Source organism: Enterobacter cloacae complex sp. CARB60 (assembly GCF_036487345.1).
GTDB classification, from domain to species: domain Bacteria; phylum Pseudomonadota; class Gammaproteobacteria; order Enterobacterales; family Enterobacteriaceae; genus Enterobacter; species Enterobacter asburiae_D.
In genome coordinates, this window is the sequence record NZ_JAZKLC010000002.1 from 1,668,567 (window position 1) to 1,783,909 (window position 115,343).

105 protein-coding genes, 5 tRNA genes and 3 pseudogenes (2 of these 113 cut by a window edge) are annotated in these 115,343 nt (G+C 55.1%); 59 read left to right on the top strand and 54 right to left on the bottom strand.

The annotated features are described in order from the left end of the window. Both V4835_RS08950 and ldtA read left to right on the top strand, forming a co-directional pair. Positions 1–2,692 carry the 3' portion of a cation-transporting P-type ATPase gene (locus V4835_RS08950; protein ID WP_331411969.1) on the top strand. It extends 2 nt beyond the left edge of the window, so 2,692 of the gene's 2,694 nt are visible here — the last part of the coding sequence; its start codon straddles the left edge of the window (only 1 of its three bases is visible, at position 1); its stop codon occupies positions 2,690–2,692. Positions 2,693–2,753: 61 nt separating this feature from the next. Next, positions 2,754–3,650: a L,D-transpeptidase gene (gene ldtA, locus V4835_RS08955; protein WP_331411970.1), complete on the top strand. Its 897-nt coding sequence runs from the start codon at positions 2,754–2,756 to the stop codon at positions 3,648–3,650. A 144-nt stretch (positions 3,651–3,794) separates the two neighbouring features. Here ldtA and V4835_RS08960 read toward each other — a convergent pair. After that, positions 3,795–3,870 (bottom strand) — tRNA-Asn (locus V4835_RS08960). A 320-nt stretch (positions 3,871–4,190) separates the two neighbouring features. Between V4835_RS08960 and nac the strand changes: the two genes are divergently transcribed. After that, complete coding sequence (gene nac / locus V4835_RS08965; protein WP_331411971.1) at positions 4,191–5,108, top strand: nitrogen assimilation transcriptional regulator NAC; 918 nt, start codon at positions 4,191–4,193, stop codon at positions 5,106–5,108. 96 nt (positions 5,109–5,204) lie between these two features. Continuing rightward, positions 5,205–6,155, top strand: a complete 951-nt coding sequence (cbl, locus tag V4835_RS08970; protein WP_063143622.1) for an HTH-type transcriptional regulator Cbl — start codon at positions 5,205–5,207, stop codon at positions 6,153–6,155. A gap of 53 nt (positions 6,156–6,208) precedes the next feature. On the opposite strand, the gene V4835_RS08975 is transcribed toward cbl, so the two are convergent. Then, positions 6,209–7,129, bottom strand: a complete 921-nt coding sequence (locus V4835_RS08975; protein WP_331411972.1) for a LysR family transcriptional regulator — start codon at positions 7,127–7,129, stop codon at positions 6,209–6,211. Positions 7,130–7,270: 141 nt separating this feature from the next. On the opposite strand from V4835_RS08975, the gene V4835_RS08980 reads away from it, so the two are divergent. Together V4835_RS08980 and V4835_RS08985 are read left to right on the top strand one after the other, a co-directional pair. Then, on the top strand, positions 7,271–7,660 hold the full coding sequence (locus V4835_RS08980) for a RidA family protein (protein WP_331411973.1): 390 nt from the start codon (positions 7,271–7,273) through the stop codon (positions 7,658–7,660). 48 nt (positions 7,661–7,708) lie between these two features. Then, positions 7,709–8,668, top strand: coding sequence for a quinone oxidoreductase family protein (locus V4835_RS08985; protein ID WP_331411974.1), 960 nt, complete (start codon positions 7,709–7,711; stop codon positions 8,666–8,668). 86 nt (positions 8,669–8,754) lie between these two features. Here V4835_RS08985 and V4835_RS08990 read toward each other — a convergent pair. The 6 genes from V4835_RS08990 to V4835_RS09015 all read right to left on the bottom strand — a co-directional run bounded on the left by V4835_RS08990 (position 8,755) and on the right by V4835_RS09015 (position 16,961). Then, positions 8,755–8,830, bottom strand: a tRNA-Asn gene (locus tag V4835_RS08990). Positions 8,831–8,994: 164 nt separating this feature from the next. Continuing rightward, positions 8,995–11,184 (bottom strand): TonB-dependent siderophore receptor, encoded by a 2,190-nt coding sequence (locus V4835_RS08995; protein ID WP_331411975.1) that lies wholly within the window; start codon positions 11,182–11,184, stop codon positions 8,995–8,997. Between the two features lie 26 nt (positions 11,185–11,210). Continuing rightward, the gene (locus V4835_RS09000) at positions 11,211–12,536 is read right to left on the bottom strand and encodes a lysine N(6)-hydroxylase/L-ornithine N(5)-oxygenase family protein (protein ID WP_331411976.1); all 1,326 of its coding nucleotides are present in this window, start codon (positions 12,534–12,536) and stop codon (positions 11,211–11,213) included. After that, positions 12,533–14,275 (bottom strand): aerobactin synthase IucC, encoded by a 1,743-nt coding sequence (gene iucC / locus V4835_RS09005; protein WP_331411977.1) that lies wholly within the window; start codon positions 14,273–14,275, stop codon positions 12,533–12,535. Before iucC ends, V4835_RS09000 begins: the two co-directional genes overlap by 4 nt. Next, positions 14,272–15,219 carry a GNAT family N-acetyltransferase gene (locus V4835_RS09010; RefSeq protein ID WP_331411978.1) on the bottom strand — a complete coding sequence of 316 codons (948 nt, stop codon included), beginning with the start codon at positions 15,217–15,219 and terminating at the stop codon, positions 14,272–14,274. Before V4835_RS09010 ends, iucC begins: the two co-directional genes overlap by 4 nt. Beyond that, complete coding sequence (locus V4835_RS09015) at positions 15,219–16,961, bottom strand: IucA/IucC family protein (RefSeq protein ID WP_331411979.1); 1,743 nt, start codon at positions 16,959–16,961, stop codon at positions 15,219–15,221. Before V4835_RS09015 ends, V4835_RS09010 begins: the two co-directional genes overlap by 1 nt. 138 nt (positions 16,962–17,099) lie before the next feature. Here V4835_RS09015 and V4835_RS09020 point away from each other — a divergent pair, with 138 nt between their 5' ends. Next, a complete protein-coding gene (locus V4835_RS09020; RefSeq protein ID WP_331411980.1) occupies positions 17,100–18,311 on the top strand; it encodes an MFS transporter in 1,212 nt (403 codons plus the stop codon). Here V4835_RS09020 and mtfA read toward each other — a convergent pair. Continuing rightward, complete coding sequence (mtfA, locus tag V4835_RS09025; RefSeq protein ID WP_331411981.1) at positions 18,308–19,105, bottom strand: DgsA anti-repressor MtfA; 798 nt, start codon at positions 19,103–19,105, stop codon at positions 18,308–18,310. The genes V4835_RS09020 and mtfA overlap by 4 nt on opposite strands. A 215-nt stretch (positions 19,106–19,320) precedes the next feature. On the opposite strand from mtfA, the gene V4835_RS09030 reads away from it, so the two are divergent. From V4835_RS09030 to V4835_RS09040, 3 genes are all read left to right on the top strand, one after another. Further along, a complete protein-coding gene (locus tag V4835_RS09030) occupies positions 19,321–19,467 on the top strand; it encodes a DUF2256 domain-containing protein (RefSeq protein ID WP_074147234.1) in 147 nt (48 codons plus the stop codon). Beyond that, entirely contained in the window at positions 19,464–20,993 is a 1,530-nt protein-coding gene (locus V4835_RS09035) for a cryptochrome/photolyase family protein (protein WP_331411982.1), read from the top strand. The genes V4835_RS09030 and V4835_RS09035 overlap by 4 nt, the downstream gene beginning before the upstream one ends. Positions 20,994–21,085: 92 nt before the next feature. Then, positions 21,086–21,985 (top strand): LysR family transcriptional regulator, encoded by a 900-nt coding sequence (locus V4835_RS09040; RefSeq protein ID WP_331411983.1) that lies wholly within the window; start codon positions 21,086–21,088, stop codon positions 21,983–21,985. Here the strand turns inward: V4835_RS09040 and V4835_RS09045 are convergent. The 3 genes from V4835_RS09045 to V4835_RS09055 all read right to left on the bottom strand — a co-directional run bounded on the left by V4835_RS09045 (position 21,903) and on the right by V4835_RS09055 (position 25,637). Then, complete coding sequence (locus V4835_RS09045; RefSeq protein ID WP_331411984.1) at positions 21,903–22,748, bottom strand: substrate-binding domain-containing protein; 846 nt, start codon at positions 22,746–22,748, stop codon at positions 21,903–21,905. The two genes, V4835_RS09040 and V4835_RS09045, sit on opposite strands and share 83 nt — an antisense overlap. Next, on the bottom strand, positions 22,745–24,058 hold the full coding sequence (locus V4835_RS09050; RefSeq protein ID WP_331411985.1) for an MFS transporter: 1,314 nt from the start codon (positions 24,056–24,058) through the stop codon (positions 22,745–22,747). The genes V4835_RS09045 and V4835_RS09050 overlap by 4 nt, the downstream gene beginning before the upstream one ends. Positions 24,059–24,338: 280 nt before the next feature. Next, positions 24,339–25,637 (bottom strand): serine hydrolase domain-containing protein, encoded by a 1,299-nt coding sequence (locus V4835_RS09055; protein WP_331411986.1) that lies wholly within the window; start codon positions 25,635–25,637, stop codon positions 24,339–24,341. Between the two features lie 101 nt (positions 25,638–25,738). Between V4835_RS09055 and V4835_RS09060 the strand changes: the two genes are divergently transcribed. Further along, positions 25,739–26,632 carry a LysR family transcriptional regulator gene (locus V4835_RS09060; protein WP_331411987.1) on the top strand — a complete coding sequence of 298 codons (894 nt, stop codon included), beginning with the start codon at positions 25,739–25,741 and terminating at the stop codon, positions 26,630–26,632. Here the strand turns inward: V4835_RS09060 and fumA are convergent. Both fumA and V4835_RS09070 read right to left on the bottom strand, forming a co-directional pair. Then, positions 26,621–28,270, bottom strand: a complete 1,650-nt coding sequence (fumA, locus tag V4835_RS09065) for a class I fumarate hydratase FumA (RefSeq protein WP_331411988.1) — start codon at positions 28,268–28,270, stop codon at positions 26,621–26,623. The two genes, V4835_RS09060 and fumA, sit on opposite strands and share 12 nt — an antisense overlap. Positions 28,271–28,325: 55 nt before the next feature. Next, complete coding sequence (locus tag V4835_RS09070) at positions 28,326–29,834, bottom strand: anion permease (protein WP_074147235.1); 1,509 nt, start codon at positions 29,832–29,834, stop codon at positions 28,326–28,328. A gap of 609 nt (positions 29,835–30,443) precedes the next feature. Between V4835_RS09070 and V4835_RS09075 the strand changes: the two genes are divergently transcribed. Together V4835_RS09075 and V4835_RS09080 are read left to right on the top strand one after the other, a co-directional pair. Then, complete coding sequence (locus V4835_RS09075) at positions 30,444–33,224, top strand: flavocytochrome c (RefSeq protein ID WP_331411989.1); 2,781 nt, start codon at positions 30,444–30,446, stop codon at positions 33,222–33,224. Between the two features lie 94 nt (positions 33,225–33,318). After that, positions 33,319–34,281, top strand: a complete 963-nt coding sequence (locus V4835_RS09080; RefSeq protein WP_331411990.1) for an FAD:protein FMN transferase — start codon at positions 33,319–33,321, stop codon at positions 34,279–34,281. Here the strand turns inward: V4835_RS09080 and dcuR are convergent. Next, the gene (dcuR, locus tag V4835_RS09085; protein WP_023336197.1) at positions 34,262–34,981 is read right to left on the bottom strand and encodes a two-component system response regulator DcuR; all 720 of its coding nucleotides are present in this window, start codon (positions 34,979–34,981) and stop codon (positions 34,262–34,264) included. The genes V4835_RS09080 and dcuR overlap by 20 nt on opposite strands. Further along, positions 34,978–36,594 carry a sensor histidine kinase gene (locus V4835_RS09090; RefSeq protein ID WP_063143643.1) on the bottom strand — a complete coding sequence of 539 codons (1,617 nt, stop codon included), beginning with the start codon at positions 36,592–36,594 and terminating at the stop codon, positions 34,978–34,980. Before V4835_RS09090 ends, dcuR begins: the two co-directional genes overlap by 4 nt. A gap of 164 nt (positions 36,595–36,758) precedes the next feature. On the opposite strand from V4835_RS09090, the gene V4835_RS09095 reads away from it, so the two are divergent. Continuing rightward, positions 36,759–37,622, top strand: a complete 864-nt coding sequence (locus tag V4835_RS09095; RefSeq protein ID WP_331411991.1) for an N-acetylmuramic acid 6-phosphate etherase — start codon at positions 36,759–36,761, stop codon at positions 37,620–37,622. A 56-nt stretch (positions 37,623–37,678) separates the two neighbouring features. Here the strand turns inward: V4835_RS09095 and ompC are convergent, their stop codons facing one another. Continuing rightward, on the bottom strand, positions 37,679–38,812 hold the full coding sequence (ompC, locus tag V4835_RS09100) for a porin OmpC (protein ID WP_331411992.1): 1,134 nt from the start codon (positions 38,810–38,812) through the stop codon (positions 37,679–37,681). Positions 38,813–39,096: 284 nt separating this feature from the next. On the opposite strand from ompC, the gene V4835_RS09105 reads away from it, so the two are divergent. The 3 genes from V4835_RS09105 (at position 39,097) to V4835_RS09115 (ending at position 41,747) form a co-directional block, all read left to right on the top strand. Further along, a complete protein-coding gene (locus V4835_RS09105) occupies positions 39,097–39,798 on the top strand; it encodes a phosphohydrolase (protein WP_331411993.1) in 702 nt (233 codons plus the stop codon). 61 nt (positions 39,799–39,859) lie between these two features. Then, entirely contained in the window at positions 39,860–41,275 is a 1,416-nt protein-coding gene (locus tag V4835_RS09110; RefSeq protein ID WP_331411994.1) for a DNA cytosine methyltransferase, read from the top strand. After that, a complete protein-coding gene (locus V4835_RS09115; protein ID WP_331411995.1) occupies positions 41,256–41,747 on the top strand; it encodes a very short patch repair endonuclease in 492 nt (163 codons plus the stop codon). Before V4835_RS09110 ends, V4835_RS09115 begins: the two co-directional genes overlap by 20 nt. Here the strand turns inward: V4835_RS09115 and yedA are convergent. Continuing rightward, positions 41,719–42,633 carry a drug/metabolite exporter YedA gene (gene yedA, locus V4835_RS09120; RefSeq protein ID WP_331411996.1) on the bottom strand — a complete coding sequence of 305 codons (915 nt, stop codon included), beginning with the start codon at positions 42,631–42,633 and terminating at the stop codon, positions 41,719–41,721. The two genes, V4835_RS09115 and yedA, sit on opposite strands and share 29 nt — an antisense overlap. Positions 42,634–42,811: 178 nt before the next feature. Between yedA and V4835_RS09125 the strand changes: the two genes are divergently transcribed. The 3 genes from V4835_RS09125 (at position 42,812) to dgcQ (ending at position 45,746) form a co-directional block, all read left to right on the top strand. Beyond that, entirely contained in the window at positions 42,812–43,723 is a 912-nt protein-coding gene (locus tag V4835_RS09125; protein ID WP_331411997.1) for a DUF808 domain-containing protein, read from the top strand. A gap of 78 nt (positions 43,724–43,801) precedes the next feature. Then, positions 43,802–43,984: a YodC family protein gene (locus tag V4835_RS09130; RefSeq protein WP_008500307.1), complete on the top strand. Its 183-nt coding sequence runs from the start codon at positions 43,802–43,804 to the stop codon at positions 43,982–43,984. A gap of 73 nt (positions 43,985–44,057) precedes the next feature. Beyond that, entirely contained in the window at positions 44,058–45,746 is a 1,689-nt protein-coding gene (gene dgcQ, locus V4835_RS09135; RefSeq protein WP_331411998.1) for a cellulose biosynthesis regulator diguanylate cyclase DgcQ, read from the top strand. Here the strand turns inward: dgcQ and V4835_RS09140 are convergent. Together V4835_RS09140 and yodD are read right to left on the bottom strand one after the other, a co-directional pair. Further along, positions 45,743–46,543, bottom strand: a complete 801-nt coding sequence (locus V4835_RS09140) for a mannosyl-3-phosphoglycerate phosphatase-related protein (protein ID WP_331411999.1) — start codon at positions 46,541–46,543, stop codon at positions 45,743–45,745. The two genes, dgcQ and V4835_RS09140, sit on opposite strands and share 4 nt — an antisense overlap. A 300-nt stretch (positions 46,544–46,843) precedes the next feature. Continuing rightward, entirely contained in the window at positions 46,844–47,071 is a 228-nt protein-coding gene (gene yodD, locus V4835_RS09145) for a YodD family peroxide/acid resistance protein (protein WP_013097742.1), read from the bottom strand. Positions 47,072–47,200: 129 nt separating this feature from the next. Between yodD and dsrB the strand changes: the two genes are divergently transcribed. Continuing rightward, positions 47,201–47,389 carry a protein DsrB gene (gene dsrB, locus V4835_RS09150; protein WP_008500312.1) on the top strand — a complete coding sequence of 63 codons (189 nt, stop codon included), beginning with the start codon at positions 47,201–47,203 and terminating at the stop codon, positions 47,387–47,389. Between the two features lie 106 nt (positions 47,390–47,495). On the opposite strand, the gene rcsA is transcribed toward dsrB, so the two are convergent. From rcsA to fliF, 14 genes and pseudogenes are all read right to left on the bottom strand, one after another. Next, a complete protein-coding gene (rcsA, locus tag V4835_RS09155) occupies positions 47,496–48,119 on the bottom strand; it encodes a transcriptional regulator RcsA (protein ID WP_008500313.1) in 624 nt (207 codons plus the stop codon). 275 nt (positions 48,120–48,394) lie between these two features. Further along, a pseudogene (fliR, locus tag V4835_RS09160) lies at positions 48,395–49,199 on the bottom strand (flagellar biosynthetic protein FliR). A gap of 7 nt (positions 49,200–49,206) precedes the next feature. Then, the gene (gene fliQ / locus V4835_RS09165; RefSeq protein WP_008500315.1) at positions 49,207–49,476 is read right to left on the bottom strand and encodes a flagellar biosynthesis protein FliQ; all 270 of its coding nucleotides are present in this window, start codon (positions 49,474–49,476) and stop codon (positions 49,207–49,209) included. A gap of 9 nt (positions 49,477–49,485) precedes the next feature. Next, entirely contained in the window at positions 49,486–50,223 is a 738-nt protein-coding gene (gene fliP, locus V4835_RS09170; RefSeq protein WP_008500316.1) for a flagellar type III secretion system pore protein FliP, read from the bottom strand. Beyond that, the gene (fliO, locus tag V4835_RS09175) at positions 50,223–50,597 is read right to left on the bottom strand and encodes a flagellar biosynthetic protein FliO (protein WP_121424285.1); all 375 of its coding nucleotides are present in this window, start codon (positions 50,595–50,597) and stop codon (positions 50,223–50,225) included. The genes fliP and fliO overlap by 1 nt, the downstream gene beginning before the upstream one ends. A 2-nt stretch (positions 50,598–50,599) precedes the next feature. Then, positions 50,600–51,013, bottom strand: coding sequence for a flagellar motor switch protein FliN (gene fliN / locus V4835_RS09180; RefSeq protein ID WP_023312308.1), 414 nt, complete (start codon positions 51,011–51,013; stop codon positions 50,600–50,602). Continuing rightward, positions 51,010–52,014 (bottom strand): flagellar motor switch protein FliM, encoded by a 1,005-nt coding sequence (gene fliM / locus V4835_RS09185; RefSeq protein ID WP_023336184.1) that lies wholly within the window; start codon positions 52,012–52,014, stop codon positions 51,010–51,012. Before fliM ends, fliN begins: the two co-directional genes overlap by 4 nt. 4 nt (positions 52,015–52,018) lie before the next feature. Continuing rightward, entirely contained in the window at positions 52,019–52,489 is a 471-nt protein-coding gene (fliL, locus tag V4835_RS09190; RefSeq protein ID WP_023312306.1) for a flagellar basal body-associated protein FliL, read from the bottom strand. A 106-nt stretch (positions 52,490–52,595) separates the two neighbouring features. Beyond that, positions 52,596–53,828: a flagellar hook length control protein FliK gene (gene fliK, locus V4835_RS09195; protein ID WP_063143655.1), complete on the bottom strand. Its 1,233-nt coding sequence runs from the start codon at positions 53,826–53,828 to the stop codon at positions 52,596–52,598. After that, positions 53,825–54,268, bottom strand: coding sequence for a flagellar export protein FliJ (gene fliJ / locus V4835_RS09200; RefSeq protein WP_023312304.1), 444 nt, complete (start codon positions 54,266–54,268; stop codon positions 53,825–53,827). Before fliJ ends, fliK begins: the two co-directional genes overlap by 4 nt. A gap of 21 nt (positions 54,269–54,289) precedes the next feature. Next, positions 54,290–55,660, bottom strand: coding sequence for a flagellar protein export ATPase FliI (gene fliI / locus V4835_RS09205; RefSeq protein ID WP_331412000.1), 1,371 nt, complete (start codon positions 55,658–55,660; stop codon positions 54,290–54,292). Continuing rightward, complete coding sequence (gene fliH / locus V4835_RS09210) at positions 55,660–56,367, bottom strand: flagellar assembly protein FliH (RefSeq protein WP_331412001.1); 708 nt, start codon at positions 56,365–56,367, stop codon at positions 55,660–55,662. Before fliH ends, fliI begins: the two co-directional genes overlap by 1 nt. After that, positions 56,360–57,358 (bottom strand): flagellar motor switch protein FliG, encoded by a 999-nt coding sequence (gene fliG, locus V4835_RS09215; RefSeq protein WP_063143657.1) that lies wholly within the window; start codon positions 57,356–57,358, stop codon positions 56,360–56,362. Before fliG ends, fliH begins: the two co-directional genes overlap by 8 nt. Next, positions 57,351–59,027: a flagellar basal-body MS-ring/collar protein FliF gene (gene fliF / locus V4835_RS09220; protein WP_331412002.1), complete on the bottom strand. Its 1,677-nt coding sequence runs from the start codon at positions 59,025–59,027 to the stop codon at positions 57,351–57,353. The genes fliG and fliF overlap by 8 nt, the downstream gene beginning before the upstream one ends. A gap of 228 nt (positions 59,028–59,255) precedes the next feature. Between fliF and fliE the strand changes: the two genes are divergently transcribed. Continuing rightward, positions 59,256–59,570: a flagellar hook-basal body complex protein FliE gene (fliE, locus tag V4835_RS09225; protein WP_008500329.1), complete on the top strand. Its 315-nt coding sequence runs from the start codon at positions 59,256–59,258 to the stop codon at positions 59,568–59,570. A gap of 26 nt (positions 59,571–59,596) precedes the next feature. Here the strand turns inward: fliE and V4835_RS09230 are convergent. Beyond that, positions 59,597–59,782: pseudogene (locus V4835_RS09230) on the bottom strand (integrase); the annotation flags it as partial. Between the two features lie 178 nt (positions 59,783–59,960). On the opposite strand from V4835_RS09230, the gene V4835_RS09235 reads away from it, so the two are divergent. Beyond that, a complete protein-coding gene (locus V4835_RS09235) occupies positions 59,961–60,941 on the top strand; it encodes an acyltransferase family protein (protein WP_331412003.1) in 981 nt (326 codons plus the stop codon). A gap of 168 nt (positions 60,942–61,109) precedes the next feature. Continuing rightward, a complete protein-coding gene (gene yedD, locus V4835_RS09240; protein ID WP_023336171.1) occupies positions 61,110–61,523 on the top strand; it encodes a lipoprotein YedD in 414 nt (137 codons plus the stop codon). Between the two features lie 93 nt (positions 61,524–61,616). On the opposite strand, the gene amyA is transcribed toward yedD, so the two are convergent. From amyA to fliD, 4 genes are read right to left on the bottom strand one after another with little or no spacing between them, the layout of a single operon-like run. Then, complete coding sequence (amyA, locus tag V4835_RS09245; protein ID WP_331412004.1) at positions 61,617–63,104, bottom strand: alpha-amylase; 1,488 nt, start codon at positions 63,102–63,104, stop codon at positions 61,617–61,619. Positions 63,105–63,155: 51 nt separating this feature from the next. Next, a complete protein-coding gene (gene fliT, locus V4835_RS09250; protein ID WP_331412005.1) occupies positions 63,156–63,530 on the bottom strand; it encodes a flagella biosynthesis regulatory protein FliT in 375 nt (124 codons plus the stop codon). 6 nt (positions 63,531–63,536) lie between these two features. After that, positions 63,537–63,941: a flagellar export chaperone FliS gene (gene fliS, locus V4835_RS09255; protein ID WP_331412006.1), complete on the bottom strand. Its 405-nt coding sequence runs from the start codon at positions 63,939–63,941 to the stop codon at positions 63,537–63,539. A 21-nt stretch (positions 63,942–63,962) separates the two neighbouring features. Further along, positions 63,963–65,387 carry a flagellar filament capping protein FliD gene (gene fliD / locus V4835_RS09260; RefSeq protein WP_331412007.1) on the bottom strand — a complete coding sequence of 475 codons (1,425 nt, stop codon included), beginning with the start codon at positions 65,385–65,387 and terminating at the stop codon, positions 63,963–63,965. A 401-nt stretch (positions 65,388–65,788) separates the two neighbouring features. Here fliD and V4835_RS09265 point away from each other — a divergent pair, with 401 nt between their 5' ends. The 9 genes from V4835_RS09265 to sdiA all read left to right on the top strand — a co-directional run bounded on the left by V4835_RS09265 (position 65,789) and on the right by sdiA (position 73,699). Then, positions 65,789–66,613: a flagellin N-terminal helical domain-containing protein gene (locus V4835_RS09265; RefSeq protein WP_331412008.1), complete on the top strand. Its 825-nt coding sequence runs from the start codon at positions 65,789–65,791 to the stop codon at positions 66,611–66,613. Positions 66,614–66,675: 62 nt separating this feature from the next. Then, a complete protein-coding gene (fliB, locus tag V4835_RS09270) occupies positions 66,676–67,881 on the top strand; it encodes a flagellin lysine-N-methylase (protein WP_331412009.1) in 1,206 nt (401 codons plus the stop codon). Between the two features lie 129 nt (positions 67,882–68,010). Then, positions 68,011–68,730: an RNA polymerase sigma factor FliA gene (locus V4835_RS09275; RefSeq protein ID WP_014170714.1), complete on the top strand. Its 720-nt coding sequence runs from the start codon at positions 68,011–68,013 to the stop codon at positions 68,728–68,730. Positions 68,731–68,784: 54 nt separating this feature from the next. Continuing rightward, positions 68,785–69,336, top strand: coding sequence for a flagella biosynthesis regulatory protein FliZ (gene fliZ, locus V4835_RS09280; protein WP_063143663.1), 552 nt, complete (start codon positions 68,785–68,787; stop codon positions 69,334–69,336). 86 nt (positions 69,337–69,422) lie between these two features. Further along, entirely contained in the window at positions 69,423–70,223 is an 801-nt protein-coding gene (gene tcyJ, locus V4835_RS09285; RefSeq protein WP_023336163.1) for a cystine ABC transporter substrate-binding protein, read from the top strand. A gap of 106 nt (positions 70,224–70,329) precedes the next feature. After that, a complete protein-coding gene (gene dcyD, locus V4835_RS09290) occupies positions 70,330–71,316 on the top strand; it encodes a D-cysteine desulfhydrase (protein ID WP_045326856.1) in 987 nt (328 codons plus the stop codon). 21 nt (positions 71,317–71,337) lie between these two features. Beyond that, positions 71,338–72,006, top strand: a complete 669-nt coding sequence (gene tcyL, locus V4835_RS09295) for a cystine ABC transporter permease (RefSeq protein WP_063143665.1) — start codon at positions 71,338–71,340, stop codon at positions 72,004–72,006. Continuing rightward, positions 72,003–72,755, top strand: a complete 753-nt coding sequence (tcyN, locus tag V4835_RS09300; RefSeq protein ID WP_032658641.1) for an L-cystine ABC transporter ATP-binding protein TcyN — start codon at positions 72,003–72,005, stop codon at positions 72,753–72,755. The genes tcyL and tcyN overlap by 4 nt, the downstream gene beginning before the upstream one ends. Before the next feature lie 221 nt (positions 72,756–72,976). Next, entirely contained in the window at positions 72,977–73,699 is a 723-nt protein-coding gene (gene sdiA, locus V4835_RS09305) for a transcriptional regulator SdiA (protein WP_063143666.1), read from the top strand. 66 nt (positions 73,700–73,765) lie between these two features. Here the strand turns inward: sdiA and V4835_RS09310 are convergent, their stop codons facing one another. After that, positions 73,766–73,990, bottom strand: coding sequence for a DUF2594 family protein (locus V4835_RS09310; RefSeq protein WP_008500345.1), 225 nt, complete (start codon positions 73,988–73,990; stop codon positions 73,766–73,768). Between the two features lie 467 nt (positions 73,991–74,457). On the opposite strand from V4835_RS09310, the gene uvrY reads away from it, so the two are divergent. From uvrY to V4835_RS09340, 6 genes are all read left to right on the top strand, one after another. Further along, positions 74,458–75,114, top strand: coding sequence for a UvrY/SirA/GacA family response regulator transcription factor (gene uvrY, locus V4835_RS09315; RefSeq protein WP_028019574.1), 657 nt, complete (start codon positions 74,458–74,460; stop codon positions 75,112–75,114). Next, positions 75,111–76,943 carry an excinuclease ABC subunit UvrC gene (uvrC, locus tag V4835_RS09320; RefSeq protein WP_063143667.1) on the top strand — a complete coding sequence of 611 codons (1,833 nt, stop codon included), beginning with the start codon at positions 75,111–75,113 and terminating at the stop codon, positions 76,941–76,943. The genes uvrY and uvrC overlap by 4 nt, the downstream gene beginning before the upstream one ends. A gap of 56 nt (positions 76,944–76,999) precedes the next feature. Further along, positions 77,000–77,548, top strand: a complete 549-nt coding sequence (pgsA, locus tag V4835_RS09325) for a CDP-diacylglycerol--glycerol-3-phosphate 3-phosphatidyltransferase (RefSeq protein ID WP_023312285.1) — start codon at positions 77,000–77,002, stop codon at positions 77,546–77,548. A 152-nt stretch (positions 77,549–77,700) separates the two neighbouring features. Further along, positions 77,701–77,776: transfer RNA gene (locus tag V4835_RS09330), tRNA-Gly, on the top strand. A 46-nt stretch (positions 77,777–77,822) separates the two neighbouring features. Further along, positions 77,823–77,896 (top strand) — tRNA-Cys (locus tag V4835_RS09335). Between the two features lie 11 nt (positions 77,897–77,907). Then, a tRNA-Leu gene (locus V4835_RS09340) sits at positions 77,908–77,994 on the top strand. A 417-nt stretch (positions 77,995–78,411) separates the two neighbouring features. On the opposite strand, the gene V4835_RS09345 is transcribed toward V4835_RS09340, so the two are convergent. From V4835_RS09345 to V4835_RS09375, 7 genes are all read right to left on the bottom strand, one after another. Continuing rightward, positions 78,412–79,539 (bottom strand): acyltransferase family protein, encoded by a 1,128-nt coding sequence (locus tag V4835_RS09345; RefSeq protein WP_331412010.1) that lies wholly within the window; start codon positions 79,537–79,539, stop codon positions 78,412–78,414. A gap of 243 nt (positions 79,540–79,782) precedes the next feature. Then, entirely contained in the window at positions 79,783–81,606 is a 1,824-nt protein-coding gene (locus tag V4835_RS09350; protein WP_331412011.1) for an acyltransferase family protein, read from the bottom strand. A gap of 619 nt (positions 81,607–82,225) precedes the next feature. Further along, positions 82,226–82,942: an ABC transporter ATP-binding protein gene (locus V4835_RS09355; RefSeq protein ID WP_059312425.1), complete on the bottom strand. Its 717-nt coding sequence runs from the start codon at positions 82,940–82,942 to the stop codon at positions 82,226–82,228. Continuing rightward, complete coding sequence (locus V4835_RS09360; protein ID WP_331412012.1) at positions 82,939–83,814, bottom strand: ABC transporter ATP-binding protein; 876 nt, start codon at positions 83,812–83,814, stop codon at positions 82,939–82,941. The genes V4835_RS09355 and V4835_RS09360 overlap by 4 nt, the downstream gene beginning before the upstream one ends. After that, complete coding sequence (livM, locus tag V4835_RS09365) at positions 83,811–85,085, bottom strand: high-affinity branched-chain amino acid ABC transporter permease LivM (protein WP_331414107.1); 1,275 nt, start codon at positions 85,083–85,085, stop codon at positions 83,811–83,813. The genes V4835_RS09360 and livM overlap by 4 nt, the downstream gene beginning before the upstream one ends. An 11-nt stretch (positions 85,086–85,096) precedes the next feature. Further along, positions 85,097–86,011 carry an ABC transporter permease subunit gene (locus tag V4835_RS09370; protein ID WP_023336149.1) on the bottom strand — a complete coding sequence of 305 codons (915 nt, stop codon included), beginning with the start codon at positions 86,009–86,011 and terminating at the stop codon, positions 85,097–85,099. A 99-nt stretch (positions 86,012–86,110) separates the two neighbouring features. Continuing rightward, positions 86,111–87,232, bottom strand: a complete 1,122-nt coding sequence (locus V4835_RS09375) for a branched-chain amino acid ABC transporter substrate-binding protein (RefSeq protein ID WP_023312277.1) — start codon at positions 87,230–87,232, stop codon at positions 86,111–86,113. A gap of 425 nt (positions 87,233–87,657) precedes the next feature. Here V4835_RS09375 and V4835_RS09380 point away from each other — a divergent pair, with 425 nt between their 5' ends. Then, positions 87,658–88,326 (top strand): YecA/YgfB family protein, encoded by a 669-nt coding sequence (locus tag V4835_RS09380; protein WP_063143673.1) that lies wholly within the window; start codon positions 87,658–87,660, stop codon positions 88,324–88,326. A 33-nt stretch (positions 88,327–88,359) separates the two neighbouring features. Here the strand turns inward: V4835_RS09380 and tyrP are convergent, their stop codons facing one another. The 3 genes from tyrP to yecR form a co-directional block, all read right to left on the bottom strand. Beyond that, positions 88,360–89,511 (bottom strand): tyrosine transporter TyrP, encoded by a 1,152-nt coding sequence (tyrP, locus tag V4835_RS09385; protein WP_233100975.1) that lies wholly within the window; start codon positions 89,509–89,511, stop codon positions 88,360–88,362. A gap of 308 nt (positions 89,512–89,819) precedes the next feature. Then, positions 89,820–90,317, bottom strand: a complete 498-nt coding sequence (gene ftnA / locus V4835_RS09390) for a non-heme ferritin (RefSeq protein ID WP_023336146.1) — start codon at positions 90,315–90,317, stop codon at positions 89,820–89,822. Between the two features lie 204 nt (positions 90,318–90,521). Continuing rightward, positions 90,522–90,860 (bottom strand): YecR family lipoprotein, encoded by a 339-nt coding sequence (gene yecR / locus V4835_RS09395; RefSeq protein ID WP_331412013.1) that lies wholly within the window; start codon positions 90,858–90,860, stop codon positions 90,522–90,524. 235 nt (positions 90,861–91,095) lie between these two features. Between yecR and azuC the strand changes: the two genes are divergently transcribed. Further along, on the top strand, positions 91,096–91,179 hold the full coding sequence (azuC, locus tag V4835_RS09400; protein ID WP_014884364.1) for a stress response protein AzuC: 84 nt from the start codon (positions 91,096–91,098) through the stop codon (positions 91,177–91,179). 110 nt (positions 91,180–91,289) lie between these two features. Further along, on the top strand, positions 91,290–91,541 hold the full coding sequence (locus V4835_RS09405; RefSeq protein ID WP_008500405.1) for a DUF2766 family protein: 252 nt from the start codon (positions 91,290–91,292) through the stop codon (positions 91,539–91,541). A 42-nt stretch (positions 91,542–91,583) separates the two neighbouring features. Here V4835_RS09405 and V4835_RS09410 read toward each other — a convergent pair. Both V4835_RS09410 and V4835_RS09415 read right to left on the bottom strand, forming a co-directional pair. Next, positions 91,584–92,926: pseudogene (locus V4835_RS09410) on the bottom strand (anaerobic C4-dicarboxylate transporter). A gap of 498 nt (positions 92,927–93,424) precedes the next feature. Next, positions 93,425–93,928, bottom strand: a complete 504-nt coding sequence (locus tag V4835_RS09415) for a non-heme ferritin-like protein (protein WP_331412014.1) — start codon at positions 93,926–93,928, stop codon at positions 93,425–93,427. Positions 93,929–94,716: 788 nt separating this feature from the next. Between V4835_RS09415 and araF the strand changes: the two genes are divergently transcribed. The 5 genes from araF (at position 94,717) to otsA (ending at position 100,673) form a co-directional block, all read left to right on the top strand. Then, positions 94,717–95,706 (top strand): arabinose ABC transporter substrate-binding protein AraF, encoded by a 990-nt coding sequence (gene araF / locus V4835_RS09420; protein WP_063143676.1) that lies wholly within the window; start codon positions 94,717–94,719, stop codon positions 95,704–95,706. 72 nt (positions 95,707–95,778) lie between these two features. Beyond that, positions 95,779–97,293 (top strand): L-arabinose ABC transporter ATP-binding protein AraG, encoded by a 1,515-nt coding sequence (araG, locus tag V4835_RS09425; protein ID WP_063143677.1) that lies wholly within the window; start codon positions 95,779–95,781, stop codon positions 97,291–97,293. Positions 97,294–97,304: 11 nt separating this feature from the next. After that, positions 97,305–98,294 (top strand): L-arabinose ABC transporter permease AraH, encoded by a 990-nt coding sequence (gene araH / locus V4835_RS09430; protein ID WP_331412015.1) that lies wholly within the window; start codon positions 97,305–97,307, stop codon positions 98,292–98,294. A 176-nt stretch (positions 98,295–98,470) separates the two neighbouring features. Further along, positions 98,471–99,274, top strand: a complete 804-nt coding sequence (gene otsB / locus V4835_RS09435) for a trehalose-phosphatase (protein WP_063143678.1) — start codon at positions 98,471–98,473, stop codon at positions 99,272–99,274. Then, complete coding sequence (gene otsA, locus V4835_RS09440; protein WP_331412016.1) at positions 99,249–100,673, top strand: alpha,alpha-trehalose-phosphate synthase; 1,425 nt, start codon at positions 99,249–99,251, stop codon at positions 100,671–100,673. The genes otsB and otsA overlap by 26 nt, the downstream gene beginning before the upstream one ends. A 15-nt stretch (positions 100,674–100,688) precedes the next feature. Here the strand turns inward: otsA and uspC are convergent, their stop codons facing one another. Further along, positions 100,689–101,117, bottom strand: a complete 429-nt coding sequence (gene uspC, locus V4835_RS09445) for a universal stress protein UspC (RefSeq protein ID WP_063143680.1) — start codon at positions 101,115–101,117, stop codon at positions 100,689–100,691. A 795-nt stretch (positions 101,118–101,912) separates the two neighbouring features. On the opposite strand from uspC, the gene flhD reads away from it, so the two are divergent. The 6 genes from flhD to cheW all read left to right on the top strand — a co-directional run bounded on the left by flhD (position 101,913) and on the right by cheW (position 107,345). Then, positions 101,913–102,263, top strand: coding sequence for a flagellar transcriptional regulator FlhD (flhD, locus tag V4835_RS09450; protein WP_063143681.1), 351 nt, complete (start codon positions 101,913–101,915; stop codon positions 102,261–102,263). A 2-nt stretch (positions 102,264–102,265) separates the two neighbouring features. Further along, on the top strand, positions 102,266–102,844 hold the full coding sequence (flhC, locus tag V4835_RS09455) for a flagellar transcriptional regulator FlhC (RefSeq protein ID WP_013096051.1): 579 nt from the start codon (positions 102,266–102,268) through the stop codon (positions 102,842–102,844). A gap of 123 nt (positions 102,845–102,967) precedes the next feature. Continuing rightward, complete coding sequence (gene motA / locus V4835_RS09460; RefSeq protein WP_008500417.1) at positions 102,968–103,855, top strand: flagellar motor stator protein MotA; 888 nt, start codon at positions 102,968–102,970, stop codon at positions 103,853–103,855. Next, entirely contained in the window at positions 103,852–104,781 is a 930-nt protein-coding gene (motB, locus tag V4835_RS09465; RefSeq protein ID WP_029741333.1) for a flagellar motor protein MotB, read from the top strand. The genes motA and motB overlap by 4 nt, the downstream gene beginning before the upstream one ends. 4 nt (positions 104,782–104,785) lie before the next feature. Further along, positions 104,786–106,822 (top strand): chemotaxis protein CheA, encoded by a 2,037-nt coding sequence (gene cheA, locus V4835_RS09470; RefSeq protein ID WP_331412017.1) that lies wholly within the window; start codon positions 104,786–104,788, stop codon positions 106,820–106,822. 19 nt (positions 106,823–106,841) lie between these two features. After that, on the top strand, positions 106,842–107,345 hold the full coding sequence (cheW, locus tag V4835_RS09475) for a chemotaxis protein CheW (RefSeq protein WP_008500420.1): 504 nt from the start codon (positions 106,842–106,844) through the stop codon (positions 107,343–107,345). A 96-nt stretch (positions 107,346–107,441) separates the two neighbouring features. Here cheW and V4835_RS09480 read toward each other — a convergent pair whose 3' ends face one another. Next, complete coding sequence (locus tag V4835_RS09480) at positions 107,442–108,701, bottom strand: dicarboxylate/amino acid:cation symporter (RefSeq protein WP_331412018.1); 1,260 nt, start codon at positions 108,699–108,701, stop codon at positions 107,442–107,444. Positions 108,702–109,130: 429 nt separating this feature from the next. On the opposite strand from V4835_RS09480, the gene V4835_RS09485 reads away from it, so the two are divergent. The 6 genes from V4835_RS09485 to tar form a co-directional block, all read left to right on the top strand. After that, the gene (locus V4835_RS09485) at positions 109,131–109,703 is read left to right on the top strand and encodes a Csu type fimbrial protein (protein ID WP_063143684.1); all 573 of its coding nucleotides are present in this window, start codon (positions 109,131–109,133) and stop codon (positions 109,701–109,703) included. A 12-nt stretch (positions 109,704–109,715) separates the two neighbouring features. Further along, positions 109,716–110,276 (top strand): Csu type fimbrial protein, encoded by a 561-nt coding sequence (locus tag V4835_RS09490; RefSeq protein ID WP_331412019.1) that lies wholly within the window; start codon positions 109,716–109,718, stop codon positions 110,274–110,276. A 16-nt stretch (positions 110,277–110,292) separates the two neighbouring features. Beyond that, on the top strand, positions 110,293–111,051 hold the full coding sequence (locus V4835_RS09495; RefSeq protein ID WP_331412020.1) for a fimbrial biogenesis chaperone: 759 nt from the start codon (positions 110,293–110,295) through the stop codon (positions 111,049–111,051). After that, positions 111,027–113,411: a fimbria/pilus outer membrane usher protein gene (locus tag V4835_RS09500; RefSeq protein WP_331412021.1), complete on the top strand. Its 2,385-nt coding sequence runs from the start codon at positions 111,027–111,029 to the stop codon at positions 113,409–113,411. The genes V4835_RS09495 and V4835_RS09500 overlap by 25 nt, the downstream gene beginning before the upstream one ends. Beyond that, complete coding sequence (locus V4835_RS09505; protein WP_331412022.1) at positions 113,408–114,370, top strand: Csu type fimbrial protein; 963 nt, start codon at positions 113,408–113,410, stop codon at positions 114,368–114,370. The genes V4835_RS09500 and V4835_RS09505 overlap by 4 nt, the downstream gene beginning before the upstream one ends. 84 nt (positions 114,371–114,454) lie before the next feature. Continuing rightward, a protein-coding gene (gene tar, locus V4835_RS09510) for a methyl-accepting chemotaxis protein II (RefSeq protein WP_331412023.1) crosses the window boundary here: on the top strand, positions 114,455–115,343 show its 5' portion. The gene runs 779 nt beyond the window's last position; 889 of the gene's 1,668 nt are visible here — the first part of the coding sequence; its start codon is at positions 114,455–114,457; its stop codon lies off the right edge, out of view.

A 115,343-nucleotide genomic window follows, 5' to 3' on the forward strand; every position in this document is an offset into this window, starting at 1 on the left:
GAAAACAGGAAAACCTGAACGTCCGTATTATCAACAAACCGTTGACGAAACCCTGTCGAATATCCACTCCACCCTGGAAGGCCTTAGCGGCACTGAGGCATCAGCCCGACTTCAGCAGCACGGTGAGAATGCGTTACCGCAAAAAAAGGGTAAACCCGCCTGGCTGCGCTTCCTGGCGCATTTTAACGACGTATTGATTTACGTTCTGCTGGTGGCCGCGTTGCTTAAGCTCTTTATGGGCCACTGGGTAGACATGTTTGTGATCCTTGGGGTTGCCATCATTAACGCGCTGATTGGCCATATCCAGGAGAGCAATGCTGAAAAATCGTTGCAGAGTATTCGCAATATGCTCTCCAGCGAAGCCGTTGTGGTGCGACAGGGGAATCATGAAACGATCCCCACCACGGCGCTGGTCCCGGGAGATATCGTGGTGATCCGCGCCGGGGATCGTATCCCAGCGGACCTGCGCGTGATTGAAGCGCATAACCTGCGCGTGGAGGAGGCCATCCTGACCGGCGAATCCACCGTTGTTGAGAAAAACAGCGATGCGTTAAGCGGGGAACTGCCTTTAGGGGACCGGTATAATCTGCTCTACTCAGGCACCACCGTCAGCTCCGGCGGCGGTAAAGGCGTGGTGGTGGCAACCGGGGGCGAGACCGAGCTGGGCCACATCAATCAGATGATGTCCGACATTGAAAAACACCGCACGCCGCTGATGGTGCAGATGGACAAGCTCGGTAAGACCATTTTCATTACTATCCTGGTGATGATGGTGGCGCTGTTTGTCTTTAGCCTCCTGTTCCGGGATATGCCGGTTTCTGAACTGGTGCTGTCGCTTATCAGCCTCGCCGTTGCCGCCGTGCCGGAAGGCCTGCCGGCCATCATTTCCATCATCCTTTCGCTTGGCGTACAGGCCATGGCGCGTCGCAAGGCCATCATTCGCAAGCTGCCTACGGTGGAAACGCTGGGCGCAATGACGGTCATCTGCTCGGATAAAACCGGCACCCTGACGATGAATGAAATGACGGTCAAAGCGGTGATTACCGCTGATACGACCTACCGCGTGGAGGGCGACAGCTACGAACCGGTGGGAAATATTCACCCCGTAGATGACCCGACGCCCGTCAGCGTGACGCAGGGTTCCCTGCTGGAACGCTACCTGCGCACCATTGACCTCTGTAATGACAGCCAGCTCATCAAAGACGAGCAGGGGCTGTGGAAAATCACCGGGGGACCAACCGAGGGCGCGCTGAAGGTGCTGGCGGCGAAAATTCCGCTCCCACCGCTCGATACCGAAATGCGCAGTAAAATCCCGTTTGATTCGCAGTATAAATACATGTCCACGCTTTACCGGCTGGGCGATGAAGAGGTGATTTTAATCACCGGCGCGCCGGACGTCCTGTTCCGCCTCTGCCAGTATCAGCAGACGAATGACGGACTGCAGCCGTTCGACCAGCCTTACTGGGAAGGGAAGATTGAAGAGTATGCCCGGGAAGGGTTGCGCATGGTGGCTGCGGCCTGGAAGCCAGCCCGCGAGGGGCAGCGCGATCTGGATCACCCGGACCTGCATGATGGCGTGATCCTGCTGGGTATTGCAGGAATGATGGACCCGCCGCGTCCGGAGGCCATAACCGCCATTGCCGACTGTCTGCAGGCCGGGATCCGCGTGAAAATGATCACCGGCGACCATCCGCAAACGGCCATGAGCATTGGGCAAATGTTGGGGATTGGTAACGCCGCAAGCGCTATCACCGGACGTGAGCTGGAGGCGATGGACGATCGTCAGCTGAGCGATGCCGCGCAGCAGTACGATATTTTCGCCCGAACCAGCCCGGAGGATAAATTCCGCCTTGTGCAGGCCCTGCAAAGTAAACAGGAAGTCGTGGGCATGACCGGGGATGGCGTAAATGACGCCCCGGCGCTCAAGCGGGCGGATGTGGGTATCGCCATGGGGATTAAGGGGACGGAAGTCACCAAGGAAGCCGCCGACATGGTATTAACGGATGACAACTTTGCCACCATTGCCAGTGCGGTGCACGAGGGACGTCGGGTTTACGATAACCTGAAAAAGACCATTCTGTTCGTTATCCCCAGCAACATCGCGCAGGCCCTGCTGATCATCATCGCGCTGCTGGCGGGGAACCTGATCCCGCTGACGCCGGTCCTGATCCTGTGGATGAACATGGCGACGTCGGCAACGCTGTCGTTTGGCCTGGCGTTTGAAGCGGGTGAGAAGGACATCATGAACCGGCCACCGCGCAAGGCGAATCTCCATGTGATGGACGGCTATGCTATCTGGCGCGTGGTATTTGTCGGTCTGATGATTGCCATTAGCGCCTTCGTGCTGGAAGCCTGGCTACAGCCGCGCGGCTACTCGGCGGAGTTTATCCGCACCGTGCTGCTGCAAACCCTGGTAACGGCGCAGTGGTTCTACATGCTCAACTGCCGCGTTAATGACGGCTTCTCGCTGAGCAAAGGCCTGCTGGCGAACAAAGGGATTTGGATCGTGAGCGGCGTACTGCTGGCGCTACAGCTTCTTATCATTTACGCACCGTTCATGCAGATGCTGTTTGGCACCGAAGCGCTGCCGTTCCGCTACTGGGTCATCACCTTCCTGATTGGTTTTGTGATGTTCCTTATTGTCGAGGCGGAAAAAGTGTTAACGCGCAGGTGGCGCAAAACCGAGGCGTGATAGCGTAAACTGAGAAAGCCTGCCTGAGCCCGGGCTTTCTCTTTTTTGAGCACAGGAAATTATGATTCGACTTACCTGGTTCGTCCTTACGCTGTGTGCCGCTGTACCTGGTGCGTTTGCCGTAACTTATACACTTCCACCGGAAGGCAGTCGCCTGCTGGGAAACCCAATTATCATCACCGTTCCCGAAGGCAACACGCTGCCTCTGGAAGCCTTTGCCGCACGGTACGGACAGGGGCTGAGCAACCTGCTGGAAGCAAACCCGGGCGTGGATCCTTTTTTGCCTAAATCCGGCACCCGGCTGGTGATACCTCAGCAGCTGATTTTGCCTGACACCGTCCGCGAGGGCATTATCGTGAATGCGGCGGAAATGCGCCTCTACTACTACCCGCCGGGCGGCAACACCGTTGAAGTATTGCCCATCGGCATTGGTCAGGCCGGGCGCGAAACCCCGCGCAACTGGGTGACGGCCGTTGAGCGTAAGCAGGAGGGGCCAACCTGGTCTCCGACGCCGAATACGCGCCGTGCGTATGCAGCAGAAGGGAAAACGCTACCGGCTTTCGTGCCCGCCGGGCCGGATAACCCGATGGGACTGTATGCGATTTATATCGGCAGGTTGTATGCCATTCACGGCACAAACTCGAATTTTGGCATCGGGCTGCGGGTGAGCCAGGGCTGTATTCGTCTGCGTAATAACGACATCAAGTACCTTTTCGATAACGTTCCCGTAGGAACCCGCGTGCAGCTTATCGATCGGCCCGTTAAAGTCACCACCGAGCCGGACGGCAGCCGCTGGGTGGAGGTTCACGAGCCATTATCACGTAACCGCGCGGAATTTGAGTCAACCCGGAAAGTGCCTCTGCCCATTTCAGCCGCGCAGCGAACGCAGCTGATAAACGAGGGCGCGGGCGCTGAACTGGAACGGCGGTCGGGGATGCCGGTTAAGATCGGCATGTGAGGTGATTTTCGCCGGGTGGCGGCTTCGCCTTACCCGGCCTACGATTCGAGGTTTTTGTAGGTCGGGTAAGGCGAAGCCGCCACCCGACATTTTTACCTTACGCAGAAAGCAAAAAGCCTGCTTTAAAAGCAGGCTTTTTAAATTTGGCTCCTCTGACTGGACTCGAACCAGTGACATACGGATTAACAGTCCGCCGTTCTACCGACTGAACTACAGAGGAATCGTGTGAACGGGGCGCATATTATCGACCTACGTTCGCCTTGTCAAAGGGTGGATCAACGCCTTTTGATCGTTTGCTGACAAAATCGGCAAAGTGATGTTTTTGGCAGCGGAATGCACCGTCTTGGTGCGGGTATACCCCTAATGGGGCAGATCATAAACTGCTGTTTCGGTAATAAAACCCCCCTCTGTAATTAGGTTTCCTTATTTTCAGGCGCTTAGCGAACAATTCAGACCGCCTGGTAAAAGTGGCATTCATATTGCAAAACCTGTTTAACAACGACAGCCGGTTCCGGCACAGCATTTCGAACAGGGGGCAAAATGAACTTAAGACGACTGAAATACTTCGTAAAAATCGTCGATATCGGCAGCCTGACTCAAGCGGCAGAAGTGCTGCATATCGCGCAGCCTGCGCTGAGCCAGCAGGTGGCTACTCTGGAAGGCGAGATGGATCAGCAGCTGTTGATCCGCACCAAGCGCGGCGTCACGCCAACGGAAGCAGGTAAGATCCTGTATACCCACGCGCGCACCATCCTCCGCCAGTGTGAACAGGCGCAGCTGGCGGTGAATAACGTGGGCCAAACCCTGAGCGGGCACGTTTCTATCGGCCTGGCGCCGGGAACGGCCGCATCCTCTATTACCATGCCGCTGCTGCAGGCCGTCCGCGCCGAGCTGCCTGAAGTGCTGGTGTACCTGCACGAAAACAGCGGTTCCGTACTGAATGACAAACTGCTGAGCGGCCATCTGGACATGGCGGTTCTTTACGATCGCTCCCCGGTCGCCGGTATCACCAGCCAGCCGCTGCTGAAAGAAGATCTCTACCTCGTGGGCACCCGTGACTGTCCGGGCCAGAGCGTAGACCTTACCGCCGTGGCGGAGATGAACCTCTATCTGCCGCGCGACTATAGCGCCGTGCGCGTGCGCGTGGACGAAGCGTTCTCCCTGCGCCGCCTGACGGCCAAAATCATCGGTGAAATTGACTCAATCTCCACGCTCACCGCGGCCATTGCCAGCGGAATGGGGGTGACGGTTCTGCCTGAATCCGCTGCCCGCTCGCTGTGCAGCGCGGCAAACGGCTGGATGGCGCGGATCACCACGCCTTCGATGAGCCTGCCGCTGTCGCTGAACATGTCTGCACGCGGTTCGCTGTCGCCGCAGGCGCAGGCGGTAAAAGAGATTTTGATGTCGCTGGTCAGCAAGCCATCGCTTGAGAACCGCGAACTCCAGCTCGTGAGCTGATATTCCAAAAAAGCATAAGATGCTGGTTTTTATTATTTGTTCTGCAGCTCGGCTGACTCTAACAATAGAGCTATGTCAGATGCGCCGGAGTGAATCGTGAATTTCCAGCAACTTAAAATTATCCGTGAGGCGGCCAGGCGGGACTACAACCTGACCGAGGTCGCCAATATGCTTTATACCTCTCAGTCCGGCGTCAGCCGCCATATCCGCGAGCTGGAAGAGGAACTGGGTATAGAGATCTTTATCCGTCGCGGCAAGCGGCTGCTCGGCATGACGGAGCCGGGTAAGGCTTTGCTCACCATCGCTGAGCGGATCCTCAACGAGGCCAGCAACGTGCGTCGTCTGGCGGATCTCTTCACCAATGACGCCTCGGGCGTGCTCACCATCGCCACTACCCATACCCAGGCGCGTTACAGCCTGCCGCCGGTGATTAAAGCGTTCCGCGAGCTTTTCCCTGACGTCCGTCTGGAGCTCATCCAGGGCACGCCGCAGGAAATTGAAGTGCTGCTGCAAAACGGTGGGGCGGATATCGGCATTGCCAGCGAGCGTCTGAGCAACGACCCGCTGCTGGTGGCGTTCCCCTGGTTCCGCTGGTACCACAGCTTATTGCTCCCGGTCGATCATCCGCTGAATCAGGTCTCTCCCCTGACGCTGGAAGACATTGCGAAATGGCCGTTGATCACCTACCGGCAGGGAATAACTGGACGCTCGCGTATTGATGAAGCCTTCAACCGCAAAGGGCTAACGCCGGACGTGGTGCTGAGCGCGCAGGATTCCGATGTGATCAAAACCTACGTTGAGCTGGGCCTGGGCATTGGTCTGGTGGCGGAACAGTCCAGCGGAGAGCGCGAGGACGGGAACCTTGTGCGTCTTGATACGCGTCACCTGTTTGACGCCAATACCGTATGGCTTGGCATGAAGCGCGGGCAGCTGCAGCGCAACTATGTGTGGCGCTTTATCGAGCTGTGCAATGCCGGGCTGTCGGTTGATGAGATTAAACGCCAGGTGATGGAGCCGGAAGAAGTGGCGATTGATTACCAGATTTAGCTGCTGGCTTACCCGGTAGCGCTGCGCTGACCGAATCAGGGGGCAGTATGTCGTCACTTATTGTAAGTCGTGGGGACATGCTGCTGCATCAATTCAACGATCCAATCAATAAAAACGCGAAGTCTGGCGTTGACGTGGCGGTTCGGCGGAAATGCCAGGTACAGGGGCATGGGGTTAATACGCCATTGTTCAAATAGCGGAATCAAAGAGCCACAAGCCTGATGCGCTGCCGCCATATAGACGGGTAGCGCAATCACGCCTAATCCCGCGAGCCCAGCTTCGAGGTAGGCGTTGCCATCATCCACTGCAAGCACATAGCTGGCCTTGATTTCAATATGTTCACTCTCACCGTGCAGTACCAGAGGATCAATCTTACCGGTGCGTGAGGATAAGAATCCCACTATTCGATGGTCCGTGTTTTCCAGCTCTCGCGGATGCGCAGGGGCACCGAGGCGTTCCACATAACTCGGTGCGACGTAAACACCGATTTGCAAATCGCCAACGTGGCGTGCAATCAGGGACTGGTCGTTGATTTCGCCGCCCCGCACGACGCAATCCACGTTATCGCCAATCAGATCCACCACCCGGTCACTCACGCCCATGTCGAACTGGATATCGGGATAGCGCGCGTGAAAAGCCGGTAGCGCGGGCACCAGCACAAGACGGGCGAGAGGAGTGGGCACATCTATCCGTAGCCGCCCTCTGGGCGTCATCGCCGAACTGGACAGGCTGTTTTCAGCATCCTCCATGTCCGCCAGCAGGCGGATAACGCGCTCGTAGTAGACCGCGCCATCAGGAGTGACGCCGAGCCTGCGGGTGGTGCGATGGAGCAGCCTGACGCGCAGGCGCGCTTCAAGCTGCTGAATAAGCTGTGTCACCGTGGTTTTGCTCATATGAAGCGTTTGGGCAGCCTTTGTGAAACTGCCTGCCTCCACCACGCGAGCAAACGCGCGCATCGCATCGAAACGATCCATACCTTGTCCTCTCTTTTCACCGATTGTTTGGATATTACAAACAATGATGGACAAAGTCGCTTGTTTATCCGCCCGATCTGGCGCCTGTAAAGTGTCTTTATGTTCACCGGGCTGATTTTGCCCCATTACAAAGGTACAAACATGACAACACGCGAAGCGGTTTTTCCCTTTGGACGGCAGGTGCTCTATGAGCGCAATCGCTATTCACCCGCCATCAAATCTAACGGCTTCCTGTTTGTTTCGGGGCAGGTTGGCAGCCGGGAGGATGGTTCGCCTGAAGAGGATCTCAACGCGCAGATCCGGCTGGCATTCGATAACCTTAACGCTGTTCTTACGGCTGCGGGCTGCACGTTCGGTGACGTAGTTGACGTTACCCTCTTTGTCGTCAATCCCGAGTCAAACCTCGACGCTATCTGGAGTATCCTGCCAGAATATTGGGGGGAAGCGCCTTACCCGACGTTGACCGGGATCGGCGTGACGTGGCTATACGGATTCCAGTTTGAGATTAAGGTGATTGCCAGGCTGCCCTAAGCGTTACGGGTCTTTCCGCCGGTCGACAGATAAGACAGAGGAAAATTGATGAAAGCAGCGGTTTATGACGTGGAAGGCGCTCCCGGCGTCCTGCAGTATGTCGACGTCCCGGATCCGGTTGCCGGGCCTGACGACGTTCTGATTTCTGTTGAGGCTGTCTCGATTGAAGGGGGAGATCTGATCAACCGGCGCTCAACGCCGCCGCCTCTTCCTTCATGGATCGTCGGCTACGCGGCCGCAGGGACAGTTGTTGCCGTCGGGTCGAAAGTCCGTAGCCGAAAGGTTGGGGACAGAGTGACTGCTTTTAGTATGCAGGGGTCGCACGCAGAACGTTGGGCTGTGCCTGCGGAGCGCGCCTGGCTTATTCCGGATGGAGTGGATGCAGCAGAAGCTGCGGTGGTACCGATCTCTTTTGGAACCGCGCATCACTGCCTTTTCACACGAGGGATGCTCCGGCATGGAGAAACCGTCCTGATTCAGGCGGCGGCGGGGGGCGTGGGGCTCGCGGCCGTTCAGCTTGCCTCACAAGCAGGCGCGACGGTCATCGGCGTGGCAAGCGGAACGCAGCGAATAAGCCGGTTGCTGGAACTTGGTGCCGATCATGTCGTGGATCGTGCAAAGAATAACGTCTTGGACAGTGTCCGAGAGTACACCCGTGGTGCCGGTGTTGACCTCGTCATCGATCCGGTTGGGACGACGTTGCCGGCTTCGCTTTCTGCACTCGCTCCGGAAGGGCGTCTCGTCTTCGTCGGTAATGCGGGCGGCGGAAGCCTGACTGTCGACCTGTGGCCGCCAATGCAGTCTAACCAGACGCTCATGGGGGTATTTATGGGGCCTCTTTTTGAAAGACCCGGCGTTCGGACAAGCGTGGACGACATGTTGCAGGCTGTGGCAGCTAGGCGCATCAGGGTTGTTATTGACCGCATCTTCCCCCTGGCTAACGCCGCCGAGGCCCATGAATACGCTGAGACAGCGAAACCGCTTGGCCGCATCGTTATGAAGCCATGAGAGGGGGAATCCCACCTGGCCCCAAAATTCTCCCGATGCGGAGTAGAAAAGCAAAAAGCCTGCTTCAAAAGCAGGCTTTTCAAATTTGGCTCCTCTGACTGGACTCGAACCAGTGACATACGGATTAACAGTCCGCCGTTCTACCGACTGAACTACAGAGGAATCGTGTGAACGAGGCGCATAGTAGCGACCTCGTTACGCCTTGTCAAAGGGTGAAAACGCACTTTTCGTTCGTTTGCCGACAATTTCAGCAAATCGCTGATTTTATAGTAAATTCGCGTTGAAACTACACAGCAGAATGCGCCGCCCGCAGGCGGCGCGCAGGATCAGAACAGTACGGAGTAGTTCAGACCAAAGGTACGTCCACGGCCTTTATAGGTATACAGGCCCGGTGCACCGTAGGTTGGGCTATACAGCCCCGGCGCGCGCTGGCCCCAGGCGGTGGTGTAGTCTTTGTCCAGCAGGTTTTCCACGCTGAAGCTGACCTTACCCACCGGCAGGGCGTAGCTGCCCAGGAAGTCGACCGTGTTATAGCCATCGATCTTCTTGCCGTCGGAATCTGACACGTCAAAGGTCTGCGTGCTCTGCACGCGCAGGGTCCAGTCGCCCGGCGCCCAGTTGACCCATGCGCTGGCTTTCGACGGGCTGGCGCTGTCGACCGTCAGCTTCTCCCATTTGCCGTTTTCGCGGGTTTCAGACTTGATGGCGTTAAAGTTCGCGCCGGTGCTCCAGTCGCTGTCGGTGAAGAAATAGTCCACCTGGCCTTCCACCCCGTAGATACGACGCTTGTCGTCTTCCAGGTTGATGGTCATATCCGTCTTGTTGATGGTGATGGTTTTATCCGAGAGCGAGTAATACGCCGCGACCTGCGTGCGCAGGTTATCGCCGGTGTAGCGCCAGCCCAGCTCATAAGCGTTAACCTTGATACCGTCCAGCGTCGAGTCGTTCACGTTCACGCTGTTGAGCAGGCGATAGTGACCGTCGACGAGCTGATAGGTACCCGAGCCGTAGTATTTCGCCAGGTCCGGAATTTCGAAGCCCTGGGAGAAGTTAAACCACACCTGCTGCTGTTCGGTCAGGCGACCGAGGATCCCGGCGTTGAACAGGAAGTTGTTGTAATCGGTTTTCCCGCCCGGCACCGCGTCCGCGGAGGTGGCTTTTCCGGTGGCGATGGCCTGCTGCTGGGCGTAACCGACAAAGTCGTCCACCTTGTTTTCGGTGTACTGATAACGCACGCCGCCGCTCAGGGTGATGGCGTCAATGTCGTAGCTGGCCTGCAGGAACGGGGCGAGGTTGGTGATGCTATAGCCCGGGTAACGGCCCACGTTGTAGGCGTTGTCCAGCTCCATGCCGCCGCTCGCCGCGGCCTTGCTCAGGTTAAAGAACTGCTGGTTGGCATCAAAGGTTTCGTGGTCGGCATCGACACCCCAGGTCAGCGTTAAATCGTCCACCGGCTTGCTGTTCAGCGTCAGCTTGCCGCCGTAAAAATCGGTTTTCTGCTGGGACGCGCCGATGCTGCTCACCACGCCTTTGGTCAGGGTCGGGAACGGATAATAGGTCAGGCTCTCGTCGCGATAGTAAATCTGCGCGACCAGATCCTGGCCCCAGAAGTCGGTATTGGAGTACTGCAGGTTAATCAGATGGCGCTCGGTACCCGGTACGCGGTCAGAGTCAAGATTACCTTTGTTGTAGGCGGTCGCATCCCCCGTTACCGCCGAGAAGTTCTTCCCGAGGTACAGCCCGTGCTTGCCGTCGGACTCGCTCTTGTAGTACTGCGTCGTCAGCTGCAGCTGCTGATGATCGTCAATGTTGATGGTGCCCGTGCCCATCACATCAATACGGTCGGAATACTGGAGGCCGGTCTGGGTGTTATCGATAATCACCTCGTCGCCGTTGCCGTCATACCAGCCGCCGTAGCGCTGATACGACACCGACAGACGACCGGAGGCGTTATCGTTGCCGCCGCTTACGGCTGCCGACACGTTCTCATCGTGATCGTTGTGGCTGTTAAATCCGCTCTTTGTCCCGGTCTGGAACTCAACTTCGGTTTCCGGCTGGCCTTTTTTGGTGACGATGTTCACCAGGCCGCCGGTGCTGCCGCCGCCGTAGAGCGAGGTGGCGCCGGAGATCACTTCGATACGGTCAATGTTGAACGGATCGATAGAGTCCAGCTGGCGGCTGTCGCTGCGGGACGAGTTCAGGCGAACGCCGTCCACCATCACCATCATAGAGCGGCCGCGCAGGTTCATGCCGTAGTTGGTACGCCCCTGGCTGCTGACGTCCATGCCCGGGATCAGCTGCGCCAGCACCTCTTTAATCTCTTTCCCGCCCTGAACCTGCTGCTCAATTTCAGCCCGCTCAATGACCCAGGTGGTCTGCGCCATCTCCGCCACGCTGCGGTGCGCGCGGCTGGCGGAGACAACGATATTTTCTTCCTTTTGTTCTTCCGCCCACGCAGAGGTAGAAAGCATTGCAAGCAAGCAAGGATTTAAAACCCAAAGATGAGAACGTTTCATTGTTATGTTGATCCTGATTGTGTGTGTCAGTACTCGGTGGTTTTTGCTAACGATTTAAAAACCGGGCTGCTGTCCGGGCTGGCGGTGGTGCGCCAGTGGATGACGCCGGGTGTGGAGGCCAGCTCAAACGGCTCGTCGGCGTGCGCGCGATTCAAGATCCGCGCCGCGCGCCAGGCCATCAGGCTGAGCTGGGGTTCGGCAATGCCGAGACGGTGCATCCCGGCATTCACGGCGAACAGGCGGTTGCTCTGCGGGCCGTCCCATTCGAGGGTGAAATCGTTGTTGATGCAGAAGGCTTCGTCCGTATCCAGTTTCAGTCGGTGAGACAGCGGCGCGAGGAACGCGGGCTGAACGGCGCGGTAGCCGGTGGCGAAGATCACCACGTCGCTCTCCAGCTGCTCGCGGCCGCCGTCGAGGTGATGCTGAATGCTCAGACGATGTCCGTTTTCCAGGCGCGTCAGGGACGTCACCGAGCGGGACGGCAGGAGATGCGCCCAGGGTTTTTCACGCAGCACTTCGAAGCGGTGGTACATAGCGCGGTAAATCGCCAGCAGGGACTCGGTGGTGATACCGTCGGACGTCATCTTCTGCTCGTGCAGCATCTGACGACGGGCCTCTTCACCGAGGGTGGAGAAGCTGTCCACGTACTCGGGCGTGAAATACTCGTTGGCAAAGGCGGCTTCATCCAGCGCGTTGTAGTTATTGCGGCGCGATACCCAGTTCAGGCTCAGCGGCTGGCCCCATTCGCCGCGGAAGATATTCAGGAACAGGTCGGCCCCGCTCTGGCCGCCGCCGACGACGGTGACGCGCTTGCCCGCGAGATCCGGCGTGCGCAGCATCATCTCGCTGGCGTGGAAGCAGGTATCGTCCTGCACGGTGACGCAGTCAGGCAGGTTGATCTGTTTGCCAATTCCCACGCAGACGTGGCGCGCCAGGAAGCGGTCGCGCTGGGTCACTACCTCAAACAGGCCGCTTTTCTCATCAAAGCTCACCTGCTGTACCTGCTGGCTGAAGGCGAGGTTGGTGAGGTTTTCCGCCGCCCAGCACAGGTAGTCCGCAAACTCCTCGCGGGAGACGGTGCGCTGCTCGGTGGTCAGGAAGCGGTAGAACTTTTTGCGCTGCACCAGGTAGTTCAGGAAGCTGTGGCGGTTGGTCGGCTCCACGGCGCTGACCAGGTCTTTCAGGAAGCTGGTCTGCATGTGGCAGTCCGGCACCATCATCCCCGGGTGCCAGGAAAAGTGCGGTTTACGCTCAAGGAACAGCGAGCTAAAGCCGTCCAGCCCTTCGGCCAGAGCGGCGATGCTGAGGTTAAACGGGCCAATACCAATGCCGATGAAATCATAGGTTTTCATTGCGCTGACTCCCGGGAGGCGAGAAAAAGAGGGTTATCAAGGTCGGTAACGTAGTTCGGCAGCATGCGGCTGCCGCCGTCGTGTTCGGAGAAGGTCAGTTTGACCGGGTTGAGGATCACGCGAATAATCTGCGGCTTGAACAGGTCGAACGTCGCGAAGCGCTCCGCAAGCTCCGGGTGCGCGGCCATATAGCGGTGTAATACCTGCGCCAGGATCTGGTAGAAACGGGTTTCGCTCACGCCGCATTGCAGGGTGAGGCGCGAGATAAAGCGCAGCACCGTCACAAAGTTGCCGGTTTGCAGGTCGTGAATGATGTAATCCGCGCTGAGGCGCGCCGTAACGGCCTTCACCTCATCCGGCAGGCTCTGGGCCTGCGGGAAATCCTCATCCACCAGGCGCATATCGCCCTGGAAATCTTTCAGCAGAATGCGCTGCGGAATAGAGTCCTTCATCACCAGCGTCACGTTCTGGCCGTGGGCGATCAGCGCTACGCCGTAGCGGCAGAGCAGGTGATAGAACGGGATCACCGTTGCCTCAAACAGCTTTTCCAGCCACGCGTCGGCGCTTAACCCCGAGCGCTTAATCCACGCGTCGATCAGCGGGCGACCGGCGTTATCGGTTTCCATCAGCGCCGCCATCAGCACCGCCTGTTCACCGTCTTCTAAATAACAGGACGGATTCTCGCGCCAGATCACCCCCAGCATCTCCTGATAGCGGTAGGGCGCTTTCGGCAACGCGGCGTAGCCCGGATGCGACAGATATCCGGCGGCGGGTTCGCCCAGCACCTGCGCGCCAGAGCGGATCAGCGTGGCGTCGGTGGCAAACTGCTGCTGTAGCCAGCGCGAGGCCAGCGGCCCGGCGGCAATGTACTTGCCTGGAATGCCGCGATAGCAGGAGGTGTTGTAGATGGTCAGCGGCAGCTTGATGTCGTACGGTGCGCGACGGCTGGCGTTGGTGAGCGTGCGCAGGGACTGCTGCGCAAGATACTCATCGCCAAATTCGCCTAGCTCAACCATCTCTCCGCGCGCCAGCTGCGCAAGGAAATGAATGGCGATCTTCTGCTGCCACTGCCACGGGTGCAGCGGCACCGGCAGCCAGCCGTCGTCAAGACCCAGCGCCTGCCAGCGGGCGTCAAAGCGGGCGCGTTCGGCGTTGTCCATGGCGCTGTCCAGCAAAGTGTGAATGTCGCAATCGGCGTCGCTGCTCCAGACCAGATGCTCCCGCTGAACGGCAACCCAGTGCAGACGAAAACGTCCGCGGTATTCCGGCGCGTACTGACGCAGCGCGTCCAGCCCCCAGCCGCGGCGGCCCTTGTTGAAAATAAACTTCGGGTGACCGCTCATCAGACACTGCAGTTCGTCCGGGTCGAGGTGGATCAGCGCGTCCGCGTCCAGCGCTTCACGCGCCTGCAGCAGCTGCATGTCGCCGCGCAGCGTGGCGTAGAGATCTTCCATGTGCTCTGCCGTTTGCGCGTCGCTCATCTCCAGCACCGTTGCCAGCTGCAGCAGCGCGCTTTCCGCTTCGACGGCTTCTCCGCTGGCGGCGATCAGGCTGTCCGGGTCGATATGCAGCCAGCCCCAGATCCCGCGCGGGGCGCGAAACTGCCAGGACTCGGTGCCCATGGCGATTTGCCAGCGGTCCGACGACACCGGCTCAGCGCGCAGGGTGCGTTCGTATTCCAGCTCGGCGAGGATTTTCGCCACCATCTCGCGGTTCACTTTCTGCCAGAGCGCGTTCACAGTTCCACCTCGCTGAAGAAGCGGTGACGCTCGCTCATGATGAGGCGCGAGCGCTTGTGCGGGAAGTCGAACTCTTTCATCGTCTCAAAACCGGCGGATGCCAGATGGCGGAACAGGCGCTGGTTGTCGAAGCGCGGCTCGGCGACAATGCGCGCGGTGCGCGGTTCATCGAGATACAGATAGTGGCTCAGACCGCGCAGCCAGCTGCGGATGTACTGCGCGCCGCGCCAGTTCTCTTCACCCACCAGCATGTGCAGGCCGCGGTCAAACGGCTGCCAGCGGTAGTGGCGGCCAATGCGGTCTTCAGCCGCCCAGTAGAGCTCAAAATAGCCGAACGGCTGGTCGTCGAAGCAGCCGATAACCGGGTAGCAGTAGGTCGAGTCAAGCTGACGACGCAGGTAGCTTTCCTGCTCGGCCTGCGGGCCCGCCATCTCCCAGAAGGCGTTCACGCGCGGGTTGTTCATCCATTGGGTAAAGCGTTCGCCGTCCAGCGCCACGTCGGCCACGCGGAAGCTCAGGGTGCGCTTAATTTGCGGATCGTAACGACGGTACACTTCGCCCTGCGGGCGGTGAGGACGCAGCGGGAAGTACAGCTGACGGCTCTCGTCAAACTGCATCCCGCCGCTGGCCCGTGATTGTTCGCCTTTCAGCCACAGCGGCAGCTGCCAGAAGGTTTCGCGTGCCAGATAGTCCCCGTTGGCCAGGCTAAACAGCGCCTGCGCCTGGGGTTCATCCTGCCAGGTCGCCCAGGGCAGGGTAATGCCGGTCAGCGCGGGTGCGGCAACAAACAGCTGATCCAGGGCTTCGACCAGCCAGCCGTCCGGGATCCCATTCAGATGCTCCAGCACCGCGCTGCCGTCGAGACCCAACGTCAGCGGCAGCGCGCGATCCGTTGCGGTGCAGCGAAAGCCATAGCCGGAATGGACGATATTCGCGATTGCCATTACGCCTTCTCCTTGTAAAACGGGTTGCTAAAGTCGAAATAGATCACCGCCGGATCGGCGATGGTGTTTTCATTGCGATCGTGCAGGTAGCAGAAGAAGTTGCCTTTGCAGTTCCAGGTCGGGCTGTCGAGCACGTAGTCGAGGCAGCGGGTCTGCTTTGCCGTGCGGCGCAGTTCCGTCAGCGCGTCGCGCACCCGGGACATCAGGCTCTCCTCGCTGTCAAAACCTGCGGCGGCGAGGGCGGCGGTGACGGCAAGGGTAGAGTTCAGCAGCAGGTAATAAGGGAAGTAGCGCAGCAGCTGGCTCTCACCGAAGCGGTTTTCCACCTCCGTTTCGCCTGCCTCTTGCAGCCACGCGTCGGCTCCTTCGGTCCACGCGCTGCCCTGGCAGTCGCGGTAGATCAGCCCGACGGGGAAATCCTGCTGCATCTCAACGAGGATATTTTGCTGGTGCGCCAGCAGGACCAGACCGTAGTCCGCCTCGGCGCTGAACAGCGGAAGTAATACGCGGTCGCAATAGGCGTCCAGCCAGCAGCGGGCGGCCTGGGCGAGCGGTAATTCCAGACGCTGGCTCAGACGGCGCACCGCGGAGGCCAGCAGGCTATCACCGCCGTCCGGCGCGGCCTGGGTCAGGCTCACCAGCACGTTGGTCTGGGTCTCTGGCGTATCGAACAATAGGTTGACGCGCAGGGCCATCAGGCTCTCTTCCTGGATACCGCCGCTTTCGTCACGCAGCCCCGCCCAGCCGTCTTCCTGCATCACGCGCATGGTCGGGTAGCGAGCCTGTAAATCTTGCCAGCGTTCCGTTTTCGCCAGGCGCGCCAGGCGCATTCCGCGCTTAACCTCTTTGACCGACAGCGTGCGCACGGAGTTGGTCAGGCGCACGCTGAGGGAGAACTTAATCATGTCGCTGTTGGTTTCGCTGTACAGCGAGCGTGACGAGCTGGTGGGCAGCCACTGCGCGCCCGCTTCACCCAGGTCCTGCAATGAACCGTTTTCCGCCAGACGCTGGCACCACTCCTGCTCCAGCAGATAGTCGGCCTGCCACGGATGCATCGGCAACAGCCAGCGGGTGTCGGTGAAGTGGCCGAGCAGCTCGGGCGCGCTCTGGGCCGCGAAGCGCAGCAGACGCTCGCGCAGGGAGACGTTCAGGCTTTCGCCAGCAACGAGCGTGCTCTCAACGGCAAACCAGCGCAGCGGGAAGCGGGAGGCGAAATCGGGCAGATAGCGACGCGCCTCGGTTTCGTTGAACGGCTCGTGCGACTTCGGTGCAGGGTGAAACGCGTGGCCGACCAGCAGCGCCTGTTCCGCGTCGGCAAACGTCAGCGGCTTATCGCGCAGGGTTGCCCAGCTGTGGCGTAAATCAATCGCCTGCCAGGTGTGCGCATGGCTTTCGAGAACGCGCTGCTTAAAACGCGCCAGCGTATCGGCATCCAGCGAGTTTTTTACTGACGGTTTTTCAAGAATTAAATCAACCAGTTGATCAAATGTGACGGCGTCACCGTCATCACTGTTGCTTTGAATAAGCGTTGCCGGGAAACGGTACTGATGATGCTGGGTGGGAGAGAAATAGCGTACCGGAACCCGAAGCGCCTGGGTTTGTGACAGCGGAATATGAATGTCCGGTAACGCATCCGCAGCGGTAGCGGGGAGATAGCGCCAGTCCTTCGTTTCGCGCAACAGGGCGTTTAAAAAACACTGGGCTGCAACGTCTGTACCGGCTGAGCGGGGCAGAGCACGCATAGATGTACCTCATTCCATGATTGATAATAATTCTCGTTATGATATTCATTCTGTTTACAGTCGCAACCATTTTTGCAATATTTGTTTTCATAAACTTCATGATTTCCACACATTTATTGACACTATGTTCACATTCTCATGCGCACAGACTCTGAAATACTGACCGAAAACGTCACCGCAAAAGCCAACTGGCCCCTGGCGCTATGTGCCGGTTTATTAGGTATCGGGCAAAACGGACTGCTGGTGATGCTCCCGCAGCTGGTGAGCCTTACCGGGCTGTCGCTCTCGGTCTGGGCCGGACTGCTGATGTTCGGATCCATGCTCTTTTTACCCGCATCGCCCTGGTGGGGACGCCAGAGCGAGCGGCGGGGGTGTAAGGCCGTGATGGTGGCCTCGCTGAGCGGCTATCTGGCCAGTTTCGTCGTCATGGCGCTGGTGGTCTGGGCAATGTCGGCCGGAAGGCTGGATAGCGTCTGGGGACTGGCGGGGCTTGTTCTCTCACGTCTGATCTACGGGCTGACGGTCTCGGGGCTGGTGCCTGCGGCACAGACGTGGGCTATTCAGCGTGGGGGGCTGGAGAAGAGAATGGCGGCGCTGGCGACGATAAGCTCGGGCCTCAGCTGCGGGCGTTTGCTCGGCCCGCCGCTGGCGGCGCTGATGCTGAGCGTCAATCCGGTGGCGCCGCTCTGGCTGATGGCGGTCGCGCCGTTTATCGCCCTGCTGCTGGTGCTTCGCGAAGTCGCAGACCCGCCGCTGCCGCCGGTGGCGCACCAGGCGACCCGCCTGCAGGCCTCCATGCTGCCGTTCCTGCTGCTGGCGCTGCTGCTGGCGGCGCTGGTAAGCCTGATGCAGCTCGGCCTGTCACCGCATCTTAGCCCCCTGCTGGAGGGCAATGCCCGGGACATCAGCCACCATGTTGCGCTTCTGCTGAGCCTGGCCGCGCTGGCCACGCTCGCGGCGCAGTTCCTGGTCGTCCGCCCGCAGCATTTCACCCCGGTGACGTTGCTCTGCATCGCGGCGGTGTTAATAGTGGCCGGGCTTGGGCTGATGTCCGTCGCGGGTTTAACGCTGTTCTACGTGGGGATTGTTATCACTTCACTCGGGGCGGCGATGGCCACGCCGGGCTATCAGCTGCTGCTGAACGACAGGCTGACCACCGGGAAAGGAGCGGGCGTCATCGCCACCAGCCACACGTTAGGCTACGGCGTCAGCGCGCTGCTGGTGCCCGTGGTGACGCGCTTTTACGGTGAGCAATCTTTAACGGTGGCCGCGTGGGGAATGGCGCTGCTGTTTTTAGCGTTGAGCATAGGGGTACGGTCAACCGAGCGTCCCCCTGCTGAAAAACCTTAATGGATCTGGCGGGAGGAATGGTCGCCAGACTCCTCATTTTGCCGCAGACGCTGCAGGGGATCCTGCTGATAAAACTGGCAGAAACGCTGCCACAGCGCCGGGAAGCGGGGCGCGAAGAGCTCGGGCGCGCTGAAGAAATACTCCGAGAGTACCGCAAAGCACTCGGCCGGGTCGGTTGCCGCGTAGGCGTCAATGCTGGCCGCGCTTTCGCCGACCAGGTCTATTTCATCCTGGATGTTATCCATCGCCGCGTGCAGATCGTGCTCCCAGCCCGCCACTTCGCGAAGCGGGATCAGCGGGACTCCGCTGGCGCGATCGCCGTTGCGGGTATCGAGCTTGTGCGCCACTTCATGAATAATCAGATTAAAACCGGACGCATCGAACGAGTCCTGAATGTCGAGCCAGTTCAGGATAATCGGCCCTTGCTGCCAGCTTTGTCCGGACTGCACCACGCGCTGGTTGTGCACCAGCCCGATATCGTCCTGCCATTCGTCATCCACCACGAACGGCGCGGGATAGATAAGCACCTCGTGGAAACCGTCCAGCCACTCAATGCCGAGCTCAAGCACCGGCAGACAGAATAGCAGGGCGATGCGCGCGTTTTTCAGGGGATCGAGTTCGAAACCCTGCAGTGGAACCAGGCGTTTTTGCTGTAAAAAACGATCCGCCAGCTGAACCAGTTTAGCTTGTTCATCCGGCTTCAGATTAGCCAGAACAGGGATCGTCAGCGCGTCATCCCATGGCAGCGCCATATCCCGGCCAGCCTCATTCGTTTTCCAGGGCCACTTTATCATCGCTTTGCTCGCAAACTCGTCACTAGAACAAAAATGGGAAAGTCAGGTTCGGTTAAGATGCCAGAAAATCGCTCGCTGCGACAATTCCAGCCTGAATAAACTATCATTCGTACGTAGCGGTGGGTAGCGGTTTGCGGGCATCACCTTCATTTTGTGAAGTCTGTCGTAGCCTTAACCCACAGGTTCAGTGAAGAAATCAGTACGGTATTTAAAAAATGAGCGATTTCAAAGGTAACAAGCAGGACCTGCCCAGCCGAGCGTGCGTGCACTGCCAGCGGCCTATGACGTGGCGCAAGAAATGGGCGAAATGCTGGGATGAGGTTAAATATTGTTCTGAGCGCTGTCGCAGGAGCCACCGTTGACCGAACTGCGCCTGATCCTGGGCGATCAGCTTAATCCGCACCACGGCTGGTTTGATGACTGCAATCCGAATGTCATTTACGTGATGCTGGAGTTGCGGGCGGAAACCGCGTACGTGCTTCATCACGCCCAGAAAGTGATCGCCATCTTCGCGGCCATGCGCGCGTTTGCCTCTGCGTTAAAGGAAAAGGGGCATCGGGTGAGGTATGTCCGGCTCTCTGACAGCTCAAACCGCGGCGCGCTGGAAGACAATCTCAACGCGCTTGTCGCGCACTACGGCGCGGACAGGGTGGTGTGGCAGGAGCCCGACGAATGGCGTCTTGATGCGCAGCTGCAGGCGTGGGCGAAAACCGCCTCCGTCGAAACGGCCTGCGTCAGCAGCGAGCATTTCTTCACCACCCGTGAACAGGTGAGCGCGTTCTTTGCGACGCGTAAAAGCTGGCGAATGGAGTACTTTTACCGGGAAATGCGTCGTCAGCACGGGATACTGTTGACCTCAGAAGGCGAGCCGGAAGGGGGGAAATGGAATTTTGATGCCGAAAACCGCAGGCGCTGGTCCGGCGAGCCGCCCGCGCCGGGGGACTCGCGTCCCCGCCACGATAATTCAGCCCTATGGGCGGAGATCCAACGCTGCGGCGTAAACACCTTCGGTGAACCGCAGGCCGGGAATTTTCGCTGGCCGCTCAACCGTGCGGAAGCCAAAGCCGGGCTGGATGACTTTATCACTCACGTGCTCCCGCAGTTTGGCGCCTGGCAGGACGCGATGCACGCGGAGGAGCCTTTTCTTTTCCACTCGTTAATTTCATTCGCGCTGAACACCAAAATGCTTAATCCGCGGGAAGTGGTGGCTGCTGCCCAGCAGGCATGGCGTTCGGGCCATGCGCCGCTGCCTGCCGTTGAGGGGTTTATCCGACAAATTCTCGGCTGGCGGGAGTACGTGCGTGGGATTTACTGGTCGCAGATGCCGGGCTATCGGGAGCTGAATGCCTTAGACCAGCACGCCCCGCTGCCGGACTGGTTCTGGACGGGCAAGACGCAGATGCGCTGCCTGGCGCATGCCGTTGGCCAGTCGCTCACCGAGGCTTACGCCCACCATATCCAGCGCCTGATGGTCATCGGGAACTTTAGCCTGCTCGGCGGCCTGTCGCCGCAGGCTGTTCATGAATGGTATCTGGGGGTCTATATTGATGCCTTTGAATGGGTGGAGCTGCCCAATACCCTCGGCATGAGCCAGTTTGGCGATGGCGGGCTGCTGGCCAGTAAACCCTACGTCTCGAGCGCCTCATATATTCATAAGATGAGCAATTACTGTCAGGGGTGCCGGTATCAGCACAACCAGCGTACCGGAGAGCTGGCGTGCCCCTTCAATGCCCTTTACTGGGATTTCTTTGCCCGCAATCAGGCGCGTCTGGGTAACAATCCCCGCCTGGGCATCGTCTTTAAACAGCTTGCGGACATGAAGGAAGAGGAGCGGCAGGCCATTGCCGATCGCGCCGGGTATGTCCGCCTGCATCTCAACGACCTCTGACGTATTTCAACACCGCGCCGGTTGCGGCAGGTCAATAAGAGGCTATTATTTTTGACTTTGCTGCGTATTCCCTGACAGGACATCCAGACGCTATGCCCGTGAATTTTGACCTTAACGATCTTTATGCTTTCAGAGCGTTAGTGGAATACGGTAACTTCCGTGTCGCTGCTGAATCTATCTGCTTATCCCAGTCGGCGCTGAGCCGCAGGATTGAAAAGCTGGAGGCCGCGCTGGGAAACCGGCTGTTCGATCGTACCACCCGCCGCGTGGCCTTAACCTTATACGGGCAAAACTTTGCTGAACGCTCCGCGCAGCTGCTCGACAACGTTGAGTCAATGCTGGCGGACGTTGATAAGGTCAGTGAAGAGCGGACGGGGCTGATCGCGGTTGCCGCGGTACCGTCCGCCGCCTGTTACTTTATGCCTGATGTGATCCGTCGTTTTCAGTCTCGCTATCCGAGGGTTCGCATTAAGCTCATCGACAGCAGCGCGGGGAATGTGATTGACGCCGTGGCCCGAAGCCAGGCGGATTTTGGCATCTCCTTCGCAGGAAACTTGCCGTCTGACATCGAATTTTTCCCGCTGGTGGAGGATGTCTACGTTGCGGCGTGCCGAAAGGATCACCCGCTGGCGCAGAAGCGTCACCTGACGTGGCAGGAATTTTACCAGCAGGATTATATCTCCCTCGATAAAACGTCAGGTAACCGTAACCTGCTCGATCGGATGCTGGGGAATATCATTCCCGAACGCCCCAGCGTCTGCGAAACGCGCCACGTTACCACGATGCTCGGCATGGTGGAGGCGGGGATTGGCATCGCTGCCGTTCCCGCCATGTCGATGCCGACGTCAGAGCACACGCTGCTGACGCATCTGCCGCTGGTGGCGCCGGAAGTGAAGCGCACCGTGGGGCTTATCCGGCGCCGGGGGCGCATCCAGTCTTACATTGCGGCTGAACTGGAAAAGCAGATCGCCGAGCAGTATCGCCGGACGTAACGGGGATCATCCCCGTCTCCTGGATGACGGCCCTTGAGGGCGGCGAGGCGAGATAGGTCAGCAGCGCTTTCCCCTCCGCGGGATGTTCTGCATGACGGGTGACCGCACCCGCGAAGCGCGTGATGTACTGCAGATTATCAGGGATTTTCCCGATAAAGGTGACGCCCTGAACCGGCAGCAGCTCGCTAACCTGCTGGAAGCCCACGGCGTATTTTCCTTTCGCCACTTCTGAGGCGACCGGAATACGCTCGACCATTGTCGCTTTGCCCGCCACGTCCTTTTCAATCCCCAGCTTTTTGAACAACGCCTGGCTGACATACCTGCCGCTGGCGCTGTCAGAGTAGGCGATGGAGCTGGCCTGCAGCAGCGTGTTACGCAGACTCGCCTCGCTGCTGATATCCGGGACATCCGCACCTTTTTTCACCACCATGCCAACGGGAGAGTCCGCGAGCTCGGTTCGCGAACCCGGCTGGGTCTGGCTGGCCTTTTCGAGCTTCTCCAGCGCATCGCCCACCATAATCACCACGTCGGCTTTCTCACCGCGCGCCAGTCGGTTTGGGATCGCCTGCGGCGTCGTGCCCATTGAGGGGCCGGGGATGATCACAATTTTATCCCCGGTCCGGCGTTCATATTCCGGGGCCAGCTTTTCAAGGGCGGCTTTGAAGCCGCCTGAGATCATGACCTTCACGTCCTGAGCACAGGCGTTGACGCTCAGGAGCGTCAGCACCAGCGCGCTGGCGGTATAGCGATAAGTGCGTTTCATACTGCCCCCTGTGACTTAACGGTGTTTTGCAGCGATACCGCGCGGCGGCGGTAGAGGTAGAGCGTGGCCAGCAGGGCACACACGGCAGCGAAACTCATCCAGTAGCCGGGCGACGCTTTGTCACCGGTGTATTCAATCAGCGCGGTGGACATTACCGGGGTAAAGCCGCCAAAGACCGCCGTTGCCAGGCTGTAAGCCAGAGAGAACCCCGCCACGCGCACTTCAGCAGGCATAATCTCCGTCAGGGCCGGGATCATCGCGCCGTTATACAGGCCGTAGAGGAAGGAGAGCCACAGCAGCACGCTCAGCATCATGGAGAAGCTGGGAGCGCTCGCCAGCAGCGTCAGGGCCGGGTAGCTGGTTGCCAGCGCCAGTAGGGCCATGGCAATCAGCACCGGCTTGCGCCCGAAGCGATCCGACAGCGCGCCGCCCACCGGCAGCCAGACGAAGTTAGAAATCGCCACCAGCAGCGTGACCAGCAGGCTGTCCGAGGCGCTGAGCATCAGCACCTTTTTGCCAAAGGTGGGTGCGTAGACGGTGATCAGGTAGAACGCGGTGGTGGTCATCGCCACCATCAGCATGCCCGCGACCACTACCTGCCAGTTGCCAAGCAGCGTTTTAAAGACCTGACGCATCTCCAGATGCTGGCGGCGCGCGCTGAACTCTTCCGTCTCCTCCAGCTTGCGGCGCAGGAAGAAGATAAACGGCACGATTAAACAGCCGAACAGGAACGGGATGCGCCAGCCCCATTCGCGAATGGCGCTCTCCTCCATCAGGGCGTTCAGGGCAAAGCCCATCGCCGCGGCGACCATAATGGCGACCTGCTGGCTGCCGGACTGCCAGCTGGTGTAAAACCCTTTGCGGCCCGGCGTGGCGATTTCAGCCAGATAAACCGAGACGCCTCCAAGCTCTGCACCGGCGGAAAAGCCCTGCAGCAGACGGCCCGTCAGCACCAGCAGCGGCGCCCACAGACCGATGCTTTGATAAGAGGGGATAAGCACAATCAGAAACGTCCCCGCCGCCATGATGGAAAGCGTGACGATAAGACCCTTTCTGCGCCCCACCTTGTCGATATATGCGCCAAGCACAATGGCTCCGATGGGCCGCATCAAAAAGCCCGCGCCGAAGACGGCGAAGGTCATCATCAGCGACGCAAATTCACTGCTCGCCGGGAAGAACGTGTGGGCGATGTAGGTGGCATAGAAGCCGAAAAGAAAGAAATCGAACTGTTCGAGAAAATTGCCGGACGTCACGCGAAATATCGCGCCCGCCTTAGACCGTACGGTTGCAGGTGAGGTTGAGGAAAACATGGTTATCTCCAGTTTATTGTTGACGTTTTACGCGTCTGTTTCTGAAAACTGGATCAGGACGAGGAAATAGATAAGCGCAAATGCCGCATCGACTGATGCATTTTTTGCATGAATACCATTCATCGTTCAAATAGAATTAATGGCAACAATAACTTAACAAATTGTTGTCTTTTTATTCACCAGTATTCTGTAAGTCTCTGATATTGCGATTTTGTGATGTGGCGCAGAGGGACGCTTCAGAAAGAGCCGGGTAACCGCTTCATTACCCGGCGAGTGCAATTTAGCGCAGCGCCCTGGCAATGGCGCTGAACATCAGAGAGGCCTCCAGCGGCTGGGCGCTAAAGGACGGCTCCGCCTGCGGCCAGGTAGACCACTGGACGATAACCAGCTTTTCCTTCTGGTTCACTACGATCATTTGCCCAAAAATGCCCAGCGCCCAGAGTGAACCTTTCAGCGAATCCTGCGCTGCTGGCTCAACGCCGGTGGCGTTGGCGGGCACCGCGTTGTTCCACCACTGATAGCCGTACAGCCCGTCCGGATGGGCGTCTGATACCGAGCCTTTCGCCTTCGTCCAGTCTGACGACTGCGGGATCCAGTTATCCGGCAGGATCGTCTTACCGTTCGGCAGCGTACCGTTGTTGCGGATAAATTCCCCGAAGCGACCCCAGTCCTCCAGCGTGGCGTTAAAGCCGTGCGCGCCGACGTCGTGCTGACCTTTGCTGTATGCGTGCCACACGCCGTCGCTCGCCATGCCGTACGGCTGCCAGATGCTTTTCTCCAGATAGGCCGCGAGCGTCATGCCGGTGGCGCGCTCCAGCACGTCGCCCAGCAGCCAGGCGCCGCCGGAGGAGTAAGACCAGCTCTCTCCGGCCGGGTGAACCCTGCGTAAACCCTTCACCAGCCTGCGCACGCAGTCGTAGGTACCCGGCTTCGCCTCGCACTCGGTGAGCTGCGCGAAATCGGAGTTCGGGTTGGTGTAGTCCTCGTTCCACGCCACGCCCGAGGTGTGGGTGATAAGCTGTTTGAGCGTCACGCCGTCCCACGCGGTGCCTTTCAGATCGGGTTCATACTGTGTGACCTGGTCGTTGAGCGAGTGAATTTTTCCCTCTTTGAGGGCAACGCCCACCAGCGCCGAAACGACCGATTTACCTACCGAGCGCGAGGTCCAGAGCGTGGAGTTGGTATTACCCTGTGCGAGATACTTCCAGGCGATTTTGCCGTCCTTCAGCACCAGCATGCCGCTGACGTTCTGGCGTTTAAGGTACTCCTGCAGGCCGTAGCGCCTGCCGTTGACCTGATAGTGGGCGTCCTTGAGCGGCTTGTCCGACACCCGCAGCGGCACGGCGCTACCGTGGCGGAAAATATCCCCGGCGTAGTTGCGGTAGTCATTGCGAAAGCCCACCACGCGGTCAGCCTGGCTCCAGGTGAGCATCTTGTGGGTGTCCGGCAGCGCGGCGTCAAAGGGGGCAGGGCAGGCGCTGAGGCCGGTGCCTTCGCAGGCGGCCATTGCCGCAGGGGACAGCAGGCTACTGAAGACAAGACCCGCCAGCAGAGCCTGGTTTACCTTTCTGTTTTTCATATCCGTCTCGTATGGGTTAAGAACGGCTTCAGTTTAAAAAGCCCGGCGCTATAATAAAAAACGCATAATGGGGGAAAATCCCCCCAAAAAACGGAGGAAACGTGGCGGGCCTACTCTATTCCTTTGCACAGCTTGAGGCATTTACCGCCGTGGCTGAGAACGGCAGCCTGAGTAAAGCGGCAGTGGCGCTGAAAAAAGACCGAACGACGCTTCGCGATCTGATTGATTTTCTTGAGGACGGGTTGGGCTATGCGCTGTTTATTCGCGACGGGCGTACCCTAAGGCTCACGGCGGAAGGAGAGCAGCTTCAGCGCCAGGCGCATCTGCTGATGCGGCAGGTAAAAGCCTTTGAGGCCTTTGCCAGAGAAGTGCCCCACGGTGCCACCCAGGATCTGACGCTGGTCTACGATCCTTTTACGCCCAGAGTCTTTCTGCACGAGGTCATCGCTGAAATGGTGGCGCGAAAAGTCCGGCTGAGCCTCATCTGCGCCTCGCGCGATGAATCTGAACGCCTGCTGGAGAGCGGCCGCGCGGATCTGGCCATCTGCCAGGCGCGCAACCGCAGCGTGGGAAACGACATGGAGTGGCGGGCCCTGGGGGCAATCGATATGGATTTTTACGCTTCCGGCACGCTGTTTGCGGATATTTCATCCCCCCTGTCGCTGCTTGACCTCTCCCTGGTTCCCCAGGTCGTTATGCACCCTGCCTCGGACGAGCCGGTCGCGCGTCGCCTGCAGATTTCCGGGCATACCCTTTTTACTAACGAGCCGGAAATGCTGCGCGGCCTGCTGGAACGCGGATGCGGCTGGGGATTCTTACCGACCCATTTTCATGCTGCGCGGTGGCAAAACGTAAAAAGGCTGCGCACCGAAGTGGGCAGCCAGGGGATTAGTCAGACGATGGTCACCATCTGGAAGCCGGGGAGCGACAAGCGCGCCATCGTTGCTGACGCGCTGGCGCTACTGCCGGACGTGTGGAAGCACTCAGCGCTGTGAACAGCCTTTGCACTGCTGGTTCTGGATCTGCTGGAAGAAATCGTTGCCTTTGTCATCCACCAGGATAAACGCCGGGAAGTTCTCGACTTCGATTTTCCAGATGGCTTCCATTCCCAGCTCCGGATACGCGACGCATTCCAGGCTCTTAATGCTGTTTTGCGCCAGCACCGCCGCAGGGCCGCCAATGCTGCCCAGGTAGAAGCCGCCGTGCTTATGGCAGGCGTCGGTTACCTGCTGGCTGCGGTTACCTTTCGCCAGCATGATCATGCTCGCGCCGTGGGATTGCAGTAAGTCCACATACGAGTCCATACGTCCCGCCGTGGTCGGGCCGAGTGAGCCAGACGCGTAGCCTTCCGGCGTTTTGGCCGGGCCCGCGTAGTAAATCGGATGATCTTTGACGTACTGCGGCAGTTCTTCACCGTTGTCGAGCAGCTCTTTCAGCTTCGCGTGGGCGATATCGCGCGCTACGATGATGGTCCCGTTCAGCGACAGGCGGGTAGAGACCGGGTGCGCGGAAAGCTGCGCCAGGATCTCATTCATTGGCTTGTCGAGATTGATGCTCACCACGTCGCCTTCGCCCTGCTGGCGCAGTGATTCAGGAATATACTGGCCCGGGTTGTGCTCCAGTTTCTCAATCCAGATCCCGTCGCGGTTGATTTTCGCTTTGATATTACGGTCCGCGGAGCAGGAGACGCCCATGCCGATCGGGCAGGAGGCGCCGTGACGCGGCAGGCGGATCACGCGGATATCGTGGGCGAAGTATTTACCGCCGAACTGCGCGCCGAGGCCGAGGTTCTGGGCTTCCTGGAGCAGCTCCTGTTCAAGCTGAACATCGCGGAACGCCTGGCCGTGTTCGTTGCCTTCGGTCGGCAGCGCGTCGTAGTAGCGGGTGGAGGCCAGCTTCACGGTTTTCAGCGTGCTTTCGGCTGAGGTACCGCCAATCACAAACGCGATATGGTAAGGCGGGCAGGCCGCAGTGCCTAGGGTGCGCATCTTCTCAACCAGGTAGTTTTTCAGCTTCGCCGGGGTGATCAGCGCTTTGGTTTCCTGGTAGAGATAGGTTTTGTTGGCAGAACCGCCGCCCTTCGCCATGCACAGGAATTTGTATTCGTCCCCGTCCACGCTGTAGAGATCGATCTGCGCGGGCAGGTTGGTGCCGGTATTCACCTCTTTATACATGTCCAGCGCCGCGTTCTGCGAGTAGCGCAGGTTATCTTCAATATAGGTGTTATACACGCCCTGGCTCAGCGCCGCTTCGTCACCGCCGCCGGTCCAGACGCGCTGGCCTTTTTTACCCATGATGATCGCGGTGCCGGTATCCTGACAGGTTGGCAGCACGCCTTTGGCGGCAATCTCGGAATTGCGCAGGAACTGCAGGGCAACATACTTATCGTTCTGGCTGGCTTCCGGGTCGTTCAGGATCGCGGCAACCTGCTTCTGATGGGAAGGACGCAGCATAAACGCAGCATCGTGGAAGGCCTGCTGCGCCAGCAGGGTCAGCGCTTCCGGCTCCACCTTCAGGACTTCCTGACCGTCGAACTCGGCAACGGAAACGTGCTCTTTGGTCAGCAGGTAGTATTCGGTGTCATCGTGCGCGAGAGGGAAGGGGTTCTGGTAGATAAACGGTTTGTTTGACATAGCGTATTGCTCCACAAAAATAAAACCGCCGGAGGAGAAGTCCGGCGGTCAGGAATCAGAACATCATGGACATCCACGGATAACCAATCAGCAGCAGGGCCGCCAGGAAGATGGCACCGAAGATGGTGCCGAGGCGCCAGTAGTCTTTGGTTGGCAGGTAGCCGCTACCGTAGTAAATCGGGCTTGGGCCAGTACCGTACGGGGTGATGATCCCCATGACGCCCAGCGAGGTCACCATCAGCAGGACAAACACTTCCATATTCATGCCCGGAATGGTGGAGGCGATGGTCAGCATCGCTGGCAGCAGCGCCGTCGTGTGCGCGGTGGTGCTGGCAAACAGGTAGTGCAGCAGGTAGAACGCCAGCAGCAGGACGATGGTCGCCACGCCCGGAGAGATACCGCTCATCAGCAGGCCGCCTTCTTTACCTAACCAGCTGATAAAGCCGGTAGAGGAGAGGCCATCCGCCAGTGCCACCAGGGTGGCGAACCAGACGAAGGTGTTCCATGCGGCTTTGTTACCGGTGATATCGTTCCACTCCAGCACGCCGGTCCACAGCATCAGACCAACGATGAGCAGGGCAGCCATGGCAGGCTCAATCCACGCGGCAGCGAAGATCCACATCAGCAGCGCACAGCATACGAACACCAGAAGCAGAATTTCATTGCGGGACAGCTTGCCGAGTTTTTCCAGCTCGCGGGTCGCCCACAGCGGCACTTCGTTATTCACTTTGACTTCAGGTGGGTAGAACCAGTAGGCCAGCAGCGGCATGGCCAGAATCAGCAGGATACCCAGCGGCAGGAAGGCAAGGAACCAGGTACCCCAGGAGATATCAATCCCAACCGTACTTTTCACCAGCGCCAGGGCCAGCAGGTTTGGCGCGAGGGCGGAGAGGAACATTGAGCTGGTGATACAGGCCGCGGTGATCGCCACCCACATCAGGTACGAACCAATCTTACGCGCGCTTGGGTCATTAGGTTTTGAACCGTACAGCGGCGGCAGGTTAGCGATGATCGGGTAGATGGTCCCGCCGCTGCGCGCGGTGTTGGACGGGGTGAACGGCGCCAGCAGCAGGTCCGCAAACGTAATGGCGTAACCGAGCGTCAGGCTGCGACGGCCCAGGTACTTCACCAGAATCAGCGCCAGACGGCGGCCGAAGCGGGTTTTGTCATAGCCTGCGGCGAACATAAAGGCACCGAAAATCAGCCAGACGGTAGAGTTACCAAACCCGCTCACCGCCCATTTAAAGGAGGCGCCCGCCAGCTTGAATTTTGGGTCAGCCAGTTGGTCAGGGCTGAACAGCACCCACTGGCTGCACAGGGCAATGGCGACGACGCCGGTCAGGCCGATTACCGCACCCGGCAGGGGTTCGAAGATCAGACCGACGATCACGCCGACAAAGATGGCGAAGTAGTGCCATGCGTAAGGCGGCAAGCCTTCAGGAACGGGAACAAACAGCAGCAGTACGGCGACGACGATGGGTAACGCCATCATCAGCAATCGTTTTGCGTTTCCATTTGATGCCTGGTTCGCCACAGGGGGCGTTACAGCAGTTTTTGTATTCATAGTTTCACGTCTTAAGTTGTCAAAAATTCGGTCGCACTGAAAAACAAAATCACTTTTTTAAGTTTCTTTGCTTTTTTTAGTTATTAAAGGTGCTTTTTTGTGTTTTCAGTAATAGCGATTTAACGCGTTTTTGTGTGCGCTAAATTAAAAAATGATGATGTTTTTATATTGCGCTTTTGAATGCCATAACTATTGATCGCGATCAAAAAAATAGAATTGCAGCGTTATTTTTATGCTTTTATTAATAACCACTCTGGCGTATGTGGGTATTGCGTATTTTTTACGTGTTATTTATCATTTTCTTAACAATATTGATTTCGGTGTAATCATATCTTGTTGTTTTTATAGGCTTTAAATGTGTGTCGGTGAATTGGTTTTACCATTAATCATTTAACGAATTTTAAATTATTGTGAATGGCTGAATTACAATCGCTAACACCAATGTGTTATTTCTGTTATTGCAGGGATTAAATAGTTTTTTAACTAACGTAATAACTTTAGAAACTAAAAAAATCATTATATTAATATCATGACATCGGCAAATAACGACGAAATAAAAAATCAATCCGATAACGAATTCTTAATTTTTAAAAGTTTGGAGTTTCTATTATGAGCACTAACGAACGCATTCTAAGCCCCTTCACATTACCGAATGGTACTGAACTGAAAAACCGTTTGTTAATGGCCCCTATGACAACCTGTACCGGCTACTACGACGGCACCGTCACCAGCGAGCTGGTGGAGTACTATCGGGCCCGTTCCGGCAGCATTGGTACCATCATTGTGGAATGCTGCTTCGTCGACGATCTCGGTCTCGCCTTCCCGGGTGCCATCGGTATTGATAATGACGAGAAAATTGCCGGGCTGGCGAAAATCGCAGAGGCCATTAAGTCCAAAGGGTCTAAGGCGCTGCTGCAGATCTACCACGGCGGCCGCATGGTCGACCCGAAACTGATCGGTGGCCGTACCCCGGTTGGCCCGAGCGCCGTAGCCGCGCCGCGTGAAGGTGCCGCAACGCCGGTTGCTATGACCGCAGAAGAAGTAGAAGGCATGATCGGCAAGTTTGGTGAGGCCGTGCGCCGCGCCATCCAGGCCGGTTTTGACGGCGTGGAAATCCACGGCGCAAACACCTATCTGATTCAGCAGTTCTATTCGCCGAACTCTAACCAGCGCGACGACGAGTGGGGCGGCAGCCGCGATAACCGCGCGAAGTTCCCGCTGGCGGTGCTGGACATTACCCACAAAATGGTGCGCCAGTACGCGGACGACGCGTTTATTATTGGCTACCGCTTCTCCCCTGAAGAGATGGAAGTCCCGGGCATTCGCTTTGACGACACCATGTATCTGCTGGAAAAACTGGCGGCGCGCGGCGTGGACTACCTGCACTTCTCCGTCGGCGCGACCCTGCGTCCTTCCATTGTCGACACCCAGGACCCAACTCCGCTTATCGAAAAATACTGTGCGATGCGTTCTGAAACGCTGGCTCAGGTTCCGGTCATGGGCGTTGGCGGCGTGGTAAATTCTTCAGATGTGAATGAAGCGCTGGACCACGGTTACGACCTGATCGCCGTTGGCCGCGCCACCATCGCTTATCCGGACTGGACAGACCGCATCGCCGCTGGCGAAAGCCTTGAGCTGTTTATGGACAGCACCCAACGCGAGGCGCTGAGCATTCCTGAACCGCTGTGGCGTTTCTCGCTGGTTGAAGCGATGATCCGCGACATGAGCATGGGGGAATCCAAATTCAAACCGGGTACCTTTGCTGAGAAAGTACAGGATGACGCTAACGAACTGGTGATTAACGTCAGCCTGGAAACCGACCGCATTGCGGACATCGAGCTGGCCTCCGGCCCGAGCGAAGACGTTGAGTTTGTGACCAGCTTTGAAGAGATCCGTACCCGCATTCTGGACGCCAATACCCCGCACGTGGATGCCATCACCGGCGCAACCAGCCAGAGTGAAGCGGTGAAGAAAGCGGTCTCGAAAGCGATGCTGAAGTCCAGCAAAGCGCTGGCTGCGGAAGAGGGCGTTGACCCGAACGAAACCCGCAGCGTGGACGTGGTCGTTGTCGGCAGCGGCGGTGCCGGTCTGGCGGCGGCGATTCAGGCTCACGACGAAGGCGCGAGCGTGCTGATTGTCGAGAAAATGCCAACCATCGGCGGGAACACCATTAAAGCCTCTGCAGGTATGAACGCCGCCGAAACCCGCTTCCAGCGCGTGAAGGGCATTCAGGACAGCAAAGAGCTGTTCTACCAGGAAAGCCTGAAAGGTGGCGGCAACAAGAACAACCCGGAACTGCTGCGCCGCTTTGTCGAGAACGCGCCGCAGGCGATTGAGTGGCTGGCAACGCGCGGCATTATGCTGAACGACATCACCACCACCGGCGGGATGAGCATCGACCGTACTCACCGTCCAAAAGACGGTTCTGCGGTGGGGGGCTACCTGATCAGCGGCCTGGTGCGTAACGTCAACAAACGCAATATCGAGGTGATGCTGGATACCGCCGTCAGCGACATTATCTTCGAGAACGGCGAAGTGACCGGCGTACGTCTGACCACCGAAGAGAATGAAACCGTCACCGTGGCAACCAAAAGCGTGATTGTCGCTACCGGTGGTTTCAGCGCCAACAGCCAGATGGTGGTCAAATACCGTCCGGATCTGGAAGGGTTCGTCACCACCAACCACAAAGGGGCAACCGGTGGCGGTATCGCGCTGCTGGAGCGCATCGGGGCGGGTACCGTGGATATGGGCGAAATCCAAATTCACCCAACCGTTGAGCAGAATACCTCGTACCTGATTTCCGAATCCATTCGCGGCGGCGGGGCGATTCTGGTCAACCAGAAAGGGGAACGCTTCTACAACGAAATGTCGACCCGCGATAAAGTCTCGGCGTCAATCATCGCGCTGCCGGAGAAGTACGCTTACATCGTCTTTGACGAGCACGTCCGTGCCAAAAACAAAGCCGCGGATGAGTACATCGCGAAAGGTTTCGTGACCAGCGCCAGCTCGCCAAAAGCCCTGGCCGAGGCGCTGGGGATGGATCACCACGCTTTCCTCGCGACGCTGGAACGTTACAACGGTTTCGTTGAAAAACAGCACGATGACGATTTTGGTCGTACCACCGCGCTGCGTGCGCCTATCAACGAAGGGCCATTCTACGCCATTCAGATTGCGCCAGGCGTGCACCACACCATGGGCGGCGTGACCATCAACACCGAAACCTGCGTGCTGGACAGCAACCACAACGTGCTGCCAGGGGCATTTGCGGCCGGTGAAGTGGTCGGCGGGATCCACGGCGGTAACCGTATCGGCGGTAACGCAGTGGCAGATATCATTATTTTTGGTACGCTTGCAGGACATCAGGCGGCTATGCGTTCGAAAAAGCAGTAAGACCCCTGTGTTGTAGGCCGGATACGCGCAGCGTTATCCGGCATTTTCCCCGGCGGCGCGGTGCCTGCCGGGGCTACATCTGAGGACTCATGCTATGCCTGATAGCCATCGCGTTTACAGCTACTCCGCCGTCCTGATGGGCTCACCCATTCTCCTGAAACTCTTCTCCCACGACGAAGCCCTCGCGTCCCGCGTGTTTCGCCTGATTAAACAGTACGAAGATCTGCTCACCGTCAACCGCGCGCACTCGCAGGTGATGGACATCAACCATGCCGCTGGCCAGCATCCGGTTACCGTCAGCCGACCGGTGTTTGAGTTGATCCGCTGTGCAAAAGCGGCAAGCCTGCTTAAGGACAGTGCGTTTAACCTGGCGATAGGTCCGCTGGTGAAGCGCTGGAAAATTGGTTTTCAGGGTGACAGCGTTCCGCCTGCCGATGAAATCGCGTCGCTGCTGGCGATTACCCGTCCTGAAGATGTCCTTCTTGATGAGGCCAGCAGCAGCGTGTTTCTGACCAGAGCGGGGATGGAGATCGATCTGGGGGCCATCGCCAAAGGCTATATCGCCGACAGGGTGCGCGATTACCTTCGTAAAGAGGGCGCAGAGCTGGGGCTGATCAACCTCGGCGGGAACATCCAGACGTTGGGCTCGCCGGAAGGGGGGTGGGGCGTGGGGCTGAAAAAACCGTTCGCCGATGACGCGCTGATCGGCACGATGACCGTAGAGAACCTGTCCGTCGTGACGTCGGGAACCTACGAGCGCTACTTCGAAAAAAACGGCAGGCGCTATCACCATATTCTCGACCCGCGTACCGGGTATCCGCTGGACAACGAGCTGGACAGCGTGACGATTGTTTCGAAAGACTCTATCGACGGCGATATCTGGACCACGCTGATGTACGGCATGGGCGTTGAAAAAGGCTGCGCTGCGCTGCGTTCCCGTCCTGATATCGAAGCGATTTTTGTGACCAAAACAAAAGAAGTGGTGTTCTCTTCAGCACACCACTTCCGCTTTACCCTGCTGGATAACGACTACCGCGTTACTGACAGTATTGCTTGAGCAGGCCGGTCTGCTCCGGCTGGAGACGGTAGCGATACACCGGCCGCCCGGTGGCACCGTAGTGAATGCTGGTGAACAGAATGTTGATTTGCGCGAGCCAAATCAGGTATTTACGGCAGGACACGCGGGAGATATTGACCGCGTTAGCCAGGTCATCGGTAGAAAACTCCGTCTCCGGGTGAGCGTCAATCCACTGGCAAATCGTGCGCAGCGTTTGCGGCGTTAACCCCTTCGGCAGCTTTTTACTGTCCGCCAGTTCCGGCGCCCCGCCGTGGATCAGCCGGTCGACGTCGGCCTGCTCATAATACTGGTGCGAGCCCATCAGGTTGTGCTTTGCCTTCCAGCCGTTCAGCGCCTCTTCAAAGCGCGGGAACTGGAACGGCTTGATCAGATAATCCACCACGCCGTAGTGGATGGAGGTCTGGATCGTGGCGGCGTCGGCAGCCGACGAGATCATAATCACATCGATTGGGCGGCCGGATGCGCGAATAACGGGCAGCAGATCCAGCCCGTTATCCTGCTGCATATAGACATCCAGCAGCACGAGATCGACAGGCTGGCCGGGGTTATTAATGATGGCCTCGGCCTGGTTTAGCGTGGAGGCGACGCCGCAGCAGCTAAAACCTTCAACACGGTTGACATACAGACGGTTGAGGTCGGCTACCATGGCATCATCATCGACAATTAATACATTTATCACGCGATATTCCTCTCGCTATCCCAGGGGATGTGAACAAAAAATTGGGTAAATACGCCCGGCTCAGACTCGACGGTGATATCGCCGCCGAGGTTCTGGATTTGCTGGCGAGCAAGGAACAGCCCAACGCCGCGGTTTTCACCTTTGGTTGAGAAGCCCTTTGTAAAAATAGCCTCCAGCTGGGTGGGATCAATGCCGGGGCCATCGTCGCTGACTTCGCAGCTGAGCCAGCCGTTCTGATAATGCAGCAGCAGGCCGATCTCACCTTCCTGCTGTCCTTCCATCGCGTCGAGCGCGTTTTCAATAAGGTTACCCAGCGCGGTGATCAGCACCGCGACCTGCTCTTCACTCGCGGTATCCGGTATCTGGCATTCATCCGCCAGCGTCAGGGTGACGCCCGCTTCTTTCGCCCGGTTGATTTTACCCAGCAGGAACCCGGCGATAACCGGGGATTTTACCTTGCTCTGTATCGTACCGATATCCGTCTGGTAATTTTGTGCCGTCTGAATGATGTACTCTTCCAGCTTGTCGTAGCGCTTCATGTGCAGCAGGCCCAGGATCACATGCAGTTTATTCATAAACTCGTGGGTATGGCTGCGCAGGGCGTCGACGTAGTTAACCATGCCATCAATACGCTGCATCAGCTGGCTGATTTCCGTTTTATCACGGAAGGTGGTGATGGCGCCGATCACCCGATCCTGACTTTTAACGGGCACCATGTTGCACAGCAATAGCCGTCCGTTGCAGCTGATCTCCTGATCCTGGCGCGCGACGCCCGTTTTTGAGACTTCACGCAGGCTGGCCAGCAGGGGCGCGCTGGCGTTTTCGGTCTGCTTGCCGGAGGGGAGAAGCAATATTTCTCTGGCGGTCTGGTTGATCATCGTCACGCGCCCGTGAATATCGACGGCCAGCACCCCCTCGCGAAGCGACTGCAGCATCGCCTGACGCTGTTCGAACAGGGCGGAAATTTCGTAAGGTTCGAGTCCGAACAGAATGCGTTTCAGGACCCGCACCAGACCCCAAATGGCCATCGAACTCATAAAAATACTGAATAAAATGGTCCAGACGGCGTTTAGCCGCCCGCGGGCAATCTGCTCTTCAACCTTATTGAGGGAGATACCGACCACCACCACGCCGATCTGCTCGTGCTGGCCGTCGTAGACGGGCGTAAAAACGCGCAGCGCTTCGGCGAGCGCGCCCCGGTTAACCGATACGTTCTCTTTGCCTTCCAGCGCGGGGGTTAAATCGTCACCGATAAAATGCAGCCCCAGCAGCGCCTCGTTCGGGTGAGAGTAGCGGATCCCGCGCATATCGGTAACCACGGTGAACAGCAGATCGTTTCGTTTCGTCACCGCCTGGGCGATGGGCTGAATAATATTCTCCTGCGGTGCCTGCATCAGGCCGCGCTGTATCTCGGGGCTGTCGGCGAGGGTGCGGGCGATACCCAGAGCCGTATCTTTAACATCATCGCGGGTCGCCCGGGTGATTTGTACGGAGTAGAGCGCAAAGACCACCAGCAGCACAGAGGCAATAATCGCGCACACCATCAACGTGACCAGGGTATTCAGCTTCATGGGGCGCTTGCGCGTCGGAAGGAAAGGCTGCAAATCGCTCATCAACACTCCGCGATGATTAAGAAAGGGGTAATTATCGCTGATGACGCGCTTTTCTTAAAGCCATGTAAAGGCGTGGATTTGGTCCTCTTTTCGTGACCCCCCTCGCAGGTCATCTATATAAAACACTTTATAGTGTATGGGTACTCATAATAAGGAGGCTGTTTATGAGCATTATGCTTACCGGTTCGGTCAAGGAAAGACGGCACGCCAGCACGATGAATATTGATAGATTGTCCACGCTGGACATGCTGAAAGTCATTCACCAGGATGATGCACTCATTTCTGCTGCTATTACCCCCTGTTTACCTACTCTCGCCCGCGTGGTGGACAACGCCGCCGCGACGCTCAGCCACGGCGGTCGCCTGGTCATCGTTGGCGCGGGGCCGTCGGGGCGGGTTGCTCAACAGGTTGCCGATGACTATGCGCCGGGCAAAACCCCTGTGATTGCCGTGACGGCACAAGAAGGGGAAGGGAGCTACGAGCGCGGCGTTGCCGATCTGCAGGCCATCAAGTTTGGTGAACACGATATGATGCTGGCCGTGACCGTCAGCGGAAAAACGCCGTGGGTCTGGGGAGCAATGCGGCACGCGTGGTCGCTGGGTTCACCGGTCGCCATTATTACCGGTGATGCGCAAAGTGAAGCCGCGCAGCTGGCAAGCATGGTTATCGCTCCGGAGCTGGGTGCCGATGTCGTCGCAGGGTATATCAACACCAAAGCGGGGATTGCGCAGAAAATGATCCTCTCGATGATCGCCACCGGGCTGGCCGTTCGGACCGGACGGGTTTACAGCAATCTGCGCGTGGATCTTGAGGCAAGCACGACCAAATGGGCTGAACGGCAAATCGCCATTGTGATGGAAGCGGGGGGATGCAGCCGGGCGGAGGCAAAAGCCGCGCTCGAGAGCTGTAACCATCACTGTAAAACGGCGATATTAATGGTGCTGACAGGACTGGATGCGTGGAAAGCCCACGATCTGCTGGCGCAGAATAACGGGTTTATCCGCGTGGCGCTGCAGGAAGCGCCATAATATACACCGTGAAGACGTAAAAAAGGCCGCAGTTGCGGCCTTTGGTATTTTGGGGATTAGAACTGGTAGGTCATGCCGATGCCAACGATGTCATCGGTGGAAATACCGTATGCGTCATACAGCGCTTCATCGTTGTCCAGCATGTTGATTTTGTAATCAACATAGGTGGAGAAGTTTTTGTTGAAGCTGTAGGTCATGCCCAGGTCGATGTAGTTAACCAGATCCTGATTGAATCCTTTACCGTCCAGGTCTTTACCTTTTGAGTAAACCCATGCCAGGGAAGGACGCAGACCGAAGTCGAACTGGTACTGTGCTACCGCTTCGAAGTTCTGAGTCTGGTTAGCGATGCCAAAGTTACCGATTGGCGTCATGTTGCGGGTTTCTGCATACATCATCGCCAGGTAAACGTTATTTGCATCGTATTTTGCGCCAACGGTCCAGGCTTCAGCTTTTTCACCACCGGCAAAACCGACGCCTTCGTAGCTTTTACCGTATCCAACCTGTTTGTTGGTACGATCGGAAGAGGAGTACGCTGCACCCAGGCTCAGACCGAAGTCAAAATCATAGGAAGTGGACATGCCGAAGCCGTCGCCGTTCTGGAAGCGTACGTCTTTATGACCGTTTTTGGTGCCTTCCTGATCTTCTGTTGCATCCTGGCCTTCGTTCGCACCCTGATACTGCAGCGCGAAATTCAGACCTTCCACCAGACCGAAGAAATCGCTATTACGGTAGGTTGCCAGACCGTTAGCGCGACCGTTCATAAAGTTATCGGTCCAGGTGTAAGAGTCGCCGCCAAATACAGGCAGCATATCGGTCCAGGCTTCAACGTCGTACACGACGCCGTAATTACGGCCATAATCAAATGAACCGTATTCGCCATATTTCAGGCCAGCATATGCCAGGCGGTTAAACGATTTGTCACCCGCGCCTTCGGTATCGTTAGCGTAGGTTTTGTATTCCCACTGGCCGTAACCGATCAGGTCGTTAGCGATCTGAGTTTCGCCTTTGAAACCAACCTGTACATAGGTTTCATCGCCATCGTCGCCAGGGTTGTCAGAGAAGGTATGACGCGCATCGACTTTGCCGTACAGGTCAACTTTGTTGCCGTTTTTGTTGTACATCTCAGCCGCATTTGCTGCGCCTGCCATTAATAAGGCGGGTACCAGAATTGCCAGAACTTTTCTTTTCATTATATATTCCCTTGAAAGATAATTTATATGAATATATGTAATCACCCTCCGTAATTACAGGGTCGATACTATTGCAGGAGATGTCATTTAGTTTCAAAAATAAATGTAATTAAATTCGATGAAATATTGCAAAATATTTCTATTAATCTCTTTATTTTTCTGGTGAATTAATTCATTGAATTTATGTGATGTAATTATTATTAAGTATTTCGCAATTCTATTTTTAAATTGGTTTAATTCGGCTGTGTTATAATTCAGCTTCTTTTAAACAACAGGACATGACGATGGAACTTGCCCGGTGGCAGCAGAGATTTGAGCGCTGGCTCGAGGAAAACCACAGCACCGACGATACCGCACATGATATTTCGCATTTTCGTCGGGTCTGGATGATGGCGCAAAAAATCATGGATCACCAGTCGGTGGAGCCGCTGGTGATCCTGACCGCATGCTACTTCCACGATATTGTCAGCCTGCCGAAAAACCATCCCGAACGCAGCCGCTCGTCACGGCTGGCAGGGCGCAAGACGTGTGACATCCTGCATCGCGACTTCCCTGACTTTCCTCCAGAGCACGCTGCCGCCGTCGCGCACGCGATTGAGGCGCACAGCTTCAGCGCCGGGATTGCGCCGCAGAGCGTGGAGGCCAAAATCGTGCAGGACGCAGACCGGCTGGAAGCGTTAGGCGCTATCGGTCTGGCGCGCGTCTTTGCCGTCTCGGGCGCGCTGGGCGTGCCGCTTTTTGATGCCGACGATCCCTTTGCCGATGCGCGTACCCTTGACGATCGCGCGTTTGCCTTTGACCATTTTCAGACCAAGCTGCTTCGCTTGCCTGATACAATGCAAACGGAAATGGGCCGCGAGCTGGCACGTCACAATGCCGATTTCCTGATCCAGTTTATGGCGAAACTCAGTGCCGAATTACGCGGCGACTGCATCGGGCTGGATAGCCAGGTGTTGAACCGCTTCTGTCGCAGTTTGCGCAATTGAACTGTGGTAATCTGTTCCCAGTCTTTATTCTCCGGTTAAAAGAATGCAGGAAAATCGATCAGTGACAGAGCCCGCGCCTGAGCAGGCTGAGAAATCAACGGCAACGGTGCAGGCGTTACTGCGCCAGCTGTTGGATATCTATGATGCTAAAACGCTGGCCAATCTGCTGGTGGCGCACGGCGAGAGCCACTGGAGCCCGGCGATCCTTAAACGTCTGCTGACCAGCGAACGCGCAGGGCGTCGCCTGAGTGAAGGCGAGTTTCGTTATCTGCAAAACCTGCTTCCGCGTCCTTCTGCCGCGCACCCGAACTATGCCTTCCGCTTTATCGATCTGTTTGCCGGTATCGGCGGCATCCGACACGGTTTCGAAGCTATCGGTGGCCAATGCGTGTTTACCAGCGAGTGGAACAAACATGCCGTGCGTACCTACAAGGCCAACTGGTACTGCGATCCGCACGAGCATCATTTCAACGCGGATATCCGCGATGTGACCCTGAGCCATAAAAGCGGCGTAACGGATGAACAGGCCGCCGAGCATATTCGCCAGACGATCCCGGCGCATGACGTGCTGCTGGCTGGCTTCCCGTGTCAGCCCTTCTCGCTGGCCGGTGTCTCCAAAAAGAATGCCCTCGGACGCGCCCACGGCTTTGCCTGCGATACCCAGGGAACGCTGTTTTTTGACGTGGCGCGCATTATTGACGCCCGTCGTCCGGCCATTTTTGTGCTGGAAAACGTCAAAAATCTTAAGAGCCACGACGGCGGAAAAACCTTCCGCATTATCATGCAAACGCTGGATGAACTGGGTTATGACGTAGCCGATTCACAGGACATGGGCGCGGACGATCCCAAAATCATTGATGGGAAACATTTCCTGCCCCAGCATCGCGAACGTATTGTGCTGGTGGGTTTCCGCCGCGATCTCAATCTGAAAGGCGATTTCACCCTTCGGGATATCCCGTCTTTATATCCCGAGCGCCGTACTACCGTGGCCGACCTGCTGGAACCTGTCGTTGATGCGAAATTTATCCTTACCCCGGTGCTGTGGAAATATCTCTACCGCTATGCCAAGAAGCATCAGGCGAAGGGCAACGGATTCGGTTTTGGGATGGTAAACCCAAACGATCCGCACAGCGTAACCCGCACGTTGTCCGCTCGCTACTATAAAGACGGCGCGGAAATTCTGATCGACAGAGGCTGGGACAAGGCCCTGGGTGAAAAAGATTTCGACGATCCGAACAACCAGCGTCACCGTCCGCGACGCTTAACGCCGCGGGAATGCGCCCGGTTGATGGGTTTTGAGACCCCGCAGGGTTACCGCTTCCGCATTCCGGTTTCAGACACCCAGGCGTACCGCCAGTTTGGTAATTCGGTGGTGGTTCCCGCGTTCGCGGCGGTGGCCAAACTGCTGGCCTCGCGCATCAGACAGGCGGTGGCACTCCGTCAGGGTGAGGCCGTCAATGACGGATGTTCACGATAAGGCGACGCGCAGCAAAAACATGCGTGCCATCGGCACGCGTGACACCGCCATCGAAAAGCGCCTGGCCGGGCTGCTGACGCAGGCGGGGTTTGATTTCCGCGTCCAGGACCCCGCGCTTGCGGGCCGTCCGGATTTCGTCATCGACGCCTGGCAGTGCATCATCTTTACCCACGGCTGTTTCTGGCACCACCACGACTGCTACCTGTTTAAAGTCCCCGCGACGCGCACCGATTTCTGGCTGGATAAAATTGGCAAGAACGTCGAGCGTGACAGCCGGGATCTCAGCACGCTGATTGCGCAGGGCTGGCGGGTACTGATCGTCTGGGAGTGCGCGCTGAGAGGCAGATTAAAACTGAACGATGCCGATCTGACCGAACGGCTGGAAGAGTGGATCTGCGGCGGCGGCCAGACCGCGCAGATCGACACGCAGGGTATTCACCTGCTCAAGGTTTCTCCACCTCGCAAGGCGTGACCACCGGTTTTGCTGGCAGCAAATATTTGCCAAGGGTGACCAGCACGACGGCAAAAACAATCACCCCTAATGCCAGCCATTCAATAGAAGAGAGCGTTTCTCCGCCCAATCCTGTCCCAAGCAGCACGGCCACGACCGGATTGACGTAGGCATAGCTGGTGGCGACTGCCGGGGAGACGTTGCGGATCAGGAACATGTAGGCGTTAATGGCGATGATAGAGCCAAACAGCGCCAGGTAGCCTACCGCCAGAAAGCCCGACAATGGCGGCAGGGTCGTCAGCTTTTCTCCCGTCAGCGTGGAGGCCAGCAGCAGCACAATTCCGGCGGCCAGCATTTCAATCGCCCCTGCCATCATGCCGGCCGGCAGTTCGATACGCGAACCGTAGACGGAACCAAACGCCCAGCTCATCGAGCCAATCAGGATGATGACGGCGCCCCACGGATTCCCGCTCAGGTTGCCGCCGCTATTCAGCAGAATGATCCCGGCCAGGCCAATACCAATCCCCAGCCATTCCAGCTTGCGGGTACGGATACCGAAAAGACGGCTAAAGCAGAGGGTAAACAGCGGTACGGTGGCAACGACCACGGCGGCGATCCCGGACGGTACGTTCTGGTGCTCGGCAATCGTGACAAAGCCATTTCCCACCGCCAGCAGCAGCAGGCCGATCAGGGCGGCATTCAGCATCGGGCGCAGCGGGGGAAGCTTGTGCCCGCGCAGCAGCAGAAAGGCCAGCAGCAGCACGCCAGCCGAGAGGAAGCGGATGCCCGCCATCATCAGTGGGGGCCAGCTTTCCACGCCAATGCGAATGACAAAGTAGGTTGAACCCCAGATGATGTACAGCGAAAATAGTGCCCCAATAAGCGGTAGCAATTGCCGGAAACGCATAATCCCTCACGACGAAATAAAAAGGTCGCTGATAGTAAACGCGAAAACTATCGCGCTGGCGAGCCCTTTAATTGTGTAGCTGGTGTGAATTTTTTGTTGACGTAAGGTGCCTGTTTCCGGGTTTGCGCTTTTGCTCCATACTATTCACCTAATTACCAAAAAATGAAGGATTAAGATTTTGGCAGGAAGTAGCTTATTAACATTGCTGGATGATATTGCCACCTTACTGGATGACATTTCAGTGATGGGTAAACTGGCGGCGAAAAAAACCGCAGGTGTGCTGGGAGATGATTTATCGCTTAACGCCCAACAGGTGAGTGGGGTAAGGGCTAACCGTGAACTGCCGGTTGTGTGGGGCGTGGCAAAAGGCTCCTTCCTGAATAAGGTGATTCTGGTACCGCTGGCGCTGCTGATCAGCGCGTTTATTCCCTGGGCCATCACGCCATTGCTGATGATTGGCGGAGCATTTCTCTGCTTCGAGGGCGTGGAGAAGGTTCTGCACTCCTTTAGCGCGCGCAAAGAGAGCGATACGCCGGAGATGCGCCAGCAGCGTCTTGAAGCGCTGGCCGCTCAGGATCCGAAAACCTTCGAGCGCGATAAGGTCAAAGGCGCCATTCGGACCGACTTTATCCTGTCCGCGGAGATTGTCGCCATTACGCTGGGCATCGTGTCTGACGCGCCGCTCCTGAATCAGGTCCTGATCCTCTCCGGTATCGCCATTCTGGTCACCGTCGGCGTCTACGGCCTGGTGGGACTTATCGTGAAGCTGGATGATATCGGCTACTGGCTGGAGGAGAAATCGAGCGCGGTGGCAAGAGGCATCGGCAAAAGCCTGCTGGTTCTGGCCCCGTGGCTGATGAAGAGTTTGTCGGTGGTAGGCACGCTGGCGATGTTCCTCGTGGGCGGTGGGATCGTGGTTCACGGTATCGCTCCGCTGCACCATGCTATCGAGCATTTTTCCTCGGCGCAGGGGGCCGTTGTCGCGGCGATCCTGCCGACGCTGCTGAATCTGGTGCTGGGCTTTATCATTGGCGCTATCGTGGTTGCGGCGGTGAAGCTGGTTGAAAAACTACGCGGCGCGTCGCACTAATTGTTACCCGCTGTGGGATGCAAAAAGACCATTCCTCGTCTAAATTGAAACAGTTTCACCCTGATACAGGAGGCAGGTATGGTCTTTTTGGTCAGTGATGAAGTTAAGCCTAAGAAGGGCGGCCCACGAATGATTGTCACCGGGTATTCCAGCGGAATGGTGGAATGTCGGTGGCACGATGGCTACAGCATCAAGCGGGAAGCATTTCGTGAAGATGAGCTTCAGCCGGGGGACGGGCAGCACAAGCGGGACAAGGCTTAATCACATAACGCCCGGCTTTGCCGGGCGTTTTTATCTCAAGTACCGGGTGTAAGGCAGTCATCATGGAGTGTGTGTGCAGCGCGATACCTTTGTTGTAAGACAATCTTTTTTGCAATGGCTGCATAAGCGTAGCAATCCGGGGTTGATTGTTAATCTCTGTTTTCTGGTCGTTCTGGTGTTTTCCACTCTCCTGACCTGGCGTGAGGTGGTGGTCCTCGAAGAGGCATATATCTCCAGCCAGCGTAACCATCTGGATACGGTGGCCAGTTCGCTGGACAGGCAGTTACAGAACAGCGTGGACAGGATGCTGTTGTTCCGTCAGGGCATGCGTGATGCAATCCAGACGCCGCTGGCATTTGATGTATTACGGAATGCGGTGTCACGCTTTAACACTCTCCGCATGCTCCCCACCTGGCAGCTTGCCGTTGATAAAAAACGCACCCTTCCCATTAACGGCGTTTCGGATACGTTCGTCGAAAAAACCACGCTTCTGAATCGTGACGATGAACGCCTCAGTCACGAAATTTCTGCCACGCTTGAAGTGGGGTATCTGCTCAGGCTGGCGTCATCGAGAGCGCAAACGGAAGCGCGCGTGATCTACGTGTCCCGCGCCGGATTTTTCATTTCTACGGATACGCCGGACCACGCGGATGATATTACCTCCCGCTATTATCATCTGGTCACGCAGTCCTGGTTTACCCAGCAGTCAGAACGGAACAATCGCGCTCGAGCGGTGCGCTGGTTTATCTCTACCCCTTCATCCTGGACCCATGATGAACGTACGATCACCGCCAGCGTCCCCATCTATTTCGATCATTACTGGTATGGCGTCGTGGCGATGGATTTTACGTTGAGCACGATGCAGCGTCTGCTGGCCGATGCGACGGAAGATCGAACGGAGGGGGAGTATCAGCTGTACGATACCCGGCTCAATATGATTGCCACCTCAGCCCACGCGGAAAACGCGGTTAACCATTTTGACGAACGCGAGACGGCGCAGATTGCTCGGGCGATTGAGTATGCTACCGGCGGCGGGATCCGCCTCGGAAGCCGTTTTGTTAGCTGGGAGCGGCTCGATCACTTCGACGGCGTTGTCCTGCGGATCCACACCCTGCATGAAGGGGTACAAGACGACTTCGGCAGCATCAGCATCGTACTGGCGCTGCTGTGGGCGCTCTTTACCGCCATGCTATTGATCTCCTGGCTGGTGATCCGTCGGATGGTGAGTAACATGTACACGCTTCAGCACTCGCTCCAGTGGCAGGCCTGGCATGACCCGCTTACCCGGCTAAATAATCGCGGCGCGCTGTTTGACCGGGCAAAATTGCTGGCGGAAACCTGTCGCCAGCAGTCGCTGCCGTTCTCGGTGATTCAGATCGATCTCGACCATTTTAAAAACATCAACGACCGTTTCGGCCATCAGGCCGGTGATAAAGTCCTCTCCCACACGGCAGGACTGATTGCCAGCGCGTTACGCAAGAATGATGTCGCAGGGCGCGTAGGCGGGGAAGAGTTTTGCGTCGTCCTGCCGGGGATCGGTCTGGAAGAGGCGAAAAACGTCGCGGACCGCATTCGCTGCCGGATCAACAGTAAGGAGATCCTGGTGAAAAAGAGCACGACGCTACGCATCAGCGCGTCGCTGGGGGTCAGCGGCGCGGATGAAGCGGGTAACTACGAGTTTGAACAGCTACAGTCCGTGGCGGACGCCCGGCTGTACCAGGCCAAACAGGGCGGCCGTAACCGGGTCGTCTGGCGGGATTAGGACAGAAAGTGATCCAGCCCCTCCTGCCAGCCCGCCGGGCCGGGCTGCCGGGTGTGATAAACCCGGGCAGGGTTATCATCCCGTAGCGTGATGCCCTCGCGGTTAATGCCCTTAATCACCACCGCGAAGTCAACGCTGTCGAGCAGCGGCGCATCGTTAGGGCCGTCGCCGAGCCCCAGCGTGGTGGGTTCGATCTCTTCCTGCTCGCGGTACTGCGCAATCAGCCAGTTAACCGCAACGTCCTTGCCGCAGCGGGCGTCCAGAATATGCCAGAAGCGCGCCCCCTGCAGACATTTCAGGCCGCTGTGCGCCAGCTCCTCTTCAAACTGGAGCATTTTCTCGTCGGTATCGCGCCAGATGAGCGTGACGGACGCTTCATGCCTGCGGGCAAGCGCCGAGCGGTAGCGCGTCAGTCCGGTCCACTCGCTGATGACATGCTCATCCACGTCGTCAAAGGTGGTGAATTTAAAGCCCGTCTGCAGGCGAATTTGCTCGATCCGCGGGCGAATATCCCGGTGCGTCATCCCCCTGATCTGGCGCTGAACCTTCTCCCAACGCACGTCGGGCTGAATCACCGCGCCGTTCTCGGCAATAAAAGGCAAGCCTTCCAGCCCCAGATCCTGCTGGATATCCAGCATCTCTGCCGCGGTCTTGCTGCTGCAAAGAATGACCGGTATCTGGTTATCCAGCAGGCTGTCCAGCCAGGGCATGGCGGGTTGCCAGTCATAGGTATGAATATCCAGCAACGAGCCATCCAGGTCCGAAAAAATCAGCAATGTATCCCGCAGTGAAGGCATAGCGACTCCTGTTCACGGTTGCGCTGCAATCTAAGAAAATTCCTAAAAAAAACCGAGTTGTTAACAGGGTAAAAAAGAGATGTCCCTGGCAAACCCGCATTCGGCGTGCGTTATTGCTCATAACAAAAAGCATTATGTTAAAAATATTATATTCAACATAAGAATATATGCTTGTCAGACAAATTCGTTGGGGATAGTGTGGCGTGTACATCAGATTTCCTGGTGTAACGAATTTTCAAGTGCTTCTTGCATAAGCAAGTTTTGATCCCGGCCATCCCCATGACCGGGATTTTTTTCGCCCTATCGATTGGCCTCAGACACGCTAAAGTCGTGAATATCAAGCTCGAAGGCCTCGGCCAGCTCACGATAGGTGTGATAATCCCTTCCGTTAACAATGACGCGGTCCGAATTGTCGTCCGTCCGGCGGACTTCCGACTCACTGATCTCATTGATGGCGGCCAGCAGGGCATCGACATCCACCTCGACTTCGCGCTTGATGGTGTCGCTGTACTCTTTATCGGTCTTCATTACGGGGTTCCTCATTCAACCGTGTCCAACGGTAAGTATAGACTGTGCATAAAAACGCCATTCACACCGGGCGGCGATGTGCGTTTTTGCGTTTTGTTCTACACTGGCTCAAAACCAGAGGAGGAATGTATGAAGGTCAACGATCGGGTAACGGTTAAAACGGACGGTGGGCCGCGCCGCCCGGGTGTGGTGCTGGCAATTGAAGAGTTTAGCGAAGGCACAATGTATCTGGTATCACTCGAAGACTACCCGCTCGGCATCTGGTTTTTTAACGAACTGGGGCATCCGGACGGCATTTTTGTAGAGAAAGCAGACTAGCACGGCGTCGGGTAGCACAGCGCGTGCCCGACAACCTCACAGAAGCAAAAATCTCTGGCCAGGCCAGAGATCAAAGGTAGGGTGCACAGGGTCTTTTCTTAAGCGACTAACGCATGTTGACGAAAATCCCGTTCGTCACATTATCGGTCAGGCGTACCACGTGGTAGATCACTTGCTTATTATGCGTTTTAATTTTCCTTTTAATATTTCCTTTGTGTGACGAAACGGTTTTCGCTTTAATATTCATCTGGTCCGAGATCTGAATAGTTCCTTGTCCCGCCATCCACATTCGCAGCATACTTGATTCAGTCCTGCTTAATGATAAGGTGGGTAAGTTAACCGCTCCTACATTCTTAACTTCTTTATTCAAATAATCACCCAGAATGTCATCCAGCGACTCTGGTTTAATCGATTTAGAACTGATCAATAAATTTTTACGGACCAACAAATACTCATCGAAATGGATATTCGCGATCGCCATAAAAACAATAAACAGGGTTTTTGGATGCTGATTAATGATTTGCTTAATGTGCTGACTGTTGGCTGGATCGTGAATGAAACAGTCCTCATTAATAAACACCACGCCTGGTTTTAGTTCGTCACAAGCGGCTGCGAGTTCGTCAACGGTGTGTGCATCGTTGATGTCTCTCTTTCTTACCCCTCTGCTTGCCAGGTACCCGGTTAACCCTAGCCGGGTGTAGCTGCATAAATCCATAATGATCGTTGACATGGCATACCCTCACTCAATGCGTAACGATAATTCACCATCTGCCTGAGAGCTCAAAACAGCCATACGGGATGGAAAAAAATAATAAACCTGTGAGCATGACAAAGACTTTCAGGCGGACTCACTATCCCGTAAAGTTACGTATAATTTGCCAGGAATCTTCTTAAAGTAAAGTAAATATTAAGTATTGTGAGGTGGTTAGAAACAATTAAACCGCGTCAGATATATCCTGGAAGATGTTTTTCACGTTTTATTTTAGGAATATCCTCAGAAAGACATTAACGACAGTGCGGGCTATTATTTACGTGGCAGTTCGCTGACAATATCCGCTAACAGGTTGAATATCTCGCCGAATAAATGTTCACAGAAGGGAGCGATAAGTGGCATTAGCAATGACATTAATAAAATTCCCACCGTCAGCGTCAGCGGAAAACCAATGACAAACACCGAAAGCTGCGGTGCCATTCGGTTGAGTAAACCTAATGCCAGGTTGACGGTCAGCAGCAGGGTGATGATCGGCAGCGCCAGCATCAGCCCGTTCAGGAATATCAGCCCCGCAGCGCGAGTGAGCGCCAGAAAGGCGTTGCTGTTCACCGGATTTTCGCCAATCGGCAGCGTATGGAACGTATCCACCAGCATGGAGATAAGCCACAGATGGCCGTTGAACGACAGGAACAGCAGCATGGCGAGCAGATCGATAATACGCGCCAGCACGGGCATGTTGAGATGACTACCGGGATCAACAAACGTGGCGAACGATAGCCCCATCTGCAGGCCGATCAGTTCCCCTGCGGTGCGCACCGCGGCAAAGGCGAGCTGCATGGTAAAGCCGACGGCGACGCCAATCATCACCTGCTGCAGGGCCACCCACACCGCGTTCGCCGAGAAGATCGGAATATCCACGGGGGGAAGAGAGGGCGCGACGATAATGGAGATGATAATGCCCAGCCCCACCTTGACGCGCTTGGGTATCGATTTCTCACTGAGAATGGGGGCGGTGGAGATCAGCGCCATGATGCGCAGCATCGGCCAGAAATAGACGCCGAGCCACTGAACCCACTGGTCGCTGGTGAAGTGCAGCATCGTCAGGTCAGCCGATGATGTACGGCAGATTGGTAAACAGGTTGCGCATATAGTCCAGCAACAGGTTCAGCATCCACGGCCCGGCGACGATAATCGCCACGAACACGGCGATGATTTTCGGGATGAACGACAGCGTCATTTCGTTAATCTGCGTGGCGGCCTGCAGGATACTGATAATCAGACCGGTAACCAGCGCGACAAGCAGCAGCGGCGCGGCAACGGCAATCGCGATTTTCATCGCTTCCGTGCCCATCATCATGACCGATTCAGGTGTCATTGCCGTTCCTTAACTGTAGAAACTCTGCGCCAGCGAACTGACCAGCAGCTGCCAGCCGTCGACCAGAACAAAGAGCATGATCTTAAAGGGCAGGGCAATGGTCGCGGGCGGCACCATCATCATCCCGAGCGCCATCAGGACGCTGGCGATCACCAGGTCGATAATCAGGAACGGAATAAAGATGGTAAAGCCGATCTGGAACGCGGTTTTCAGCTCGCTGGTGACATAGGCAGGCAGAAGAATACGCATTGGCACTGCTTCCGGCCCCTGCAGCTCGCCGGTATTGGACAGGCGGGCAAAAAGGGCCAGGTCGGCTTCGCGCGTCTGGCGCAGCATAAATTCTCGCAGCGGCTGTGCGCCTTTATCCAGCGCCTCCTGCATGGAGATTTTATCTTCGCTGAACGGCTGATAGGCGTCGGTATAAATCTTATCAATAACCGGCGACATAATGAAAAAGGTCAAAAACAGCGCCAGCCCCAGCAGAACCTGGTTTGGCGGAGCGGAAGGGGTTCCCAGCGCGTTTCGCAGCAGACCAAAGACGATAATGATGCGGGTGAAGCTGGTCATCATCAGCAGGATGGCCGGAATAAACGTCAGCGAGGTGATGAAAACCAGCGTCTGGACTGGAAGCGACCAGCTTTGTCCGCCGCCCGCGAGAGGGGTTGAGACCAGACCGGGCAGCTGCGCATAAACCGCGGGAGCAAACAGGCCAACGCCCGCAAGCGTCAGGGATAACAAACGGCGCATCAGGATCTCCCGGAACGCTTAAGCAAACTCTTCATGACGGACTGAAAATCCGCAGGGGCGTCTGCGCGCTCGTCCACCACAGCAGGGGCGGGCGGCAGTTTATGTAATACGCTGATGTTTGAGGCCGTGACGCCCAGGACCAGACGCGCGTCATCCACCTCGACGATGACCACGCGTTCGCGTGGCCCCAGCGTGGTGCTGGCGCTGACCTTCAGGCCGCGGGCACCGGCGGTTTTACCCGCCAGGCCAAAGCGCTTCGCCAGCCAGGCGGCGATAAGGATAAAGGCAATAATACCGAACAATGCCCCGCTCACCTGGAGCAGAGGCGAGCCGGGAACGGCAGAAGGCTGTGATATTGTTGCCTGGGTTTTCATGCTTAACGGCTCAGACGACGCATACGTTCAGACGGGGTAATGATGTCGGTGATACGTACGCCGTATTTATCGGCAACCACCACCACTTCACCCTGGGCAATCAGATAGCCGTTGATCAGAATATCCAGCGGCTCACCGGCCAGGCCGTCAAGGGCCACGACGGAACCTTGCGTCAGGCGCAGCAGCTCTTTAATGGTCATACGGGTGCGTCCCAGCTCAACGGTCAGCTTAACCGGGATATCCATAATCAGGTCGATGTCCTGCAGCGTGCCGCTGACGTCACCGCCGCCGAGCTGCTGGAATACGGCATCCGCTGCACTTTTGGCCGGGGGTGCTTTTTGCTCGTTTAACGCGTCAGCCCACAGATCGTCCAGTGCTCCGCTGTTTTCATCGGACGGATTGTTCATGTCACTCATTTGGGCTGTTCCTCATTCAGCGAATTCAAAATCGGGTTGATCAAGTGCTCAACGCGTAACGCATACTGACCGTTAATCGTGCCGTACTGGCTTGTCAGCACGGGGACACCATCCACGTGGGCAATAATGCGGTCGGGTTTTTCTATCGGCAAAACATCGCCGGGTTGTAATTTCAGGATCTGAGATAGCCGCAGCGGGATATCGGCGAAGCTCGCCACCAGCTCAAGCTGCGAATGCTGGACCTGGCGAACCAGGTTTTCACGCCAGTTCTGGTCTTCGTTGCGGGAGTTCTCCAGCGGCGGGTTAACCAGCAGCTCGCGCAGCGGTTCGATCATGCTGAACGGCAGGCAGATGTTGAACTCGCCGGTCAGGTTGCCGATCTCCACGTGGAACGGGGTGTTAACGACGATATCGTTCGGGGAGGTGGTGATATTGGTAAATTTCACCTGCATCTCAGAACGGACGTACTCAACTTCCAGCGGGTTGATCGCTTTCCACGCGTCGCTATAAGACTCCAGCGCCAGCTTCAGCATGCGGTTAATGACGCGCTGTTCGGTGTGGGTGAATTCACGACCTTCTACTTTGGTCGGGAAACGCCCGTCGCCGCCGAACAGGTTATCCACCGCGATGAACACCAGGCTTGGCGAAAACACCACCAGACCGGTGCCGCGCAGCGGCTTCAGATGAATCAGGTTAAGGTTGGTTGGCACCGGCAGGTTGCGGGCAAACTCATGATACGGCTGAATGCGGATCGCACCGACCGTGATATCCGGGCTACGACGCAGCAGGTTGAACAGCCCCATACGGAACTGACGTGCAAAACGTTCGTTAATGATCTCCAGCGCCTGCAGACGTTCACGTACCACGCGACGCTGGGTATTCGGATCATAGGGACGAATATCGCTATCGCCGCCAATACCCGGTTTAGGATCATCATTGTTATCGCTGTCGCCGTTGAGCAGCGCATCGATTTCTGCCTGAGAAAGAATACTGTCGCCCATGTCGTTACCGCAGAATGAATGCTGTATACAGAACGTCAGTGACTTCCTGCTTAGGTTGGCCGTTTACCAGCGGGGTCGCCAGCGTTTGTTTGATGGCGTCGACCAGCTTTTGCTTACCCACATCGGTGGCAAGCGCCGAAGCGTCCTGACGAGAAAACAGCAGCAGAAGTCGGCTGCGCACTTCTGGAAGGTAATCGTTCAGACGTGAACGGGTCGCTTCATCCTTCAGGCGCAGCGTAATGCCAACATAAAGCACGCGATCCGCGTCACCCAGATTGACGGTGAAGGTATCCAGCGGGAAAAACACTGGAGCTGGCGGAGGTGGCGCTTCAGCTTTGGCTGCAGCGGTGGTAGGTTCCTGCTGCATACGCCAGTAACTATAGCCCGCGGTGGCGCAGGCGGCGAGCGTGATCAACACCAGCAGCGGGATCCAGATGGAACGCTTACTTTTTTTGGTGATAGCGGAGTCAGTCATCTGATACGAGCTTCCTGTTTCGGTACAGCTTAATAAGGTGATTATCCCGTGTCCTGCTGTCGTCAAAGCGTGGAAAAGACGGGGATAATCACGCTACCTCTGGCGTTTAGGCGAAGATGTCTACGGCACTGTTACCGCGCGCGGCGGATTGCAGGGCGGCAGGAACAGGCAGTAGTTCATCGCTCTCTTCATTAAAACCGCCGGTGTTGCCGGAACGCGAAGCCTGGTGCTGCTGCTGGGATGAGGACTGCTGTTGTCCGGCGAAGCTCTCGCTGCTGACGCTGCTCTGCGAAAGCTGAATGCCGTTCTCCGCCAGTGAGGTCCGCAGCATCGGCAGCGCGGCTTCCAGTGCCGCACGAACATGGCTGTGCGCAGAGACCATCTGCAGCTGCGCCTGATTATCATCCAGCTTAAGCGAAATTTGCACCTGACCCAGATCTTCCGGGTGCAGACGCAGCTCAGCCGTCTGCTGGCCCTGCTTAGTAAACAGGGTGATGTGCTGGCTCAGGGATTGCTGCCATTCGTGGGTTCCCAGAGGCTGGCTTAGCACCGGCGCAGTGGCGACGGTGGCGGCCGTCTGACTGGTCGCATGGCTGGACATAATCGGTGCCAGGGTAGCCGTTGGGGATGATGAAGAGGAAGAACTGGCGAGCTCCTGCTTCTCTGCCGCCGCGGCCACGGCCGGGGTTGCCGGCGCGTTGCCCGGCAGGGCAGGTTCGTTGTTTTTCACCTGGCTCTGATAAGGTGTAGAACTCTGCGCTTTATCATGGCCTCCCGGAGGCGCGTTCAGGGACGGTTGTCCCGCGCCGTTTTGCGAAAGCGTCGCGGAATTCAGCGTTGAGGTGGCGGCAACGCCGTCGCTGCCTGCCGGGCGAGAGGCGGTAGTTTGCTGGTGCGGCAGCATCGCCATCAGCGCGCTTAATCCGGCCAGCTCTTCTTCGCTCAGCTCGCTTTTACCGTCATCTTTGCTGTTCGCGGCATTGAGGGTCTTCAGCGCGTCACCCTTAGACAGCGGCACCAGCCCGGAAACCAGCGTATCAAGCGGCGTGACGGGCGACGTTTCATCGCCATTCAGCGCGGTTTGGCGCGAAAGCAGATCGGCAATTTTGGCCTGCAGGGTGGTATCACCTTTGGCGTCCTGAGCCACTTTTGACAGTTTACTGCCGGCGGCTTTCAGGTCAGCCAGGGTCAGCGGCGCATCTTTGCCTTTGCCCGTTGCGTCCGACAGGGCGCCCGCCAGCAGAGAGAGAAAGTCCTGTGCACCGTCGGTGCCTTTCCCCGTTTGCGTGCCGCCTGACGGGTCGCTGTCGCTCATCAGCAGTTGTTGCAGTGTGATCATTCCGGTTTCCTCATTGATGCGCGCTGGGCAAACTCATCCATTTTCTTCTGATCCAGACGGTTTTCCGCCAGGGTCGTTGCCGCGATCTGTCGGTCCTGTAAAGTCTGCCAGGCCTGCAGCCGCTGCTTCTTCTCACGCCAGAAATTCAGCGCGGTATCGACTTTCTGGGTCCACTGGTTAAGCTGCTGGCGATGCTGATCTATCGCCTTCTCCAGCGTCTGGATAAACTGCTGATAGTTAATCCAGCGCTGGCTGCCAATGCCCTGTGTCATATCGGTATTGAGGTTGGTGCGATATTCATGCTGATAGTCGATCAACATCTTCAACTGTTCTTCAGCCTGCTGGCACCCGCGTCGCATTGCGCCAAGCTGCAATGCGGCATCATCAACTTCTTTTTCAGCCAGATCTTTCAGCGTTGATAACGCGCTGTTTTGCGCCATGACCTTCGCCCTCCACCTGTGTTACACCTGCGGGAAAATCAGCTCCAGTGCCTGAATTGAATCTTCCCAGTCGGCGCGTTCAAAAATGCCCTGTTGCAAAAATGCCTCCAGCTGCGGCCACAGGCTAATCGCTTTGTCGAGCATCGGGTCGCTGCCTTTGGCATACGCCCCCACGCTGACCAGATCGCGGTTGCGCTGGAAGCTGGAGAGGAGTTGTTTGAAGTTACGCACGCGGGCGTAGTGCTTCTCGGTTATCAGCGCCGTCATTGCGCGGCTGATAGAGGCTTCAATATCAATGGCCGGATAGTGCCCGGCTTCGGCCAGACGACGCGACAGCACGATATGACCGTCAAGGATCGCGCGCGCGGAGTCGGCAATCGGGTCCTGCTGGTCATCGCCTTCCGTCAGTACCGTATAGAACGCGGTGATGGAGCCGCCGCCGCTGATGCCGTTCCCCGCGCGCTCAACCAGGGCAGGGAGCTTGGCAAAGACCGAAGGCGGGTAGCCTTTGGTCGCCGGTGGCTCACCGATGGCCAGCGCGATTTCACGCTGCGCCATCGCGTAGCGGGTCAGGGAATCCATGATCAGCAGCACGTGTTTGCCGCGGTCCCGGAAATCTTCGGCAATACGGGTGGCGTACGCCGCACCCTGCATACGCAGCAGCGGCGACACGTCCGCCGGCGCGGCGATAACCACCGAACGGGCGCGGCCTTCCGCACCCAGAATGTTTTCAATAAAGTCTTTTACTTCACGACCACGTTCGCCAATCAGCCCCACGACGATCACATCGGCCTGCGTGTAGCGCGCCATCATGCCGAGCAGGACGGATTTACCCACGCCTGACCCGGCGAACAGGCCCATACGTTGTCCACGTCCCACGGTCAGCAGGGCGTTAATCGGGCGCACGCCGGTGTCCAGCACGTGCTCGATAGGGGTACGCTGCAGGGGGTTGAACGGTTGGGTGATCAGCGCGCCGGTTTCGGTGGTGTCCGGGGAGGGCAGCCCGTCGAGCGGTTTCCCGCTGCCGTCCAGCACGCGGCCCAGCAGGGCAGGGCCAAGCGGCAGCTGTTTCCCGCTTTGCAGCCCGTCGCCAGAAATGTTTTTGGCATACACGCGCGCGCCGGGCAGAATGCCTTCCACCTCTTCAAGCGGCATCAGGAACAGACGCTGGCCGTTAAAACCGACCACTTCGCTTTCAACTTCACGCATTTCCAGACCATCCTGACGCTCGATGACGCAGGTCGCGCCCAGCGGAAGCTGCAGGCCAGTGGCCTCCAGTACCAGACCGGTGGCGCGCGTCAGGCGCCCATAACGACGAACGGACGGCAGTTGCGCCATCTTCGTCTCAAAGTTGTCGAGCGTGGTGAGCCAGCGGGTGAGGCGCGCAGTCATCAGACGACTCCCGGTGCCGCCAGGCGGCACAGTTCCTGCCAGCGGGTGGCAACGCTGGCATCCAGGTCACCTTCATCGGCAGAGACTTTGCAGCCGCCGTGATGTAACGACGGGTCGCCGCGCAGACGCCAGCCGTGCAGGTTTAGCGTCGCCCCCAGGCTTTCTTCAACGCGCTGCAGGTCGTCCGGGTGGACGCGCAGCTGAGGCTTCCCGCTGAACAGCGGCTCCTGCTGAAGCAGACCCTGAATTTGTTTGATCAGAGCAGTGTTATCCACCACGGGCGTCTGGCCGATAACCTGACGCGCGGCTTCCAGCGCCATCTGCATCAGTCGCGAGGCAATCACGCTGTCCAGCGCGTCCAGCGTGTGCTGAAACTCGCTGACCAGCTGCTGCATGCGGGCATGGATCGGCGCCTGCTGCTGGCGCGCCTGATCGATACCGTGCTCTAGCCCTTTTGACAGACCTTCCTGATACCCCAGCTCATGGCCTTTCTGCCGACCTTCGTTCAGACCGGCATTGTAGCCCTGCTCGTGCGCCTGCATTTGCAGCTGAGCCAGCATCTGTGCCTGCTGTTCCTCTTCGCTCAGCTCGGGCTGCTCGACGTCCGGATCGCGCTCCTCGGTCGGTATCACGGCTGGCGTGAACTCGGAAAGGGGAGGGGCCAGATCGTCCGGCGTCCAGCGCTTCCACGGCAGCTCATTAGACATAGGTGTCGTCTCCGCTGCCAATCACCATCTCGCCGGTTTCCGCCAGACGACGAACGATAAGCAGAATGGCTTTCTGTTCGTTTTCCACCTGAGACAGACGAACCGGGCCGCGGTTGGCAAGGTCGTCGCGCAGGATATCGGCCGCACGCTGAGACATGTTGCGCAGGAACTTCTCGCGCAGCGGCTGCTCGGCACCTTTGAGAGCGATAAGCAGCGACTCGGAATCCACTTCCTGGAGCAGGCGCTGGATGCTGCGGTCGTCCACTTCGACGAGGTTTTCGAACAGGAACATCTCGTCGATGATTTTCTGTGCCAGCTCGCCGTCGAATTCGCGAACCGCCGTAATGACGGCTTCTTCCTGCTGCGTTTTCATCAGGTTGATGATTTCCGCCGCCGTTCTCACGCCGCCCATTTTGCTGCGCTTGAGGTTCTGACCGTCGAGCAGGTTGTTCAGCACTTCGGTCAGCTCCGCCAGCGCGGCCGGCTGGACGCCGCCGAAGGTGGCGATACGCAGCATCACATCGTGGCGAAGGCGCTCTTCGAACAGCGCCAGAATATCGGCCGCCTGGCCACGTTTGAGGTGGACAAGGATGGTGGCGATAATCTGCGGGTGCTCGTCGCGAATAAGGTCGGCGGCACTCTGCGGTTCCATAAAGTTAAGCGTTTCGATACCGCTGGCGGTATCGCGCGTTTCCAGAATATCTTCCAGCAGGCTCGCAGCACGCTCCTCGCCCAGCGCCTTGACCAGCACGGAACGCAGGTAGTCGTTGGCGTTTACGTTCAGCGCGGCAAACTGTTCGGCTTCCTGTTCAAATTCCGACAGCACTTCGGTCAGCTGTTTATTGGAGATTTGACGCACGCTGGCCATGGCCGCACTGAGAATTTGCACTTCACGCTGGGAGAGGTGCTTAAACACCTCTGCCGCGCGATCTTCGCCAATGGTCATCAACAGGATGACGCTTTTATCGGTGCCCGTAAGCGTATTACTCATGTTCGTTACCCATCCACTGGCGGATGACCAGCGCCACGACGCGCGGATCGTTATCTGACATTTCGCGAATGCGCTGGCTCATGACCTCAGCGCCCATGCGCTGGTTAGCACGACGCTGCTGCATCTGTTCATCTTTACTGAGGCGAACTTCAACCGCTTCTTCCGTTTCCTGGCGCGTAGACATCTGTTCGCGAGCCGCTTTTTCGGCTTCAGCACGACGCTGAAGCTGCGGACGAACGCCCTTACGCCACAGCAGCCACGCGACAATCAGCACCAGCAGCCAGCGTCCTGCGGACATCAGCTGATCGATAAACGCCTGCTGTTGCCAGAACGGCAGTTCACCGCCGGTCTCTTCAACCGAGTTGAACGGTGAGTTCACCACGTTGAGGGTATCGCCGCGCTTCTCGGAGTAACCCATCGCTTCACGGGTCAGGTTTTCAATCTGCTTCATCTGCTCGGCGGTCAGCGGCAACGGTTTGCCATCCGCCAGCGTTTTGTAGTTCACCACCACCGCAACAGACAGACGCTGAATATCGCCCACGTTCAGTTTAGTGTGGCGAATCGTCCGATCCACTTCGTAGTTCGTGGTTTCGTTACGACTGCTGGTGCGTGGACCGGCGTTACTGGCCGTCGAGGTGGTTTGCTGATTTTGCTGACCGTTCTGCTGATTGGCCGGAGGCGTCGAAATCGGCGCCGCGTTAGCCGGGGCCGGTTGGTTAGACAGCGCGCCCGGCACGCCGCCCGGGTACGCACCGCCGACCTGCTCGTTCGAATTGATCTGGCGTGAACGCATCACCGCCTGAGCCGCATCGCCGTTCGGGCTGTATTGTTCTTCAGTCTGTTCTTTATTCGCGAAGTCGATCTGCGCGGTAACCTGCGCGTGCACGTTGCTGTTACCCACGACCGGGCCGAGGATGGCTTCAATACGGCGCTGGAGGCGGTTTTCGACATCGGAGGCATACTTCAGCTGCGCATCATTCAGATCGCGACCGGCGGTATTGGATTGCGTCAGCAGGTGACCGCTTTGGTCAACCAGCGTCACGTTACCCGGCGGCAGGCCGGCGACGGCGCTGGAGACGAGGTGCGTCACCGCGCTGATTTGCCCTTCGTCCAGCGCGCGGCCAGGTTGGAGGTTCACGGTCACGGAAGCCGAAGGTGATTTCTGTTCACGAACAAATAAAGAAGGTTTAGGCATCGCCAGGTGCACGCGGGCACTCTTCACCGGGCCTAATGTTTCAATAGTGCGGGCCAGTTCACCTTCCAGCGCACGCTGGTAGTTCACCTGCTCGCTGAACTGGCTGATACCGAATTTTTCCTGATCCAGCAGCTCAAAGCCCACCGCGCCGCCTTTTGGCAGCCCCTGCTGAGCCAGACGCAGACGCAGTTCGTGCACCTTATCTGCCGGTACCTCAAGCGCACCGCCATTATCGGCAAAGCGATAAGGGATGTTCATCTGGGTCAGCTGGGTGACGATGGCGCCGCCATCCTGATCGGAAAGGTTACTGTAGAGCGTCCGGTAATCAGGGCTTTTCGCCCACAGGACCATCGCTACAAGGATCGCAATTGCGGCAGCGCCTGCCACGATCAACGGGATTTTAGGATTCGCGCGAAGGCGGTTCATCCACTCGAGTGATTTATTCTGCGGCGCTGTCGATGCTGTTGCACTCATTGCGCACCTCTTAAATCCTGGTGGTTTACGTTATTCGTGTAGAGAAACAAAACTGACTCCCGGGTCGGCAAACACGACAAAAGTTCCATATTGATGGCCCTGCCATTATTTGATGATTCGTGATTTTCTATGCGTCAAATAACCTGGTTTTTTCATGCTATTTACCGCCATTATCTTATTGACAAGCTGTTAGTCTTGACCGCGTAAAAAACCATCCAGGGGAGAGTCATGGCTATACAGGGCATTGAAGGGGTAATCAGTCAGTTGCAGGCAACGGCGATGACGGCCCGTAATCAGAATGTGGCAGATCAGCAGCCGAGCATCAGCTTCGCAGGGCAACTGCATGCCGCTCTTGACCGTATCAGTGATACCCAGACCGCAGCGCGCACTCAGGCTGAGAAATTCACCCTCGGTGAGCCGGGCGTGGCGCTGAATGATGTGATGACCGATTTGCAAAAAGCCTCGGTTTCCCTGCAGATGGGGATCCAGGTGCGTAACAAGCTGGTGTCGGCGTATCAGGAAGTGATGGGGATGCAGGTTTAGGTTATTTAACCTGATGATATTTCAAATTAATAATCATTCGACTCCACAGGATGGGGCATGGATAGGGCAAACTCACTCAACTTCTGGTTGAGGATGAGCACCTGGTCCTGGTTATTTTCAGCCATCCAGGATCCGTACACCCGGTAAACCATCTGCACGTCGGTGTGGCCCGTTAGCTTCGCTATGAAGTTCGGGTTGGCACCGGCAGCAAGAATGGTAACACCGGTAGTGCGGTTGTTACTTATAAACTGCAGCAGGCCAATATGTATTCATATCCATCGTGCCCTCAAAATTATCTTATCTTGTTACATGAAGGCCTTGAAAGGTTGTAGGTGGTCTTCGAAAGTGGGTGATAATATTTACTAAAATTACACCACGGCCTCTTAATCAATGAGAAACAATACCTTAGATGCAGCAAGGCTTCTTGCGAGCTTCTTCATCATTGTCGTTCACTCCGGTGGATTTCATGAGTTGGCTCCAGGGCACGCCGACATGTTCCAGGCATCGTCAAGATGGGCCGTTCCCTTCTTTTTCCTGGTGTCAGGTTATTTTATGGGAACGGTGAAGTTGATAGATATGTCAGACAAGATAAACAAATTGTTTAGCATTCTTATATATTCATCGATAATTTATATACCAATAGTGTACTTCCAAAAATCCAGTGATGTGACAGAAATGATATATCAGTTATTTTCATTTTCTACACTTCGCTCTGGAACGTTTTTCCATCTATGGTTTATTCCTTCACTTATGCTTGGGATTATTGTAACAAACTACTTCATAAAAAACCTACCTGCAAAGAAGGCTTTATTTATATCTTCTGTAATTGTTTTTGCATATTGGATATGTGATATAGCCCAGTCTTTTGGATTGTTAATGAACAGAAATGAGCCGTTCTATTTCTTCAGAACTCTCATAAGTATACCCCTTGTGTATGTAGGATACTTGTTAGCATTCAATAAGATATCGTTAGCAACGAAACGAGGGTATCTATGGTTAATGCTGTTTTTTTCATTCTTGCTGACTGTAGTGGAAGTGCCTGTAGTTAAACTTCTTCCATATGAAAGCATAGCGAACAGACAATTCCCACTATTTAGCATAGTTACTGCGGTGGTTGTTTTATTATTGTGCTTAAGCTACAAAACCAAAGAAACAGCTATGGCAAATGCTGGAAGATGGTACTCACTTGGTATTTATCTGATACATCCTTTGGTTCTTTATTTTATTGTTCCTGCATTTAAATCTCATGGCATTGATAGTTCTTTCCTTAACCTTATATCGGCATTCGTGATATCATTATTTATATTGATTTTTCTTAAAAATTATCTTCCTGCAGCTTATAGAAAAATGAGCGGGATTGGGGTTAGCTAATGCAGTACCGTCATTAACATAGCCATTAATGGTGGAGGGAATGGCCAGACGCTGATAACGGAAGAGAGTGAGGCGATAGCGGATGCAGGTTTAAGACCTATCGATCTTCGCTGGCAGCCGCAGCGCTTTAATGCCACAATATTTTTTTCTTCGAATGCAGGAAAGATGATGAAAAAAATAGCAATTGCTGGCGCGCTGCTGGCACTGACCGGGTGCGTTCAGGTCGATAACTATAACGACGTGATCAAGCATCCTGTCCCGGCGCATCTGGCGGGATACTGGCAGTCGAAAGGGCCGCAGAGCAACATGGTCAGTCCGAAGGCGATTGCCACGCTGGTGGTGACGGAGGAGGGCGATACGCTGGACTGCCGTCAGTGGCAGCGCGTGATTGCCGTGCCGGGTAAAATCATGCTGCGTTCAGACAGTTATTACAACGTAACGCGTAAACTCGATATCTATCCGCTGGAGCGCGATGGATCCGTGCTTGAGTACGACGGGCTGGAGCTGCAGAAGGTTGACCGCCCAACGGTTGAGTGTGCGGATTACCTGAGCAAGAATCCGCTGGAGAGTAAGCTTCCGTAGCCATTTGTTGCCGGGTGGCGGCTTCGCCTGACCCGGCCTACAAAAGTACCGTCCCGTAGGCCGGGTAAGCGTCAGCGCCACCCGGCATTGTTTCTACAGCGCATCCTCTATTACCCAAACGCTGACGCTCCCCCCGTTACAGGTAAACGTCCCTTCGCCATCCGCCGCCGTGGTGATGGTTTCTTCGCGATTGCCGAGAAAATCGCGCCACGTTTTGTTGCCGTAGTTTTCCCCCAGGCAAATCACTTTTTCACCGTCGTCCCCGTTCGACAGCACCACCACGCAGCCGGGATCGTCTTCCGTGCCGCTGCGGCTGAAGGCGATGCAGTTAGGGTGGTCGAAAAACAGCGTCTGCACGCCGTGGGCAAAACGCTGGCGCGCGAGGATCAGCTCGTGAAGCTGCTCAATGACCGGCATATCAATATGGTACGTTTCACCGTCTCCTCCCGTGTCGTCATAGCTGGCGCCAAAGAGATCCGGATAAAAGACGCTCGGCACGCCATTCTCCCGCAGCAGGATCAGCGCGTAGGCCAGCGGCTTGAACCAGGCTTCGACCGGCGCTTCGAGCGCCTGCAAAGGCTGGGTGTCATGGTTCGCGACGAGGGTGACCGCATGAAACGGATCGGCTTCCACCAGGGTTCCGGTGAAGATTTGGCTCATGTCGTAATCCCGGCCCTGACGTGACGCCTCGTGGAATTTCATCTGCAGGGGGGCATCAAACAGCATGGTTTTGCCTTCGACCTGGTCGATATAGGCCTGAAGTTTATCCACCTCATGGGACCAGTATTCCGCCACGATAAACAGCGGCTGGTCGGCGACTTCCTGGACGTGCTCAATCCACTCTTTGTAAAACCAGGCGGGAATATGCTTGACGGCGTCCAGACGAAAACCGTCGCAGCGCGTCTGTTCCATGACCCAGCGGGCCCAGTATTTTATCTCCTCGGTCACGGCGTGATTGCGAAAGTCGATATTTTCGCCCATCAGGTAATCGAAGTTGCCCATCTCATCATCAACCTGATCGTTCCAGCCTTCGCCGGTGTAGTCGTTGACGATTTTAAAGATGCCGTCTTCATCGGGGTTTTCAATATGGTCGACGCCGCTGAAGCATTTGTAATCCCAGATGAACTGCGAATACTGCCCGGCCCGGACGGGGAAGGTGTAGCGAGTCCATGCTTCGCACTCAATAACCTCGTCATCGATTTGCGTGCGGTCCTGTTCGTTCACGCGCTGAACGCGCACGGACTCCTTCTCATCGGCACCCATTTTGTGGTTGACCACCACGTCCAGCAGCACGGCTATGTCGTTGCTTTTGAGGGCGTCGATGGCCTCCAGCAGCTGCGCTTTGTCGCCGTATTTCGTGGCAATACTGCCTTTCTGGTCAAACTCGCCGAGATCGAACAGGTCATAGGAGTCATAGCCAACAGAATACCCGCCGGAAGCACCTTTATAGGCGGGCGGCAGCCAGATCATGTTGATGCCGATTTCGTTAAGATTGGGAGCTAACGCCGTGACCTCTCGCCACAATTCACCGCCAGCAGGGTAATACCAGTGAAAACATTGTAACAGGGTGGGGTTTTTCATCATCCTTGCTCCAGAAGCCATTGACAGACTTCTGGAGTATGGATGAAGAAATCATAGTTGTGTGTCGCGGGTAAAACTTTCTGGATAAAGAATATTCCCTGACAGCTTTCCATAGGTAGACGTGATGGATTGCTGTTTACCGGTTTGATCAATCAGGCTGCGCAGTTCGTCCATGCGGACTTTCAGCAGCGCCTTTAGCGCATTCTCATTGTCGAGGATCATTTCCAGCAGCGCACGCGCTTGCTCAACCTGAGCCGGAGGGCATGACATGATGGGCGTTTGAGAAATCCTTTCCACCAGTTGTACGTAATGCATTTCCTGCTCGATAAGCGCATCCCATTGACCAGAATGAGCGAGATTTAGCATAGCAATGCTCTGAGCATGTAACGCCTGCCAGTGGCTAAGCGCTGCGCTGGGATTATTCATCAAAAATTATCCTGAAATAGAGGACGCATTGGGGCCAATTTGCTTCCACGCATCCGCAATGTTGTTTAATAAACCCTCGACTTCAACAATTGCGTCTACGTCGTTACTGACATTCGCCAGCAACAAACGTCGAACCATATATTCGTACAAGGAGGCAAGATTATCGGACAACTCGCTCTCAACCTCCATGTTCAGTCCTGCTTTTAAACCGTTGTCGATGATGTTAATGGCTTTGGATAAGGCTTCGCCCTTCTCACGAATTTGTCCGGCTTCCATGAACAAACGCGCGCGAACAAGGGCGCTATGCGCCCCGTCGAACAACATGACAATCAGCTGGTGTGGACTGGCATTCATGACTGCGCTTTCTACTCCTATCTGCTGATAGGATTGAACACCAGAGGTCTTATACATATCCACTCCTGAAGGCTACGACTACTTTTGTGAGAACTGTTGGGTCAGGTAGTTGGCCGTGCTGGTCATTTTGGTGACTAATACGTCCAGACTGGTGAACTGGGTTTTGTAACGCGCCATGGTGGCTTCGATTTGGGCATCCATGGCATCGTAACGTTCACCCAGTGATTTCAGCGTTTTGTTGATCCCGTCTTTCGCGTTCTGGATCACCCCGGCGCTGCCGGTACTGGTGCTGAGCATGTTGGTCAGCGTGTTGTTCATCTGAGTCGCCATACCGGTTTTCTTTCCGTCACCGACAAAATACTGCTGTACGGCGTTCGGGTTGTCGGTCAGCGCTTTTTTCAGCTTATCCGTATCGACTTTCAGGTTACCGACGGTACCGTCCGAACCTTTTACCGGGTCCTGGGTAATACCCAGCTGTGCCATGATCTGAACGGAGCCGGTCTGCACTTCGGTCAGCAGGCCGCGCAGCTGAGACTGGATCCCGCGCACGTTCGCATCACCGACCAGCGCGCCGTTGCTGGTGGACTGGCTGCCCGAACCTGCATCTACTGCAACATATTTAGTCAGGCTGTTAATGGTGGACTGCAGAGAGTTGTATGCAGTAACCCAGTCCGTGACCGCCTTCTGGTTAGCATCCGTTGCGCGTGTAACCTCAAGCGTTTCGTCCGCTTTGCTTTCGGCTTTCAGCGAGAAGGTAACTCCAGGCAGCGCATCGGTAATGGTATTCGACTGGCGCTCGATGGAGATGTTGTTCACCACTACAATCGCGTTCTGCGCGTCGGTGTTCACCGTCAGCGCGCCCGTTTTGGTGCCGGAATCGTAGCCAATTGCGCTTTGCAGCTTGGCATCGCCGGTAACGCTTACCGTCATCGCACCATCCGTACCGGTGGTTTTAGATGACAGCATCAGGCGGTAATCACCGTCTTTCGCTTTAATGACGCTGGCGGTGACGTTGCCGTTGGCTTTATTAATGGCGCTTGCAATCCCTGCCAGAGACGTATCGTCATCCGCCAGAGTGACCTCTAAAGGTGTTTTCGTGCCCGGCTGGGTGATGGTGATTTTACGCGTTGTACCTGTCGTATCGCCCAGCAGATCCGTGTTGTTTGCATAGGAGCCGGTAGTGAGTGCCTGTGCCTTTGCAACCTGGTTAACGTTGACAACAAAGGAACCCACGGACGCGTCAGCCGTTGTTGTGGCAGTAAAGGCCGTGTTGGTGCTGCTAACGGACGTTGAGTTCCAGGTGGTTGCTTTGCCCAGTGCAGCGGTCGCAGTCTGCAGCGATGTCATGGCGCTCTGCAGCTTGCCGTAAGCGCTTAACTGTGCGTTATACGTTGATTGCTGGGAAGTAATCGTCGTCAGCTTGGTTTTCTCTGCCGCTTCCAACTGATTATATAAATCCCCGAGTCCTGCAGAACCTATCCCGAGGTTACTGATAGTAGCCATGCATATTTTCCTTAAAATACGAAAGTAGTTCAGGACTCTTATCGGCCTCTCAGCGTAAAAGTTTACGATGGCGAGAAAAAAATAATCCAAAGAATAGACGCGTCCTGGCGGGGTAAATGAAAGGATTGCACTTTAGGGCCATTATCAGTGCCTTGAAAACACGAATAAGTGTGTGCCTTTTTTGTCATCTCTATTGTGCGTTAAAAAAGCGTAAATAATAAAACTCTCGTGAACCTTAATTGATTTTTAAAAATAAAACTATTAATAATCAATGTGTTGTAATTTTTTCAAAATTGATTCTAAAGTCTTTTGGGGACCCGTCGATAACCTTGTTGACGGTGAGAGACGCTGTGAGTGTTAGGCACCGGACCTAAAACCCAATTTTTGAAGGAAACAAAATTATGGCAGTTATCAATACTAACCTGTTGTCCCTGACCACTCAGAACAACCTGAACAAATCTCAGTCTTCTCTGGGCACTGCTATTGAGCGTCTGTCTTCAGGTCTGCGTATTAACAGCGCGAAAGACGATGCTGCTGGCCAGGCGATTGCAAACCGCATGACCGCTCAGATTAAAGGCATGACTCAGGCAGCACGTAACGCCAACGACGGTATCTCCATGGCGCAGACTGCTGAAGGTTCCCTGAACGAAATCAACAGCAACTTGCAGCGCGTTCGTGAACTGGCTGTTCAGGCAAGCAACGGCACCAACAGCGCATCTGACCTGGCCTCTCTGCAGGATGAAGTTACCGCTCGTCTGGCTGAAATCGACCGCGTTGCGGGCAAAACTGACTTCAACGGCATCAAACTGCTGGACGGCACTGCAGGTACTGCTGGTGTGGTTAAAATTCAGGTTGGCGTGAACGACGGCGACACCATCAACCTGGACCTGAGCGGCGCTAAAGCTGACTCTACCACTCTGGGCGTGAACGCAATCGACCTGAAAACTATGGGCGCTACCGATCTGGACACCATCGACAAAGCTATCGCTAAAGTTGATACCGCTCGTTCTGGCCTTGGTGCTGTGCAGAACCGCTTCACTTCTGCAATCAACAACCTGAACAACACCTCTAACAACCTGTCTGCTGCTCAGTCCCGTATCCAGGACGCTGACTACGCAACTGAAGTTTCCAACATGTCCCGCGCGCAGATCCTGCAGCAGGCTGGTACTTCTGTTCTGTCTCAGGCAAACCAGGTTCCACAGACCGTTCTGTCTCTGCTGCGTTAATTTTACGCGTGAAACCCCGCTTCGGCGGGGTTTTTTTATCTCTGCTATTTGAGAATCCGCCTGTGAAACAAATCAGTGTCACTCAACCAAAGCTGGTCGCAGATTTTTCATGTGTCGGTGGGGAATGCCGTGAACATTGTTGTCAGGGCTGGACCATCGCGTTTGATAAATCCTCCGTTAATCGCTATCTGAACAGTAAAAATACCGCCATCCGTCATACGGCGAAAACGGCAATAAAAGTCACCAAAAAACAGTATGGCCACTGGGGCGAAGTGATTTTCCATACGGAAAGTAAAAACTGCCCGTTTATGGATACGGAAAAACTCTGTTCTATTCATAGCGCCATGGGCGCCCAGGCCTTAAGCCCAACCTGTTCGTCCTTTCCACGGACAAACCGGGTCTATAAAAATGAAATCGAAAAATCGCTGAACCTCTCGTGTCCGGAAGTGACCCGACTTCTGTTGAACGATCGGGAGTCTATGTCGATGATGGAATCCATCAGCGTCCAGCAGGACGTCAATAATGCGCCGATGATTGATTTGAAGGCAAAGGTCATCAATCTCTTCTGCCAGAATATTTTCAGCGTTGAGGCGGTCAGCGTTGAAGAACAGGTTTACGCCGTGGTGAAATTCCTCATGGTGGCTGAAAAACTCGATAATCTTGAAGAGAATATCGGCACGCTCGAAACGGTCTATTTCTCGCTGGTTAACGAACTGGTGAGCGGTAAAATCAAAACGGAATTAGGCGGGTTTAATCAGAACTACAGCCTGAAATTCGCGTTAATTTCGCTCATTCAGAGCTACTTTACGAAGAAAGCGACAGCCCGCGGCGGTGCGGTATTAAACCGTTATTTCACTCAGCTTTATCAACAGTTTGAGTCTGCTGGTGACACCGTTCCGGCAGAGAAGGTCATGGAGAACATCGAGTCCGTCTGGCGAGATGTGGCGGGCAGTTACCTGGCGACCAACGATCATTTATTTAAGAACTTTTTTAAATACAAACTGTGGGAGCAGGGCTTCCCGCAGAACAATGGCCGCAGCATGTTGAATAACCTTTATTTAATCGCCGCGGAGTTCTATTTCCTTAAAACGTTACTCGCCGGTCAGGCTCTCGTGGCGGGAAAAATTGAACAAGATAATATCATTGATGTTATTTACAGCTTCCACTCCCTTAGCCAGCATAATCAGGAAGCGGGAAAGCTCTTTCATCAACATATAGATAGCGTCAAACTCGGCGACGATCTTTCATTGTTACAACTGTTAATTTAGGCAGAAAAGTTGCCCCTGTTGTGGGCAACCTCAGAATAACCTCACTTTATCCCCCTTTTTCATCCAATTGAACGCCCTGCAGAATCGGATAATCATGCCGATAACTCAACTAACGCAGGGCTGTTTATCGTGAATTCACTCTATACCGCTGAAGGTGTAATGGATAAACACTCGCTGTGGCAGCGTTATGTCCCGCTGGTGCGTCACGAAGCATTGCGCCTCCAGGTGCGCTTGCCGGCGAGCGTGGAACTCGACGATCTGCTACAGGCGGGCGGTATCGGGTTATTGAATGCAGTTGACCGATACGACGCTCTGCAAGGAACGGCATTTACGACTTACGCAGTTCAGCGTATTCGTGGTGCGATGCTGGACGAGCTGCGCAGCCGCGACTGGGTGCCGCGCAGTGTTCGCCGCAACGCGCGCGAAGTGGCGCATGCGATGGGGCAGCTGGAACAGGAACTGGGACGTAACGCAACGGAAACCGAAGTGGCGGAACGTCTTGGCATTGCTGTTGAAGAGTATCGTCAGATGTTGCTCGATACCAATAATAGCCAACTCTTCTCTTATGACGAGTGGCGAGAAGAGCATGGCGATAGCATCGAGCTGGTGACGGATGAGCACCAGCAGGAAAACCCGTTACACCATTTAATGGAAGGGAATTTACGCCAGCGCGTCATGGAGGCTATCGAAGCTCTGCCTGAACGCGAACAGCTGGTATTGACCCTTTATTACCAGGAAGAGCTTAACCTCAAAGAGATTGGCGCTGTTCTGGAGGTGGGAGAGTCGCGGGTGAGCCAGCTGCACAGCCAGGCCATTAAACGCTTACGAACCAAGCTGGGTAAGTTATAGGTGATTGATTCACCTGAAAAATGCCGCACAACGTATTGACAACCAGGAGTTATCATGACGGTGCAGCAATCTAAAAGACGGCCTTTAAGCCGCTACCTGAAAGACTTTAAACACAGCCAGACGCATTGCGCCCACTGTAACAAGTTACTCGATCGTATCACGCTGGTTCGCCGGGGCGAAATCGTCAATAAGATTGCGATTTCGCGTCTCGACACGTTGATGGACGAATCAGCATGGCTCGAAGAGCAAAAAGAGTGGGTGGCGCTTTGCCGTTTCTGTGGCGATCTCCACTGCAAAGAGCAAAGCGACTTCTTCGACATTATCGGCTTCAAGCAATTCCTGTTTGAACAAACGGAGATGAGCCACGGCACCGTTCGCGAATATGTGGTTCGCCTGCGTCGCCTTGGGCAGCATCTGACCGTAAACAATATTTCCCGCGATCTGCTCAAGACCGGTTATCTGGATGAAAATCTGGAGCCGTGGCTGCCTGCGACCAGCACCAACAACTACCGAATTGCGCTGCGCAAGTATGCGCAATACAAGGTACAAATGCCGGGTGCCATAAAGCAGAAAGCCCACGCCGGAACAACTTCTGATATATATTAAAAAAGAATAAGATGTAGCGCAGTCGCCTTTGACGTTGCAGGCGATTTCTCTACACTACGTAAAAATTCCACTATATCGGGGTATTTATGAAATTTGCACTTCTGGGTCGTCAGGCGCTGATGGGTGTTATGGCCGTTGCGCTGGTTGCGGGCATGAGCGTGAAAACGTTCGCCGCAGAAAACCTGCTGAATAAAGTAAAAGAGCGCGGTACGCTGCTGGTCGGGCTGGAAGGAACGTATCCTCCGTTCAGCTTCCAGGGCGATGACGGTAAGCTGACCGGTTTTGAAGTGGAGTTTGCTGAAGAGCTGGCGAAGCACCTCGGCGTGAAAGCGTCCCTGAAACCGACCAAATGGGACGGTATGCTGGCGTCGCTGGATTCCAAACGTATTGATGTGGTGATTAATCAGGTGACCATTTCTGACGAGCGTAAGAAGAAATATGACTTCTCTACGCCGTACACCGTGTCCGGTATTCAGGCGCTGGTGAAGAAAGGCAACGAAGGCGGGATTAAAACTGCCGCGGACCTGAAAGGGAAGAAAGTCGGTGTCGGTTTGGGTACCAACTACGAAGAGTGGCTGCGCCAGAACGTGCAGGGCGTGGATATCCGCACCTACGATGATGACCCGACGAAATACCAGGATCTGCGCGTGGGCCGTATCGACGCCATTCTGGTTGACCGCCTGGCAGCGCTGGATCTGGTGAAGAAAACCAACAATACCCTGGCCGTAGCGGGTGATGCGTTCTCTCGTCAGGAATCAGGCGTGGCCGTTCGTAAAGGCAACGAAGACCTGGTCAAAGCGATTGATTCCGCGATTGCTGACATGCAAAAAGACGGAAGCCTGAAAGCGCTCTCCGAGAAGTGGTTCGGTGCAGACGTCACGAAATAAGTTTCTGACGTAAAAAAAGGCGCTTTTAAAAGCGCCTTTTTTATTTCTTTCGCGTCTGCGTGCATAATGAAAAATATCACATTTTGTCAGAGTTACCGGAGAACCCATGTCACTACAGAATTTAACGCGCTTTCCCCGCCTGGAGTTTATCGGCGCGCCGACGCCGCTGGAGTACCTGCCGCGATTTTCTGATTATTTAGGGCGCGATATTTTTATTAAGCGTGATGACGTGACGCCGATGGCGATGGGGGGCAATAAGCTGCGCAAGCTGGAGTTCCTGGCGGCTGACGCACTGCGCGAAGGCGCGGATACGCTTATTACTGCCGGTGCAATCCAGTCCAACCACGTTCGTCAGACGGCGGCGGTGGCGGCAAAGCTCGGGCTCCACTGCGTGGCATTGCTGGAAAACCCGATTGGCACGCGGGCAGAAAACTATCTCACCAACGGTAACCGCCTGCTGCTGGACCTGTTTAATGTACAGGTCGAAATGGTGGATGCGTTGACCGATCCGACCGCCCAGCTCGACGAGCTGGCGACGCGTCTGGAAGCGCAGGGGTTCCGCCCCTATGTTATCCCCGTCGGCGGTTCGAACGCGCTGGGCGCGCTGGGGTATGTGGAAAGTGCGCTGGAAATCGCGCAGCAGTGCGAGGGCGCGGTGAGCCTCTCCTCCGTGGTTGTCGCATCCGGCAGTGCAGGCACGCATGCCGGGCTGGCGGTAGGGCTGGAGCAACTGCTGCCGGACGTCGAGCTGATTGGCGTGACGGTGTCCCGCAGCGTCGCGGATCAGAAGCCGAAAGTGGTCACTTTACAGCAGGCGGTAGCCGAGCAGCTTGAGCTGAAGGCAAAGGCCGATATTCTGCTCTGGGATGACTATTTTGCGCCGGGTTACGGTACGCCTAACGAAGAGGGCATGGAAGCGGTGAAGCTGCTGGCGCGCCTCGAGGGCATACTGCTCGATCCGGTGTATACGGGTAAAGCGATGGCCGGACTGATTGACGGCATTGCGCAGAAACGCTTTAAGGATGAAGGGCCGATTTTATTTGTCCATACCGGCGGGGCGCCTGCGCTGTTTGCCTACCATCCTCATGTCTAAAAATCAGGTCGAAAAATAATAATGCAAGAAAGTATTCAACTGGTTATTGATTCTCTGCCGTTTCTGCTGAAAGGTGCGGTATTTACGTTACAGCTCAGTATTGGCGGGATGTTCTTCGGGCTGGTGCTGGGATTTGTGCTGGCCTTAATGCGCATGTCACCCGTCCTGCCGGTACGCTGGCTGGCACGCTTTTATATCTCCGTGTTTCGCGGCACGCCGCTTATCGCCCAGCTCTTTATGATCTACTACGGCTTACCGCAGTTTGGTATCGAGCTGGATCCGATCCCCGCAGCGATGATTGGTCTGTCGCTCAATACCGCGGCGTACACCTCCGAAACCCTGCGCGCGGCCATCTCCTCCATTGACAAAGGGCAGTGGGAGGCGGCGGCCAGTATCGGGATGACCCCCTGGCAGACGCTGCGACGGGCCATTCTGCCGCAGGCGGCGCGCGTGGCGCTTCCGCCGCTGAGCAACAGCTTCATCAGCCTGGTGAAAGATACTTCCCTGGCGGCAACGATTCAGGTGCCGGAGCTATTCCGTCAGGCGCAGCTCATTACTTCGCGCACGCTTGAAGTCTTTACCATGTACCTGGCCGCCTCGCTGATTTACTGGGTGATGGCGACGGTGCTGTCTGCCCTGCAAAACTACTTCGAAAACCAGCTTAACCGCCAGGAGCGTGATCCAAAATGAGTGCTATCGACGTCAAAAACCTGGTGAAAAAATTCCACGGTCAAACGGTGCTCCACGGGATCGATCTTGAAGTCGAGCAGGGCGAAGTGGTGGCGATTATCGGACCGAGCGGTTCGGGAAAGACGACGCTGCTGCGCAGTATTAATCTGCTTGAACAGCCGGAAGGCGGCACCATCCGGGTAGGGGATATAACGATTGATACCGGAAAATCCATCAGCCAGCAGAAAGGGTTGATTCGCCGCCTGCGCCAGCACGTTGGCTTTGTTTTCCAGAACTTCAATCTCTTCCCGCACCGTACGGTGCTGGAGAACATTATTGAAGGGCCGGTCATTGTAAAAGGTGAATCGAAAGAGGACGCAACGGCGCGCGCGCGCGAACTGCTCGCTAAAGTCGGGCTGGCGGGGAAAGAGACCAGCTATCCGCGCCGCCTGTCGGGAGGGCAACAGCAGCGCGTGGCGATAGCGCGCGCGCTGGCGATGCGCCCGGACGTGATCCTTTTTGATGAACCGACCTCTGCGCTCGATCCGGAACTGGTGGGCGAGGTGCTGAACACCATTCGCCAGCTGGCGCAGGAAAAACGGACGATGGTGATCGTGACCCATGAGATGAGCTTTGCACGCGACGTTGCTGACCGAGCCATCTTCATGGATCAGGGGCGGATTGTGGAGCAGGGACCGGCGAAAAGCCTGTTCGCGAATCCTCAACAGCCGCGAACCCGTCAGTTCCTTGAAAAATTCCTGATGCAGTAGAATTTTTGCACTAATTTGCTCCAGAAATTTAGCCTGGAGCAAATTATTCTCCCCCTGCGCGCCGTCCTGTGTTTTTTTATTCCATCCAGCTCGGATAAACCTTATCGATAGTAAAGTTAATTGTGCTATTGCCGATATTTTGTAGTTAGAAAAAAGTTTTATGTGTTAGGTTATATTCACCATAATAATGATTATCTTTTCAGAGGCTTCATTTAGTAAGTATGAAGGATTCAGACTTTTTCACCTGGCGACGGGATTGCTCCCTCCGGTTTCAGGAATTGACCTGTGCCGACGAGGTATATCAGGAACTACAGCGACAAACTCAGACGCTTGAATTTGATTATTACGCGCTCTGCGTGCGCCATCCCGTGCCATTTACCCGGCCTAAGATCGCTGTGCATACCACTTATCCAAAGCAGTGGATGGCGCAATATCAATCCGCGAACTATTTCGCTATTGATCCCGTCTTAAAACCGGAGAATTTCATTCAGGGTCATTTACCCTGGACCGATGCATTATTCGCTGACGCGCAGGAATTATGGCATAGCGCACAGGACCACGGTTTACGCGCGGGAATAACGCAGTGTCTGATGCTGCCTAATCATGCGCTCGGCTTCCTGTCGGTTTCTCGTACTAGTGTACTGGAAGGACCGTTTGCCCGTGAGGAAATAGAATTGCGGCTGCAAATGCTGGTACAAATGGCCTTAACTTCTCTGATGCGTTTTGAAGATCAGATGGTCATGCCACCCGAAATGAAATTCAGCAAACGCGAACGCGAAATTCTGAAATGGACTGCGGAAGGGAAGACGTCTGCGGAAATAGCGATCATTCTCTCCATCTCCGAGAATACCGTTAACTTCCATCAGAAAAATATGCAGAAGAAATTCAATGCGCCCAACAAAACCCAGATCGCATGCTACGCGGCGGCAACGGGACTGATCTGACGGGATAATACGTTCTGCGTGACAGACGAGCGAACGGCTGAATGCACCGCATCCAGCCGTTTTTTGTTACTGGCGGTAGGCTTGTTTGATTTGCTTAACGGTGTTTGCAAATACTGCAGATTCAGCCTGGTCCTCCATCTCCGCGATTTGTTTTTCCATTTTAATGATCACACGACCGGCATCCGCCTGGCCCATCGCCTGCAGCATCAGCGTCAGCAGCGCTTTCAGGCAGTTTACTTCCTGTGCCAGTTCCTGGTTATTCTCCGCAGTGGCAAATTCAGGTGTGCTCATTTATTTTCCTCATTATTTAACGGCGCTAAAACGCGACGACGAAAGTCAAGGCGGCGGAGTATACCACAAGCTGTCACAAAAAATGCAGCGGTTGTTTTTCGTACTTTTACGCGGATGTTTAATAGCGTAAACAGAACGAACCGGTAAACTGAACCGCTGTTATAGGCTATTAATTGTTTATGCCCGGTTCGCTTGCCGTTAATTATTGTTACAAAAAGTTGAGAACTGTTTTTTTTGCAGGGAATGCCTGCACGATTTTTGTAACTTTTTGAATACAGATGCTTAAAAAAAGCTGCAAAAGCCCTGTATGCACGGGCTCTCTTTCCACGGACTGTACAGCCTAATTTCCAAAAACGAGAGCGAAATCGAATAGCCGGTTTTTTAACGTTTTAATCTTGTGAGGAAAACCGTTAATATAAACCAAATTATCACTCAGTAGCGTTATCCCTATTCTGGAGACATTTCCTTTGATCAACGTCCTTCTTGTTGATGACCACGAACTGGTGCGCGCAGGGATACGACGCATTCTTGAAGATATTAAAGGTATTAAAGTTGCCGGTGAGGCGTGCTGTGGGGAAGATGCGGTAAAATGGTGCCGCACAAACTCGGCCGATGTGGTACTGATGGATATGAACATGCCCGGTATCGGTGGTCTTGAAGCGACACGCAAAATCGCGCGTACCTTTGTCGATACAAAAGTCATCATGCTGACCGTGCATACCGAAAACCCACTGCCCGCGAAAGTGATGCAGGCGGGCGCAGCGGGCTACCTGAGTAAAGGTGCTGCACCGCAGGAAGTCGTTAATGCAATCCGTTCCGTGTTTGCCGGACAGCGCTACATTGCTTCCGACATCGCTCAGCAAATGGCGCTGAGTCAGATTGAGCCCGAGAAAAACGAATCACCGTTTGCGAGTTTGTCTGAGCGTGAATTGCAGATTATGCTGATGATCACCAAAGGTCAGAAGGTGAATGAGATCTCGGAACAGCTGAATCTCAGCCCGAAAACGGTGAACAGCTATCGTTACCGTATGTTCAGTAAACTGAACATTCATGGTGACGTCGAACTGACGCATCTGGCCATCCGGCATGGTTTGTGTAATGCGGAGACGTTGTTAAGTCAGTGAGTGATGTGTTCGATTCAAAAGCATTTCTGAAAACCGTAACCAGCCAGCCTGGCGTCTATCGCATGTATGACGCTGGCGGTACGGTTATCTACGTAGGGAAGGCAAAAGATCTTAAAAAACGCCTCTCCAGCTATTTTCGCAGCAACCTGGCCTCCCGGAAGACCGAAGCGCTGGTCTCACTCATTCAGAATATTGATGTCACCGTCACGCACACTGAGACAGAAGCGCTGCTGCTTGAGCACAACTATATAAAGCTCTACCAGCCGCGCTATAACGTCCTGTTGCGTGATGATAAATCCTACCCGTTTATTTTTCTGAGCGGCGACACCCATCCGCGCCTCGCCATGCACCGCGGTGCAAAACATGCGAAGGGCGAATATTTCGGGCCGTTCCCTAACGGCTATGCCGTGCGTGAAACGCTGGCGCTGCTGCAAAAAATCTTCCCGATTCGCCAGTGTGAGAACAGCGTTTACCGTAACCGCTCGCGCCCGTGCCTGCAGTACCAGATCGGACGCTGCCTGGGCCCCTGCGTGGCCGGGCTGGTGAGTGAAGAAGAGTATGCCCAGCAGGTGGATTATGTGCGCCTGTTCTTAGCCGGAAAAGACGATCAGGTCTTAACGCAGCTGATCGCGCGGATGGAAAAAGCTAGCGCCGCACTCGAGTTTGAAGAGGCCGCGCGGATCCGTGACCAAATCCAGGCGGTGCGCAGAGTCACTGAGAAACAGTTTGTCTCGAATACCGGTGACGATCTCGACGTCATCGGCGTGGCCTTTGACGCCGGGATGGCCTGCGTGCACGTGCTGTTTATTCGCCAGGGCAAAGTGCTCGGCAGCCGCAGCTATTTCCCGAAAGTGCCCGGCGGCACCGAGCTGGGTGAAGTGGTGGAAACCTTTGTCGGCCAGTTCTATCTGCAGGGGAGCCAGATGCGCACGCTGCCTTCTGAGATCCTGCTCGATTTTAATCTTGACGATAAAACCCTGCTGGCCGATTCGCTCTCAGAACTGGCGGGCCGTCGGGTCAATGTACAAACCAAACCGCGCGGCGATCGTGCGCGTTATCTGAAGCTGGCGCGAACCAACGCGGCGACGGCACTCACCACTAAGCTGTCGCAGCAGTCGACGGTGCACCAGCGTTTAACGGCCCTGGCGACGCTGCTGAAGCTGCCGGAAGTGAAGCGGATGGAGTGTTTCGACATCAGTCATACGATGGGGGAACAGACGGTGGCGTCCTGCGTGGTGTTTGATGCGAATGGCCCACTGCGCGCCGAGTATCGCCGCTATAATATCACCGGGATCACGCCGGGCGATGACTATGCGGCCATGAATCAGGTTCTGCGTCGTCGCTATGGTAAAGCCATAGAAGAGAGCAAGATCCCGGATGTGATCCTGATTGACGGTGGGAAAGGGCAGCTCGGCCAGGCGAAAGCGGTATTTGAATCGCTTGATGTCAGCTGGGATAAAAACCATCCGCTGCTGCTGGGCGTCGCAAAAGGGGCCGATCGTAAGGCTGGTCTGGAGACATTGTTCTTCGAGCCGGAAGGTGAGGGCTTCAGCCTGCCGCCTGATTCCCCGGCGCTGCACGTCATCCAGCATATTCGCGATGAATCGCACGATCACGCCATCAGCGGTCACCGCAAAAAACGGGCGAAGGTGAAAAATACCAGTAGTCTGGAAACGATTGAAGGCGTGGGACCAAAGCGTCGCCAGATGCTGCTGAAATATATGGGCGGATTGCAAGGATTACTCAACGCCAGCATGGAGGAAATTGCAAAAGTGCCGGGTATTTCGCAAGGGCTGGCAGAAAAGATCTACTACTCGTTGAAACATTGAGGGCTCTGTAGCAACATAGAGCTAAATTTTACTGACAACAAACAGTTACCGTCATTATGCAATTTAATATCCCTACGTTGCTCACTCTCTTTCGTGTTGTACTCATCCCGTTCTTTGTACTGGCGTTTTACCTGCCGGTCGTCTGGGCACCTTTCGCCTGCGCATTGCTCTTTCTGATCGCGGCGGTCACCGACTGGTTTGATGGCTATCTGGCCCGCCGCTGGAATCAAAGCACCCGTTTCGGTGCCTTCCTCGATCCGGTGGCAGACAAAGTGATGGTTGCTATCGCGATGGTGCTGGTGGCCGAGCACTATCATACCTGGTGGGTGACGCTGCCTGCGGCAACTATGATCGGCCGTGAGATCATCATCTCTGCACTGCGCGAGTGGATGGCGGAGCTGGGGAAACGCAGCAGCGTGGCGGTTTCCTGGATTGGTAAAGTCAAAACCACCGCGCAGATGGCAGCGCTGGTCTGGATGCTCTGGCGTCCAAACGCCTGGGTTGAATGGGCGGGAATTGGTCTGCTGTGGGTGGCGGCAGTGCTGACGCTGTGGTCCATGCTGCAATATTTGAACGCTGCGCGCGGGGATTTGCTTGATCAGTGATCGTTTCGCCGTATTTTTCAGCAAACGATCCGGGGATGCGAAAAATAACGTTGACTCATAACGTCATATCAGTAGAATGCAACGCATCGAACGGCGGCACAGCAAGCCGGACGATAGTGAAATCAAGTGGTTAGACGTTTGCTTGATGACATGCGGGAATAGCTCAGTTGGTAGAGCACGACCTTGCCAAGGTCGGGGTCGCGAGTTCGAGTCTCGTTTCCCGCTCCAGATTAAAGACATACGCAGTTGCGGGTGTCAGTTTGAAAAGTTTTACGGCGCGTTAGCAAAGCGGTTATGTAGCGGATTGCAAATCCGTCTAGTCCGGTTCGACTCCGGAACGCGCCTCCATTTTCTTCCCTGGCCGGATGGTGGAATCGGTAGACACAAGGGATTTAAAATCCCTCGGCGTTCGCGCTGTGTGGGTTCAAGTCCCACTCCGGCTACCATGGGAAAAGTAGAATAAAATCAATGATAAGCAGTGTCGTATAAACCACCGAAAGGTGGTTTTTTATTGCCTGAAATTTGCCTTCCCTGGGATGCGTGTGAAAATGATGTTTCCGCGAACGCATACCTAATCAGTTTTTATGCTCTCCCACAACTGGTACTACTTTTTCTTTCATGTCATAAATTGCTGTTTGTCGCGGGTTTTATGACCGGAATTGCCTGTTTCTCTTCAGGGCGAGCCGAATATAATTCGAAGCAATAATGCATCAGGCAGTGCGGGATGCGAGGTTCTTCTGGTAGGTGGTATCGGCCATACTGTTACAGGAACTCATTGGAGAAGCACTATCAATGGTGTAAACATTTCTAGTGCTACTTCTCCGGTTATTAGGGATAACTCAGCGTTTTAAGCGTAAGCACCCTCATACGTTGAGGGGGCTAGCCTTTGATGTTCTACCCTTCATTTTTGAAATTAATAATTTTCCGGTGGTTATAAACCAACGCTCAATAGTAATATGTGCAATATATGCAACAAAGATACACGCTATATATATTGTCAAAAATGATAACAATCCTTTAGGGTAATTACTTTCACCTATTGAATGTAAGTAGTTTATGTAATACTTTAAAACCATTGCGTGAGTTAGGTAAAGTGAATAAGAAATATCAGAAAAGAACTTTGTGATTCTTAGATTTATCTTATATCCTGACATCTCAGAAAACATCAGAGTGACAAAAATTAATGCCGCAACAATGCCTTTCTCCGTTAATCCATGCATATTGGTATCTAAGAAATACAATAAGGTTAATGTAATAATACAAGCCATTAAGAAAGTATATGACACTAACTTATTAGTGGTTATTAGTTTAGTGTTATACATATGGAAGCAAATCATGCCTATTACAAACTCAATCATTAATGGTGACCCAAGTAATGTGAGAGCTGGTGTCAAGACGCCCATTTGTTCACTGTAAGGTGAAAAACCTCCGTATAATGAGATTTCACCTTTGAACGTATACTGTATGATACACATCAGTAGCGCCAGAGAACAGATTGATATTATTGAACGATATTTATGGCTGAAGCACATGCCAACAAAAAATACAAAATAAAACATTACCTCGTATGCGATAGTCCATGCAGGGTAAAGCATGTTATACCCGTAGAATGGTGCTCTGCTGGCGTAATCATTTTGCATTAACGTTGCTGAATGCAGGTACTTTGTATAATCATAACCTGAATTGTAGGTTAGCCAGGCAACTGTCAGGCATATAAAAAAGAGCGGATATATCCTGAAAAACCGCCTGATCACAAAGCTAGATCTATAGTGAGCTTCTTTCTTTTGCGTAGCATAACAGATTATAAACCCACTAATTATAAAAAAGATATCCACGCCAATGTTACCATTCTTAAATAGATCTCTGCCCATCCCCGGCCAGAAATCATATGCACCTATAAGTACACCAGCAATATGATAACCAACTACAAGAAGAGAGGCTAAACCTCTAAGTACCTCGATAAAATATATCTTTTGTTGATTTTCGCTCATTCGTAATCACTTATAACGTTTAAAAATAATTGTGATGCTATGATTGTAACATGTGTAATTTAATATGCAGTAATTTAGTTAGATTCTGTTATGGAGTTGACTTAGGATATTTCGAGACTTTGCCACTATACGCTATCAGCCTACCATACAATCTTCCCCCACGCTGGAGCGGAGCTGGCGTATCTGACGCTGGTCGCCACAGCCGGTTGACAAAAGGCCATCAGATGATGGCCTAAGTATTATTTAATTTAGTTCATTCTTGATTTTATTTACAAACCACACTGAGCCTGAGTCCGTCAGATGCGCATTATCCCATTGCATTGGCTTTACAGGAGAATCCCCAACTGTCGCTTTGCACGTGGCATGGTTGCACAATGTATTTAATGCGGAAATAAACTTAGCGTTGCCGCTTTGAGTAATAATTTCCTTGAGCTTCATTTCATTCTCAAAAAGATTTTTCTTGCTTTCCAGAAGCTCAACAGGAAGCGTTCTTTGTGTATTAAGACCATTTGTCTCAATCTCCTTCGGCAGGGGCTCCTGCCAGAAAGGGAATGGACCAATCACAATAGTGCGAATTCCTGATTCATGTAATATTTTTAGTGTGTCAGCTAAATATTTTTCGAATGGATACTGAGACCAAAATGCTGACAAAACTACAAGCCTTGGTTTGGTTCTGATTATTTCGTTCAAAACATTCGTGTTTATGTTCTTACAAAATGGTCTTTGACTGTTTTCTGCGCCAACTAGAGGACCACAAAGACTCGACGTTCTTTGTGTAAAATTAACGCCCTCATAATCGGTATGAAGTCCTGGCATGAGATGAGCTGCATGAGAGTCACCCCAAACAACAACTGAATTGCTAGTCATTTTGTCAGGACATTTATCAAATTGTTTATAATCCTGGTCAGGATTAAGGAAGCATGTGCCAGGGCGCCAGTTTTTGTTATTGAATCTAAAATTCACGATATCTTTCATTTCACCATTAAATCTGAAGCTCATACCATGATTAAAAGACACAAACACGCATGCTGTTACTAAGGATAAGCTCCAGATAAAATTAGCACGGATTTTACTTCTATTTTTAAATGGAATCTCTATAAGGTTAAATGATATTAATGCAAAACATAATGATGCAGAAACTCCGAGCAACGTATTAACTACATTGAAACTCAAATTATAATATCGCATTAGGACTATCACAGGCCAATGCCATAGATACCACGAATATGATATTTTACCTATGAACTGGAGTGTTCCATTCCTTATAAATCTCGATTCCTGATTGTTAGCCATTATGAATATGGCAGCACCAAGTACTGGTAATAATGTATACGCACTAGGCCACAAGTCTTTGCTGTATAGAGCGAATATTGAAATTATTATTAATGTTATACCAAAATAGGCTAGTACGGGTCTTTTTTTATCTTGTGTTTTTGAAGCACCGTGCGCATAGACAAAACCGCCAGATATCATCTCCCATGCACGTGTTGAAAACGAATAAAAAACATCTGTTTGATTATGATTTGATAGTAAGATCATTGTAATAAATGATACTATCCATAAAAAGACAAGTGAAGGTATTAATGGAAGTCTGACTTTTTTTATGAGGATTACAATAATAGGGAAAAGAAGATAGAATTGCCACTCTACAGACAAAGACCATGTGTGAAGGAGAAAATTACTTTCTGACGATGAGTCAAAGTAACTTGAATGAGTGGCATAATATTTATTTGAATAAAAAAGTAATGATGCCGTTGCGTTTTTGCTAAGTATTTCATATTCGCTCGTGCTTAAAATAAACAAACCTAAAATCATTAGCACGAGAATTACAAATACCAGAGCAGGTACAATTCTCAGAAATCTTGCAATATAAAAGTCAAGCACACCTTTGTGATCTACTCGTTCAAGAACGATTCCAGTCATAAGAAAACCTGAGATCACAAAGAAGACATCGACTCCTATAAAACCACCTGATACATAGGGCACACCGAAGTGATACAGCACAACACTTAGCACTGCAAAGGCTCTTAAACAGTTTATATCGAGCCTGAATTTTTTATAGCTCATTTCTTAACCATCATTCCAAAGTGCCGTTCATGGCAAAATTAATATGATGGATAATAGACGTTTTTATAAAATTCGTCATCCATACTTAACGTATAACATCAATCATATCGATGCAGATCACTAAATTTTACTCATCAAGATTGTGCCAAACAGACTCAGCTGGGCTGTAACCATGACTGATGGCGATTTAACGAGTGTCCTCCAGAGGATCAGGTAGTCGGATAACGAAACTATAGAATTACATCAGTCTCTGTTTCCGTTATGACACTGCGGGGTGCAGGCAAAATGGTCCACGCTCGACCTTACCACTAAACGAATAATCATCAATTCGTTCAACTTCCCGATAAAGAGCATACTAAAGATTGCGATCTGAACTGCTTTCTGTAATTTTTACAAATCGTTAAGGCTTGTATTCCTTTCTCCTGGCGTGCGGTTGACGATAGAGTACTCTTCCCGGCGGAAAAGGTTTCCTTTGGGGGATTGTTCTCTAGAAAAGAGTATGTTTTCGTCGCTATGCTTCCAATGGATGCGCTCATAATGCAAAGATAAACGTTATCGTATGTTAATAACTCATTGTTATTCATGTGAAAAATGATTTTCGCGATACATTTATTTCAAATCACACCCCGCCTAAATAAGCCTTCCTCACCTCCTGATTCCCCAGCAGCTCCTCGCCGCTGCCGCTCAGCCGGATCTGCCCGTTAACCATCACATACCCGCGATCGGAAAGCTTCAACGCGTGATGCGCATTCTGCTCCACCAGAAAGATGGTCATGCCGTTACGGGCCAGCTCGCGCAGCGTCTGGAAGATCTGTTTCACCACAATCGGGGCTAAGCCCAGGCTCGGTTCATCCAGCAGCAGCAGCTTCGGACGGCTCATCAGCGCCCGGGCGATCGCCAGCATCTGCTGTTCCCCGCCGGACATGGTCATCGCGCGCTGCTTGCGCCGCTCCTTGAGGCGAGGGAACAGGTCAAACATGGTTTGCATATCGTCAGCGGCAAACTGGCTGCCGATGGGGATGGTCCCCATCAGCAGGTTCTCTTCAACGGTCATATCCGGGAAGATTCGTCGGCCTTCCGGCGCCTGCGCAATGCCGCCGGACGCGACGTAGTGGGTGGATTTATGGCTGATATCTTCACCACCGAAAAGGATCTGCCCGTTGCGGATGCGGGGCTGGCCAAAGATGGACATCAGCAATGTCGATTTACCCGCGCCGTTTGCGCCAATCAGCGCCACGGTTTCCCCTTTATTGACCTCGAGGGAGACCTGCTTCAGCGCCTGAATGACGCCGTAAAACACGTCCACCTCGCGAAATGCCAGCAGCGGTTCGCTCATAGGGTGACCTCGCTTTCATCCGTGCCCAGATAGGCGGCAATGACCTTTTCATCATGCTGGATCTGTTCGGGTTTTCCTCTGGCAATAACATCGCCGTGGTCGAGCACGATAATGTCGTCCGAAATCTCCATCACCATCCCCATATCATGCTCAATCAGTAATACCGTGATGTCATGGCGATCCCGCAGAAAGCGAATAATGCTGCTCAGCTTGTGCGTTTCAACCGGGTTCAGCCCGGCTGCGGGTTCATCCAGACAGATCATTTCCGGCCCGGTGCACATTGCCCGCGCAATTTCCAGACGCCGCTGCTGGCCGTACGACATCTCTCCCGCGAGGCGATTGGCGCAGTCCACCAGATCCACCACTTCCAGCCAGTAGAAGGCCCTGTCCAGGGCATCGCTTTCCGCCCGCCGGTATGCCGGCGTATTTAAGATCCCGGCGAGCAAATTGCGGTTAACGCGCATATGCTGCGCGACAAGCAGGTTTTCCACGACCGACATTTCGCGAAAAAGACGGATATTTTGAAACGTGCGCGCCAGCCCTGCGCGGTTGACCAGATGCGTTCCGCCAAACATTTTGTAGAACAGACGCTGCCCGAACTGTGCGGGGTTAATCCAGTCGCCCGGCTGGAATTTTTGTCCGAGGACCTGAATAACGTTGGTCGTTTTATTGCGGGTATTAAATAAAATGTTGCCGCCGGAGGCTCTGTAGAAGCCCGTCAGGCAGTTAAACACGGTGGTTTTTCCCGCCCCGTTTGGCCCAATCAGGGCGGTAATTGAGCCACGCTGCACGTCCAGGTTGACGTCGTTTAGCGCCTTAATCCCGCCGAAATGCATCATCAGATGTTCAACGCGTAATATCGTTCCGTTCATGGCGCGATGCCCTTACGCACGGCAAACCCGCTGCGGTTAATGCGGATCAAACCGCGTGGACGCCAGATCATCATCACCACCATGAGCATGCCGAACAGCAGAACGCGGTACTCGGCAAAACTGCGCAGCAGCTCCGGCGTTACCGTGAGCACAAAGGCGGCCAGCACCACGCCAAGCGTAGAACCCATACCACCCAGCACCACAATGGCGAGGATCAGCGCCGACTCAAAAAAGGTAAAGGAGGTTGGATTCACGAACCCCTGATAGGTGGCGAAGAACACCCCGGCAATGCCCGCGGTCGACGCGCCCAGCGTAAAGGCCGACAGCTTAACCAGAACATGATTTAACCCCATTGAGCGGCAGGCTATTTCGTCTTCACGCAGGGCTTCCCACGCCCGACCAATCGGCATCCGCGTCAGGCGGTGCTTGATATAGAGCACCAGCATCACCACCAGGAACAGCACCGCGTAGATAAAAATAAACTTCATGTTCGGGTTGTAAGTCAGGTGGAAAAATTCGTGGAAGGGCACGCCGCCTTCTTTCGCTCGTCGCCCAAATTCCAGACCGAAAAAGGTGGGGGGAGGGGCCGACACGCCGTTTGGGCCGCCGGTGAAGGTCAGCCAGTTGTTCAGTATCAGGCGAATGATCTCCCCGAACCCGAGGGTGACGATGGCCAGATAGTCACCGTGCATGCGCAGTACCGGGAAACCGAGCAGGGCACCTGCGGCGGCGGCCATGATTGCCGCCAGCGGCAGCATGCTCCAGAAGCCTAAGCCGAGATACTGGTATCCCAGCGCCAGTCCGTACGCTCCAATCGCGTAGAATGCGACATACCCCAGGTCCAGCAGGCCGGCCAGACCCACGACGATATTCAGCCCCAGACCAAGAAGCACGTAGATCAGCCCGAGAATGGCGACGGTCAGCACATATTTAGTGGCGACAAACGGAAAGCAAATCGCAAGGGTAATCACCAGAGGAATAATCCAGCGCATGCGGCTTTTGTATTCCGGTGGCCGGACATATACGCCCGCGCTATCGGCTTCGAAGCGCGCCTGGAAACGGGCGCCCGCAGCGGTACCTAAAAAGGCGCTCAACAGAAAACGCCCGAGCATGACGATGCCAACCATCCAGGCCAGCCGCTGCCCGGCGAAGTTAAAGCTGTACCCGTCCAGTACCACGCCCGCTATGGGGCCGAAGATAATCAGCGCTATCAGCCCGGAAAAAATCGCGTCCAGAATGCAGCGTTTAAGTGAAAAACCGTGTGATGTCATCATGCTCTCCCTCACACCTTGGCCACAATCGGGCGCCCAAGCAGGCCCTGGGGACGGAAAATAAGGATCATGACCAGCAGGCCGAACGAGAAGACGTCTTTATAGTCCGAATTCACCATGCCCGAGAACTGGGCTTCCGCCACGCCGAGGATAAGGCCACCGAGCATGGCGCCGGGGAGGGAGCCGATGCCGCCGAGTACCGCCGCCGTAAAGGCTTTAATGCCGATCACGAACCCGACGTAGAAATCGAAGGTGCCGTAATTCATGGTGATCAGCACGCCTGCCAGACCGGCCATCGCCGCACCGATGACAAAGACCAGCGAAATAATCCGGTCGGTGTTAATGCCCAGAATGGAGGCCATCTTACGATCCTGCTGTACCGCGCGGCACATCCGGCCCAGCCGGGTATGGTTGATTATCCAGGTAAGCACCAGCATGCCGGCAAATGAGGCGATTAGAATAAACACCTTGGTGTAGGTTATCTGCACGAACCCGTCGCCCAGATGCAGGCGAATAACGCCGTCCAGCATGGTCGGCACCCCTTGCTGGCGCGGACCCTGGCTCAGCTGCGCGTAGTTTTGCAGGATAAGCGACATCCCGATGGCGGAGATCAGCGGCGCCAGGCGCGTGGAGTTGCGCAGTGGCTTATAGGCGATACGCTCGATGGTCCAGCCGTACACCCCTGTTACCACAATGGTGAATACCAGCGTCCCGAGGATCAGCAGCGGGAACGACTGCAGACCGAAGAAAGAGAGCAGTGCCAGGCCAATGGCGCAGAGATAGGCGGAAATCATATACACTTCGCCGTGGGCGAAGTTGATCATGCCGATAATGCCGTACACCATGGTGTAGCCGATGGCGATCAGGCCGTAGACGGAGCCCAGCGTTAAGCCATTAATTAACTGTTGCAGGAAGAATGTACTCATCTTAGCGCGCTCGTTTTATAGGCTGCGCGAGCCGCACAGCCTGATGTTTATTACGCGCCGACGGGCAAGCCCGCCGACGTTGAGCGTGACTCCGTCCCGTTACTGCACTTCCTTATATTTTCCTTTGTCGTCCCACTGATAAACCACGTAGTCAGACACTTTCAGATCGCCTTTGCTGTCCCAGGCTTTTTTGCCCATCACCGTGTCGACGGAATTGGCTTTCAGCCACTCGCTGGCTTTGGCGGAGTCCTTGCCGCCGGTGGCCTTGAAGGCCGCGGCAATGGCCTGTACGGAGGCATAGGAGTAAAGGGTGTAACCTTCCGGCTCGAATTTACCGGCGCGGAATTTCTCGATAACCGCTTTACCGTCAGGAATCAGGCGCGGATCTTTACCGAAGGTCATGTAAATACCGTTGGTGTATTGCGGGCCACCCGCGGCGGTCACCATCTCTTCGTTGACAATACAGTCGCCGGAGAAGAATTTCGCCTGCACGCCCTGTTCACGCATCTGGCGAACCAGCGGACCGGCTTCCGGGTGACAGCCGCCGAAGAACACGACGTCCGGTTTTTGCGCGCCGATCTTGGTCACCAGCGCGTTAAAGTCTTTTTCACCGCGGGATAACCCCTCGTACATCACATCCTGAACCCCGCGTTTCGCCAGCGCCGCTTTGGTGGCGTCAGCCAGACCCTGACCATAGGTGTCTTTATCGTGAATAATCACCACGCGCTTGGCTTTCAGCTTGTCGATGATGAAGTCGCTGGCAACCTGACCCTGCTGATCGTCTCGTCCGCACATGCGGAACATATCGCTCATGCCGCGTTCGGTGATCAGCGGGTTAGTTGAGCCGGGGGTAATCGCAATAATGCCTGCGTCGCTATACACCTCGGAGGCGGGCATGGTGGAAGAGGAGCAGAAATGGCCGACCACGGCGTTGACTTTATCCTGGTCAACTAAACGGTTGGCGACGGCCACGGCCTGCTTAGGCTCGCAGGCATCATCCCCCTGAACCAGTTTGATCTTCTCGCCGTTAATGCCGCCTGCGGCATTAATGTCTTCAGCGGCCTGCGTTGCGCCATGCCAGTACTGATCGCCATAGGTGGCATTCGGACCCGTGAACGGTCCGGCCACGCCAATCACAATATCTGCCCGAGCGGAAAACGCCGTCACCAGGCAGCCGGCCAACACAAGAGAAAGAGGAGTTCTGATAAATTTCAGCGACATTATTATGTTCCTTAGCAAAGAGGTTTTTGCACCACGGCGTAAACCCAAACGCCCGACGGCGCAGCCAATCCAAAACATGAACAAGAACAAAATGCACTAAACGAACAAGATACAGACGGCATCCTGCATATTACGGCGAGGTTTCCCTGCGCAGCATCGCGCGAAGAACAGTAAGCAAAAACGTTGCCAGAATGGTTAACCCATTGACGGGCTTGTGACCTGTTTGAGTATAGAGCGCCGCGTTCTGCCGCCCTGCGGGAGGAGAAGAAATTACAGCGGAGATCACATATCGTTAACAATAAAGCCCATAAGTTGTGCAAAGGTCACGATTTGCACGTTTTTGCAGCAATAAAGACCTAAACTTCAGCCCGGAGAGGGGTGAGATATGTGTTAGGATCGTTTCCTTTTTTGCAGGAGTATCAGCGATGACTGAAGGCCCATTGAATGAAAGCGAAATGGCGTGGCTTGAAGAGACGTTAATGTCTTACGGTCATGATGACGCGTCCGTGATTGACGTGTCCGAACTGGACGGCATGCTTACCGCAGTGCTTTCCGGTCCTGTTGTCGTTGAGCCAGATGCCTGGCTGGTGGCGGTGTGGGGTGGCGAGAAGCACATTCCGCGCTGGAAAAACGATCGTGAGATGAACCGTTTTATCGATCTCTGCTTTAAGCATATGAACGATATCGCCGAGCGCCTGAGCGAGTACCCGGATCAGTTTGAACCGATGTTCGGTTATAACGACGTTGACGGTGAGAGCTATACCGTGGTGGAAGAGTGGTGCTACGGCTATATGCGCGGCGTGGCGCTGACGGACTGGTCAGCCTTGCCGGAAGAGCTCAAGGCCGATCTTGACGTGATTGCGCTGCACGGGACGGAAGAGAACAGCGAAAAGCTGGATGAACTGTCCGAAGAGGAGTATATCGCCAGCATCGAGAGCATCCAGCCTGCGGCACTGCGTTTATATGAATACTGGGTCAACAACCCGCAGCAGCCGGAAGTGAAGAAGCCGACGGTGAACGGCACGAAGGTCGGGCGTAACGATCCATGCCCTTGCGGCAGCGGGAAGAAGTTTAAGAGCTGCTGTTTGCACTGACAAAAAAGGGGCTGATGACAGCCCCTTTTTTATTTAGCCCACTTCCGGCAGCATCCCGGCTGCAATCAACACCTGCACCAGAATAATCACCACCCCACAGCCAAACACAACGCACAGCAGCGGTTTTCCGCCCGCCACGCGATATCCTTGCTGAGGATGCTGCTGGCGGCTTTTCCACGCCAGCAGGGAAGGGAGCAGCAGGGCCAGGATAGAGAGCGCCACCCCCGCGTAGCCCAGCGCCATCACAAACCCGCGAGGGTAAAACAGCGCGAATGCCAGCGGCGGCAGGAAGGTGATTGCGCCCGTCTGTAACCGTCCGGCCGCAGTATTGCGACGCTGGAACAGGTCGGCCAGGTAATCAAACAGGCCGAGCGCCACGCCCAGGAACGAGGTCGCCAGCGCCAGGTCGGCAAACAGGTGCACCGCCAGCTCCACGTGCGGGGAGGTGACGACCTCGCGCAGTGCCAGCAGAAAACCGTTCAGGCCAGCGTGTTGCGCCATCAGCCCAATAAAGGTTGAAGAGTCAATGCTGCCCAGCGTCACCAGCTGCCAGAAAATATAGGCGATCAGCGGGATCGCGCTGCCGATGACAAAGACGCGGCGCAGCTTGCGGATATCGCCGTTCATATAGCTGACGATGCTCGGCACGCTGCCGTGGAAGCCAAACGAGGTGAAAATGACCGGGATCGCGGAGAGCGCCAGCCCTTTTTCCAGCGGCAGCGTCAGCAGGTTGACCTTGTGCACGTGCGGCGCCAGCAGCACCAGCATGATAATCAGGAAGAGAATTTTGGCGCTGAAGAGAAAGCGGTTAAACAGATCGACCAGCGATGTCCCCACGCAGACCACGCCGCCGCCAATAAGCGCAAAGAAGATAGCCCCCGTCGCAGGGGTAATGTCAGAGCCAAACCAGTCGTTGACGCTGGAGGCGATGAGCTCCCCGGCACCGCTGATATAGGCGGCGGTCAGGGCGTACATCAGAAACATCATGCTAAAGCCGGTTATCCACTGGCCATAGCGTCCCAGGTAGCGCGCCGCAAGCGAACCCAGACCGGTGTCGGCGGGCACGTGCTGGTAAACCTCAAGCAGCAGCAGGGCGGTGTAACACATCAGCGCCCAGAGCGTACCCAGCAGCAGCAGGGTCATGCCAAATCCCACGCCCGCGGCTGCCAGGGGCATTGCCAGCATTCCTGCGCCAATCGTCGTTCCGGCGACGATAAAAATACTTCCCAGGGTTCTGTTTTTCACGCTTTCCTCTACAACGATGCTTAATCGCGAATAAATCTGCGGCGCAGAGTAAGGCAAAAGGGGGAATTCGTCAAACCACCGTTACAAGGGGTGTAATGAAAGGTTTACGTGTTGCGCAGCCGCCAGTCCGGCGTGGGGAGACGGTCAGGCGTGACGTAAACAAGGCGTACAGGGAATAAAATGGGTGTTTTTATGCGGGGGAGGGAAGGTAAATTAACGCGGTGCCGGAAACCGGCACCGCGCTGAAATTAATTCTGCGTATCAAGAGTGGAAAGTTCTTTATCAATAAAGTAAAGACCCTCGCCGGATTTCCCCACCAGAGATAATTTGTCCAGCACGGATTTAAACAGCTTCTCTTCTTCGTGTTGTTCAGCGACGTACCACTGCAGGAAATTGAAGGTTGGATAATCCTGGCTGGTCATCGCCGCATGAACCAGTTCGTTAATTTTCTGCGTAATCAGCTGCTCGTGCTCGTAGGTAGCGCGGAACAGTTCATCGAGAGAATTATACTCGGCAAAAGGGGATGTCACGGTTTCAATGCGCGGCAGGCTGCCCGTATCCGTCAGATAATCAAACAGGCGCTGCATGTGGGTCATCTCTTCCTGAGCGTGACGACGCAGAAACGCGGCAGCGCCCTCGAAGCTGTGGTAGCTGCACCAGGCGCTCATCTGCTGGTAGAGCAGGGATGAAAAAAGCTCAAGGTTCATTTGTGCGTTGAGCTTGTCGATCATTTCAGTTTTCAGCATGGTGACGCTCCGGATTATTATTTCTGGTTCACAATGAGCGACACTATAATTTGTTATTTAATTATTTGCAAAACGTAAAATTTTTATTTTATTTATTTAAAATACGAATGGGAATAAAACGCATTGGCGATTTTCATAAATTATTAATGAGAACTATTTTTGTTCGTAATGAAATAAACTGCCAGCACGCGCTGGCAGCGTCGATTAATACCACGGATTATTTGATTTAGGATTAACGGCGTAACCCATACATTTATACTGGATAGTCACGCTCTCGTTCAGGCACAAAGATCCGCTCGTCAGGGTGCAGGTTTTAATGGGCTGACCATAGGCTGAGGCAGTGGCATACCCCATGCTCTGACACGCTTTTGACGCCGTGCCGTTATTCACATACGCATCGGAATACGCATTTTGCAGCGCTGCCTGGCCGTAGTCGAGACGAACGATGCCGTTCGGCGCGTCGAGGCTGCTGACTTCAGCCTGGCGGTTAATACTACATCCCGCGAGCAGCAGGATTGTGCCGGCTACAATGACTCTTTTCATGGTTCGCTCTGAGTGGATGGAAATACGTTATCGTACCCGCAGATGCCCGCTGCAATGCCTGGAATAGCCGGACAATCTGCCCTCACTCTTCGCAACGGGTCAGCGGTGAGCGCTTTCAGTCCATACCCTGATAAAAAATGTGATATGCATCACAAAAGTGTTGATTTTTGTGATGGTGGTCATATTATAGGCACGTTGATAATAAAGTTGTATAACAAGTTAATGGAGCATCATCGTGAAACTGCGCAAAATCCTGAAAAGCATGTGGGCCAATTACTGCCGCACGTTCAAAGACGTGCCGCCGGGCGCCATGTTCTGACAAAAAAAACCTGCTTCGGCGGGTTTTTTTGTACCTGCTGACGATGAAGGGAAGATGCCAGGGTGCGTGTTTTGATACTATGGCGACCTTTAAATAAGGAGAAAGCCCCCATGTCACAAAACCTGAGCGCCGATCAGGAACTGGTCTCTGACGTTGTTGCCTGTCAGCTGGTTATCAAACAAATCCTTGATGTTCTGGACGTGATTGCGCCGGTAGAAGTGCGCGAGAAGATGTCTACGCAGCTGAAAAACATCGATTTCGCCAGCCATCCTGCTGCCGCTGATCCGGTTACGCTTCGTGCGATCCAAAAAGCCATCGCGCTGATTGAGCTGCGATTCACGCCGCAGGGTGAGTCCCACTAAAGCAGGGAAACGGGCGACGGCATGTGTCGCCCTTTGATGCGGTCAGAAGAACGTCTGGACCAGCAGGTAGCTTGCCGCACACGCGCAGCTTACCCCAATCAGCCCTGGCAGAATAAAGCTGTGGTTGATGATAAATTTACCGATGCGGGTGGTGCCTGAACGGTCAAAGCCGATGCACGCCAAATCACTTGGATAGGTCGGCAGGACAAAATAGCCGTATGACGCCGGGAAAAAGGCGATCAGCATTTTCGGGTCGATGCCGAGCATCAGGCCCATAGGCGCAACGGCCGTCAGCGCAGCCGCCTGGCTGTTCACCAGTTTTGACACCAGAAACAGCACAATGGCATACGTCCACGGGTGGCTTTTCACCACGCCTTCCAGCGCCAGCTTTAGCTCGTCAAGATGCGCCTGGAAAAAGGTATCGCTCATCCACGCCACGCCGAACACCGAGAAAATCGCCACCATACCGGCCTTGAACACCGCGCCGTTAGAAATCGCCGACGCATTGACCTTACAGGCCATCAGCATCACGGCGCCCGCAATTAACATCATCATCTGGATGACAAGGTTCATCGACAGCGCCGTCATTTTGCCTTTCAGCTCAAAGGCGGGGCGCAGGTCAGGGAACGCCCCCAGCAAAACGACCACGGCAATACCGGCAAAGAAAATCCACGTGGACCAGTAGGCCTGTTTAGGGAAACGCTGATTCATTAACGTCTCCGTTCCGCCGTAGATAAACTCGCGCTGCTTAGGATCTTTCAGCTTTTCCTGAAACTCCATGTCGTCAGCCAAATCTTTCCCACGGCGTAAACTCCACAGGGCCGCAATGGCCACGCCGAAAAGCGAAGCGGGAACCGACACGGCGAGAATTTCCAGGATCCCCCACGCGTGGCCGATCCCATGCTGGGCCGCCAGGATGGACACCAGCGACACAACGGCAACGGAAACGGGGGATGCCGTAATCGCCATCTGCGACGCGACCGATGCCACGGCCATTGGGCGCTCGGGGCGGATCCCTTTTTCAGGGCGATATCCGCAATGATGGGGAACATGGTGTAGACCACGTGCCCGGTGCCGCACAGAAAGGTCAGCATCCAGGTGGTGAAAGGCGCAAGCAGGGTGATGTGCTGCGGGTGTTTGCGCAGCAGACGTTCAGCAAACTGCATCATGACGTTGAGGCCGCCGGCAGTCTGCAGCGTAGCGGCACAACCAATCACCGCGAGGATGGTCAGCATAACGTCTACCGGCGGCTTACCCGGTTGCAGACCAAAGACAAAACATAAAATAAAAAGACCAATACCGCTGATTAACCCAAGCCCCATACCGCCGAAACGCGTACCCGTCAGCAGGCAGAGGAGAATGACAACAAACTCAATGGTGATCATGATGCTCCCTCGTCAATGATTATGTAACTAAATAAATCATCACACGTTGTGTGGTTAATCATTGGGAGCCAGATCTGATTTGTTAAATTTCAGCAAAAGCAGCAGGTTGGAGATAGGAAAAGGAATCCTGCCTCAGGTGGGAGGAGGGATCCCTACAAAACAATGCCTGCACGGACGACTCGCTCTCCCTGGAGGGAGAGGGCTGGGGTGAGGGGGAACATACGGCTGTGGTGGTCATTCCGTTCACTTCATGTTCATTGCTACTCTGTAACGGCATGACCGGTGCACGTGCCAGGGCGGCTCAATCGCCGCCGCCCTGGCGACCCGGGCTCCCGGCGCATCCCTGCGCCTCGCCCCGGCCTTACGGAAACGCTTCGGCGATTTACAGCCGGACCAGGACATCGCTGTAAGTTATTCACTTGCCTGATACAAAATTCATCGCTTCAGGTTAATAAATACCTGGGAAACCCTCAGCCCGGCTGGAGCAGATTAAAAAACTCAGTGGTGCTGTACCGCCACAATGTCGAGCAGGTGACGGTCGGTTTGCTCAGGACATAAACCCGCCTGCTGGGCATTATGGATCTCATCCGCCAGCGTCTTCAGCAGCATGCCATCCTGCTGCTGCTCTTTGTCCATATCACGTAAGAATGTAAGCGTCGTAATGTCCTGCTGCGCTTTGGCTTCATCGGCCAGCTTGCTGAGGGTGCTGCAGCGCTGTTCATACTCTTCAAGCGTTTTCTGGAACAGCTCTTCCAGGCAAGAGTAGTTTTCGTTGATCCCATCAAGGGCTTTAACGACAGGATTTGCCCCTGAGGCTTTCAGGAAGTTAAAGACACGCATCATATGGGTGACGTTACTTTGCGCCTGAGAGCGAAAGAATGTGGCAGATCCCGTGAGGCTATTCTCGGCACACCACGCGCTTAAGTGAAGGTGCAGATTCGAGGCGTAGAACTCAAGGTTCATCTGCGCGTTAAGTTTTTGCATCATCGTTTGGGTAGCCATACTCATATCCTTATTGACTGTGGGACGTGATGTCCGTTGCTTAACCTGAGCGTCAGGCAAATACGAAGAAAAGAGCAGAAATACAGATTCTGCCGTGACCGAAGTCGACCGAAATTCACTTCCTGTGTTCGATATAAATAAGCATACCCTTGTCTTTGGTCTAAGAAAACTCTTAATTAGGCTGTGTTTACCATACATTACAAACTTTAATATAGTACAGAAATGCAATTAGCTCGCCATGAATTAAATATTGTTTAATCATCTGATACTTAATGGTTTTTGTTGCCGCGATACATTGTTACTCTTTCGGAAATATTAAGTTGGAATAATGCTCCGTGAAAAAGAGAAATACGGATTAATCGTTTCGAATATATGATGTGCTAATAAAATTGCGTTAAATCAAGTTCTGCGGAATAACGGTTTTTAAGGCGCCTGGTGCATTTTTGATGAAAAACATATTGAACCCCTTTAACGCCAGGTGCCGTTTTGCTCGCTGAGGGGTATCAGGGATATCTTAGCTAATCTTATGGATAATTCTGCTTAACCCACTTTCATTTGTCTGACAAATCCTGCCTTTTTTATGTCATTTTTCGCTGAATTTATGTACGCAATTACTGTAATTCTGCGGTGTGATGGGGCTCTCTTATGGATGATTAATTTCCCGCTAAAACTATCACCAGCAATAACGCTTATGACGAGGTAAGCGCTAATGCCTTGTTTTAAGTCCGATTAAATAAGAAGCACGCACATATTCCCTACAGAAAAGAATGCTAAAGCTGGAGTTTACCATGCACAAATTTACTAAAGCGCTGGCGGCCATCGGCCTGGCTGCCGTTATGTCACAATCCGCTATCGCTGAGAATTTAAAACTCGGTTTTTTGGTGAAACAGCCCGAAGAGCCCTGGTTCCAGACTGAGTGGAAATTCGCCGATAAGGCCGGGAAAGATTTAGGTTTTGAAGTGATTAAAATCGCCGTGCCTGACGGTGAAAAAACCCTGAACGCCATCGACAGCCTGGCGGCCAGCGGCGCAAAAGGTTTCGTTATCTGTACCCCGGATCCAAAGCTGGGTTCGGCAATCGCGGCGAAAGCGCGCGGTTACGACATGAAGGTCATCGCGGTTGACGATCAGTTCGTGAATGCGAAAGGCAAGCCGATGGACACCGTCCCTCTGGTCATGATGGCGGCGACCAAAATCGGCGAACGCCAGGGCCAGGAACTCTATAAAGAGATGCAAAAGCGCGGCTGGGATGTCAAAGAGACCGCGGTGATGGCCATCACGGCTGACGAGCTGGACACCGCGCGTCGCCGTACTTCCGGTTCAATGGACGCGCTGAAAGCGGCCGGCTTCCCGGAAAAGCAGATCTACAAAGTCCCAACTAAATCCAACGATATCCCGGGCGCTTTCGACGCCGCGAACTCTATGCTGGTCCAGCATCCGGAGGTCAAACACTGGCTGGTGGTCGGCATGAACGACAACACCGTGCTGGGTGGGGTACGCGCGACGGAAGGCCAGGGCTTCAAAGCGCCTGACGTGATCGGGATTGGCATTAACGGCGTTGACGCCGTCAGCGAACTGTCCAAAGCGCAGGCTACCGGCTTCTACGGCTCTCTGCTGCCAAGCCCGGACGTCCACGGCTATAAATCCAGTGAAATGCTCTACAACTGGGTAACCAAAGGGGCTGAACCGCCGAAATTTACCGAAGTGACCGACGTGGTGCTGATTACCCGCGACAACTTCAAAGAGGAGCTGGCGAAAAAAGGACTGGGCGGTAAGTAAATACGCTGTGATTGTGCCCCTCACGCATCGTGAGGGGCCAGACGTACACACTACAGGAATCACGGAGTCGTTATGCAACAGTCTAATCCGTATCTCTCTTTTCGCGGCATCGGGAAAACTTTCCCCGGTGTTAACGCGCTGACCGATATCAGCTTCGACTGCTATGCCGGCCAGGTTCATGCCCTGATGGGGGAAAACGGTGCGGGAAAATCCACGCTGTTGAAAATCCTCAGCGGCAACTACGCGCCGACAACCGGCACGCTGGCTCTGCGGGGCGAAGAGGTAGCCTTTGCCGATACCACGGCGGCGCTCAACGCCGGGGTGGCGATTATCTATCAGGAGTTACACCTCATCCCTGAGATGACCGTGGCGGAAAATATCTATTTAGGCCAGCTTCCGCATAAAAGCGGCGTGGTGAATCGTTCGCTACTTAATTATGAAGCGGGGCTGCAGCTTAAGCATCTGGGTCTGGACGTCGATCCGCAGACGCCGCTGAAATACCTCTCCATCGGCCAGTGGCAAATGGTTGAAATTGCCAAGGCGCTGGCGCGTAACGCCAGGGTTATTGCTTTCGATGAACCTACCAGTTCGCTCTCCGCGCGCGAAATCGAAAACCTGTTCCGCGTGATCCGCGAGTTGCGGCAGGAAGGCCGTACGATTTTGTATGTCTCGCACCGCATGGAGGAGATATTTGCTCTGAGCGATGCCATCACCGTCTTTAAAGATGGGCGCTATGTGCGCACCTTTACCGATATGCAGCAGGTTAACCATGACCAGCTCGTTCAGGCGATGGTCGGCCGCGACCTGGGCGATGTCTATCACTGGAAACCCCGGGAGTACGGCCCTGAACGCCTGCGCCTGGATAACGTCAAAGCGCCGGGCGTGCGCACGCCCGTTTCGTTATCCGTACGCAGCGGTGAAATCGTTGGGCTATTTGGCCTGGTAGGGGCGGGGCGCAGCGAGCTGATGAAAGGACTGTTCGGCGGTACCCGCATTACCGATGGGCAGGTCTCTATTGACGGCGAGCGGGTAGATATCCAGAAACCGGCCCACGCGATCGGGGCGGGCATGATGCTCTGCCCGGAAGACCGTAAAGCCGACGGGATTATTCCGGTGCATTCGGTACGCGACAACATCAATATTTCCGCCCGCCGCAAGTTTATTCGCGCAGGCTGCCTGATAAACGATAGCTGGGAGTCGAGCAACGCTGACCATCATATTCGCTCGCTGAATATCAAAACGCCGGGTCCGGAACAGCTGATCATGAATCTGTCAGGCGGAAACCAGCAGAAGGCGATTTTAGGCCGCTGGCTGTCAGAAGATATGAAGGTCATTTTACTGGATGAGCCGACGCGCGGAATCGATGTAGGGGCAAAACACGAGATTTATAACGTGATCTATGAGCTGGCAAAACGCGGCGTGGCGGTGCTCTTCGCCTCCAGCGATTTGCCGGAGGTGCTTGGCGTGGCCGACCGCATTGTGGTGATGCGTGAAGGCGAAATTGCCGGCGAATTACTTCATGAACAGGCGAATGAACAACAGGCGTTGAACCTCGCCATGCCTAAAGTCAGCCAGGCTGTCGCCTGAGTAAGGAGTTAATGATGTCCTCTGTTACTACATCCGGAGTGCCGAAGTCGAAGTCGGCGTTGAGTGTTGGACGTATCTGGGATCAGTACGGCATGCTGGTGGTTTTTGCCGCACTGTTCCTTGCCTGCGCGATCTTTGTCCCTAATTTTGCCACCTTCATTAATATGAAGGGCCTGGGGCTGGCCATTTCCATGTCCGGGATGGTGGCCTGCGGGATGCTGTTCTGTCTGGCCTCCGGCGATTTTGACCTGTCGGTGGCGTCGGTGATTGCCTGTGCGGGCGTTACGACGGCCGTGGTGATCAACATGACGGAAAGCCTGTGGATAGGCGTTCTGGCCGGTCTGCTGCTCGGCGTCATCAGCGGTCTGGTGAACGGTTTTGTTATCGCCCGCCTGAAGATTAACGCCCTGATCACGACGCTCGCAACGATGCAAATTGTCCGCGGGCTGGCCTATATCATCTCCGACGGTAAAGCGGTGGGGATTGAAGACGAGCGCTTCTTTACGCTGGGTTATGCCAACTGGCTGGGTCTGCCCGCGCCTATCTGGCTGACCGTGGCCTGCCTGATCCTGTTCGGCTTCCTGCTTAACCGGACCACTTTTGGCCGCAATACGCTGGCGATTGGCGGTAACGAAGAGGCCGCTCGCCTGGCCGGGGTGCCGGTGGTGCGAACTAAGATTATTATCTTTGTGCTCTCAGGGCTGGTTTCTGCCGCCGCGGGGATTATTCTGACTTCGCGAATGACCAGCGGCCAGCCGATGACCTCTATCGGTTACGAGCTGATCGTCATTTCGGCCTGCGTTTTAGGGGGCGTTTCCCTCAAGGGCGGCATCGGAAAAATCTCATATGTGGTGGCCGGTATCCTGATTTTGGGCACCGTAGAGAACGCCATGAACCTGCTGAATATTTCGCCGTTCTCTCAGTACGTCGTGCGTGGTCTGATCCTGCTCGCAGCCGTGATTTTCGACCGTTACAAGCAAAAAGCGAAGCGCACCGTGTAACTCTTTTTCCCGTCTTTTATTGCTCAACTTATAACCTTAGTTGACCCCTGAACCGCCTCGCCAGTTTTGCTGGCGGGGCGGTTGTCAAATGGCGAGCCACGTCACACTGTCTATACTTACATGGCTATGAAAGAGGTAAAGGCGTTTACCTCTCGTAAACCGTAAGGAGGAAAAGGGTGGCTGACATGTTAACCGCACCGCCTGTACTGCCCGGACACTATGCTTTCTTTTTTGATCTCGACGGCACGCTCGCCGGGATCCAGCCGCATCCTGACGACGTGGTCGTACCGGATACGGTGCTAGAGAATTTGCAGCAGCTCTCCAGACTGAATGAGGGCGCATTGGCATTGATTTCAGGGCGCTCAATGGCCGAGCTGGACGTGCTCGCCAGTCCTTACCACTTTCCGCTAGCCGGTGTACACGGAGCGGAGCGCCGCGATATCCATGATCAACTGCACGTTGTATCACTTCCTGAGACCTTAATTCAGGCGTTACACACTCAACTCTCCTCGGCGCTGGCGTCGCTTCCGGGCACTGAACTGGAAGCGAAGGGCATGGCTTTCGCTTTGCACTATCGGCAGGCACCGCATCACGAGGCGGAAATCTTTGCGATTGCCCGCAGCGTGGCCGATGCACACCCGCAGCTCGCGCTGCAGCCGGGGAAGTGCGTCGTTGAGATAAAACCGGAAGGGATTAATAAAGGTGCTGCTATTGCGGCGTTTATGGCGGAACCGCCATTTAAGGGACGTACACCGGTATTTTTTGGCGATGACCTGACCGACGAGGCCGGGTTTCGCGTGGTGAATCAGGCCGGAGGGATCGCCGTCAAGGTGGGGCCTGGTGACACCGTTGCCGAATGGCGCCTGGCGGATGTCGCCAGCGTCTGGCAGTGGATATCTGACATCGCTAACCAGCAACAACAACAAATAGCGCAAAGCAAAGGGGGAAACCATTATGGGTCGCTTAGTCGTCGTCTCTAACCGAATCGCACCGCCTGACGATAAAAAAGCCAGTGCAGGTGGCCTGGCGGTAGGGGTGTTAGGTGCCTTAAAAGCCGCTGGCGGGCTGTGGTTTGGCTGGAGTGGTGAAATCAGTGAAGAAGAGAAACCGCTCAAAAAGGTGACGCGCGGAAACATTACGTGGGCTTCATTTGCATTAAAAGAGAAAGACTATGACGAGTATTACTCGCAGTTCTCGAATGCCGTCCTGTGGCCCGCGTTTCACTATCGTCTTGACCTGGTCAAATTCCAGCGTGAATCCTTCGAAGGCTACTCGCGCGTGAATGCGCTGCTGGCGGATAAACTGCTGCCATTAATAGAAGAAGACGATATTTTATGGATCCACGATTATCACCTGTTGCCCTTCGCGCGCGAGCTGCGGAAAAGAGGGGTAAATAACCGCATTGGCTTCTTCCTGCACATCCCGTTCCCGACGCCGGAAATTTTTACCGCGCTGCCGCCGCATGAAGCGCTGCTGGAGGCGCTGTGTGATTACGATTTGCTGGGCTTCCAGACCGAAAATGACCGCCTCGCGTTCCTTGACTCCGTGTCGGGTAAAGCGCGGCTGGTGACCAAAGGCGGGAAAACCCATACGGCGTGGGGGAAAACCTTCCACACCGAAGTGTATCCAATAGGGATTGAACCTGACGAAATCGCGGAGCAGGCTTCCGGCCCGCTGCCGCCGAAGCTGGCGCAGCTTAAGAATGAACTCAAGCACGTGAAAAATATCTTCTCGGTAGAGCGTCTTGATTATTCCAAAGGGCTGCCGGAACGCTTCCTGGCGTATGAAACGCTGCTGGACAAATATCCTCAGCATCACGGCAAAATCCGCTATACCCAGATCGCGCCGACGTCGCGCGGTGAGGTTCAGGCCTATCAGGATATTCGCCACCAGCTGGAGACAGAAGCAGGGCGCATTAATGGCCGCTACGGGCAGCTGGGCTGGACGCCGCTCTTTTATCTGAATCAGCACTTTGACCGTAAAATCCTGATGAAGGTCTTCCGCTACGCGGATGTCGGCCTGGTCACGCCGCTGCGCGACGGGATGAACCTCGTCGCGAAAGAGTATGTCGCAGCTCAGGATCCAGCCGACCCGGGTGTTCTGGTGCTTTCCCAGTTTGCCGGCGCCGCAAATGAGCTCACGTCGGCGCTTATCGTTAACCCTTATGACAGGGATGACGTGGCAAACGCGCTGAATCGCGCCCTGACAATGCCGCTCACGGAACGTCTTTCCCGCCATGCTGACATGATGGAGACGATCCGTAAGAACGACATTAACCACTGGCAGGCTCGTTTTATTCAGGATCTCCGGGATATCGCCCCGCAAAGTCATGAAGGCGATCTGCAAAAAAAGATCGCGACCTTCCCTAAACTCGCCTGATTTTCCGCTGGGGGGTTAATTCCCCCCAAGAGGCACTAACAGCACATCGACCTGGCTCGACGCGACAATGGATTTCGCGGCGCAGGCTGCGCGCGATATAAAGCTGTGGTTATGATTCCCGCAAATGACTAAATCAATATGTTGTTTACGACACACGTCGAGAATATGGGCGTTAAGCTCCCCGGTCGCAATAATTGTCTCATAAACCGGATATTGCGCCTTTTCCACCAATTCACGCAGAAATTGCTGCGTTTCTTCCTGAAGGACCTCACGAATATCCTCCAGCATGGGGGCGGCCAGCTGATTATACATCTCTGGCTCTGCGGCCAGCGTGATGAGGCTGATGCGGGCATTGTGGGGTCTGGCAATGGAAACTGCCCGGGCAACGAGCTGATGACTTTCGGGGGAAACCGCAACAGAAACAAGAAGATGGGAGTAACTCATGGCGCACTCCTTAGTGTCTGAAAGACAGCGTTTGATCACCTTTACCGCGAATCCCCTGGATCTGCAAGAGCAGATTACGACATTAGTGTGAAGCTTATCATAATTATTCATTAATTATTCTTATAAGAAGAATAACTGAAAAATGCGCCTAAATGAAAAAAATTAACAACTTAACGTAAATCACACAAATTCACGCTTTCACTGTTAAATCGTTCTGACGCGTTACAAACTCATTTCGAATGATCACGCCCTGAAACATATTTTTTGTGCTACCTGCATAACTATATGTTTTTTCACGGTAAGAAAAATGTTTCCCGGAGAGGGGGTTGTTGTAAATGTTTCCGCGCGGCGCTTACGGCGGCAAAAGCACGTTGCATGCCAGTTCGGATCACCCGCCTGCATGAGTATTCGTCAATAAAGAATACAAAACAGTACTGATTGGTTAAAAAACGAACAAATTACAAGTCATACTGATGGATTTATGCGTCATATTCACTTAAATTGTGTGACGTGGATCACATTTTTTTTAAATTTGAGGGTGGCTGGATTGTATGTGGCAAAACTGACGAGTAGAGTTTGCGTCGAATTAGGAAAAATCTTAGTTATTTGTAAGAAATGATAAATCTTGTAAGAGACGCATTCGCGGTTTCTCTCTTACGGTTTCAGTGAATACAAACCTAAATTCAACTATGCATTTAGCCTTTTCTTTTTTTTATACCGGGTGATTTCCCGGCGACATCACGGGGTGCGGTCTTTCCGCATAAAAATAATAGTTGGTTATTCGGGATGGGAACAATGCATACATCCGAGTTGCTAAAACATATCTATGACATCAATTTGTCGTATTTACTGCTCGCGCAGCGTTTGATTAGTCAGGACAAGGCGTCCGCGATGTTTCGTCTGGGTATTAACGAAGAGATGGCAACCATGCTGGGCGGTTTAACCCTCCCGCAGATGGTTAAACTGGCTGAAACGAATCAACTGGTTTGCCAGTTCCGTTTCGATGATTCGCAGACAATAACGCGTCTGACGCAGGATTCCCGTGTGGACGATCTTCAACAGATCCATACCGGCATTCTTCTCTCCACTCGCTTGCTTACCGAAATCAGCCAGCCTGATGACGCAGCCCGTAAGAAAAGGGCCTAGCAATGAGCGAAAAAAGCATTGTTCAGGAAGCGCGTGACATACAGCTGGCCATGGAGCTGATTACACTGGGTGCTCGTTTACAAATGCTGGAAAGCGAGACTCAGTTGAGCCGTGGCCGTCTCATCAAACTGTACAAAGAGTTACGTGGTAGTCCCCCGCCGAAAGGCATGCTGCCGTTTTCTACCGACTGGTTTATGACGTGGGAGCAGAATATTCACGCTTCCATGTTCTGTAATGCCTGGCAGTATCTTCTCAAAACCGGTTTGTGTAGCGGCGTTGACGCCGTGATCAAAGCGTACAAACTTTACCTTGAACAATGCCCACAGCAGGAAGAAGGCCCTCTGCTGGCGCTGACCCGCGCATGGACGCTGGTGCGTTTTGTTGAGAGCGGAATGCTTGAACTGTCGCGCTGCAACTGCTGCGACGGCAATTTTATTACCCATGCTCATCAGCCTGCAGGCAGCTTCGCCTGTAGTTTATGTCAGCCTCCATCCCGCGCAGTAAAAAGACGTAAACTTTCCCGGGATGCTGCCGATATTATTCCACAACTGCTGGATGAACAGATCGAACAAGCTGTTTAACCCGAACGTGTGGGAAAGATTCCAGCAGCGGTAAGCAATTACCGCTGCTTTTTTTTACCCCGCAAACGGTAAACGCTGCGAGCTGGACGTCCTTGCCATAGTCACTAGCGGAAGGATGATGTCGTGCTTATCTTATTAGGTTACCTGGTAGTTCTCGGTACAGTTTTCGGCGGTTACATGATGACCGGCGGGCACCTTGGAGCACTCTATCAACCGGCTGAACTTATTATCATCGGCGGTGCAGGGGTAGGGGCTTTTATCGTTGGCAACAACGGTAAATCGATCAAGGGCACGCTGAAAGCGATTCCGTTGCTGTTCCGTCGCTCGAAATACACCAAAAGTATGTATATGGATCTGCTGGCACTGCTCTATCGCCTGATGGCGAAGTCGCGTCAGCAGGGCATGTTCTCGCTTGAACGGGACATTGAAAACCCGAAAGAGAGCGAAATTTTTGCCAGCTATCCGCGAATCCTTGCTGACGCCATGATGCTGGATTTCATCGTCGACTATCTGCGACTCATCATCAGCGGCAACATGAATACCTTCGAAATCGAAGCGCTGATGGACGAAGAGATCGAAACCCACGAAAGCGAATCTGAAGTGCCGGCCAACAGCCTGGCGCTGGTCGGTGACTCGCTTCCGGCATTCGGTATCGTTGCTGCGGTAATGGGGGTAGTTCACGCCCTGGCCTCGGCAGACCGTCCGGCAGCCGAGCTCGGCGCGCTGATTGCCCATGCGATGGTGGGAACCTTCCTCGGTATTTTGCTGGCGTACGGCTTCATCTCTCCGCTGGCAAGCGTTCTGCGCCAGAAAAGCGCGGAAACCACCAAAATGATGCAGTGCGTGAAGATCACGCTGCTCTCTAACCTCAACGGTTATGCGCCACCGATCGCGGTTGAGTTTGGCCGTAAAACGCTTTACTCCAGCGAGCGCCCGTCGTTTATCGAGCTTGAAGAACACGTGCGTGCGGTGAAAAACCCAAACCAACAGACGACAACTGAGGACGCATGAAAAACCAGTCCCATCCGATCGTCATCGTAAAAAAACGCAAGCACAAGGGCGGCGGACATGGCGCACACGGTTCGTGGAAAATTGCGTACGCCGACTTTATGACTGCAATGATGGCGTTCTTTCTGGTGATGTGGCTGATCTCCATCTCCAGCCCAAAAGAACTGATCCAGATTGCCGAATATTTCCGAACGCCGCTGGCAACGGCGGTGGCCGGTGGGCCGCGTATCTCTAACAGCGAAAGCCCGATTCCGGGCGGCGGCGATGATTACACCCAGCAGAAGGGTGAGGTGAAAAAAGAGCCGAACATCGACGAGCTGAAAAGAAAGATGGAGCAGGCGCGTCTGAAGAAACTGCGTGGCGATCTCGATCAGCTGATTGAAGCGGATCCGAAGCTGCGCGCGCTGCGCCCGCATCTGAAGATCGACCTGGTGCAGGAAGGGCTGCGTATTCAGATTATCGACAGCCAGAACCGCCCAATGTTTAAAACCGGGAGTGCGGAAGTCGAACCGTACATGCGCGACATTCTGCGCGGTATTGCACCGGTGCTGAACGGCATTCCTAACCGAATCAGCCTGTCAGGACACACGGATGATTTCCCGTACGCCAGTGGGGAGAAGGGATACAGCAACTGGGAGCTTTCTGCCGATCGTGCCAACGCCTCGCGTCGCGAGCTGGTGGTAGGTGGGCTTGATGATGGCAAGGTACTGCGCGTAGTCGGCATGGCCGCAACCATGCGCGTTTCCGACCGCGGGCCGGATGATGCCATCAACCGTCGTATCAGTCTTTTAGTGCTGAACCAGCAGGCGGAGCAGGCCATCCTGCATGAAAACGCCGAAAGTCAGAATGAGTCACTGGACGATTTAAAACAGCCTGGGGCCGTTCCTTCGGCTGCCGTTCCAACATCGCCACCAGCCAATCCGAGGTGATAGCGTGAGCATGGATATTAGCGATTTTTACCAGACATTCTTTGATGAAGCCGACGAATTGTTGGCCGATATGGAGCAACACTTGCTCGATTTGGTGCCCGAAGCACCGGACTCCGAGCAGCTCAATGCCATCTTCCGTGCGGCGCACTCTATTAAAGGCGGAGCCGGAACGTTTGGATTTACCATCCTGCAGGAAACGACCCATTTAATGGAAAACCTGCTTGATGAAGCGCGACGCGGTGAGATGCAGCTCAATACCGACATTATCAACCTGTTTTTGGAAACCAAAGATATTATGCAGGAACAGCTCGACGCCTATAAAAGTTCGGCAGAGCCTGATGCCGCCAGCTTTGAATACATCTGCAATGCACTGCGCCAGCTCGCGCTGGAAGCAAAAGGTGAGGTTGCCGCAGCGGTTGTTCCGGCCGCAAAACTGAGCGTTGTCGATGCGGTTGCCGGGCAGGCGTCTGCCTCAGCCGACGCACAGGCGAGCAAACTGCGCGTTGTGCTGTCACGCCTGAAAGAGAATGAAGTTAACCTGCTGGAAGAAGAGCTGGGTAACCTGGCGAAATTAAGCAACGTGGTAAAAGGCAAAGACAGCCTTGCCGCGACGCTTGATGACGGTATTGGCCAGGACGATATCGTCGCCGTGCTGTGCTTTGTGATTGAAGCTGACCAGATCGCCTTCGAGACCGAAACGGCTGCGGTTGACGCCCTTGCGGCAGTGGAAGAGGTGGCTGTTGTCGCTCAGGCCGCCGCTCCGGCCGTGACTCCTGCGGCTCCGGCGCTGAAGGCGGTGCCAAAAGAGGCCGCTGCGCCTGGCCGTGGTGAAAAACCTGCCGCGCGCTCCAGCGAGTCAACCAGCATCCGCGTTGCGGTTGAGAAGGTTGACCAGCTGATTAACCTGGTTGGCGAACTGGTGATCACCCAGTCGATGCTGGCACAACGTTCTAACGAACTGGACCCGGTCACGCACGGCGATCTGATTACCAGCATGGGTCAGCTGCAGCGTAACGCCCGCGACCTGCAGGAATCGGTCATGTCCATCCGTATGATGCCGATGGAATATGTCTTCAGCCGCTTCCCGCGCCTGGTCCGCGACCTTGCCAGCAAGCTGAATAAACAGATTGAACTGACCCTGATGGGCAGCTCAACGGAGCTGGATAAGAGCCTGATCGAGCGCATCATTGACCCGTTAACGCACCTGGTGCGTAACAGCCTCGACCACGGTATCGAACTGCCGGAAAACCGCATTGCCGCCGGAAAATCCCCGGTGGGGAACCTGATCCTGTCTGCGGAACATCAGGGCGGGAACATCTGCATCGAAGTGACCGACGACGGCGCCGGTCTTAACCGCGAGCGCATCCTGGCAAAAGCGATTTCGCAGGGGATGGCGGTCAATGAAAACATGACCGACGAAGAAGTGGGCATGCTGATCTTCGCGCCGGGCTTCTCTACCGCAGAGCAGGTGACCGACGTCTCCGGGCGCGGCGTAGGCATGGACGTGGTGAAACGTAACATCCAGGAGATGGGCGGCCACGTTGAGATCCAGTCTAAACAGGGTTCCGGCACCACCATTCGCATTCTGCTGCCGCTGACGCTGGCGATCCTCGACGGCATGTCAGTCAAAGTGGCGGGCGAAGTCTTTATCCTGCCGCTGAACGCCGTGATGGAATCCCTGCAGCCGCGTGAAGAAGATCTGCATCCGCTGGCGGGCGGCGAGCGCGTCCTCGAAGTGCGCGGCGAGTACCTGCCGCTGGTGGAACTGTGGAAAGTGTTCGAAGTGGACGGGGCGAAGACAGAGGCCACGCAGGGTATCGTTGTGATCCTGCAAAGCGCGGGCCGCCGCTATGCGCTGCTGGTCGATCAGCTGATTGGTCAGCACCAGGTGGTGGTGAAGAACCTCGAAAGCAACTACCGCAAAGTGCCGGGTATTTCTGCAGCCACCATTCTGGGTGATGGTAGCGTGGCGCTGATCGTCGACGTGTCGGCGCTTCAGGGATTAAATCGTGAACAACGTGTGGCGTACACAGCCGCCTGATTAAGTAGAAGGTAAAAACATGACCGGTATGAGTAATGTAACGAAGCTGGCGGGCGAGCCATCAGGGCAGGAATTCCTGGTATTCACTTTAGGCGATGAGGAGTACGGCATCGATATCCTGAAAGTGCAGGAAATCCGTGGTTACGACCAGGTTACCCGCATCGCTAACACGCCTGCTTTTATTAAAGGTGTCACCAACCTGCGTGGCGTTATTGTGCCAATCGTGGACCTGCGCGTGAAGTTCAGCCAGGGCGACGTTGACTACAACGACAACACCGTGGTGATCGTCCTGAATCTGGGGCAGCGCGTGGTCGGCATCGTGGTGGACGGCGTATCTGATGTGCTTTCTCTGACCTCTGACCAAATTCGTCCTGCGCCGGAGTTTGCGGTCACGCTGTCGACCGAATACCTGACCGGTCTGGGCGCGCTCGGCGAGCGTATGCTGATTCTGGTGAACATTGAGAAGCTGCTGAACAGCGATGAGATGGCGCTGCTGGATATCGCCGCGAGTCATGTAGCATAAAACAAAGCCGGGTGGCGCTGACGCTTACCCGGCCTACGTGTTCGAGCCATTTGTAGGCCGGGTAAGGCGAAGCCGCCACCCGGCTTTTTCATACCGTTACGCTTCCTGCTTGACCAGCTCAGCTTCAGCTTCCCGCGCACCTTCATTCTGCGACAGCATCGCGGTCGCAATACCATTCCCCAGCACGTTAATTGCGGAACGGCCCATATCCAGGAAGTGATCGATCCCCATCAGCAGCAGAATACCCGCCACCGGAATGTTAAAGCTTGGGATCGTCGCTGCCAGCACCACCAGGGATGAACGCGGTACGCCCGCAATCCCTTTGGAGGCCAGCATCAGGGTCAGCATCAGCACCGTCACCTCAGAGAAACTCAGGTGAATGTTGTACGCCTGAGCGATAAACATCGAGGCAAAAGAGCAGTACACCATCGAACCTACCAGGTTGAAGGAGTAGCCGATCGGCAGAACGAAAGAGGCGATGTTGCGCGAACAGCCAAAACGCTCCAGCTGCTCCAGCGTTTTAGGGTAGGCGGCTTCAGAGCTGCTGGTGGTAAAGGCCACCAGGACCGGATCTTTCAGCATGCTGACCAGGCGAAACACCTCTTTTTTCAGCACCATGTAACCCACGACCAGCAGCACCATGCAGGTGAGAAGAATGGCAACATAGTAGCCGCCAATAAAGGAGGCGTAGTTCAGCAGAATGCCCAGACCCTGCGTGGCAATGACGGAGGAGATTGCCGCAAAAATGGCCAGCGGCGCAACGTACATCACGTAACCCGTGACCTTCAGCATGATATGGGAAACCACATCCAGCGCGGCCACCAGCGGCGCGTTGAATTTCTGGCCCAGCGACGCGCCGCCGATGCCGAAGAACATCGAGAACACCACAATCTGCAGGATCTCATTGTTCGACATCGCCCCCGCGATACTGGTCGGAATGGTGTGCGACAGGAACGCTTTCAGCGTCATGCCGCCCACGGCCAGACCGGTATCCACCGCTTCGGTTGGGATCGTCAGGTTCAGACCGCTTCCCGGATGCTCCAGCGTGACGATAAACAGGCCAACCAGAATAGAGAGCACGGATGAGCTGATAAACCACACCATCGCTTTGCCGCCAACGCGGCCAATGGTGGAGGTTTCGCCCAGCTTCATAATGCCGACGGTGAGCGTGCTGAAGACCAATGGTGCAATGACCATTTTGATCAGGCGGAGGAAAATATCGGTCAGAAGGGTAATATTATCCGACCAGGCTGTGATGGCATCCGCAGATGCATATTCATGAATTGCTGCCCCTGAAAGAATACCCGCCAGCATGAAAATCACGATGAAGAGTGTGAGTTTGTTTGCACTTGCCACGAAAAAGACCCTCTATGCGCTTCAGATGTAGCCCGCCTCGATACATATAAATTTTTTATTACGATGCGGGAAATTATTCGGCCCATAAATTGACGCAAAGTGTAGGGGGATACAACTCCTTTTTAATTTTTATTAATTTTGTTGTTATTGCCTCGACGATATATTGTGATCGGCGTCACACTTTAGTGGATATATTCTCTTCAGATAAAATAAAATCGTGAATTAAATGAGTTTAACCCTCTGTTATTTATAGGAAAGCTAAGTCAATAAGACATATGGCTTATGCGTGAAGGGGCAGGTGGTCGAAGCGATATCCGTAAACTAAATTCTCAATAACCCCCCTCAGAGGAACCTTAAGCGGGGCTAACATCCTGAACGACAAAAATAAAATGTGGCAAGGGAACGGAAACGTCTTCTGGAGGGTGGTAAATGAAAAGAAAACTCCTTTTGATCTGCGCAGGCTCCTTACTGACTGCGGCAACGGCCCATCAGGCGCTGGCCGTCACCAGCAGCGGCACCATCGGTGCGACGCTGACGCTGACAAACGGTTGTCTGATAAACGGCTCGCCCGCGCAAAGCGGCATTAACTTCGGTACGCTTGATTTCGGTACCCATCCGGCAACCTTTTCCACGCTTACAACGCAGCTGAGCGGCGCCAGCGGCGGAAACACCTTCACCATTCAATGTACGACCGCCAGCTATACGGTCGCGATCACCGGTAATACCCACTCTACCGCGCCCGGCTCCGTTGTCGGTTCGCCGGGTACGCCTGAACGCTATCTGGTTAATACGGCCAACGCGGCACAGGGTGTGGCTTATAGCCTGTACAGCGACAGCGGGTTTAACACCGTGATTGCCAATAACGCCGCGTTGCCGATCGCCTCTACGGCCGGAGGGGTGGATAGTTACACCCTCTACGGGCGAATTACCGGCGGTGGTAACAGCGTGACGGTCGTCCCGGGAACCTACACCGACACGATTAACGTCAGCGTCACCTATTAGTCCCAAACCGCCATGAAGGCAATTCTCACAGGTCTGCGCAAGCGCGCAGAGGGACGCGTGCAGCCTTTTTTCGCGCTGATCGTCGTGCTGATCGTCGTATTGCTCATGATGCCCACGGCGGGGGCGGTGACATCACAGTCCTTTAAGGTCAGCGCGACGATTGTACCGGGATGCGCGGTGGCCACCGGTAGCGGAGGGCTTCTCGGTACGCTGGATTTTGGCACCCATAACGGCGTCGAGAGCGCGCCGGTCAGCACCAGCTTTGTACCAAACGGGGCGTTGTCTATCGCCTGTACGCCGGGCGTGGCGCTGAGCATGAGCATAAACGGCGGGCAGAATTATTCATCCGTCCGCCGGATGAAGCGGTCCGGTGGAACAGAACTGGTGCCGTACCGACTCTACAGCAGCAGCTCGCTGGCCGCGAACAGCGAAATTGGCGTCAACCAGGCGATAGCGGTGACCTACACCAACAGCAATAACATCGCGCTGCCGCTTTTTGGCGTGGCGCTACTGACCGGTTTTAGCCCGGCGGGAACCTATTCCGATCAGCTCACCGTGACCTTGTCATGGTAATAAAGGGAGAGTGTTGATGAAGCCATTTTTCAGACCGGTTTGTCTGGCGGGCGCGTTGGGCATGGCTGCGGCAACCGGCCAGGCGCAGGCGGCGGCCACCATCCTGCTCTGGCCGATCGATCCCTGGCTTGCTGCGGACGCCAACGCCACGGAGCTGTGGATCCAGAACCAGGGAAACAGCGCCACGACGATGCAGGTTCGCATCGTGCGCTGGAAGCAGGAGGACGGACACGAGCGTTATACCGCGCAGCAGGACGTGGTCGCCAGCCCGCCCATCGTCACGATTGGCACTGGCAGCAAGCAGCTTATTCGCCTCATCAAACAGGCTTCAGTTCCCGCAGGCGTCGAACAGGCCTATCGCATTATCGTCGATGAAATCCCCCAGCCGGATGCCAAAGCTGAACCCACCATCGGCCTCAAATTGCAGATGCGTTACTCCATTCCTCTGTTTGTATATGGACAGGGGATCCCGACCCTCAAAGAGGGCGCGCACCACGCGCTGGCGGAGACCCAAAACCTGAGCTGGCGGGTGACGCAGGCGGATGGACAGCCTGCGCTGGAGGTCCGAAATCGGGGGGATGTCCATGTCAGGCTAAGCCAGGTTGCGCTGGAGCAGGGAGGGCAGAAACGCACGGTCGCGGAGGGATTACTGGGTTACGTCCTTCCGGGCAGCACCCGCAGCTGGCCGGTACCCGCTGGCGTTCGTCAGCCAGAGCGGATGAGCGCGCAGATTAATGCCAGGGACGCACAATGGCAGTCGACGCCCGTCAACTGAAGCCGGCGATGATGATACTGCTATGCGTCAGCTCCGCGACACTGGCCGAGCCCGGTGACGACAGTTTACCGCCGCCTCCCCAGGCGCAGGCGATAAATGATGAAGCGGTTTTCCAGCTGTCCCTTGTGGTCAACCACTACGATACCGGCCTGGTGGTGCCCGTGACGCAGCGTAAAGGCACTTTCTTTATCTCGAGCGCCGATTTGCTGCGCGCGGGGCTACCCCCGGCGCATGTTCCCACCGGCGAGGTGAATCTCTCCTCGCTCGCTCAGGTTCGGGTGGAGTACGACAGCGCCGCGCAGCGCCTGCTGCTGACCGTTCCCCGCGACTGGGTGACGGCCCGGGTAACCCCTTTCAGCGCGCAAACGGCGCAGGCCAAGCCGCACTACGGGCGCGGGGCGCTGCTGAATTACGATCTTTACACCAACCATACGGAACATATCGGCGCTCAGGCGTCGCTCTGGCACGAGTTCCGCTACTTCAACGAGAACGGCTCCTTTTCCTCGACCGGCTACGCGCGGGAAAATTTCAGCGGTAACGACGGCCAGCAGGAAGGGTATGTCCGCTATGACACGACCCTGCTGTTCACGAATGAAGATGACGCGATGAGCTGGAGCGTCGGGGACGTGATCAGCGATGCCCTGAGCTGGAGCTCCAGCGTGAGGATGGGGGGGATAAGCGTCGGGCGGGATTTCTCCCTGCGCCCTGATCTGGTGACATGGCCGCTGCCCGAGTTCGCGGGGGAAGCCGCGGTACCTACCTCGGTCGATCTCTTTATCAATGGCTATCGCTCCGGCTCAACCCAGCTTCAGCCGGGCCCCTTCACCCTGACTAATCTGCCCTATATCAACGGCGCCGGAGATGCGGTGCTGGTCACGACGGATGCGCTGGGGCGCCAGGTAAGCACCACGCTGCCGTTTTACGTCACCAGCGACCTGCTTAAACAAGGGCTGAGCGACGGCGCCGTGACGCTGGGCAGCCTGCGGCGTAATTACGGTATCAAGAATTTTGACTACGGTTCGGCAGCAGGCAGCGGCTCGTATCGCTACGGGATGACGGACTGGCTAACGCTGGAGGGCCACACGGAAGGGGCGCAGGAGCTGGCGCTGGGCGGCGCGGGGACGGTAATAAAACTCGGCCAGTTTGGCGTGGTGAATACCTCTTACTCGCAGAGCCGCATGCGGGGGGATACGGGCGGGCAGATCAACTGGGGCTACCAGTACAGCACCAGCGAGTTTAGCGTCGCTACCCAGCATACGCGTCGCGACCGCGGCTTTGGCAATCTGGCCCTCTACGACCAGCCGACGGTGTATGACGAAAACGATAAACCCATCGCCAGCTTTAGCCGTAACACGGACCAGTATTCTCTGACCTTTAATCTGGGACAGTTCGGCAACATCGGTGCGGCGTGGATCGGCGTGGAGAGTTTTGACAGCCAAAAAACCGAGCTCCTTAATCTCTCCTGGAGCCGCAATCTGTGGGGGGCGAGCAGTATTTACCTGGCCGGCAGCCGGGACCAGCAGCGGGGAGACTGGACGGTCGCGCTGTCGCTGCAGGTGCCGCTGGGGGCGCGCGACAGCGCTGCCGTCACCGTTGAAAACACCCCGGATGCCGGCAGTACCCAGCGCATCAACTATAACCACGCCATGCCCTCTGACGGCGGCTTTAGCTGGAACATGGCCTGGGCCAACCAGTCAAGATCCAGTGATTATCAGCAGGGCACGCTGGGCTGGCGCAACAACAACGTTGAGCTGCAGGGCGGCGCCTATGGCGAAAGGGACATGATGACCTGGTGGGGCGAGGCGATGGGTTCCGTTGTGCTGATGGACGGCGAGCTGTTTGCGGCGAATAAGATCAACGATGCGTTTGTGGTCATCAGTACCGACGGCCACCCGGACGTGCCCGTCAGCTATGAGAACCAGCCCGTCGGCAAAACCAATAACAACGGCTACCTGCTGGTGAGCGGGGTGTCGGCGTATTACCCGGCAAGCTACCGGATTGATACCCTGAATCTGCCGGCGGATACCCGTCTGAAAGAGACCGAGCGGCGGATCGCGATCCGCCGTCACAGCGGCTATCTGGTCGATTTCCCGATGGAGCAGGAGCGGGTGGCCAGCGTTATTCTGCATGATGCGCACGGGCAGGCGTTGCCGGTGGGAAGCCAGGTCCGACGCGTTTCGCGCAGCAATGCGGTGGTGGGATACGACGGCATCGCGTGGCTGGAAAATCTCAGCGATGTGAACCCGCTTGAGGTGATTTCGCCTGACGGAAAACGCTGCAAGGCCACCCTGACCGTGGGAGCCAACCCGCAGCACAAGCTGCAAACCTACGGTCCGCTGGTGTGTCGGGAGGGGCCATGACGCGCCTGCTGCTGTTGATGCTGCTGCTGTTCTCCGGCGGCGGCAGGGCGGCGTGTACCGTCAGTACGGTTAATGCGTCGTTTGGCAGCGTCACGTCGTTTGCGCTCAGCGGAACCGGGGAGGTAGAAACCACCGGCACGCTGGTGGTGGCGTGTGATGCCGTGCTCAACGTTCTGACCAACGACTCGGTGACCCTGAACTACACTGCGGCATCGGTGTCGGGCAGCAGTCGCGCGACCATGAAACGCACGGATAATGCGGCCATCACGGACGTGATCCCCACCCGGCTGTGCGGATTATCGGCTTGCGCAAGCAGCAGCGAGGTACAGATAAGTAAATCATATACCTGGAGCGGGAATACGCTGCTGGGGCTGCTGGGGACAAAGCAGTACAACATTCCGCTCTATTTTCGCACCGTCGCCGGACAAAACGTCACGGCCGGGCCTTACCAGGTGATGTTGACGTTCAGCATCAACTACAGCGTCTGCGCGTTAGGCGTGGGAAGCCTCTGTACGACTCCCCAGACGGGAACCGCGACAACCAGCATTCTGCTTAATATGACCGTTACCAACGACTGCAGCGCCATGACCACGCCAGATGTGAACTTCAACAGCGCGCCGCTGGTACAAAGTTTCCCCACCGTCTCACAGGCGATTGCCGTCACCTGTACCAAAGGCAGTACGTATACCATCGGCATTAATAACGGTGCCAACGCGCTGAACAACGTGCGGCGGATGGTGAGCGGCAGCAACACCATGAGCTACGACATCTATAAGGAAGCCACGACTAACCGCTGGGGCGGCAGCGGCAGCGAGCGCTGGTCCAGCGCGGTATCGTCGCAGGTCAGTACCGACGGTTTACTGCGCACCTACAACTACACCGCGAAAGTCCTGACCAATCAGACCACGCCACCCGCCGGAACCTACACCGATACGTTGATTGTCGACGTGGCGTTTTAACCCCGCGCTTTTCCCTTTCTCAAATGTAAAGTTCCTGTGGGCAGTGCCGATAACACCGTTAATAAATCTATGAGAAGGTGTTGTATGTTGAACCGTATCCGCGTTGTCACAATGCTCATGATGGTGCTGGTCATTTTCGCACTTCTTCAGCTCATTTCCGGCGGGCTTTTTTTCTCGTCATTAAAACAGAACCAGGACAGCTTCGCGGCCTCGAACGATCTCCGCCTGCAGCAGAGTGAACTCACGTCGACGTGGGATCTGATGCTGCAAACGCGTATCAACCTGAGCCGCTCGTCCGCGCGCATGATGATGGACCCCAACAATCAGCAGAGCAGCGCGAAAACCGATCTGTTGAAAAATGCCCGCGCCACCCTTGCTGACGCCGCGAAGCACTACGACGCCTTCAAAAAGATTACTCCGCAGCCTGCTATGGAGCAGGTGAGCCAGAATATTGATGAAAAATACAACGCCTACCATGCCGGGCTGGCAGAGCTGATTCAGTTCCTGGAAAGCGGCAACATGGACGCCTATTTCGCGCAGCCTACGCAAGGGATGCAAAACGCCCTCGGCGCGGCGCTGGGGGAATACGCGAAGGTCAGCGGTGACCTGTATCACTCGGCCTTTACGGAAAGCCAGAATGACTACCGCTTTGCGAAATGGCAGATGGCGGTACTGGCGCTGGCGCTGGTCATTGTGCTGGTCGCGGTCTGGTACGGCATTCGCCATATCCTGCTGAACCCTCTCGGGCGCGTCATTGCCCACATTAGTGAAATTGCCGGCGGTGACCTGACCAAAACGCTGACCGTTTCCGGGCGCAATGAGATCACCGAGCTGGCAAACAGCGTTGACCATATGCAGCGCTCGTTAATCGAAACCGTCGCCAACGTGCGTAACGGGTCGGAGGCTATCTATACCGGCACCAGCGAAATTGCGATGGGGAATAACGATCTCTCATCCCGTACCGAGCAGCAGG

Coding starts and splice junctions, on each gene's coding strand:
- ldtA (WP_331411970.1), top strand. CDS start 2,754: ATGATTCGACTTACCTGGTTCGTCCTTACGCTGTGTGCCGCTGTACCT.
- nac (WP_331411971.1), top strand. CDS start 4,191: ATGAACTTAAGACGACTGAAATACTTCGTAAAAATCGTCGATATCGGC.
- V4835_RS08975 (WP_331411972.1), bottom strand. CDS start 7,129: ATGGATCGTTTCGATGCGATGCGCGCGTTTGCTCGCGTGGTGGAGGCA.
- V4835_RS08980 (WP_331411973.1), top strand. CDS start 7,271: ATGACAACACGCGAAGCGGTTTTTCCCTTTGGACGGCAGGTGCTCTAT.
- V4835_RS08985 (WP_331411974.1), top strand. CDS start 7,709: ATGAAAGCAGCGGTTTATGACGTGGAAGGCGCTCCCGGCGTCCTGCAG.
- V4835_RS08995 (WP_331411975.1), bottom strand. CDS start 11,184: ATGAAACGTTCTCATCTTTGGGTTTTAAATCCTTGCTTGCTTGCAATG.
- V4835_RS09000 (WP_331411976.1), bottom strand. CDS start 12,536: ATGAAAACCTATGATTTCATCGGCATTGGTATTGGCCCGTTTAACCTC.
- V4835_RS09010 (WP_331411978.1), bottom strand. CDS start 15,219: ATGGCAATCGCGAATATCGTCCATTCCGGCTATGGCTTTCGCTGCACC.
- V4835_RS09015 (WP_331411979.1), bottom strand. CDS start 16,961: ATGCGTGCTCTGCCCCGCTCAGCCGGTACAGACGTTGCAGCCCAGTGT.
- V4835_RS09020 (WP_331411980.1), top strand. CDS start 17,100: ATGCGCACAGACTCTGAAATACTGACCGAAAACGTCACCGCAAAAGCC.
- mtfA (WP_331411981.1), bottom strand. CDS start 19,105: ATGATAAAGTGGCCCTGGAAAACGAATGAGGCTGGCCGGGATATGGCG.
- V4835_RS09030 (WP_074147234.1), top strand. CDS start 19,321: ATGAGCGATTTCAAAGGTAACAAGCAGGACCTGCCCAGCCGAGCGTGC.
- V4835_RS09040 (WP_331411983.1), top strand. CDS start 21,086: ATGCCCGTGAATTTTGACCTTAACGATCTTTATGCTTTCAGAGCGTTA.
- V4835_RS09045 (WP_331411984.1), bottom strand. CDS start 22,748: ATGAAACGCACTTATCGCTATACCGCCAGCGCGCTGGTGCTGACGCTC.
- V4835_RS09050 (WP_331411985.1), bottom strand. CDS start 24,058: ATGTTTTCCTCAACCTCACCTGCAACCGTACGGTCTAAGGCGGGCGCG.
- V4835_RS09055 (WP_331411986.1), bottom strand. CDS start 25,637: ATGAAAAACAGAAAGGTAAACCAGGCTCTGCTGGCGGGTCTTGTCTTC.
- fumA (WP_331411988.1), bottom strand. CDS start 28,270: ATGTCAAACAAACCGTTTATCTACCAGAACCCCTTCCCTCTCGCGCAC.
- V4835_RS09070 (WP_074147235.1), bottom strand. CDS start 29,834: ATGAATACAAAAACTGCTGTAACGCCCCCTGTGGCGAACCAGGCATCA.
- V4835_RS09075 (WP_331411989.1), top strand. CDS start 30,444: ATGAGCACTAACGAACGCATTCTAAGCCCCTTCACATTACCGAATGGT.
- V4835_RS09080 (WP_331411990.1), top strand. CDS start 33,319: ATGCCTGATAGCCATCGCGTTTACAGCTACTCCGCCGTCCTGATGGGC.
- V4835_RS09090 (WP_063143643.1), bottom strand. CDS start 36,594: ATGAGCGATTTGCAGCCTTTCCTTCCGACGCGCAAGCGCCCCATGAAG.
- V4835_RS09095 (WP_331411991.1), top strand. CDS start 36,759: ATGAGCATTATGCTTACCGGTTCGGTCAAGGAAAGACGGCACGCCAGC.
- ompC (WP_331411992.1), bottom strand. CDS start 38,812: ATGAAAAGAAAAGTTCTGGCAATTCTGGTACCCGCCTTATTAATGGCA.
- V4835_RS09105 (WP_331411993.1), top strand. CDS start 39,097: ATGGAACTTGCCCGGTGGCAGCAGAGATTTGAGCGCTGGCTCGAGGAA.
- V4835_RS09115 (WP_331411995.1), top strand. CDS start 41,256: ATGACGGATGTTCACGATAAGGCGACGCGCAGCAAAAACATGCGTGCC.
- yedA (WP_331411996.1), bottom strand. CDS start 42,633: ATGCGTTTCCGGCAATTGCTACCGCTTATTGGGGCACTATTTTCGCTG.
- V4835_RS09130 (WP_008500307.1), top strand. CDS start 43,802: ATGGTCTTTTTGGTCAGTGATGAAGTTAAGCCTAAGAAGGGCGGCCCA.
- V4835_RS09140 (WP_331411999.1), bottom strand. CDS start 46,543: ATGCCTTCACTGCGGGATACATTGCTGATTTTTTCGGACCTGGATGGC.
- yodD (WP_013097742.1), bottom strand. CDS start 47,071: ATGAAGACCGATAAAGAGTACAGCGACACCATCAAGCGCGAAGTCGAG.
- dsrB (WP_008500312.1), top strand. CDS start 47,201: ATGAAGGTCAACGATCGGGTAACGGTTAAAACGGACGGTGGGCCGCGC.
- rcsA (WP_008500313.1), bottom strand. CDS start 48,119: ATGTCAACGATCATTATGGATTTATGCAGCTACACCCGGCTAGGGTTA.
- fliQ (WP_008500315.1), bottom strand. CDS start 49,476: ATGACACCTGAATCGGTCATGATGATGGGCACGGAAGCGATGAAAATC.
- fliP (WP_008500316.1), bottom strand. CDS start 50,223: ATGCGCCGTTTGTTATCCCTGACGCTTGCGGGCGTTGGCCTGTTTGCT.
- fliO (WP_121424285.1), bottom strand. CDS start 50,597: ATGAAAACCCAGGCAACAATATCACAGCCTTCTGCCGTTCCCGGCTCG.
- fliN (WP_023312308.1), bottom strand. CDS start 51,013: ATGAGTGACATGAACAATCCGTCCGATGAAAACAGCGGAGCACTGGAC.
- fliM (WP_023336184.1), bottom strand. CDS start 52,014: ATGGGCGACAGTATTCTTTCTCAGGCAGAAATCGATGCGCTGCTCAAC.
- fliL (WP_023312306.1), bottom strand. CDS start 52,489: ATGACTGACTCCGCTATCACCAAAAAAAGTAAGCGTTCCATCTGGATC.
- fliK (WP_063143655.1), bottom strand. CDS start 53,828: ATGATCACACTGCAACAACTGCTGATGAGCGACAGCGACCCGTCAGGC.
- fliJ (WP_023312304.1), bottom strand. CDS start 54,268: ATGGCGCAAAACAGCGCGTTATCAACGCTGAAAGATCTGGCTGAAAAA.
- fliI (WP_331412000.1), bottom strand. CDS start 55,660: ATGACTGCGCGCCTCACCCGCTGGCTCACCACGCTCGACAACTTTGAG.
- fliH (WP_331412001.1), bottom strand. CDS start 56,367: ATGTCTAATGAGCTGCCGTGGAAGCGCTGGACGCCGGACGATCTGGCC.
- fliG (WP_063143657.1), bottom strand. CDS start 57,358: ATGAGTAATACGCTTACGGGCACCGATAAAAGCGTCATCCTGTTGATG.
- fliF (WP_331412002.1), bottom strand. CDS start 59,027: ATGAGTGCAACAGCATCGACAGCGCCGCAGAATAAATCACTCGAGTGG.
- fliE (WP_008500329.1), top strand. CDS start 59,256: ATGGCTATACAGGGCATTGAAGGGGTAATCAGTCAGTTGCAGGCAACG.
- V4835_RS09235 (WP_331412003.1), top strand. CDS start 59,961: ATGAGAAACAATACCTTAGATGCAGCAAGGCTTCTTGCGAGCTTCTTC.
- yedD (WP_023336171.1), top strand. CDS start 61,110: ATGAAAAAAATAGCAATTGCTGGCGCGCTGCTGGCACTGACCGGGTGC.
- amyA (WP_331412004.1), bottom strand. CDS start 63,104: ATGAAAAACCCCACCCTGTTACAATGTTTTCACTGGTATTACCCTGCT.
- fliT (WP_331412005.1), bottom strand. CDS start 63,530: ATGAATAATCCCAGCGCAGCGCTTAGCCACTGGCAGGCGTTACATGCT.
- fliS (WP_331412006.1), bottom strand. CDS start 63,941: ATGTATAAGACCTCTGGTGTTCAATCCTATCAGCAGATAGGAGTAGAA.
- fliD (WP_331412007.1), bottom strand. CDS start 65,387: ATGGCTACTATCAGTAACCTCGGGATAGGTTCTGCAGGACTCGGGGAT.
- V4835_RS09265 (WP_331412008.1), top strand. CDS start 65,789: ATGGCAGTTATCAATACTAACCTGTTGTCCCTGACCACTCAGAACAAC.
- fliZ (WP_063143663.1), top strand. CDS start 68,785: ATGACGGTGCAGCAATCTAAAAGACGGCCTTTAAGCCGCTACCTGAAA.
- tcyJ (WP_023336163.1), top strand. CDS start 69,423: ATGAAATTTGCACTTCTGGGTCGTCAGGCGCTGATGGGTGTTATGGCC.
- dcyD (WP_045326856.1), top strand. CDS start 70,330: ATGTCACTACAGAATTTAACGCGCTTTCCCCGCCTGGAGTTTATCGGC.
- tcyL (WP_063143665.1), top strand. CDS start 71,338: ATGCAAGAAAGTATTCAACTGGTTATTGATTCTCTGCCGTTTCTGCTG.
- tcyN (WP_032658641.1), top strand. CDS start 72,003: ATGAGTGCTATCGACGTCAAAAACCTGGTGAAAAAATTCCACGGTCAA.
- sdiA (WP_063143666.1), top strand. CDS start 72,977: ATGAAGGATTCAGACTTTTTCACCTGGCGACGGGATTGCTCCCTCCGG.
- V4835_RS09310 (WP_008500345.1), bottom strand. CDS start 73,990: ATGAGCACACCTGAATTTGCCACTGCGGAGAATAACCAGGAACTGGCA.
- pgsA (WP_023312285.1), top strand. CDS start 77,000: ATGCAATTTAATATCCCTACGTTGCTCACTCTCTTTCGTGTTGTACTC.
- V4835_RS09345 (WP_331412010.1), bottom strand. CDS start 79,539: ATGAGCGAAAATCAACAAAAGATATATTTTATCGAGGTACTTAGAGGT.
- V4835_RS09350 (WP_331412011.1), bottom strand. CDS start 81,606: ATGAGCTATAAAAAATTCAGGCTCGATATAAACTGTTTAAGAGCCTTT.
- V4835_RS09355 (WP_059312425.1), bottom strand. CDS start 82,942: ATGAGCGAACCGCTGCTGGCATTTCGCGAGGTGGACGTGTTTTACGGC.
- V4835_RS09360 (WP_331412012.1), bottom strand. CDS start 83,814: ATGAACGGAACGATATTACGCGTTGAACATCTGATGATGCATTTCGGC.
- livM (WP_331414107.1), bottom strand. CDS start 85,085: ATGACATCACACGGTTTTTCACTTAAACGCTGCATTCTGGACGCGATT.
- V4835_RS09370 (WP_023336149.1), bottom strand. CDS start 86,011: ATGAGTACATTCTTCCTGCAACAGTTAATTAATGGCTTAACGCTGGGC.
- V4835_RS09375 (WP_023312277.1), bottom strand. CDS start 87,232: ATGTCGCTGAAATTTATCAGAACTCCTCTTTCTCTTGTGTTGGCCGGC.
- V4835_RS09380 (WP_063143673.1), top strand. CDS start 87,658: ATGACTGAAGGCCCATTGAATGAAAGCGAAATGGCGTGGCTTGAAGAG.
- tyrP (WP_233100975.1), bottom strand. CDS start 89,511: ATGCTGGCAATGCCCCTGGCAGCCGCGGGCGTGGGATTTGGCATGACC.
- ftnA (WP_023336146.1), bottom strand. CDS start 90,317: ATGCTGAAAACTGAAATGATCGACAAGCTCAACGCACAAATGAACCTT.
- yecR (WP_331412013.1), bottom strand. CDS start 90,860: ATGAAAAGAGTCATTGTAGCCGGCACAATCCTGCTGCTCGCGGGATGT.
- V4835_RS09405 (WP_008500405.1), top strand. CDS start 91,290: ATGTCACAAAACCTGAGCGCCGATCAGGAACTGGTCTCTGACGTTGTT.
- V4835_RS09415 (WP_331412014.1), bottom strand. CDS start 93,928: ATGGCTACCCAAACGATGATGCAAAAACTTAACGCGCAGATGAACCTT.
- araF (WP_063143676.1), top strand. CDS start 94,717: ATGCACAAATTTACTAAAGCGCTGGCGGCCATCGGCCTGGCTGCCGTT.
- araG (WP_063143677.1), top strand. CDS start 95,779: ATGCAACAGTCTAATCCGTATCTCTCTTTTCGCGGCATCGGGAAAACT.
- araH (WP_331412015.1), top strand. CDS start 97,305: ATGATGTCCTCTGTTACTACATCCGGAGTGCCGAAGTCGAAGTCGGCG.
- otsA (WP_331412016.1), top strand. CDS start 99,249: ATGGGTCGCTTAGTCGTCGTCTCTAACCGAATCGCACCGCCTGACGAT.
- uspC (WP_063143680.1), bottom strand. CDS start 101,117: ATGAGTTACTCCCATCTTCTTGTTTCTGTTGCGGTTTCCCCCGAAAGT.
- flhD (WP_063143681.1), top strand. CDS start 101,913: ATGCATACATCCGAGTTGCTAAAACATATCTATGACATCAATTTGTCG.
- flhC (WP_013096051.1), top strand. CDS start 102,266: ATGAGCGAAAAAAGCATTGTTCAGGAAGCGCGTGACATACAGCTGGCC.
- motB (WP_029741333.1), top strand. CDS start 103,852: ATGAAAAACCAGTCCCATCCGATCGTCATCGTAAAAAAACGCAAGCAC.
- cheW (WP_008500420.1), top strand. CDS start 106,842: ATGACCGGTATGAGTAATGTAACGAAGCTGGCGGGCGAGCCATCAGGG.
- V4835_RS09485 (WP_063143684.1), top strand. CDS start 109,131: ATGAAAAGAAAACTCCTTTTGATCTGCGCAGGCTCCTTACTGACTGCG.
- V4835_RS09490 (WP_331412019.1), top strand. CDS start 109,716: ATGAAGGCAATTCTCACAGGTCTGCGCAAGCGCGCAGAGGGACGCGTG.
- V4835_RS09495 (WP_331412020.1), top strand. CDS start 110,293: ATGAAGCCATTTTTCAGACCGGTTTGTCTGGCGGGCGCGTTGGGCATG.
- V4835_RS09500 (WP_331412021.1), top strand. CDS start 111,027: ATGGCAGTCGACGCCCGTCAACTGAAGCCGGCGATGATGATACTGCTA.
- V4835_RS09505 (WP_331412022.1), top strand. CDS start 113,408: ATGACGCGCCTGCTGCTGTTGATGCTGCTGCTGTTCTCCGGCGGCGGC.